General features: G+C 63.5%; 114 protein-coding genes (2 of these 114 only partly in view). 43 read left to right on the top strand and 71 right to left on the bottom strand.

All coding sequences use genetic code 11. The features are described from left to right. Positions 1–404: the 3' end of an AarF/ABC1/UbiB kinase family protein gene (locus ASU23_RS27405; protein ID WP_030534995.1), read on the top strand. Its footprint begins 937 nt before the window's first position; the window shows 404 of its 1,341 coding nt (coding positions 938–1,341); its start codon lies off the left edge, out of view; its stop codon occupies positions 402–404. A gap of 26 nt (positions 405–430) precedes the next feature. On the opposite strand, the gene ASU23_RS27400 is transcribed toward ASU23_RS27405, so the two are convergent. Both ASU23_RS27400 and ASU23_RS27395 read right to left on the bottom strand, forming a co-directional pair. After that, entirely contained in the window at positions 431–754 is a 324-nt protein-coding gene (locus ASU23_RS27400) for a WhiB family transcriptional regulator (protein ID WP_003942321.1), read from the bottom strand. A gap of 513 nt (positions 755–1,267) precedes the next feature. Then, a complete protein-coding gene (locus tag ASU23_RS27395; RefSeq protein ID WP_003942300.1) occupies positions 1,268–3,406 on the bottom strand; it encodes an ATP-dependent DNA helicase UvrD2 in 2,139 nt (712 codons plus the stop codon). Positions 3,407–3,509: 103 nt separating this feature from the next. Between ASU23_RS27395 and ASU23_RS27390 the strand changes: the two genes are divergently transcribed. Further along, complete coding sequence (locus ASU23_RS27390; RefSeq protein ID WP_003942350.1) at positions 3,510–3,767, top strand: mycoredoxin; 258 nt, start codon at positions 3,510–3,512, stop codon at positions 3,765–3,767. A gap of 14 nt (positions 3,768–3,781) precedes the next feature. On the opposite strand, the gene nudC is transcribed toward ASU23_RS27390, so the two are convergent. Continuing rightward, on the bottom strand, positions 3,782–4,681 hold the full coding sequence (gene nudC, locus ASU23_RS27385) for an NAD(+) diphosphatase (RefSeq protein WP_007731249.1): 900 nt from the start codon (positions 4,679–4,681) through the stop codon (positions 3,782–3,784). Positions 4,682–4,719: 38 nt separating this feature from the next. Further along, positions 4,720–5,787: a TrkA family potassium uptake protein gene (locus tag ASU23_RS27380; RefSeq protein WP_003942296.1), complete on the bottom strand. Its 1,068-nt coding sequence runs from the start codon at positions 5,785–5,787 to the stop codon at positions 4,720–4,722. 156 nt (positions 5,788–5,943) lie between these two features. Here ASU23_RS27380 and ASU23_RS27375 point away from each other — a divergent pair, with 156 nt between their 5' ends. Beyond that, on the top strand, positions 5,944–6,345 hold the full coding sequence (locus ASU23_RS27375) for a hypothetical protein (protein ID WP_003942341.1): 402 nt from the start codon (positions 5,944–5,946) through the stop codon (positions 6,343–6,345). Here ASU23_RS27375 and ASU23_RS27370 read toward each other — a convergent pair. Beyond that, positions 6,342–9,734, bottom strand: a complete 3,393-nt coding sequence (locus tag ASU23_RS27370; protein WP_047271670.1) for an ATP-dependent DNA helicase — start codon at positions 9,732–9,734, stop codon at positions 6,342–6,344. The two genes, ASU23_RS27375 and ASU23_RS27370, sit on opposite strands and share 4 nt — an antisense overlap. Next, the gene (locus tag ASU23_RS27365) at positions 9,735–13,097 is read right to left on the bottom strand and encodes an ATP-dependent DNA helicase (RefSeq protein ID WP_058039102.1); all 3,363 of its coding nucleotides are present in this window, start codon (positions 13,095–13,097) and stop codon (positions 9,735–9,737) included. 55 nt (positions 13,098–13,152) lie between these two features. On the opposite strand from ASU23_RS27365, the gene ASU23_RS27360 reads away from it, so the two are divergent. The 3 genes from ASU23_RS27360 to ASU23_RS27350 are packed head-to-tail and all read left to right on the top strand — an operon-like array spanning position 13,153 to position 16,041. Further along, the gene (locus ASU23_RS27360; protein ID WP_085989948.1) at positions 13,153–13,938 is read left to right on the top strand and encodes an alpha/beta hydrolase; all 786 of its coding nucleotides are present in this window, start codon (positions 13,153–13,155) and stop codon (positions 13,936–13,938) included. 10 nt (positions 13,939–13,948) lie between these two features. Then, positions 13,949–14,245 carry an MGMT family protein gene (locus ASU23_RS27355; RefSeq protein ID WP_003942322.1) on the top strand — a complete coding sequence of 99 codons (297 nt, stop codon included), beginning with the start codon at positions 13,949–13,951 and terminating at the stop codon, positions 14,243–14,245. A gap of 50 nt (positions 14,246–14,295) precedes the next feature. Beyond that, a complete protein-coding gene (locus ASU23_RS27350) occupies positions 14,296–16,041 on the top strand; it encodes an NTP transferase domain-containing protein (RefSeq protein WP_058039128.1) in 1,746 nt (581 codons plus the stop codon). Positions 16,042–16,046: 5 nt separating this feature from the next. Here ASU23_RS27350 and ASU23_RS27345 read toward each other — a convergent pair whose 3' ends face one another. Next, positions 16,047–16,391: a hypothetical protein gene (locus ASU23_RS27345; protein ID WP_003942308.1), complete on the bottom strand. Its 345-nt coding sequence runs from the start codon at positions 16,389–16,391 to the stop codon at positions 16,047–16,049. Continuing rightward, positions 16,388–16,966, bottom strand: coding sequence for a hypothetical protein (locus ASU23_RS27340; protein ID WP_042922177.1), 579 nt, complete (start codon positions 16,964–16,966; stop codon positions 16,388–16,390). Before ASU23_RS27340 ends, ASU23_RS27345 begins: the two co-directional genes overlap by 4 nt. An 89-nt stretch (positions 16,967–17,055) precedes the next feature. Between ASU23_RS27340 and ASU23_RS27335 the strand changes: the two genes are divergently transcribed. Further along, the gene (locus tag ASU23_RS27335; RefSeq protein WP_003942311.1) at positions 17,056–17,823 is read left to right on the top strand and encodes a hypothetical protein; all 768 of its coding nucleotides are present in this window, start codon (positions 17,056–17,058) and stop codon (positions 17,821–17,823) included. Between the two features lie 19 nt (positions 17,824–17,842). Here ASU23_RS27335 and ASU23_RS27330 read toward each other — a convergent pair whose 3' ends face one another. The 7 genes from ASU23_RS27330 to ASU23_RS27300 all read right to left on the bottom strand — a co-directional run bounded on the left by ASU23_RS27330 (position 17,843) and on the right by ASU23_RS27300 (position 26,159). Next, positions 17,843–18,490, bottom strand: coding sequence for a maleylpyruvate isomerase family mycothiol-dependent enzyme (locus ASU23_RS27330; protein ID WP_058039101.1), 648 nt, complete (start codon positions 18,488–18,490; stop codon positions 17,843–17,845). Further along, positions 18,435–19,184 (bottom strand): sirohydrochlorin chelatase, encoded by a 750-nt coding sequence (locus ASU23_RS27325; RefSeq protein ID WP_058039100.1) that lies wholly within the window; start codon positions 19,182–19,184, stop codon positions 18,435–18,437. Before ASU23_RS27325 ends, ASU23_RS27330 begins: the two co-directional genes overlap by 56 nt. Beyond that, the gene (locus ASU23_RS27320; protein ID WP_058039099.1) at positions 19,171–20,331 is read right to left on the bottom strand and encodes a uroporphyrinogen-III synthase; all 1,161 of its coding nucleotides are present in this window, start codon (positions 20,329–20,331) and stop codon (positions 19,171–19,173) included. Before ASU23_RS27320 ends, ASU23_RS27325 begins: the two co-directional genes overlap by 14 nt. Next, positions 20,328–20,741 carry a nitrite reductase small subunit NirD gene (gene nirD / locus ASU23_RS27315; RefSeq protein ID WP_058039098.1) on the bottom strand — a complete coding sequence of 138 codons (414 nt, stop codon included), beginning with the start codon at positions 20,739–20,741 and terminating at the stop codon, positions 20,328–20,330. Before nirD ends, ASU23_RS27320 begins: the two co-directional genes overlap by 4 nt. A gap of 90 nt (positions 20,742–20,831) precedes the next feature. After that, positions 20,832–23,333 carry a nitrite reductase large subunit NirB gene (gene nirB, locus ASU23_RS27310; protein WP_058039097.1) on the bottom strand — a complete coding sequence of 834 codons (2,502 nt, stop codon included), beginning with the start codon at positions 23,331–23,333 and terminating at the stop codon, positions 20,832–20,834. Positions 23,334–23,382: 49 nt separating this feature from the next. Continuing rightward, a complete protein-coding gene (locus tag ASU23_RS27305) occupies positions 23,383–24,783 on the bottom strand; it encodes a nitrate/nitrite transporter (RefSeq protein WP_085998905.1) in 1,401 nt (466 codons plus the stop codon). A 113-nt stretch (positions 24,784–24,896) separates the two neighbouring features. Further along, the gene (locus ASU23_RS27300) at positions 24,897–26,159 is read right to left on the bottom strand and encodes an MFS transporter (protein ID WP_058039096.1); all 1,263 of its coding nucleotides are present in this window, start codon (positions 26,157–26,159) and stop codon (positions 24,897–24,899) included. A gap of 93 nt (positions 26,160–26,252) precedes the next feature. Between ASU23_RS27300 and ASU23_RS27295 the strand changes: the two genes are divergently transcribed. Then, complete coding sequence (locus tag ASU23_RS27295; protein WP_003942319.1) at positions 26,253–26,933, top strand: FadR/GntR family transcriptional regulator; 681 nt, start codon at positions 26,253–26,255, stop codon at positions 26,931–26,933. Here ASU23_RS27295 and ASU23_RS27290 read toward each other — a convergent pair. Genes ASU23_RS27290 through ASU23_RS27280 form a run of 3 tightly spaced genes read right to left on the bottom strand, consistent with a single transcriptional unit; the run spans position 26,930 to position 30,069 of the window. Beyond that, positions 26,930–27,784: a TIGR02569 family protein gene (locus ASU23_RS27290; protein ID WP_007731227.1), complete on the bottom strand. Its 855-nt coding sequence runs from the start codon at positions 27,782–27,784 to the stop codon at positions 26,930–26,932. The genes ASU23_RS27295 and ASU23_RS27290 overlap by 4 nt on opposite strands. Positions 27,785–27,829: 45 nt before the next feature. Continuing rightward, on the bottom strand, positions 27,830–29,020 hold the full coding sequence (gene moeZ / locus ASU23_RS27285) for an adenylyltransferase/sulfurtransferase MoeZ (RefSeq protein WP_058039095.1): 1,191 nt from the start codon (positions 29,018–29,020) through the stop codon (positions 27,830–27,832). Between the two features lie 47 nt (positions 29,021–29,067). After that, positions 29,068–30,069 carry a DUF3152 domain-containing protein gene (locus ASU23_RS27280; protein WP_003942287.1) on the bottom strand — a complete coding sequence of 334 codons (1,002 nt, stop codon included), beginning with the start codon at positions 30,067–30,069 and terminating at the stop codon, positions 29,068–29,070. Between the two features lie 373 nt (positions 30,070–30,442). Between ASU23_RS27280 and ASU23_RS27275 the strand changes: the two genes are divergently transcribed. Further along, on the top strand, positions 30,443–31,114 hold the full coding sequence (locus ASU23_RS27275) for a TetR/AcrR family transcriptional regulator (protein WP_003942309.1): 672 nt from the start codon (positions 30,443–30,445) through the stop codon (positions 31,112–31,114). A gap of 69 nt (positions 31,115–31,183) precedes the next feature. Here ASU23_RS27275 and ASU23_RS27270 read toward each other — a convergent pair whose 3' ends face one another. Both ASU23_RS27270 and ASU23_RS27265 read right to left on the bottom strand, forming a co-directional pair. Continuing rightward, positions 31,184–31,414 (bottom strand): DUF3107 domain-containing protein, encoded by a 231-nt coding sequence (locus ASU23_RS27270; RefSeq protein WP_058039094.1) that lies wholly within the window; start codon positions 31,412–31,414, stop codon positions 31,184–31,186. 107 nt (positions 31,415–31,521) lie between these two features. Next, on the bottom strand, positions 31,522–32,217 hold the full coding sequence (locus tag ASU23_RS27265; RefSeq protein WP_029255047.1) for a ferritin-like fold-containing protein: 696 nt from the start codon (positions 32,215–32,217) through the stop codon (positions 31,522–31,524). 377 nt (positions 32,218–32,594) lie between these two features. Here ASU23_RS27265 and ASU23_RS27260 point away from each other — a divergent pair, with 377 nt between their 5' ends. Beyond that, positions 32,595–34,199 (top strand): DEAD/DEAH box helicase, encoded by a 1,605-nt coding sequence (locus tag ASU23_RS27260; protein ID WP_030534998.1) that lies wholly within the window; start codon positions 32,595–32,597, stop codon positions 34,197–34,199. A 9-nt stretch (positions 34,200–34,208) separates the two neighbouring features. Continuing rightward, positions 34,209–35,411: a PQQ-binding-like beta-propeller repeat protein gene (locus ASU23_RS27255; protein ID WP_058039093.1), complete on the top strand. Its 1,203-nt coding sequence runs from the start codon at positions 34,209–34,211 to the stop codon at positions 35,409–35,411. Positions 35,412–35,424: 13 nt separating this feature from the next. Here ASU23_RS27255 and ASU23_RS27250 read toward each other — a convergent pair whose 3' ends face one another. Then, positions 35,425–36,222 (bottom strand): ParA family protein, encoded by a 798-nt coding sequence (locus ASU23_RS27250; RefSeq protein ID WP_030535000.1) that lies wholly within the window; start codon positions 36,220–36,222, stop codon positions 35,425–35,427. Positions 36,223–36,293: 71 nt separating this feature from the next. Between ASU23_RS27250 and ASU23_RS27245 the strand changes: the two genes are divergently transcribed. Beyond that, positions 36,294–36,917: an acid phosphatase gene (locus ASU23_RS27245; RefSeq protein ID WP_080552758.1), complete on the top strand. Its 624-nt coding sequence runs from the start codon at positions 36,294–36,296 to the stop codon at positions 36,915–36,917. A gap of 17 nt (positions 36,918–36,934) precedes the next feature. Continuing rightward, positions 36,935–37,414, top strand: a complete 480-nt coding sequence (locus ASU23_RS27240) for a GNAT family N-acetyltransferase (protein ID WP_003940724.1) — start codon at positions 36,935–36,937, stop codon at positions 37,412–37,414. Positions 37,415–37,456: 42 nt separating this feature from the next. Here the strand turns inward: ASU23_RS27240 and ASU23_RS27235 are convergent, their stop codons facing one another. Next, positions 37,457–37,927, bottom strand: coding sequence for a hypothetical protein (locus ASU23_RS27235; protein WP_007731217.1), 471 nt, complete (start codon positions 37,925–37,927; stop codon positions 37,457–37,459). 41 nt (positions 37,928–37,968) lie between these two features. Here ASU23_RS27235 and ASU23_RS27230 point away from each other — a divergent pair, with 41 nt between their 5' ends. Both ASU23_RS27230 and ASU23_RS27225 read left to right on the top strand, forming a co-directional pair. Continuing rightward, positions 37,969–38,925, top strand: a complete 957-nt coding sequence (locus ASU23_RS27230) for a diacylglycerol kinase family protein (protein WP_007731209.1) — start codon at positions 37,969–37,971, stop codon at positions 38,923–38,925. Between the two features lie 255 nt (positions 38,926–39,180). Further along, positions 39,181–39,435 carry a WhiB family transcriptional regulator gene (locus tag ASU23_RS27225; RefSeq protein WP_003940950.1) on the top strand — a complete coding sequence of 85 codons (255 nt, stop codon included), beginning with the start codon at positions 39,181–39,183 and terminating at the stop codon, positions 39,433–39,435. Positions 39,436–39,554: 119 nt separating this feature from the next. Here ASU23_RS27225 and ASU23_RS27220 read toward each other — a convergent pair whose 3' ends face one another. The 4 genes from ASU23_RS27220 to ASU23_RS27205 form a co-directional block, all read right to left on the bottom strand. Beyond that, positions 39,555–41,057 carry a sensor histidine kinase gene (locus tag ASU23_RS27220; RefSeq protein WP_003940890.1) on the bottom strand — a complete coding sequence of 501 codons (1,503 nt, stop codon included), beginning with the start codon at positions 41,055–41,057 and terminating at the stop codon, positions 39,555–39,557. Positions 41,058–41,065: 8 nt separating this feature from the next. Beyond that, positions 41,066–41,281, bottom strand: a complete 216-nt coding sequence (locus tag ASU23_RS27215) for a biotin/lipoyl-binding carrier protein (RefSeq protein WP_007731208.1) — start codon at positions 41,279–41,281, stop codon at positions 41,066–41,068. 313 nt (positions 41,282–41,594) lie between these two features. Next, entirely contained in the window at positions 41,595–41,876 is a 282-nt protein-coding gene (rsrA, locus tag ASU23_RS27210; protein WP_003940722.1) for a mycothiol system anti-sigma-R factor, read from the bottom strand. Beyond that, complete coding sequence (locus tag ASU23_RS27205) at positions 41,873–42,520, bottom strand: sigma-70 family RNA polymerase sigma factor (protein ID WP_085989606.1); 648 nt, start codon at positions 42,518–42,520, stop codon at positions 41,873–41,875. Before ASU23_RS27205 ends, rsrA begins: the two co-directional genes overlap by 4 nt. Positions 42,521–42,778: 258 nt before the next feature. On the opposite strand from ASU23_RS27205, the gene ybaK reads away from it, so the two are divergent. Both ybaK and ASU23_RS27195 read left to right on the top strand, forming a co-directional pair. Next, positions 42,779–43,273 carry a Cys-tRNA(Pro) deacylase gene (gene ybaK, locus ASU23_RS27200; RefSeq protein WP_058039127.1) on the top strand — a complete coding sequence of 165 codons (495 nt, stop codon included), beginning with the start codon at positions 42,779–42,781 and terminating at the stop codon, positions 43,271–43,273. Between the two features lie 24 nt (positions 43,274–43,297). Continuing rightward, entirely contained in the window at positions 43,298–44,011 is a 714-nt protein-coding gene (locus ASU23_RS27195) for an SIMPL domain-containing protein (RefSeq protein WP_058039092.1), read from the top strand. A gap of 3 nt (positions 44,012–44,014) precedes the next feature. Here the strand turns inward: ASU23_RS27195 and ASU23_RS27190 are convergent, their stop codons facing one another. Further along, on the bottom strand, positions 44,015–44,767 hold the full coding sequence (locus ASU23_RS27190; protein WP_030535007.1) for an SOS response-associated peptidase: 753 nt from the start codon (positions 44,765–44,767) through the stop codon (positions 44,015–44,017). Positions 44,768–44,816: 49 nt separating this feature from the next. On the opposite strand from ASU23_RS27190, the gene aroA reads away from it, so the two are divergent. Both aroA and rsgA read left to right on the top strand, forming a co-directional pair. Continuing rightward, positions 44,817–46,130 (top strand): 3-phosphoshikimate 1-carboxyvinyltransferase, encoded by a 1,314-nt coding sequence (gene aroA, locus ASU23_RS27185; protein WP_058039091.1) that lies wholly within the window; start codon positions 44,817–44,819, stop codon positions 46,128–46,130. Next, complete coding sequence (gene rsgA / locus ASU23_RS27180) at positions 46,079–47,116, top strand: ribosome small subunit-dependent GTPase A (protein WP_007731200.1); 1,038 nt, start codon at positions 46,079–46,081, stop codon at positions 47,114–47,116. The genes aroA and rsgA overlap by 52 nt, the downstream gene beginning before the upstream one ends. A gap of 98 nt (positions 47,117–47,214) precedes the next feature. Here the strand turns inward: rsgA and ASU23_RS27175 are convergent, their stop codons facing one another. From ASU23_RS27175 to ASU23_RS27150, 6 genes are all read right to left on the bottom strand, one after another. Further along, on the bottom strand, positions 47,215–48,456 hold the full coding sequence (locus ASU23_RS27175; protein WP_058039090.1) for a fatty acid desaturase: 1,242 nt from the start codon (positions 48,454–48,456) through the stop codon (positions 47,215–47,217). A gap of 138 nt (positions 48,457–48,594) precedes the next feature. Continuing rightward, positions 48,595–49,857 carry an acyl-CoA desaturase gene (locus ASU23_RS27170; protein ID WP_003940901.1) on the bottom strand — a complete coding sequence of 421 codons (1,263 nt, stop codon included), beginning with the start codon at positions 49,855–49,857 and terminating at the stop codon, positions 48,595–48,597. 24 nt (positions 49,858–49,881) lie between these two features. Further along, positions 49,882–51,000, bottom strand: a complete 1,119-nt coding sequence (locus ASU23_RS27165) for a ferredoxin reductase (RefSeq protein WP_003940928.1) — start codon at positions 50,998–51,000, stop codon at positions 49,882–49,884. Positions 51,001–51,092: 92 nt separating this feature from the next. Then, positions 51,093–51,593 carry a hypothetical protein gene (locus ASU23_RS27160; RefSeq protein ID WP_030535010.1) on the bottom strand — a complete coding sequence of 167 codons (501 nt, stop codon included), beginning with the start codon at positions 51,591–51,593 and terminating at the stop codon, positions 51,093–51,095. 23 nt (positions 51,594–51,616) lie between these two features. Continuing rightward, a complete protein-coding gene (locus tag ASU23_RS27155) occupies positions 51,617–53,026 on the bottom strand; it encodes a wax ester/triacylglycerol synthase family O-acyltransferase (RefSeq protein ID WP_007731194.1) in 1,410 nt (469 codons plus the stop codon). Further along, positions 53,020–53,445 carry an HAD-IA family hydrolase gene (locus ASU23_RS27150; RefSeq protein WP_003940859.1) on the bottom strand — a complete coding sequence of 142 codons (426 nt, stop codon included), beginning with the start codon at positions 53,443–53,445 and terminating at the stop codon, positions 53,020–53,022. The genes ASU23_RS27155 and ASU23_RS27150 overlap by 7 nt, the downstream gene beginning before the upstream one ends. Before the next feature lie 130 nt (positions 53,446–53,575). On the opposite strand from ASU23_RS27150, the gene ASU23_RS27145 reads away from it, so the two are divergent. After that, a complete protein-coding gene (locus ASU23_RS27145; protein WP_225320335.1) occupies positions 53,576–54,094 on the top strand; it encodes an Rv3235 family protein in 519 nt (172 codons plus the stop codon). A gap of 36 nt (positions 54,095–54,130) precedes the next feature. On the opposite strand, the gene secA is transcribed toward ASU23_RS27145, so the two are convergent. From secA to ASU23_RS27060, 18 genes are all read right to left on the bottom strand, one after another. Beyond that, a complete protein-coding gene (gene secA, locus ASU23_RS27140) occupies positions 54,131–56,974 on the bottom strand; it encodes a preprotein translocase subunit SecA (protein WP_007731191.1) in 2,844 nt (947 codons plus the stop codon). A gap of 131 nt (positions 56,975–57,105) precedes the next feature. Next, positions 57,106–57,786 (bottom strand): ribosome-associated translation inhibitor RaiA, encoded by a 681-nt coding sequence (gene raiA, locus ASU23_RS27135; protein WP_003940893.1) that lies wholly within the window; start codon positions 57,784–57,786, stop codon positions 57,106–57,108. Between the two features lie 175 nt (positions 57,787–57,961). Next, the gene (locus tag ASU23_RS27130) at positions 57,962–58,693 is read right to left on the bottom strand and encodes a ComF family protein (protein WP_003940811.1); all 732 of its coding nucleotides are present in this window, start codon (positions 58,691–58,693) and stop codon (positions 57,962–57,964) included. A 33-nt stretch (positions 58,694–58,726) separates the two neighbouring features. Next, a complete protein-coding gene (gene lpqB / locus ASU23_RS27125) occupies positions 58,727–60,505 on the bottom strand; it encodes an MtrAB system accessory lipoprotein LpqB (protein ID WP_003940768.1) in 1,779 nt (592 codons plus the stop codon). Beyond that, entirely contained in the window at positions 60,502–62,241 is a 1,740-nt protein-coding gene (mtrB, locus tag ASU23_RS27120) for an MtrAB system histidine kinase MtrB (RefSeq protein ID WP_019747781.1), read from the bottom strand. The genes lpqB and mtrB overlap by 4 nt, the downstream gene beginning before the upstream one ends. Next, entirely contained in the window at positions 62,238–62,915 is a 678-nt protein-coding gene (mtrA, locus tag ASU23_RS27115) for an MtrAB system response regulator MtrA (RefSeq protein ID WP_003941013.1), read from the bottom strand. The genes mtrB and mtrA overlap by 4 nt, the downstream gene beginning before the upstream one ends. Before the next feature lie 116 nt (positions 62,916–63,031). Next, entirely contained in the window at positions 63,032–63,673 is a 642-nt protein-coding gene (locus ASU23_RS27110) for a dTMP kinase (RefSeq protein ID WP_007731190.1), read from the bottom strand. An 80-nt stretch (positions 63,674–63,753) separates the two neighbouring features. Next, positions 63,754–65,232, bottom strand: a complete 1,479-nt coding sequence (ahcY, locus tag ASU23_RS27105; RefSeq protein ID WP_003940766.1) for an adenosylhomocysteinase — start codon at positions 65,230–65,232, stop codon at positions 63,754–63,756. A 60-nt stretch (positions 65,233–65,292) separates the two neighbouring features. After that, complete coding sequence (locus ASU23_RS27100) at positions 65,293–65,934, bottom strand: TetR family transcriptional regulator (protein WP_003941024.1); 642 nt, start codon at positions 65,932–65,934, stop codon at positions 65,293–65,295. A gap of 48 nt (positions 65,935–65,982) precedes the next feature. After that, the gene (locus ASU23_RS27095) at positions 65,983–66,165 is read right to left on the bottom strand and encodes a rubredoxin (RefSeq protein ID WP_003940894.1); all 183 of its coding nucleotides are present in this window, start codon (positions 66,163–66,165) and stop codon (positions 65,983–65,985) included. Continuing rightward, complete coding sequence (locus tag ASU23_RS33615; RefSeq protein ID WP_003940827.1) at positions 66,162–66,347, bottom strand: rubredoxin; 186 nt, start codon at positions 66,345–66,347, stop codon at positions 66,162–66,164. Before ASU23_RS33615 ends, ASU23_RS27095 begins: the two co-directional genes overlap by 4 nt. Continuing rightward, positions 66,347–67,573 carry an alkane 1-monooxygenase gene (locus tag ASU23_RS27090; protein WP_058039088.1) on the bottom strand — a complete coding sequence of 409 codons (1,227 nt, stop codon included), beginning with the start codon at positions 67,571–67,573 and terminating at the stop codon, positions 66,347–66,349. Before ASU23_RS27090 ends, ASU23_RS33615 begins: the two co-directional genes overlap by 1 nt. A 111-nt stretch (positions 67,574–67,684) precedes the next feature. Beyond that, complete coding sequence (locus tag ASU23_RS27085; protein ID WP_007731185.1) at positions 67,685–69,181, bottom strand: amino acid permease; 1,497 nt, start codon at positions 69,179–69,181, stop codon at positions 67,685–67,687. Positions 69,182–69,267: 86 nt separating this feature from the next. Beyond that, on the bottom strand, positions 69,268–70,227 hold the full coding sequence (locus ASU23_RS27080) for a cation diffusion facilitator family transporter (RefSeq protein ID WP_042450115.1): 960 nt from the start codon (positions 70,225–70,227) through the stop codon (positions 69,268–69,270). Positions 70,228–70,235: 8 nt separating this feature from the next. Then, a complete protein-coding gene (gene manA / locus ASU23_RS27075) occupies positions 70,236–71,468 on the bottom strand; it encodes a mannose-6-phosphate isomerase, class I (RefSeq protein WP_042922158.1) in 1,233 nt (410 codons plus the stop codon). Then, positions 71,469–72,563, bottom strand: coding sequence for a hypothetical protein (locus ASU23_RS27070; RefSeq protein ID WP_058039087.1), 1,095 nt, complete (start codon positions 72,561–72,563; stop codon positions 71,469–71,471). A 163-nt stretch (positions 72,564–72,726) separates the two neighbouring features. Next, a complete protein-coding gene (locus ASU23_RS27065; protein WP_058039086.1) occupies positions 72,727–74,100 on the bottom strand; it encodes a phosphomannomutase/phosphoglucomutase in 1,374 nt (457 codons plus the stop codon). A gap of 127 nt (positions 74,101–74,227) precedes the next feature. Further along, a complete protein-coding gene (locus ASU23_RS27060; RefSeq protein WP_007731177.1) occupies positions 74,228–74,614 on the bottom strand; it encodes a DUF3499 domain-containing protein in 387 nt (128 codons plus the stop codon). A gap of 79 nt (positions 74,615–74,693) precedes the next feature. Between ASU23_RS27060 and ASU23_RS27055 the strand changes: the two genes are divergently transcribed. After that, positions 74,694–75,182: a metallopeptidase family protein gene (locus ASU23_RS27055; protein WP_003940797.1), complete on the top strand. Its 489-nt coding sequence runs from the start codon at positions 74,694–74,696 to the stop codon at positions 75,180–75,182. A gap of 175 nt (positions 75,183–75,357) precedes the next feature. Here the strand turns inward: ASU23_RS27055 and ASU23_RS27050 are convergent, their stop codons facing one another. Continuing rightward, positions 75,358–75,636, bottom strand: coding sequence for a WhiB family transcriptional regulator (locus ASU23_RS27050; protein ID WP_020907098.1), 279 nt, complete (start codon positions 75,634–75,636; stop codon positions 75,358–75,360). A 380-nt stretch (positions 75,637–76,016) separates the two neighbouring features. Here ASU23_RS27050 and cofD point away from each other — a divergent pair, with 380 nt between their 5' ends. The 3 genes from cofD to ASU23_RS27035 are packed head-to-tail and all read left to right on the top strand — an operon-like array spanning position 76,017 to position 78,956. Beyond that, positions 76,017–77,009 carry a 2-phospho-L-lactate transferase gene (cofD, locus tag ASU23_RS27045; RefSeq protein ID WP_003940958.1) on the top strand — a complete coding sequence of 331 codons (993 nt, stop codon included), beginning with the start codon at positions 76,017–76,019 and terminating at the stop codon, positions 77,007–77,009. After that, complete coding sequence (locus ASU23_RS27040; protein ID WP_054187629.1) at positions 77,006–78,391, top strand: coenzyme F420-0:L-glutamate ligase; 1,386 nt, start codon at positions 77,006–77,008, stop codon at positions 78,389–78,391. Before cofD ends, ASU23_RS27040 begins: the two co-directional genes overlap by 4 nt. Positions 78,392–78,395: 4 nt before the next feature. Then, a complete protein-coding gene (locus tag ASU23_RS27035) occupies positions 78,396–78,956 on the top strand; it encodes an NUDIX hydrolase (protein WP_003940680.1) in 561 nt (186 codons plus the stop codon). Here ASU23_RS27035 and ASU23_RS27030 read toward each other — a convergent pair. From ASU23_RS27030 to rfbD, 4 genes are read right to left on the bottom strand one after another with little or no spacing between them, the layout of a single operon-like run. Then, positions 78,947–79,717, bottom strand: a complete 771-nt coding sequence (locus ASU23_RS27030) for an SGNH/GDSL hydrolase family protein (protein ID WP_003940765.1) — start codon at positions 79,715–79,717, stop codon at positions 78,947–78,949. The genes ASU23_RS27035 and ASU23_RS27030 overlap by 10 nt on opposite strands. A 32-nt stretch (positions 79,718–79,749) precedes the next feature. Then, the gene (locus ASU23_RS27025) at positions 79,750–80,832 is read right to left on the bottom strand and encodes a sugar phosphate nucleotidyltransferase (protein ID WP_037125580.1); all 1,083 of its coding nucleotides are present in this window, start codon (positions 80,830–80,832) and stop codon (positions 79,750–79,752) included. Beyond that, positions 80,829–81,743: a glycosyltransferase family 2 protein gene (locus ASU23_RS27020; RefSeq protein ID WP_058039085.1), complete on the bottom strand. Its 915-nt coding sequence runs from the start codon at positions 81,741–81,743 to the stop codon at positions 80,829–80,831. Before ASU23_RS27020 ends, ASU23_RS27025 begins: the two co-directional genes overlap by 4 nt. A gap of 43 nt (positions 81,744–81,786) precedes the next feature. Further along, entirely contained in the window at positions 81,787–82,626 is an 840-nt protein-coding gene (gene rfbD / locus ASU23_RS27015) for a dTDP-4-dehydrorhamnose reductase (protein WP_054802243.1), read from the bottom strand. A gap of 114 nt (positions 82,627–82,740) precedes the next feature. Between rfbD and ASU23_RS27010 the strand changes: the two genes are divergently transcribed. Both ASU23_RS27010 and ASU23_RS27005 read left to right on the top strand, forming a co-directional pair. Next, positions 82,741–84,225 (top strand): LCP family protein, encoded by a 1,485-nt coding sequence (locus tag ASU23_RS27010; protein WP_042922195.1) that lies wholly within the window; start codon positions 82,741–82,743, stop codon positions 84,223–84,225. Positions 84,226–84,246: 21 nt separating this feature from the next. Further along, positions 84,247–84,960: a TIGR03089 family protein gene (locus ASU23_RS27005; protein ID WP_058039084.1), complete on the top strand. Its 714-nt coding sequence runs from the start codon at positions 84,247–84,249 to the stop codon at positions 84,958–84,960. Positions 84,961–84,963: 3 nt separating this feature from the next. On the opposite strand, the gene ASU23_RS27000 is transcribed toward ASU23_RS27005, so the two are convergent. From ASU23_RS27000 to ASU23_RS26970, 7 genes are all read right to left on the bottom strand, one after another. Beyond that, positions 84,964–87,414, bottom strand: coding sequence for an ABC transporter permease (locus tag ASU23_RS27000; protein ID WP_058039083.1), 2,451 nt, complete (start codon positions 87,412–87,414; stop codon positions 84,964–84,966). Then, positions 87,411–88,208 carry an ABC transporter ATP-binding protein gene (locus ASU23_RS26995; RefSeq protein ID WP_042450120.1) on the bottom strand — a complete coding sequence of 266 codons (798 nt, stop codon included), beginning with the start codon at positions 88,206–88,208 and terminating at the stop codon, positions 87,411–87,413. The genes ASU23_RS27000 and ASU23_RS26995 overlap by 4 nt, the downstream gene beginning before the upstream one ends. 134 nt (positions 88,209–88,342) lie before the next feature. Beyond that, positions 88,343–89,035 carry a response regulator transcription factor gene (locus ASU23_RS26990; protein WP_003940960.1) on the bottom strand — a complete coding sequence of 231 codons (693 nt, stop codon included), beginning with the start codon at positions 89,033–89,035 and terminating at the stop codon, positions 88,343–88,345. A 35-nt stretch (positions 89,036–89,070) separates the two neighbouring features. Further along, a complete protein-coding gene (locus ASU23_RS26985; RefSeq protein WP_030535022.1) occupies positions 89,071–90,258 on the bottom strand; it encodes a sensor histidine kinase in 1,188 nt (395 codons plus the stop codon). 35 nt (positions 90,259–90,293) lie between these two features. Then, on the bottom strand, positions 90,294–90,671 hold the full coding sequence (locus tag ASU23_RS26980) for a hypothetical protein (protein WP_058039082.1): 378 nt from the start codon (positions 90,669–90,671) through the stop codon (positions 90,294–90,296). 7 nt (positions 90,672–90,678) lie between these two features. Continuing rightward, on the bottom strand, positions 90,679–91,191 hold the full coding sequence (gene purE, locus ASU23_RS26975; protein ID WP_039973205.1) for a 5-(carboxyamino)imidazole ribonucleotide mutase: 513 nt from the start codon (positions 91,189–91,191) through the stop codon (positions 90,679–90,681). Next, complete coding sequence (locus ASU23_RS26970) at positions 91,175–92,443, bottom strand: 5-(carboxyamino)imidazole ribonucleotide synthase (RefSeq protein ID WP_058039081.1); 1,269 nt, start codon at positions 92,441–92,443, stop codon at positions 91,175–91,177. Before ASU23_RS26970 ends, purE begins: the two co-directional genes overlap by 17 nt. A 122-nt stretch (positions 92,444–92,565) precedes the next feature. On the opposite strand from ASU23_RS26970, the gene ASU23_RS26965 reads away from it, so the two are divergent. Next, positions 92,566–93,165, top strand: coding sequence for a GtrA family protein (locus ASU23_RS26965; RefSeq protein WP_058039080.1), 600 nt, complete (start codon positions 92,566–92,568; stop codon positions 93,163–93,165). A gap of 25 nt (positions 93,166–93,190) precedes the next feature. Here the strand turns inward: ASU23_RS26965 and ASU23_RS26960 are convergent, their stop codons facing one another. From ASU23_RS26960 to ASU23_RS26940, 5 genes are all read right to left on the bottom strand, one after another. Continuing rightward, positions 93,191–94,513 carry a HAMP domain-containing sensor histidine kinase gene (locus tag ASU23_RS26960; RefSeq protein ID WP_007731154.1) on the bottom strand — a complete coding sequence of 441 codons (1,323 nt, stop codon included), beginning with the start codon at positions 94,511–94,513 and terminating at the stop codon, positions 93,191–93,193. Between the two features lie 26 nt (positions 94,514–94,539). Further along, entirely contained in the window at positions 94,540–95,220 is a 681-nt protein-coding gene (locus tag ASU23_RS26955; protein ID WP_003940916.1) for a response regulator transcription factor, read from the bottom strand. A gap of 37 nt (positions 95,221–95,257) precedes the next feature. Next, entirely contained in the window at positions 95,258–95,824 is a 567-nt protein-coding gene (locus ASU23_RS26950; protein WP_003941034.1) for a PH domain-containing protein, read from the bottom strand. Positions 95,825–95,930: 106 nt separating this feature from the next. Continuing rightward, positions 95,931–96,506, bottom strand: coding sequence for an HdeD family acid-resistance protein (locus tag ASU23_RS26945; RefSeq protein ID WP_003941007.1), 576 nt, complete (start codon positions 96,504–96,506; stop codon positions 95,931–95,933). Between the two features lie 118 nt (positions 96,507–96,624). After that, positions 96,625–97,479, bottom strand: a complete 855-nt coding sequence (locus ASU23_RS26940) for a biotin--[acetyl-CoA-carboxylase] ligase (RefSeq protein WP_058039079.1) — start codon at positions 97,477–97,479, stop codon at positions 96,625–96,627. A 115-nt stretch (positions 97,480–97,594) separates the two neighbouring features. Between ASU23_RS26940 and ASU23_RS26935 the strand changes: the two genes are divergently transcribed. From ASU23_RS26935 to ASU23_RS26925, 3 genes are read left to right on the top strand one after another with little or no spacing between them, the layout of a single operon-like run. Continuing rightward, complete coding sequence (locus tag ASU23_RS26935) at positions 97,595–99,235, top strand: acyl-CoA carboxylase subunit beta (RefSeq protein WP_003940853.1); 1,641 nt, start codon at positions 97,595–97,597, stop codon at positions 99,233–99,235. Next, positions 99,232–99,573: an acyl-CoA carboxylase subunit epsilon gene (locus ASU23_RS26930; protein ID WP_007731147.1), complete on the top strand. Its 342-nt coding sequence runs from the start codon at positions 99,232–99,234 to the stop codon at positions 99,571–99,573. Before ASU23_RS26935 ends, ASU23_RS26930 begins: the two co-directional genes overlap by 4 nt. Positions 99,574–99,589: 16 nt before the next feature. After that, on the top strand, positions 99,590–100,231 hold the full coding sequence (locus tag ASU23_RS26925; RefSeq protein ID WP_007731146.1) for a nucleoside triphosphate pyrophosphatase: 642 nt from the start codon (positions 99,590–99,592) through the stop codon (positions 100,229–100,231). Positions 100,232–100,339: 108 nt separating this feature from the next. On the opposite strand, the gene ASU23_RS26920 is transcribed toward ASU23_RS26925, so the two are convergent. Both ASU23_RS26920 and ASU23_RS26915 read right to left on the bottom strand, forming a co-directional pair. Continuing rightward, positions 100,340–101,644 carry an HNH endonuclease signature motif containing protein gene (locus ASU23_RS26920; RefSeq protein WP_058039078.1) on the bottom strand — a complete coding sequence of 435 codons (1,305 nt, stop codon included), beginning with the start codon at positions 101,642–101,644 and terminating at the stop codon, positions 100,340–100,342. Positions 101,645–101,705: 61 nt separating this feature from the next. Continuing rightward, complete coding sequence (locus ASU23_RS26915) at positions 101,706–103,403, bottom strand: MFS transporter (RefSeq protein ID WP_042922151.1); 1,698 nt, start codon at positions 103,401–103,403, stop codon at positions 101,706–101,708. 150 nt (positions 103,404–103,553) lie between these two features. Between ASU23_RS26915 and ASU23_RS26910 the strand changes: the two genes are divergently transcribed. From ASU23_RS26910 to ASU23_RS26870, 9 genes are all read left to right on the top strand, one after another. Continuing rightward, the gene (locus ASU23_RS26910) at positions 103,554–105,047 is read left to right on the top strand and encodes a condensation domain-containing protein (protein WP_042449584.1); all 1,494 of its coding nucleotides are present in this window, start codon (positions 103,554–103,556) and stop codon (positions 105,045–105,047) included. After that, positions 105,047–106,510 carry a condensation domain-containing protein gene (locus tag ASU23_RS26905; RefSeq protein ID WP_042449587.1) on the top strand — a complete coding sequence of 488 codons (1,464 nt, stop codon included), beginning with the start codon at positions 105,047–105,049 and terminating at the stop codon, positions 106,508–106,510. Before ASU23_RS26910 ends, ASU23_RS26905 begins: the two co-directional genes overlap by 1 nt. A 118-nt stretch (positions 106,511–106,628) precedes the next feature. Next, positions 106,629–107,534, top strand: coding sequence for a sulfurtransferase (locus ASU23_RS26900; RefSeq protein ID WP_003940962.1), 906 nt, complete (start codon positions 106,629–106,631; stop codon positions 107,532–107,534). Beyond that, positions 107,531–107,947, top strand: a complete 417-nt coding sequence (locus ASU23_RS26895) for a SufE family protein (protein WP_003940804.1) — start codon at positions 107,531–107,533, stop codon at positions 107,945–107,947. The genes ASU23_RS26900 and ASU23_RS26895 overlap by 4 nt, the downstream gene beginning before the upstream one ends. Before the next feature lie 4 nt (positions 107,948–107,951). Beyond that, on the top strand, positions 107,952–109,352 hold the full coding sequence (locus tag ASU23_RS26890) for a condensation domain-containing protein (protein ID WP_003940858.1): 1,401 nt from the start codon (positions 107,952–107,954) through the stop codon (positions 109,350–109,352). A gap of 138 nt (positions 109,353–109,490) precedes the next feature. After that, the gene (locus tag ASU23_RS26885; protein ID WP_030535031.1) at positions 109,491–111,287 is read left to right on the top strand and encodes an acetyl/propionyl/methylcrotonyl-CoA carboxylase subunit alpha; all 1,797 of its coding nucleotides are present in this window, start codon (positions 109,491–109,493) and stop codon (positions 111,285–111,287) included. Positions 111,288–111,363: 76 nt separating this feature from the next. Then, positions 111,364–111,789, top strand: a complete 426-nt coding sequence (locus ASU23_RS26880; RefSeq protein ID WP_003940708.1) for a DUF1707 domain-containing protein — start codon at positions 111,364–111,366, stop codon at positions 111,787–111,789. Next, positions 111,789–112,139 (top strand): hypothetical protein, encoded by a 351-nt coding sequence (locus ASU23_RS26875; protein ID WP_003940792.1) that lies wholly within the window; start codon positions 111,789–111,791, stop codon positions 112,137–112,139. The genes ASU23_RS26880 and ASU23_RS26875 overlap by 1 nt, the downstream gene beginning before the upstream one ends. Beyond that, positions 112,136–112,498 carry a VanZ family protein gene (locus ASU23_RS26870; protein ID WP_030535032.1) on the top strand — a complete coding sequence of 121 codons (363 nt, stop codon included), beginning with the start codon at positions 112,136–112,138 and terminating at the stop codon, positions 112,496–112,498. Before ASU23_RS26875 ends, ASU23_RS26870 begins: the two co-directional genes overlap by 4 nt. On the opposite strand, the gene ASU23_RS26865 is transcribed toward ASU23_RS26870, so the two are convergent. Then, positions 112,499–113,299, bottom strand: coding sequence for a tyrosine-protein phosphatase (locus ASU23_RS26865; RefSeq protein WP_058039077.1), 801 nt, complete (start codon positions 113,297–113,299; stop codon positions 112,499–112,501). Positions 113,300–113,429: 130 nt separating this feature from the next. Between ASU23_RS26865 and uraD the strand changes: the two genes are divergently transcribed. The 4 genes from uraD to ASU23_RS26845 all read left to right on the top strand — a co-directional run. Then, positions 113,430–113,948, top strand: a complete 519-nt coding sequence (gene uraD, locus ASU23_RS26860) for a 2-oxo-4-hydroxy-4-carboxy-5-ureidoimidazoline decarboxylase (RefSeq protein WP_058039126.1) — start codon at positions 113,430–113,432, stop codon at positions 113,946–113,948. Beyond that, positions 113,945–114,274 (top strand): hydroxyisourate hydrolase, encoded by a 330-nt coding sequence (gene uraH, locus ASU23_RS26855; RefSeq protein WP_007727227.1) that lies wholly within the window; start codon positions 113,945–113,947, stop codon positions 114,272–114,274. The genes uraD and uraH overlap by 4 nt, the downstream gene beginning before the upstream one ends. A gap of 64 nt (positions 114,275–114,338) precedes the next feature. Then, positions 114,339–115,241, top strand: a complete 903-nt coding sequence (pucL, locus tag ASU23_RS26850; protein ID WP_030535035.1) for a factor-independent urate hydroxylase — start codon at positions 114,339–114,341, stop codon at positions 115,239–115,241. A 53-nt stretch (positions 115,242–115,294) separates the two neighbouring features. After that, on the top strand, positions 115,295–115,343 hold the start of the coding sequence (locus ASU23_RS26845) for an 8-oxoguanine deaminase (protein WP_253741506.1). The gene runs 1,265 nt beyond the window's last position; the window shows 49 of its 1,314 coding nt (coding positions 1–49); its start codon is at positions 115,295–115,297; its stop codon lies beyond the right edge, outside the window.

Genomic DNA, 115,343 nt, shown 5'->3' with positions numbered 1-115,343 from the left:
TTCTCGGCACGATGGTGCGCTTGGCTGTCGAGGAACAATTCGACGAGTTGACGGAGTTGTTGCGCGCCAACGGTTTCGTGATCCCCGGACGCACGGTGACCGACAAGGAGATCGCGGATTACCTGCGACCCTTCACCGACCCGATCCAGACCGAGTCATTTCACTTCACTCGAGCATGGCTGCAAAAGGCCGCCGGAACCGCCACTGACTTCAACAGTGCGCAGTTCCGAACGGCCCGTGCACTCAACCTTCCGGCCGAGTATTTGATGATCTTCCGTGTTCTTCTCGGTTCGGTCGGCATATGCGCCCAGTTGGACGCATATGCCCCGTACATGGAAATCCTGACTCGTTGGTTGCCAGGGTTCGCGGAGCCGGTTCTGGATGACACCGGCTCCGCCGAATAAGACACCGGCTCCGCCGAATAGGGCTCTCACGCGCACACAAGTTGCTTGCGTGGGCGCCCTCTCGGTCTCTTGCGCGCTATGACGGCCCCCTGATCGAGGATCTCGCCGCCCCACACCCCCCACGGCTCGGCGCGGTCGAGAGCCGCACTGAGACAACGGGAACGGATGGGGCACTGCGCGCACAGTGCCTTCGCCTGCTCGAGTTCGGCCGGAGCTTCGGCGAACCAGAGATCGGGGTTGGATGCCCGGCACGGCAGGTCGCGGCGGGTGGACGCGACCTCGATGAACGTGACTGCAGCCGAAGTGACGTCGGTGGAAGTTACTGCAGTGGTGGAGTTTTCGGATTCCACGCGGATTGTCTGGGCAGACAACTCGGTCTCCTAGTGCTCGGATGCGAAACTGTGTCGCACGATATGGGTTCGATGGGTGCGAACCTGAGCCGAGTCGGAAACCAGATGAAGAGGGCTATCCAACACAAAGGCCACGGTCCGCAGGGGCTGCGGGTCCGTGGCCGTAAGTGAACGGATGTGTCCTACCGAGAAATACCTCGATGGCTTAAGAACACGGACTCGACAGCTGCTTTCTTTGCTGCTGCTTGAGGGCGCAGGCGGAGCGCATGCTGCGCCCATCCCGCTGCACGCGGCAGCATGGGGGCGGCAACAGCGAACTTTGCGCTTGCGCACGCTTCGTAAGAGATCAAGTTCGTCATTTTTTTGCCACCTCCATTTCGTGTCGGTCCGGATAGTTTCTGCGCACAGGTTGCCCCGTAACACTGAAAACCAGAGTAGAGAATCTGCCGAATCTGCACAACCTATTTTTGACCTGCGGTTATGTAACTCACCGTTGTCGATTCGGATGTGTTGTCAGATATCGAGTGTTGCCGCTCGCAGTTCACCGCGAATGACAGCTAGTACGTCTTCCCCGAAGTTGTCGAGTTTCTTCGGCCCGATTCCAGGGATCGAAACCAGTCCACGATTATCTTGTGGTCGTTGTTCGGCAATAGCCATCAGTGTGTTGTCACTGAAGACGACATAGGCCGGAACTTTGAGTTCTCTGGACTTGTCCAGACGCCAGGCCTTGAGGTGCTCGAGCAATTCCAGGTCGACATTGGACGGGCATTTTTCGCAGCGCCCGAGCATGGTCGCCGACGTCCCGATCAACGGTTTCCCGCAGACGCGGCAGCGCGGACGCTTCTTGTTCCCCGACGACGGCGCGGCGACGCGCGAAGCCGGCGAGTCCTCGGGGATGAGCCCGTTGAGGAACCTCGACCGGCGACGGGACTTGCGTCCACCCTCATTGCGGGCCAATGCCCACGACAGCTGCAGATGCTCGCGAGCACGAGTAACCCCCACGTACAGAAGCCGACGCTCCTCCTCCACCGCGACGTCGTCGGCGCCCGAATTGGCGTCGCCGAGAACGTGTTGGATAGGCAGGGTGCCGTCGTTGAGGCCGACCAGGAACACCGCATCCCATTCGAGTCCCTTGGCCGCGTGGAGCGAGGCCAGCGTCACACCTTGCACGGTCGGTGGGTGCCGCGCCTCGGCTCGGGCCGTGAGCTCCTGTAGAAGCCCGGTGAGCGTCAGTTCAGGTTCGTGGACAAGTTGTTCTTCGGTGAGCGCCACGAGAGCCGAGAGCGAAGCCCAGCGCTCGCGTGCCTGAGTACCCGAAGGCTCTTCGTTGGTCAGGCCGAGCGGCGCGAGCACAGCGCGGACGAGTGAGACCAGTGCTTCGCCGTTGTCTGCACCTTCGGGGAGGTCGTCGCGTCCAGCAGCCTGACGCAGCGCTGCCACCGCCTGACGTACCTCGGTGCGAGTGAAGAAGCCCTCTCCACCGCGCACCTGGAACGGAATGCCCAGCTTCGTCAGGGCCTGCTCGTGCGCCTCCGACTGAGCATTGATCCGGTACAGAACAGCGATCTCGGCCGCAGGGGTGCCTGCCGCGATCAGCCGTTTGATCGCCCGCGCAACGCCGAGTGCTTCGGCCGGCTCGTCGTCGAACTCCATGAACTCCGGCTCAGGCCCCGGCGCGCGCTGCCCGATCAGCTGCAGACGCGTCCCGGCGATCCGCCCGCGCGCGGCACCGATCACGCGGTTCGCCAACGACACGACCTCAGGGGTGGAGCGGTAATCCCGTTCGAGCCGAACGACGGTCGCTTCGGGGAATTTCCGGGAGAAGTCCAACAGATAGTTGGGGGTGGCTCCGGTGAAGGAGTAGATGGTCTGATTCGCATCGCCCACCACGGTCAGATCGTCTCGGTCGCCCAGCCAGGCGTCGAGCACACGCTGCTGCAGTGGGGTGACGTCCTGATACTCGTCCACGACGAAGCAGCGATACCGCTCGCGGAACTCGTCGGCGACTGTCGAATGCTCTTCGAGAGCTGCCGCCGTGTGCAGTAGGAGATCGTCGAAATCAAGCAGCATGCCGTCCTGGCCGCGTGCTTTCAGCTCTTCGTATGCGGCATACACCTGGGCCACCTTGGTGGCATCGACCGGTGCCTCACGGCGAATCTTGGCGATCGCGCGTGGGTAATCCTCCGGCGCGATCAGCGACGCCTTCGACCACTCGATTTCACTGGCGAGGTCGCGGACGCTTTCCGTGCTGGTGGACAATCCCACCCGGGCTGCGGCACTGCTGACAACGGCGAACTTTCGGTCCAGCAGACGCCACGGCGTGTCGCCGACAACCTGCGGCCAGAAGTACTTCAGTTGACGGAGAGCAGCAGCGTGAAAAGTTCGAGCCTGCACCTGCGGCCCACTCCCGCCGACGCCCAGCTCACGGAGACGTCCACGCATTTCCCCGGCCGCACGAGCGGTGAACGTCACGGCAAGCACCTGACCGGCCGACACGTGACCGTCGGCAACCAGATGAGCGATCCGGCGCGTGATGGTGCGGGTTTTGCCTGTTCCAGCGCCCGCGAGGACACATACCGGGCCGCGTGGCGCGAGCACGGCGGCCGATTGTTCTGGATCCAGTCCGGTGTCCGCAGGCATGGGGACCATCATGGCAGGACGTTCCGACACTCCATTCGCCGCGCCCGACGGTATGTGGGCAAGAGAACACGGGCCGATACGGAACAACGCTCTCGGTCGTGGTGTTATATCGGCCGTGACTTCTACCGAAAATGCGCCTGCCCTGACCATCTACTCGACCACGTGGTGCGGCTACTGCCGTCGCCTCAAGACGCAGCTCAACGCGTCGGGGATCGAGTACACCGAGATCGACATCGAGAACGATCCGGCAGCAGCCGATTTCGTCGGCAGCGTCAACGGTGGCAATCACGTCGTTCCGACCGTGAAGTACGGCGACGGCAGCGTTGCGACCAACCCGTCGCTCAACCAGGTCAAGCAGGCTCTGGGTCTGTAGACCTTCTCCGGCTGCTACTTGACCCAGCTCTCGAGCATTCCGCGAGCGATGGAGATCGACCCGGGCAGCAGCAGTGGCGCGTCCGCTTCCGAACCCCAGTCGCCGAGTTCGAGAGCGGCGCGCACCTCGTCCTTCGTGAACCAGGTGCCCTCGGCGATCTCGCCGTCCGCGAACAGCAGCGGAGCGGCGGGGTCGCCGATTGCGGCGAAGCCCAACATCACCGAGCGAGGGAACGGCCAAGGCTGGCTCCCGAGGTATCGAACGCTGTGCACGTCGATACCGACTTCTTCCTTGATCTCGCGGACAACACACGTTTCGAGTGACTCCCCGGCCTCGACGAATCCCGCGAGAATCGAGAAACGGCGCTGCGGCCAGGTCGGCTGACGCGCGAGTAGAACTCGATCGCCGCCGTCGTGCACCAGGCAGATGACCGCCGGATCCGTTCGGGGAAACTCCTCGTGGCCGGTGGACGTGGAAATGCGTGACCAGCCGGACATCGTGGGTTCACTCGGTGCGCCGTCGATAGCGCTGAATCCGGCACTGTCGTGCCAGTTGAGAATCGCGACGGCACCGGTCAACAAACCGGCGTCCGCGTCGTCGAGTGTTCCGCCGAGCATCCGCAATTCAGACAAAGTGCCCGCCAGCAGCGACACCCGCACCGCCCAGACGTGGCGATTCTCCCGAATTCCCAGGAAGACCGCGCCGCGCACCGGTTCGGGCCCCAACTCGGTTGCCTCGGCGAAGACCAATTGACCTTCCGGCGACACCTTGACCTGACCCCGTGAATTCACACGGAGGAGCAGTGCGTCCGCCCAACCCGTCGTCAGTGCAGCGGCGTCCGACCGCAATTCCTCGGCGCGGCCGACGCTCGAGCGTGAGAGCAGAGGTGTTTCGGTCAGCTGGAAGTCGTTCACGCTCACGACATTACTGCGCGCACGAAGCTCGGTAACACTCAGTTCGTGACGCGGCGAATGTAGAGCAGTCGATCGTTCTCTTCGACGGCGTCCACCTCGGGTGAACCGACGCGAACCAGACGGCCGTCACGAACGACCCCGAGCACGATGTCGGAGAGATGACGCGGAGAGCCGCCGACCTCGTCGCGCTCGACGGCACGCTCGGCAATCGCGAATCCGGCCTCCGGAGTCAGCAGGTCTTCGATCATCTCCACGACGGTCGGCGTCGTGGTCGCGATGCCGAGGAGTCGACCCGCCGTCTCCGAGGACACGACGACGGAGTCTGCGCCGGACTGACGCAGAAGATGCGCGTTGTCGGCTTCACGGATGGCTGCGGCGATCTTGGCTTTCGGCGCGATTTCGCGGGCTGTCAGCGTCACGAGCACTGCGGTGTCGTCACGGTTGGTTGCCACGATGATCGACGACGCATTCTGCGCACCTGCCAACCGAAGTACGTCCGATTTCGTCGCCGAACCGAACACCGTCACCAGGCCCTTGCTCGCCGCCGAATCGAGGACGGTCTGATCGGTGTCCACGACCACGATCTCCGACGCCGGCACACCGTCACCGAGCATTGCTTCGATTGCCGTCCGCCCCTTGGTCCCGTATCCGACGACGACGGTGTGATTACGCACGTGCTGCCTCCAACGCTGAATTTTGAACGCCTGACGCGAACTCTCGGTCAGAGCTGAAAGTGTTGTTCCGACCAACACGATCAAGAAGAAGATCCGAAGTGGCGTGATCAACAGGACGTTGACCAGGCGCGCCGACGGCGTGAACGGAGTGATATCGCCGTAACCGGTGGTCGAGAGCGAAACCGTCGCATAGTAAATGCAGTCGAGCAGCGACAGCTCGTTGTCCTGTGCGTCCCGGTATCCCGCGCGATCGATGTACACGATCAACACGGCGGCGCCGAGAGCACCCAACGCGATGAGAACTCGCTTGTAGATGGCCCGCGCCGGACTTGTCTGTAGCTGGGGAATGCGCAGCACCCCGACAAGGGCGAAGTCAGGCTGATCGGTCAATGCTTCCGACCTGGTCAAACGCGCCCGGAGCTTACCGGCCATACATCGACTCTCTCACTCGAACTTACGAAATACCTACACGGACATCGGCAGGCAGCGTAACCCTCGAAGATCGACTTCGGAACTCGGGCGCCGAATAGCGCGCGGGTCGTGGCGCCGGTAGTGGCAAGAAGGTCCACCGTGAGGCAGGCTGGGCAAATGCCTTTCACCGGTTCGACGTCCACTCCCAGCCAAGCGGCCGCTCTTCGTTTGTCGGCCCTCCTTCTCGGCGCCGGCACCATGCATTTCGTGGCGCCTTCCTTCTTCGACAGCACCGTTCCCCGCCAGCTTCCCGGACAGGCCCGCACCTACACCCAGGTGTCCGGCGTCGCGGAACTGGCGATCGGCGCTGCCTTGGCCGTGCCGAAGACCCGCAAGCTCGGCGCGGGCCTTGCCGCCGCGCTCTTTGTCGCCGTGTTCCCCGCCAACATCCAGATGGCGATCGACTGGTGCCGAAGCCCGAAGACGTCCACACCGCAGAAGATCGGTTCGATCGCACGTCTTCCCCTGCAGGTTCCGCTGGTGACCGAAGCACTCAAGGCTCGTCGAAACGCAAGCTAATCTTGCGCGCCTGCCGTTCGGATGAGGCGAGCGAGAGCCTCACCGTCCGGCAGGTTCTCGGGTGCGATGGTGCGACCCGATCGAACGTAGTGAAACGCCGCCCGCACCTTGTCGGCCGGAAACTGTTCGTTGCGCCCCGCCGAACGGGCTCTGGCCGACATCAATTCGGCCCAGGCCACCCGATACGCGGCCAACTGCATCACAACAGCGTCCTCGTTGGCGGCCGACGGTTCGGCACCGGTCTTCCAGTCGATCACCGTCCATCCGCCGTCGGGATCGGCGAACACAGCGTCGATCCGACCGCGTAAAACCGTTCCGGCAATGGATGTTTCGAAAGGAACTTCCACTTCGATCGGGCTGCGATTGGCCCACGGGGACCGCAGGAACGCATCCTGAAGTTTCACCAGATCGGTCTCGGGACCCGCGCCGGTATCCGCGGCGCCGGGTAGTTCGTCGAGATCCAACAGTCGGGTCGCACCGAACCTTCGCTCGATCCAGGCGTGAAAAGCCGTGCCGCGCCGCGCGAGCGGGTTAGGTGGGTACGGCAGTGGTCTACGCAGCCGTGCCGCGAGTTCATCCGGATCTGCCTTGAGGTCGACGAGCTGAGTCACCGAAAGCTGCGCCGGGAGAATCACTTCGGCACGCGCGTTTGCCCGGGCTTCGCGCTCGGCCAGTAGAACGTCGACGTCCGAGGCCCAGTTCTCCGGATCGTCCTCCGGTTCTTCCGTCTCTTCGCTGTCTTGCGGCAGCGATGCAAGTGCGGACAGGACGCTCGCGGCTCCGGCCTCGACCGCGCCGCGACGCGCACCCAGCGGGTCGGGCGGCCACTGCGCAGTACGGGGTGTGGAGGCCAACGGGTTCTCGGTGTCGGGTTCCGGTGCAGGCGCCCATTCCTCCACGACGCCGATCGCACCGCGTGAGTCTTCTTCACCGGCATCGTTTTCGGCCGTGACCATCTGATGCAGCTCGTCCAGGAACTCCGAAGGCCCCTTCGGTTCCGAACCGGATTCCGCCCAGTGATGCGCCGAGATGAACAGCGCCCGTTCGGTTCTGGTCAGCGCGACGTAGAACAGTCGCCGGTCCTCGTCCAGTCGACGGTTGGACAAGGCCTTCTTGTGCGCCGTGATCGCGTTCTCGAGGTCCTTGCGGTTGTACAGCTCCTCGAGGTCGAGCACCGGAACTCCGTCGGCCGAATCCGCGTCGACCGCCCGGTCACCACGCAACGACGGTGGCAGTTCGGCGAGCGCCCCGAGCCACGATCCGGACGCGGTGGACGAGGGGAACACCCCGTCGCTGACATGCGGGATCGCCACTACTTCCCATTCGAGCCCCTTCGCCGAGTGCACGGTCAAGATCTGCACGCGATCCGGCGCCACCTCCACTTCGCCCGGAGTGAGGCCCTTTTCGATCTGTTCGGCGGCCGCGAAGAATGCGAGCATCCCGGGCAGATTGGCTGTTGGACGCGTCGCGTAATTGGCGACGACGTCGGCAAATGCGTCGAGATGCTCGCGGCCCGCGGTCCCGACGACACCGACTCGGGTTCGCGCGCCTGCCTCGATTCCGATACCGAGCACCCGCTCGACCTCCGCCACCAGTTCGGTGAGCGGCTGGCCGATACGTTCGCGCAACGACGCCAACTCTGCCGCTATCGCGTTGATGCGTGTGTACCCGAGAGCTGAATAGCGTTCTGCCGGGCCTGGATCGGAGATCGAATCGACCAATCCTGCCTGCTCGGCGTTCTCTCCCGGCAGCGCGTCCTGAACTGCCGAGGTGAGCGCCTCGGCGTCGGTGACCGCACCCGCTGTTCCGTATCCGGCGGAGATGGCAAGTTCGCGGGAGCGTTGCGAGAGTGCGGCGAGGTCCTTCGCGCCGATCTGCCATCTCGCTCCGGTGAGCAGCCGAACGGCGGCGCTGCCCGCCAGCGGATCGGCGACCACTCGGAGCATGGCGATCACGTCCGCCACCTCGGGTGTGTGCAGGAGCCCACCGAGTCCGACCACTTCGACTGGCAGACCCTTGGACCGCAAAGCCTCGGCCAGCGGGGCAGCATCGGCGTTGCGGCGGATCAACACCGCTGCCGTGGGCGTCGGGCGGTCTTCGGCACGTGCCGCCTCGTACTCTTCGGCGATCTTCTCCGCAACCCACTGACGTTCCTGTTCGACGTCTCCCAGCAGCGCCAGTCGAACGTCTCCGGCGACGGCTCCCGGCCGCGCACGAAGTGTGCTGACGGCCACACCGCGTCGGCGCAACGGTGCGGACGACAGGTTTGCCAATTCGAGAGCCTCCGGCGGGTTACGCCAACTGGTGAGCAGTTCGAGTGTCGGAGCCGGCTTTCCGTTGGCAAGCGGGAAGTCGGTTGCAAACCGTGGCAGGTTGGCCGCCGACGCGCCTCGCCAACCGTAGATCGACTGCATCGGATCGCCGACGGCTGTCAGCGCCAACCGGCCGTCGGCTCCCCCACCGAACAACGAGGACAACAACACTCGCTGAGCGTGACCGGTGTCCTGGTACTCGTCGAGAAGAACTACCCGAAAGCGCTCACGCTCGGTTTGCCCGACCTCGGGATGTTCGGAGGCGACACGGGCCGACAGCGACATCTGGCTGCCGAAATCCAATGCGCCTTCACGCCGCAGCGTCTCACCCAGCCGGGCAACGAGGGGCAGTAGCTCGATGCGTTTGTGTTGCACATCAAGGTAATTCAACAGCTCTTTGCTCGGCCCACCCCGCTGTTTCGGACCGGCGGGCAGAGTATGAATCAGCTTGTCCAACTCGGTGTGAGCCTCGAGCAACTGCTCGGGGTCGACCAGGTGCTCCGCCAACTGACCGGCAAGGGCCAGAACGGTTTCGGTGATGGACCCCGGATTCTTGTCGGTGTCCAGATCACTGTCCCAGCCGCTCACGACGCGGTGCGCAACCTGCCACAGTTCGGTCTCGGACAACAGCGTCGCCGAGGGTTCGATCGGCAACAGCAGTCCGTGCTCGGACAGCAACCGTCCCGCGTAAGCATGGTAGGTACTGACTTCGGGTTCCCCGGCCAGAATCCGGGAACGCACTCCGCCGGTCGGGTCGAGTGCCCGCAGAACGTCCGAACCCGCCAGTCGCGCCAAGCGCTTGCGGATTCGCGACGTGAGCTGTTGTGCCGCTTTGCGCGTGAAGGTCAATCCGAGAACGGCCTCGGGATCGACGAAGCCGTTGGCCACCAGCCACACGACGCGAGCAGCCATCGTCTCGGTCTTACCGGCACCGGCACCGGCGACGACCAATGTCGGACCGAGCGGTGCGGCGATGACTGCCGCCTGTTCCGGCGTCGGCGGGTGTTGACCGAGCGCGACCGCCAGGTCGACAGGATCGATCTTCGGTCGGCGTGCCTTCTGCGTCGCGGCAGCCACTTAGTTACTCACCTGTCGTCCCTCGTCGTGTGCCGGGCAACTCGAGCGCACCGGGCAATGTCTACATCCGTCGTTGACCCTGGCCAGATACTGCGGCCCTTGGGTCGCTGCCGCTGCGTTGTGGATGACGTCTCGCCACATCTCGACGGCTTCGGCCGTCAGCGGCGGCTGAACTCGCTGCGCCGCACCGTCTTTCTTGTTGGACTTGGCCACGAATACCAGGCGTGCACCGCCGGGTTGTGTGGCCGGTTCGCCGGCAATCGCACCTTCGGCCGCTGCGACCTGGTACGCCGCCAACTGCGCGTGAGATTGCGCGGCCTCGTTGCTGACAGGGTTTCGCGCAGTCTTGACGTCGACAACCACCGGACGGCCTTCGGTGTCGCGCTCGAGCCGGTCGATCCGGCCACGAAGCTTGACCGCAGGCGCTCCCTCCTCACGTGGTTCGAGGACCCCCTCGACCGCGACCTCGACGCCGACTTCGGTCAGTTCGCCGCGAGTTGCGTTCATCCAGGCGGTGAACGTCGCCAACATCTCCCGAGTTCGATTGAGTTCGCGGCGCGAGTACCACTGCGATCCCAGATCGATGGATTCCCAGGCATTTTCGAGTGCCTTCTCGACCTGATCCGGTGGAATCCGGCCGGCCAATGCCTGCACCAAGGTATGGACCAGCGTACCGGCGATCGCATGAGTGTTGTCTCCGTCGCTGCCGCCATGACGCTCGAACACCCATCGGAGAGGGCATGTTTCGAGAAGCTCGATGGTGGACGGCGATAGTGAAACCGGTCCGTCCTCGGGCTGCCACATGGGAGCAGCGGTACTCGGCTCGGCTGTGCCGTACCACTGATCCGGGTGCGCGCCCCGTACCCCGGCAGCAGCCAGACGTGCCAACTGGCGAGCGGCCCGGGAATGCTTCTCGGGGTCGAAATGCGCGATGTCGGGATCACACACGACGCTGCGAAGCTGTGCGACCAGTGCAGGCAGCGACAAAACCCGGGTATCCCCGGTCTCGGGTGCAACGACGTCGAGATCGGAGGACGGATCGTCCGAGTACGCGTCACCACGGATCAATTCGTCCACGAACCGCGAAGGCACCAAGTCGGTGTCCCCCGAAGCCGATTCGACTGCGGTGATCAGCAGACGGCGACGAGCACGGCTACAGGCAACCAGGAACAACCTGCGTTCTTCGGCCAGAAGCGGTGCGGTTCGCGAGAGTCGTTCGGCAGCCGAGTCACTGCCGTCGGAGACTCCGTTGACCAGGTCGATCAGCGCTTCGGTACGCAGTAGCGATCCGCGTGCCCGCAAACTCGGCCAGAGTCCCTCCTGCACACCCGCCACCGCCACGACCGCCCATTCGCGACCCGCCGCGGCGTGAGCGCTGACCACGGTGACGGCGTCGGGAGTGATGACCGATCGGCTCCGCGAGTCGGTCGGTATCTCCTGGCTGGTCAAGTAGTCGACGAAACCGGCGAGTTGCGAACGCGGCAACCGGTCGACGTAGTTGGCGGCCGCGTCGAAAAGTGCGACGACTGCGTCGAGGTCTCGATCGGCCTGTGAGCCGATAGGTCCGCCGCGCGCCGACGCAGCCGCCCAGCGTCGTTCCAGCCCCGTCGCCTGCCATGCCGCCCACAGAACTTCTTCGACCCCGAGACCTCGCTCGAGAGGCACTCGGGCCTTGCGAAGGACCGACAGCACGCGATTGAGTGCCGCAGCTTCGACGTCTGTCAACTTGCCCATGAGGCGCTTGGACTGCGCACGATCCTCGTCGATCAGAATGAGCCGCAACAACTCCGAGGAGTCCCGATCACTTCCCGATGCCAACTCGACCCGGCGCAGGCCACGACGCAACCGGCGCAGGGTGACCGGCTCGGCGCCGCCGATGGGACCGGCCATCAGGGCAAGCGCGTCGTCGCCGGTGAACTGATCGCCGCCGAGCGCCCGAAGGACCAGCAGCAGGCCGGACACTCCGTGTTGCCTGGCCAGCGGCAATTCGGTGGCAGCGGTCGTGACGGGTACCCCGGCCGCGAGCAGGGCTCGCCGGAGAGGGGCGAGAGTACGCGGCACCGACCGCACGATGACGGCCATCTCGGACCAAGCAATCCCGTCCAGCAGATGCGCCCGGCGCAAGGTATCTGCGACGACTGCCGCTTCTTTGGCCGTCGTACCGAGAACCCGCACCGACGCCCGCCCCGGGTCCTCATCTGTGAGATCGGATGGAACCGCGATGCGATGAGCAAGGTTGCCGGGCAGCCGCGCAGCGATCTTGGCCGCGATCGACGCGACGTCGGCGTTGTTGCGAAACGTGGTGGGCAGGACGATCTGGCGCTCGTCTCCGCGCTCGGCGAGTCCGAGTAGGAACGCCGAATCCGCACCGCGGAACCCGAAGACCGACTGATCGGGATCACCGGCGATGACCGTGCCCGCAGTTGCGGTTCCGATCAGCCGAACCAGCTGCGCCGCCTGCGGATCCAGATGTTGTGCGTCGTCGACGAGTAGGTGCCGGATCCGAGCGCGCTCGGAGCGAAGCAATTCGGGATCGGTGGCGAACGCGGTCAATGCCGCACCGATCAACTCGGCCGCGTCGAGTGCCGGCGCCGTCGCCTCCGGAGCCTCGACACCGACACTGCCGCGTAGCAGCACGCCTTGCTCGTAGGCCTCGGCGAACCGCCCGGCCGCCACCCACTCCGGACGGCCACGCTTCTTGCCGAGCTTGACCAGATCTTCGGGACCGAGTCCGCGCTCGTTCGCTCGCAGCATCAGATCTCGAAGTTCGACGGCAAAGCCGTTCAAACCCAATGCGGGTCGCAGGCGCTCCGGCCACCGAAGCGCACCGTCTTCTATGTCGCCGCGCAACATCTCTCGGAGCACCGAGTCCTGCTCGGCGCCGGTGATCAGGCGTGGCGGCGCGTTGCCGTGCGCTGCGGCTTGAAGCCGGAGTACGGCAAAGGCGTACGAGTGAACGGTGCGGACCAACGGCTCACGAGTTGCCTGCGGTCCGCGTTCTTGTTCGTACCCGAGCAACCCGGCCGTGATCTGCTCGCGGACCTGCGTCGCTGCCCGGCGCGACTGGGTGAGCACCAGGACCGATTCAGGATCTTCGCCACCGGAGATCTTCTGCACTGCCAGATCCACCAGAAGGGACGTCTTGCCGGTTCCGGGGCTGCCGAGTACCTGCCAGGGACTCCAGGCGGCCCCCGAGCCGAATGAAACAGGGCCGAACGCGAGTTGGAACGGATCCTCGGACGGCGGCGCGAACAGCCGGGCCGTCCCTTCGTCCCACGTTCGGGGTATCGGAGACGGCGCAGTTCGGTGCACCAACCGCGCCCGCGGGATGGTGACCTTGCTGCGTGTTGCCGTCTCACTCACCCAGGCATTCCACCAGAGCGCACCGACAACTCACACATCGCCTGCATCCGGCATGATTGACCTCGTGTCTGCACTCCATACGTATCTCTACGGACCCGTCGGGGCACCGGAGATCCTTTCGCTGCACGGTCTGACCGGTCACGGCCGACGTTGGCAGTCGATGGCCGAGAACCAACTGCCCGAAGCGCGCTGGATCTCGCCGGATCTACGTGGTCACGGGCGTTCCACCTGGGCTCCTCCGTGGAACATCGAATCCCACGTGGCGAGCCTGCTGGAGACGCTCGACGAACATGCCACCGGACCGGTGGTGATCGTCGCGCATTCTTTCGGCGGAATGCTGGCGCTGCACCTCGCGGCCACCGCACCGGAACGCATTCGTGGGCTCGTCCTGCTCGACCCGGCGATCGGGTTGGATCCGACTTTCATGCAGGAAGTGGCCGAACTCACAATCGGCTCACCGGATTACACCGATGCGGCAGAGGCCTACTCCGAGAAGATTCACGGCTCGTGGGGTGAGGTTCCCACCCAGGACCTCGACGTCGAGATGGCTGAACACCTGATCGAACTGGGCAACGGACGCGTCAACTGGCGCCTGTCCACGCCCGCGATCGTGACCGGGTGGGGCGAACTCGCTCGCCCGATCGTGCTGCCCCCGTCGTCGATGCCAACCGTGCTGGTTCAGGCGATGAAGGTCCAACCGCCGTACGTCACCGACGAGTTCCGGGCAGCGCTCACCGAGCACCTCGGTGAAAATCTGACCGGTGTCGAATTCGACTGTGACCACATGGTCCCGCACGTGCGGGCCGACGAAGTCGCCGCCCTCGTTCGCAGCATGCTCTGAAGGAACCGACATGGCAGCCACCACCGAAGAGCAGATCGAAGAGGTACGGCGCCTCATCGCGTCGATTCCGGCCGGTTTCGTGGCGACGTACGGCGATATCGCTGATGCTGCAGGACTTTCCAGTGCTCGCACGGTCGGTTGGATCATGCGAACGGACTCTGCCGACCTGCCGTGGCATCGGGTTCTCGGCGCCTCCGGCAAACCGTCGGCGCACCTGGCTCATCGTCAGATCGCCAAGCTCGAACTCGAAGGCGTGCCGATCAAGGACGGTCGGATCGACCTGAAGAAAGCTCGGTATCACTTCTGATTCACGTGTCACCGGTCGTCGTGACGCGGGCGATGGGGCAGCATGGAGGTATGACCGTCACGCCGCCGACCGCCGCCCTCATTCTGGCGGGTGGTCGCGGGACCCGAATGGGTGGTGTCGACAAACCCGGCCTGCTCGTTCACGGCCGCAGGCTCCTCGACATCGCGCTTTCAGCGACGGCGCATCTGGACGCCGTCGTCGTGGTCGGTCCACATCGCCCTGAACTTGATCCTGGCATCACTCAAACTCAGGAAACTCCGGCCGGAGCCGGCCCTGTCGAGGCGATCTGGGCCGGATTGTCTGCGACCCGGTTACCCGACGACGCCGTGGTGGTGGTCCTGGCGTCCGATCTGCCGCACATCGAGGCCGTATCAGTCGACGCTTTGATAGCTGCCACGTCGACGGACAGTCCGGTGACGTGTGCCGTGGACGAGAACAACCGAACCCAATTCCTGCTCTCCGCGTGGACATTTCGCGAGCTCCGGCAACGCCTGTCCACATTGCGGGAGAGTTCGGGGTTGGAGAATCAACCTATGAAAGCGATTGTCACCGAACCGTTCTCGACGCTGCGTGTCACTGGCACCACTGACTGCGACACACCGGCGGACATCGACCGCGCGCGAAACCATCCGCGCCTGACGATCGAGCAAGCCCGCGCCGCCGTCAGGAACTCACTGACAGCATTGTCACCACACCGGGCCGCCCTCGCCGACAGTCTCGGAGCAACGCTCGCGCAGCCTCTCGTCGCCCTGGGTGATCTTCCTCGATCCGATGTCTCGGCGATGGACGGGTACGCCGTCTCCGGCGAGGGTCCCTGGCGAATCCGCACCGAGATCCGTATCGCGGGCGCCGACGGGCAACTCGAACTCGGTGAAGGCGAAGCGATTCGCATTGCCACGGGAGCACACCTGCCCCTCGGCGCCACCTCGGTGATTCGTGACGAGTATCTGTCCGTCGACGAGCCATCTCGGATGGTACGGAGACTGCCGGATGCGCCGCACCGCAACGACGCTCGACCACGAGGGGAAGATTGGACCACCGGATTCACGATCGCCCCGACTGGTACCGCGGTGACTCCGGCGGTGGTCTCCGCAGCTGCCAGCGGTGAAGTGTTCGACGCCCTCGTCCGTGGTCCGGTACGGGCACGCGTGATAGTCACCGGCGACGAGATCCGGCGGACCGGTCCACTGCGTGAAGGTCAGACCCGCGACTCCGTCGGTGGGATTCTCCCCTACCTACTGGAAAGCAACGGCGTACGGTGCGTGGCGGATTCGCACCTGAGGGACACGGCCGACAGTTTCGAGCGTGTACTGGCGGATGCGACTGAACAGGACCTGCTTGTTGTCATTGGTGCCACGGGCGGCGGCGCTGCCGACGAAATGCGCAGTGCGCTCGATCGACTCGGCGCTCGCACGATTGTCGGGCGAGTCGCCTCGCGCCCGGGCGGATCTCAGATAACGGCTGTCCTGCCCAGTGGTCGGGTGGTTCTCGGCCTCCCCGGCAACCCGTACGCCGCAGTGACCACCCTGTTGACGATGCTGCCCACCGTCGTGGCCGCCTTGACGGGAAGCGACACACCACCGCGACTGCTCGGCATCATCGAGAACGCCGCTGCGGTGACTTCCGATGCGGTACGCCTACTGCCGGTCACACAATCCGCCGACGGTCGCTGGCGCGCCGAACCGTCTGTACGTACCGCACACCTGGCGGGGTTGATCGGGCGCTCCGCGTTTGCACTCGTTCCGCCACACGCGGAAGACGATGCCGTCGCCGAAGTGGTTGTCCTCCCACGCTGATCGGGTCAGTCGTTTGGGCGCCTACGCCGGTTGACCCCGACCACGCCGACCACTGTCGCAAGCACCAGCGAATACACGCCCCACAGCACCAAGAACGGCAGCAGCCACCCGGCATCAACGGTCTGACCGCGCGGTCCGACGCAGTACAGCGTGAAATTGGTGGACGTACCGTCGCCGTCGGAAAAGGTATCCGAGACGACCATCGCGCTCGATGTGGGAGCTTCACAGAAAATCGGCGCCAAATGAGCGACCTGTCCTGGCCAGATCACCGAAGACAGTAGTGCAGCAAAGATTCCCACGACCACGATCACCACTACGGAGATCAGCAACGGAGCGATACGGCGGCTCACAGCGGGTGCACCAGGAAGGGAGTTCCGTCAGGCTCGAAGACCACCAGCGCCCGCGAGCGTGGAGATTCCACCATCACGGATGCGCGAATCGCCTCGGTGCGACTGACCGAGATCCCGGTGACTTCGCCGTCGTCGACACCGCTGTTCTCCAGCGCGTCGTCGACCAACTTCTCGAGGTTCGTCAATGCCGGCACTTGATCCAGCGTGAACGATCGTGCATCGAGATCGTCGGTGACACTGACTTGCACGGGGCTCGGCTCGCCGAGAATGACTCCGTCGAAAGAGAATCTGTCGAGCTGGGTCGGCTTCCCGGGGTCTCGAACGGTGACTCCGAGCGTCTCGATCGGGCTGATGTCGATGCTGGTCACCGATACCGCGTCGACGCCGTATCTATGTGCGAGGCTGTCGAACCCGCCTCGCACCAACTCCGACGTCATCCCACCGCCACGTTCGCGCATCTGATTGTCGAAATCCATCCGATCGACGGCACCGATACATCCGCTCAGACTCGTGGCCGCCAAAGCGATGGCTACCGTCCACAGCGCCGACCGCACCTGCGAGGACGCGAATTTCATGAGCGGAGCGTACCGCGAGTGTCCGGTTCCATCCCGGTGGACTGCGCGTCGCACGAATTACTGTCGGCGACTCGTGGGATCATCGCGCCATGAATCGTGTCGACGAAGGATTCGAACCGCCGGACGCATTGGTCGAGTGGTGCCGCTCCCGCACCTTTCCACTGCACGTCCTCGACGACGAAGCCACCGTCGACCTGGATTGGTGGAACGCCCACCTGAAGGACGCCGGCCACACCATCAGCCTGCGCGGGCGTGATCTCGACGGCAAAGTGATCACCGAAGGCCGAGCCATCGTTCAACGCAACGACCTTCGCCCGTCGAGCGATCTCGTTGTCGCCCAGCACGACGGCCTCGGACTACTGTTTCTCTGCGCGGCCTGGCAGGGCTCGCACGAGAGCCGACGGTTCACACGGCGGTTCCCCAACGTCTTCAATCCCCATCACCGCGAGGACGAGGATCCGCTGACCCAGATCACAGCCATTCTCGATCACTGCTCGAAAAACAAGTCGATGCCCGTCGTCCGGCGCGACACCTGGTCCGGGTGGCCACTCACCCCCGGTGTCGGGGTATCGCTGATGGCCGCTTTCATGTGGGCAGTGGGCGTACAGGACGAAGGCCGACGCGCTCAGATGATCGACCAGTACGGAGTCTCGACGCTCATCCACGAGGGCTGGCTCGAGGATCCTTCCGTCACCGGCTTCACGACGCGTCGCTACCGCCGGTACTGCGAACTTCTCGACAGCTGGGCCTATGCCGCCGGCACCCAACCCGAGATCGTCGAGATGTGGTTGGTGAAAAGGTGGAGTGCGCGGTTGGCCCAAGCACGCAACGACGTGAGCGCCCCCACCCTGTTCTAACTCTCAGAACGGCTGCATCTCAGAACGGCCAGGCAGGGAGAGTCGGCAGCCCCACCCTCGTCGGCCTCCCGACCAACCAGGCCAAGGTCTCCGCGTCGGACAGTGACGGCACTCGTACACCCGGGACCGCCGTCTCGAGTGCGCCCAACTGACTGGCGAGAGTGAATTCCACGAACTCGGCAGGCCAGTCGTGGCAGGTGTAACCGATGTCGAGGTCCATCAGGTGAATCTCGATCTCGTTCCAGCGCAGGATCGGTAGATCGAATGCCGTCACAGGTTTGCGCCACGGCACCGGTGTGTCCAGTCGATCTGTCGGGATCTCGCACAACGCGTCGACCAGCCTCGTTCCCGAGAAGCGGTAGTCGAGGGCCAACAATTCAGCCGGGCGATCTGCGCCCTCTTCGATTGCAGCATTGCGCGCATCCGGCCCCCCTGGATACATCTCCCCCGATTCGCCGCCCTGCACGCCGGCAACAAATCTGCCCAGCGCGTCGGCGTTGCGCGACATGTGCGTCACGACGTGTCCCCGACTCCACCCGGGGAGCCCGGAGGGCTCCCGCGCCTGCTCTTCGGTCAGACCGCCGATGAGAGCCTGTGCCTTGACGTCGGATTCACGAACTGCTGCGACCAGGTCGGCATACGTCGGCGTTACGGAGTGAGACGTCATGCAGCGATACTAGTTCCCTTCGCGCACTCTCATACCGATTCACGACAAGGTCCACCACTCCCGGATCGACGCCGAGCGGTTCGGTCACACCATCGGCTCCTGCAGCGTGCAACCTTTCGTGGAACAGCCCGTGCGCGAGGAGGTACGAGGCGACAAAAACTCGCTTCGCGCCGCGAACGCGTGCTGCTGCAACAACATCGGCTACCTTCGGCTCCCCGGTCGCGATGTACCCGATGTCGACACGAGTCCCCGCCGCTTCGGCAAGCATCAGCGCAGCACGCTCGACGTCTCGCAGCGCCCGCGCATCGGACGACCCGGCGGCAGCAAGCACTGTCGCGTCACCCGGATTCCACCCCGCTTCGGTCAAGCGCCGAAGCAGCACGCGTGCAAGCGCCGGATCGGGTCCGAGTGCGGGCGTCACACTCACAGCCGAGTGCTCACTGAGCGTCACTTCGCGTCGAACATCGGTGTGAACGTGGTAGCCGGACGCCAGGAACGCCGGTACGAGAATCGCTCGCCCCGGAGTGTCCCGGAGGACTTCCGAAGGTGACGGACCGAGCACATCGACAAAGGCAACGCGCGTGCGTCCGACGCGCGTGCCGACGGCGTCGGCCAGTGCGGCAACCATTTCCACGCCAGGTGCACTACGCGTGCCATGAGCTACCAGGACGAGGACATCGTCATCGCGTTGCATAGTCACCTGGATTCTGTACGTAGTCGCCGGGGTCGAGGGCAAGTCGATAGCCCCGCTTGACCACCGTCTGAACGGCTTTGGGCGCGCCGAGGCACGCGCGCAATCGGGCGACGGCGGTCTCGACGGCGTGGGTGTCGCCGCCGCCGCCGGGAAGAGAAGCCAGCAGTTCGTCGCGGGAGACGACTCGACCGGGACTCGCACCGAGAGTGCGGATCAACGACATCGCAGCCGGCGGCAATTGCTTCACTTCACCGTCCACGACTACGCAACCGCCGCGAATGCTGATTTCGTGTTCGCCGGCTTGAATCTTGTTGGCTCGCTGCGGGAGTTCGTCGACGATGTGTCTCGCGAGCGCGCCCAGACGTGCCCGCGCCGGGGCTGTGGTCGGTACATTCAAGGCTTCGAGCGGCGCCGAGGTGACCGGGCCGACGCACATGGCCGCCACCGGACCCCGCATCGCGTCGAGAATGTCGGCGAGATCCCCGGTCTTGTCGGCGCGCATCAACATCGAGGCTACGGCCGGTGCACTGGTGAAGCTGACGGCGTCGATTCCGGTTGACGCTATGGCGTCGATCATCCGGTCGAGCAGCGTCGGATCCTCCGGCGGTTCCCATCGATAGACGGGCACCGCGATGACCTCGGCGCCGGCCTCGCGCAACACCTGACAGAAGTCGGGCATCGGCTCCCACTCGGTGGTCGCACCATGCAGTTGTACAGCGATCCGCTTTCCCGAGACACCTTCTGCCAGAAGATGTTCGAGCACCTCGGCGGAAGACTCGGATGCCGGTGACCATTCCTCACGAAGGTCGGCCGCGCGGATTGCTCCCTTGGCCTTCGGTCCTCGCGCGAGTAGACGAGCCGAACCGAGCGCAGAACCGAGACTTTCGGCTTCGCCCCACCCGTCGGCTGCTTCCAGCCAACCCCGGAATCCGATCCCGGTGGTGGCGACAACCACCTCGGGAGGATCCGAGATGATCTGCTGTGTCACCCTTTCGAGCTCACGGTCGTCGGCCAACGGAATGATTCGAATCGCCGGAGCGTGAACGACATCCGCTCCCCGACGAGTCAGCAAGGTCGCGAACTCCTCGGCGCGGCGCGAAGCAGTGATACCTACCGTGAATCCAGCCAACGGCATGTCGTCACTCACGAGACTGCATCGGCGACAGTCGAGCGAACACCCTGCATCTGCAAGCTGTGTACCTGAACGACTCCAGCCCACACGCGAACGCCGTACACCGGCAGCGCAACCGACGAGTCGTCCAGCGCCCGGCCGTCGACCAGCGAGAACGCCTGCTTGAGCAGTGGCGAGACCACGATTGGTTCACTGTCCCGGTCGCCGACGAGTCCGCGAGACATCACCGCGGCGCGGCCGTACGGATCGAAGTTGCTGACAGCCCGGAGTGTGCCGTCCTCGAGTAGGAACAGTGCCACCTGCTCGCCGCCGCGAAGAAGCACGGCAACTCCGCGTCCAGGGATCAGATGGCTCAGCGGGCAGGCCGACGTCCATTCGAGTCGATCCGAATCCAGCTTGGCGATCTGCGCATCGATGACACTCATCGAAGTCCTCCTGTCGATCCGGCGACAACGTCGCGCGGGTTCTTGTCTACGTTTCTACGGATCCCGTGTTTCCCACGGGTTACGCGACTATTACCGGCGCGTGGGGATGCTCGGCATGCCCATCAGGACCGGAACCTTGCGCACTCCGGTCTCGTCGAACACAACCGTCGGGTCGGCTTCTTCCGGTGCGTTGACGAACGAGACGAACCTCGACAATTTCTCCGGATCACCCAGCACACCGGCCCATTCGTCCTGGTAACCCTCGACGTGCTTGGCCATCAGTGCCTCGAGTTCCTCGCCGATACCCAGGCTGTCTTCACAAATCACGGCCTTGAGGTGATCGAGTCCGCCTTCGAGTGATTCGACCCACGGCGCCGTGCGCTGGAGGCGATCGGCAGTACGGATGTAGAACATGAGGTAGCGGTCGATGTACTTGACCAAGGTCGCGTCGTCGAGGCCTCCGGCAAGCAACTGAGCGTGTTTGGGCGACTGTCCGCCGTTACCGCCCACATACAGATTCCAACCGTTCTCCGTCGCGATGACGCCGACGTCCTTGCCTCGCGCTTCGGCACATTCACGGGCGCAACCCGAGACGCCGAACTTGATCTTGTGCGGCGAACGCAGACCGCGGTAGCGATTCTCGAGGTCGACGGCCATACCCACCGAATCCTGGACACCGTAGCGGCACCAACTCGAACCGACGCAACTCTTGACCGTCCGGAGGGACTTGCCGTACGCCTGACCCGATTCCATCCCGGCGTCGACGAGGCGCTTCCAGATCGCGGGCAACTGTTCGACGCGGGCACCGAACAAGTCGATGCGCTGACCGCCGGTCACCTTCGTGTACAAGCCGAAGTCTCGCGCCACTTCTCCGATGACGATGAGTTGCTCACCCGTGACCTCGCCGCCCGGCATCCGAGGTACCACGGAGTACGTACCGTTCTTCTGGATGTTCGCGAGGAAGTGATCGTTGGTGTCCTGCAACGACGCCTGCTGGCGGTGCAGGATGTGATCGGAGTCCGTCGAGGCCAGAATCGAAGCGACTACGGGCTTGCAGATGTCGCAACCGGCGCCCTTGCCGTACTTGGCGATCAGCGCCGAGAAGGTTCTGGTCTGCGTCGACTGGACGATCTGGAACAACTCGGCCCGCGACTGCGCGAAATGTTCGCACAGTGCCTTCGACATCACGACGCCGGAATCGGCCAGCAGCTGCTTCACGGTGGGAAGGCAACCGCCACAAGTGGTTCCGGCGCTGGTGCACGCCTTCACCGAAGCGATGTCGCATGCGCCGGCTGCGATTGCACCGCAGATGGCTCCCTTCGTCACGGCGTTGCACGAGCACACCTCGGCGTCGTCGGGCAGCGAGCCTGCACCCGGCTTCTCCCCCGCAGGCGAGATCAATGTCGCCGGGTCACCGGGTAGTTCGCGACCGACCAGCGGGCGCAGCGACGCGTAGGCCGATGCGTCACCGACAAGAATGCCGCCGAGCAGGGTCTTCGCGTCGTCGGAGACCACGAGCTTTGCGTACGTCCCCTTGGACGCGTCGCTGAGGACGACTTCGAGGGCGCCCGGTGAGGTCGCCATCGCGTCACCGAAACTGGCGACGTCGACGCCCATGAGCTTGAGCTTGGTGGACATGTCCGCGCCCGGGAAATCCGCGGCGCCGCCGAGCAGACGATCGGCCACGATCTCGGCCGTCGTGTAACCGGGAGCGACCAGACCGTAGCAACGGCCTTCCACCGCAGCACATTCGCCGACTGCGTAGACGTTCTCGTCCGAAGTCACGCAGCCGAGGTCGGTCAGGATGCCACCGCGCTCCCCCACTGCGATCCCGGCGTCGCGGGCCAGCTGATCACGCGGACGTACTCCGGCGGAGAAGACGAGCAGCGCGGCGTCGATGGTGGAGCCGTCGGAGAGTTCGACCACGATTCCGTTGTCGGCCTGCGAAATTCCCGCCGTCCCGACACCGGTGTGGACAGTGAGCCCGAGTTCGGTGACGAGGCGAGCGAGCAGTGCGCCGCCACCCTCGTCGACCTGCATCGGCATCAATCGCGCATTGTGCTCGACGACGTGTGCCGTCATCCCCATGAGCGAGAGAGCATTTGCGGCCTCGAGTCCGAGAAGACCGCCGCCCACCACGACGCCGACAGCGCCAGGACCAGCCTTCTCGGCGGCGGCCCGGATACCGTCGAGGTCGTCGAGGGTGCGGTAGACAAAACATCCGTCGCCGTCGTGCCCCGGCACGGGAGGCACGAACGGATACGAACCGGTCGCCATCACCAGAGCGTCGTAGGAGATCGTCTCGCCGGTTGTCGTCGTGACCGTGCGTGCATCTTTGTCGATCGAGAGCGCGCCTTCCCCCACTCGGAGATCGACCAGGCCGTCACCGACGTAATCGTTGCCGGCCAGTGCCAATTCCTTGGGGTCCCACGCTCCGACGTACGAGGACAGCCCGACTCGGTCGTACGCTGCGTACTGCTCGTCGCAGAGTACGGTCACCGACCAGTTGTTCGCTTCGTCGCGCGAACGCAGTGCCTCGACGAATCGGTGTCCGACCATTCCGTGTCCGATGACAACAACCGACTTGCTCATGACGCCTACTTCCTGAGGTACGAGATAGTTCTGAGATTCTGCGGACCGCTCACGCCGTGACTGCGACCTTCGCCTCGTCGACGTCTGTGGTCAGCGTCGACGGCTTGCGCAGGAAGACGAACCAGGTGACTGCGATGCAGGCGATGTAGAAGGCCAGGAACACCCAGAAGGCCATGGTCGCCGACTTCGCGGGGCTGCTGTACGACGCGCGCAGCACCAGGTTGATGCCGACGCCGCCCAAACCGCCTACCGCACCGGCAAATCCGATGAGAGCGCCGGAGATACTGCGCGACCACGTCGCCTTCTCGCTTCGATCCATGTGGTCGAAGCTCTGAGCCTTCGCCTCGAAGATCGCCGGGATCATCTTGTAAACGGATCCGTTTCCGATGCCGGAGAGCAGGAACAGAGCGATGAATCCGAGAACGAATGTCACCATGATTCCGGCGCTGGCGACGCCGGCGGTGTTGTCGTCCATCGTTCCGGCCGTCACGAGTATCGATGCCGCGAATGCCATGGCGACAAACGTCCACATGGTGATCTTGCCGCCGCCGATCCGGTCGGCCAGTTTGCCGCCGAGGGGGCGAGCGATCGAACCGAGGAGAGGGCCGATGAAGGCGATCTGTGCTGCATGCAGCGCGGCCGCGGCCGGAGTGGCACCGCCGGCGAGGAAGTTGATCTGCAGAACCTGACCGAAGGCGAAGCTGAATCCGATGAAGGAACCGAACGTACCGATGTACAGGAAGCTGATCACCCACGACTCGGAGAACCTGAGTGCCTTGGCCATGGAGCGCAGGTCCGACTTCTGGTTGCCCAGGTTGTCCATGAACAGCGCGGCACCGACGGCGGCGGCCGCAATGAACACGAGATAGACGGCGCAGACGATCCACGGAGCGCGGTTACCGACGGTGGCGATCACCAGCAGACCGATCAGCTGAATCATCGGCACACCGATGTTGCCGCCGCCGGCATTGAGACCGAGCGCCCACCCCTTGAGGCGTTGCGGGTAGAAGGCATTGATGTTGGTCATCGACGACGCGAAGTTGCCGCCGCCGATACCTGCAGTGGCCGCTACCAACATGAACGTGGTGTACGACGCACCCGGGTTCATCATCAGGTAGAGCGTGAGAAGTGTTGGCACGAAGAGGAACAGCGCACTCATGACGGTCCAGTTACGACCGCCGAACCGTGCGGTGGCAACCGTGTAGGGAATACGGAGGACCGACCCGACAAGTGTGGGCACTGCGACGAGGAAGAACTTTCCGGCCGCGTCGATGCCGTAGATATCCGTCGGCATGAACAACACCATCACGGACCAGATCGACCAGATCGAGAAGCCGACGTGTTCGGCTACCACTGACCAGATCAGGTTCCGCTTCGCGATGTCCTTGCCGCCGGATTCCCAGGCGTCGACGTCCTCTGCATCCCAATGCTCGATGTAATGACTCACCAGGGCCTCCTGAATATGTTGGAGACCCAAAGGTAGAAAACGGTTATTGCGCCGGTGCTGCGTGCGATGACCGCGAAGTCAATTGATCCTCACCCGGTAACAAGACCGGGTGTGAGCTAGTTTTTCGCAGGTGCGTGCCAGGAATCCTCGAGCATCCGAGGCTTGCATGCCTGGTAGGCGCCCATGAGCACCACGATCACCGCGACGACGAGCAGGCCGAACGGCGCAGCGTATCCACCGGACACGTCGTGAAAAACGCCGAACAGGAGCGGACCGAGGCAGGCAACGGAGTAGCCGATCCCCTGGGTGAAGCCGGACAGTGCCGAGGAACCGATGTGCGAACGAGTACGCAGGTTGATCAGTGTGAGCGACATCGGGAACGTGCTCGGACCGAGGCCCAGGACGACAACCCACACGACCGGCGCCGCCATCGGGGCAAAGTACAGCCCGCCCATGCCGACCAGGTAGCAGACGGCACACGCGATCACGACAGGGAAGGGATTGGCCATGCGGGCGCACAGCGTCGGTGCACCGAACGCTGCGACGAGCCCGATCACCGAGAACATTCCGACCATCGTTCCGCCGAAGGCATCACTGGCTCCGGCGTCACGAAGGATCGACGGAATCCACGTGAACATCGAATACGTGATCAGTGAGGTCATGCCGAACATGCCGGCCATCCCCCAGGCCACGGGAGAACGCCAGACCTGACCGCGTGGCTGTTCTGCCACTGCCGCAACCGAATCCGATGCATTCTCGACGGACCTGGCTTCGTTCGCGCGAGCCTTGCGCGAGCGAGCGAGGGTGATCAACCACGGCACGGCTGCGGCGAAGCCGAAGGCGGACCACCAGCCGATCGAGAACCGCCACCCGAAGGCGTCGGCGACCGGGACTGCGACAAACGCCGGAACGATGGTGCCGATCTGCACGGCCACGATGTAGACCGAACTCATGGTGGCGAGGCGATCCGAGAAGTACCGCTTGACCAACGGCGGGATCACGACATTGCCGATTCCCATGCCTGCCAGTGCCAGAGCCGAGAGGGCCAGCAACGACCATGTCTGAGACATCATGGCGCGCAACAACATTCCGACGCCGGCCATGAGCATCGCAACGAGGGCCGTTCGCTCGAGCCCGATACGTTTCGCGATGGCGGGAGTGATGAGACCGAAGACGGCGAACATTGCGGTCGGAACCATGCCGAAGACACCGACGATCGAGGCGGAGAAGCCGATCTCGTCGCGAATCTCGGCCGCCAAGGGCGAGAACGAGGTCACCGCAAGTCGAAGTACTAGCGCAGACATCGCAATCGCAGCGAAGACGAGCACACGGCCTTGTACCAACGAGCGGGTTTCGGTTCTCTCCAGTTGAGCAGTCACCGGGAAATCATAGGATGACCGGACGAACTCGCACAAGCGCGGTAATCTAACGTCACATTCACACCACTTACCCGGACCCGAGGAAACAACCACGTGCAACCCGTTCGACGCGCAAGTCTCATCTCGCAGGTCACCGAACAACTCCGCAACGAGATCCGGAGCGGAACCTGGCCGATCGGTTCCAAAATCCCCACCGAACCGGAACTGTCGGAGCTGACCGGGACCGGTCGCAATACCGTGCGCGAGGCGGTCCAGGCGCTCGTACACGCCGGAATGCTGGAACGTCGTCAAGGATCTGGCACCTACGTCGTTGCCGTCTCCGACCTCGGTGGCACTCTCGGCAACTACTTTGCCGGTGCCCACCAGCGGGATGTACTCGAACTTCGGCGCGCACTCGACATCACTGCAGCCACCCTCGCCGCCGCACGGCGAACCGAAGACGACATCGCCGAACTGACGCGGCTACTCGAGCTTCGCACCGCGTCATGGGAGGGTCAGGACGTCGACGCTGCCACCACCGCCGACGTCGCCCTGCACCGAGCAATCGTCGCGGCCAGCCACAACGAGGTCTACCTGGAGTTCTACGACTCCCTGCTCCCGGTCATCGAGACCACGATCCAACAGCACATCGATGCAACCGGCGAAGGATTCCACTCGCAGCACGCGAACCTCGTCAACGCTGTCGTCGACGGGAACACCGTGGCCGCCTCGAACGCCGCACGCGAGCTGTTCGAGGGCCTGGTCTCGGACTTCGGTACCGGCGCCCCGATCTAGAGCAGCAAGCGCACGATGTCGGACGTACGGGCCAACCCCGGGAACGCGTCCGCCGTCGAGCGAGGATGCAGAACATGAACCGCCAAGCGGAACATCACCGCACGTAGAAGCATCTGCGGCCACTCGGGGAGATCTTCCCACCGGCCGACCAGTGCCTCGTCGGCACCGCCCCACGAGATCGCGTCGACCACAGCGACGGCGGCGGCCCACGCAGCCGGCCGCCAATACGGCGTGATGTCGGTGATTCCGGGCGCCATACTGCCCGAGAACAGCACTGTCCCGAACAGATCGCCGTGCACGAGCTGGTCCGGGCTCTGCACCGGCTTACGCAAAGTAGCGAGCCCGGCGATCAGTTCCAGACTCTTGCGACCGTCAGGAGTGGGCGTCTCGAGTTGCTCGACGCCCTTCGCGATCCTCAGCGGAACCGTTTCCCATGCCGCGCGATCAGCGGCGACGAATACGTCGACCTCGGCCCACGGCGGCACGGGCGGTTGCGCAAGGAAGCGCGGGCGCTCGAGCGAGGCCGTCGCCGCATGCAGTCGGCAGGACATCGAGACCACTTCGTCGTGACGTGGTTCCGGCGATCCGACGATGAAGGTGTCGGCACGCCAGCCCGAGACGACGTAACGACCGTCGGTCGAACGCACCGGTCGAGCCAGCCGAACGCCGTCGACTTCGAGGTTCTCTCGCACCTTCGCCGACCACGCTGCGCGGGCATGATCCGCGACTGCTGAAAGGACGACGTCTCCACACAGCCACCCGCCGTCCCAATCCGCACCGAGTGGGATGGGATCGACTTCACGGAGGCCGAAGGTGGAGCACACGTGCTGGGGAGGTTGGCCTGTGCTCACACCCCAACGCTACCGGTGCGCGGCGCCGCCTCCCGCGAGGCGCGCCTAGTAGACCGGCAGACTCGCATCCACCTGGTTCGCCCAGGCGATCGCGCCGCCTTGAACGTGGACCGCGTCGGAGAAACCGGCGTTCTTGAGAAATGCCAATGCCTCGGCGGAACGAATGCCGGTTTTGCAGTACAGCACTATCTGCTTGTTCTGCGGCAACGTCGCCAGAGCTTCACCGGACAGGATGCGGTCCTTCGGGATCAGCACGGCCCCCGGCAGATGCATGATGTCCCATTCAACCGGTTCTCGTACGTCGACCAGCTCGATCGACCGTCCCTCACCGATCATGGCCTCCAGTTCGGGCGCCGTGATCGTCGAACCGACAGCAGCGGCACTCGCCTCTTCGGACACGACACCGCAGAACGCGTCGTAGTCGTCGATCAAGGCGGTGACCGGCACGCGGGTCGGATCACGCTGAAGGCGGATCGTCCGGAACGTCATCGCAAGTGCGTCGTAGATCATCAGGCGTCCGAGAAGCGGTTCGCCGATCCCCGTGATGAGCTTGACCGCCTCGGTCGCCATGATCGAACCGACGGTCGCGGGCAGGACTCCGAGCACACCACCCTCGGCGCACGAGGGGACCATGCCTGGCGGCGGCGCCTCCGGGTAAAGATCGCGATAGTTCAGTCCCGCGCCGTCCGGGGCGTCTTCCCAGAAGACCGAGACCTGCCCTTCGAAGCGGTAGATCGAGCCCCACACGTACGGCTTTCCCGCGATGACGGCAGCATCGTTGACGAGGTACCGCGTCGCGAAGTTGTCCGTACCGTCCAGGATCAGGTCGTACTCGGAGAACAGTTCGACCGCGTTGGAGTTGTCCAGGCGGAACTCGTGCAACCGGACGTCGACGTGATCGTTGATTTCGAGAATCGACTCCTTCGCGCTGAGCGCCTTCGGGCGTCCGACGTCGGAGCGTCCGTGAATCACCTGACGCTGCAGGTTCGACATGTCGACCTCGTCGAACTCGACGATCCCGATGGTGCCCACTCCTGCGGCCGCGAGGTAGAGCAGTGCCGGTGAACCCAATCCACCGGCGCCGATGAACAGGACTCGTGCATTCTTGAGCCGCTTCTGACCGGTCATGCCTATGTTCGGGATGATCAGGTGCCGGCTGTATCGGGCAACTTCCTCCCGGCTCAACTCGGCTGCCGGCTCCACCAGTGGTGGCAATACGACGGGTGTTGCAGACACCGCGAAACACTCCTAGTTCAAGACGAGATCAGGGATTCTCGATCCGGTCACGCTCGGGGGTACGGCCACGGATTGAAGCGGCACGTGAGTCCGTTCATCGGAACGACGCCCTCGGGATCAAGCCTAGCGATGTCGTTGTTCGCGGTTCCGAAGGTCTGCTGCATCATGATCGGTGCGAGTCCGCCTTCGGTCTCGCACGGCTGATGAGCGGCGTATCCGATGGCATGGCCGACCTCGTGATTGATCTGATACTGCCGATACGAGCCGATGTCGCCCTGGAACGAAATGGCGCCTCGCACCCATCGCGGTTCGTTGAGCAGGACTCGGTCCATGCTCGGGTTGTAGCAGGATCCTTCGAGTTCGATTTCGTATCCACAGCCTTCGCGGATCGTCATCTGTGAGGTCAAGGAGATCCGGAAGTCCGGCTCGCCGGCGTCGACGCGCCGGAACGCGACCTTGGGATCGTTGGTCCAACTCTTCGGATTGGCCAGTGTCTGGTCGACCATGCGTCCGTACGATTCGTCTCCGCCGAAGCCGGTCGTGTCGACGCCGTCCTCGATCTCGACCGTGTACGTGAACTCGCGTTCGGTTCCCTGTCCGACCTTGCCCGTCGTACCTGGTACGACGTGCCACGTTCCACCCCCCGCGACGGTGAACGGACCACCGTCGGGAAGGGCACCGGACGGTATCGACGAGGCAAAAGTTCCGTCTCCGGCCGGTGGGGCACCGATGACATCGGTTCCGTCGGTGCTGTGCGCGAGGTCGGCGGTGGCCGACGTCTTGCTCGCGGAGTCTGTGGCGTCCGGCCGCACCGCATCGACGATCACAAGAATGGTGAGCACCACGAGAACCGGAATCGCGTAGGCCCGCCAACCGTAGGTCGAGACGAAGCGCCCGAGCTTGCTCTGCTTTCGCGCTGCCCGGTCCGGTCGCGGATTACGCGGGGTTCGGCCCACTTCTCGTTTGGTCGGATCCCATTGGGCGCGCAAAGGCTGATGGGAGGAAATGCCGCGATAGTCGCGTTCGCCGTAGGCACGATCATCCGGCACCTCCGGCCGACGTTCGTCGCGAGGCGCTCCAGTTCCGCTACGCATTCGACGTTCCTCACGTTCAGGGTTCTGCGTAGTTCGTCCACGCATGCGCGGTCCCCCTGGGTCAGTCACGTCGTCCAGAATCTCACACACGACAAGTCGCTCGCCCGGGCTGACCGAAACTTGCTGGTCCTGGCGTGTCATGGCAGCCCGTCCTGTAACGAGAAAGACCGCTGGTCTCGCTCACCGAGGCACGCGCGACTCGCCCGGGCGACACACGGTATCGTTCATTCGGCTACGACCGGTGTGACGGAGGATACTGGCGGGTACGCACACGCGACTCGCGGATCCGCGCGCCGACCGAATTACTTTTGCTCAGATTGGAAGCGACATGACAGAACTCGCGGATCGGACTGACTCCGATCGCGGTACAACGGCTGGCAAGCCTGCCGGAACACGTCGCAGCACCCGCCTCCCGCGCGATGCGCGCCGCCTCCAGCTCCTCGCAGCTGCAAGTGAGGTATTCGTTGCGAACGGGTACCACTCGGCCGGCATGGACGAGATCGCCGAATGTGCCGGTGTCAGCAAGCCAGTTCTGTACCAACATTTCCCAGGCAAACTCGAACTGTACGTCGCAGTCCTGCAGAGTTACGTCGACAGCCTCATCTCGGGTGTACGCCAGGCCCTGCGATCGACGACGGACAACAAACAGCGTGTCCGCGCCGCGGTCCAGGCGTTCTTCGACTTCGTCGACAACGACTCCCAGGGCTTCCGCCTGGTGTTCGAGTCCGACATCATGGGCGAACCACAGGTCCAGACACGCGTCGAACAAGCCACCGAAGCCTGCGTCGACGCCGTGTTCGACCTGGTGAGTCAGGATTCCGGACTCGATCCGTACCGCGCGCGCATCCTTGCGGTCGGTCTTGTCGGTGCCAGCCAGTTCACTGCGCGGTACTGGCTCGAAGCCGCGCGGCCGATCCCGAAGGAAGAAGCCGTGGAAATCACCGTGACCCTCGCGTGGGGCGGTCTCTCACACGTGCCGCTGCAAGCCGAAACGAAGTAACCGGAACCCGAACGAGAATGGGCGGGCAGTCTCACGACTGCCCGCCCATTCTGCTGTTACAGCTACGCGTCAGACGGTAGGCGCGAATCCGACCTTGCGGATATCGGACGGACCGATCTCCACGTACGCCACACGAGCGGCCTGCACCAGGAACTTGCGGCCCTTGTCGTCGACGAGAGCCAGAACCGGCTCGCGGCCACCGAGGACAGCCGCGACCAGTGTCTCGACCTCGTCAGGGGTCTGTTCGCTGTTGACGATGAGCTCACGCGGGCTGTCGATTACACCGATCTTGACCTCCACGGTCAACCTCCGAACTGTTCGTGAATTACATCCGTTGTCGACGCAAGGCTAATGCAGCAACGACCGCCCACGCTCCTCTGCACGCTGTGCCCAGAGCGAACAGGCACCTAGACGAGTCCGAGAATCGCCATCCGCTCGGCATGCTTCGCCTGCATGCCGTCGAACAACGCGACAACTCCGTTGAGGTCGCCGGAGGCGGAGATCACCAGATCGGTGAGATCTTCACGCTGCGCCAGCACGAACTGTGCCTGCGTGATTGCTTCGCCCAGAAGACGGCGTCCCCACAGCATCAACCGGTCCTTTGCGCGAGTACTGGCCTCCACTGCTGCCTTCACCTCGAGCACCACGAACTCCGAGTGGCCCGTCTGGGACAGCACGTCCTCGACGATTTCCGCGACATCCGCCGGGAGGGAGTGCCCGATCTCGCGATAGAAGTCGGCAGCGATTCCGTCGCCGACGTACGCCTTCACGAGCGATTCCAGCCACGTCGACGGTGTCGTCGACGCGTGGTAGTTGTCGAGAGCTCGAACAAACGGGTCCATGACGGCGAAGATCTCGTGGCCACGTTCCGTCAACGCCGTTTCCAGAGTCTCGAAGTGGTCCATCTCGGCGGCGGCCATGCTGGCGAACGCCACCTTGCCTCGCAGGTCCGGTGCCATTTGTGCGTCCTCCGCCAAGCGGTAGAACGCCGAAATCTCGCCATACGCGAGAACGGCAAACAAATCGATCACGCCAGGGTGATCGGAAGCGACTCGGCCTCCGGTTCCAGCGTCCGTCGAAGCATCAAGATCGTGTGCGCCCATGACTACGAACTGTAGTGCTTCGACGGCCGACGCGACCGGCAAGGACCGCATGTCCGATTCGGTGATCTTCGACATGTCATCGCGAGGGACGGACAACGTGCAGCTACAATGGTCTTGGGAGTTCGCCAGTTCCCCCGGGCCATTTGGTTAGCCGGGACGGCTGTATTCACACGAACCCCACCGATAATGTGCGCGCACCTGCATCGACGGTTGTCGCCCGCTTCGCCGAGATCTCCGGACGGTTCGAATTCGTCCGAGCGGAATTCAGTGCTGAGGCGTAGGCATGACCGAAGAAAAAGAGGGCATCGACATCGGCCGACTTACGGCCTGGCCCCTTACCTTGTGCGTGCGTACCGCCACGAGGAAAGGCTAGTCCCCTGAGCAAGATCACTGTCGACCACGAAGACGAAGCAACCGAGAACACCGTTTCCGTCCAGCTCGACGACACCCATGTACCCCCGAGCTTCGCCGAACTCGGTGTCCGCGACGAAATCGTCCGCGCACTGAACGAGATCGGTATCGAGCGCACCTTCGCCATCCAGGAACTCACCCTTCCGTTGGCTCTCGCCGGTGACGACCTCATCGGTCAGGCCCGCACCGGAATGGGCAAGACCTTCGGTTTCGGCGTCCCGCTCCTGCATCGCATCGTCACCGCCGAGAACGGCACAGCTGTTCTCGACGGCACGCCCCGCGCTCTGATCATCGTTCCCACCCGCGAGCTGTGCATCCAGGTTGCCCGCGACCTCGAGAACGCCAGCAAGTACCTCCGGGTCGGCGACCGCGGTCTCCAGGTTCTGCCCATCTACGGCGGCCGTCCGTACGAGGCGCAGATCTCGGCACTCCAGAAGGGCGTCGACGTTGTCGTCGGCACCCCGGGTCGCCTGCTCGACCTCGCCAACCAGTCGCACCTGATCCTGGGCAAGGTGGGCGTTCTCGTCCTCGACGAGGCCGACGAAATGCTCGACCTGGGATTCCTCCCCGACATCGAACGCCTCATGGGCATGGTCCCCGACAAGCGTCAGACGATGCTCTTCTCCGCGACGATGCCCGGCCCGATCATCACCCTGGCTCGCACCTTCCTGACGCAGCCGACGCACATCCGCGCCGAAGAGGCCGAATCCTCCGCGGTGCACGATCGCACCAGCCAGCACATCTACCGTGCACACGCGCTCGACAAGGCCGAGATGGTCGCCCGTGTTCTGCAGGCCGAAGGCCGCGGCGCGACGATGATCTTCACCCGCACCAAGCGCACAGCCCAGAAAGTCGCCGACGATCTCGCCGAGCGCGGCTTCTCCGTCGGTGCCGTCCACGGTGACCTCGGCCAGATCGCCCGTGAAAAGGCGCTGAAGGGCTTCCGTAACGGCAAGGTCGACGTTCTGGTCGCCACCGACGTCGCTGCCCGCGGTATCGACATCGACGATGTCACCCACGTCATCAACTACCAGTGCCCCGAGGACGAGAAGACCTACGTCCACCGCATCGGTCGTACCGGCCGCGCCGGACGCACCGGCATCGCCGTCACGCTGGTCGACTGGGACGACATCCCTCGCTGGCAGCTCATCGACAAGGCACTGAGCCTCGGAATCCCCGACCCGGTCGAGACCTACTCCAGCTCGCCGCACCTCTACGAAGAGTTGTCCATTCCGGCCGATGCCAAGGGCACTGTTCGCAAGGCCAAGGCCGCCCCTGAGAAGGCAGCAACGGACAAAGCAGCAACGGACAAAGCGGACGCGCCGAAGTCGACCGACTCGGACGGCAACGAAGAGAAGGCCGCTCCCCGCCGCAACCGGACCCGTCGCCGCACCCGCGCCGGCGCTTCGACCGACGCCGCGACGTCCACCACCGCCGGCGCCACCACAGCTCCCCCTTCGGCACCCGCGGCAACCGCTGCCGAGAACTCGGACGAAGACGGAGCGGCCAAGCCGCGTCGCCGTCGGCGTCGTCGCCCCGCGGCTTCCGCGACGGCAGGCGCCGCAGAGTAAGCTGCCGATGTGCTGGCTCCCGAAAGGCGTACTCGCTCAGATGTGATCGGTGCGCTGGCAATCGCGCTGGCCGTAATCGTGGCGGTGACCGTTGTGTGGTTGCGCAGTGATGCGCGCGGAACCACCTCGGTCACCGCTGAATCTCCACTCCCACCTCTGTCGACGTCGGTGTTGTTACCCGACATCCTGAAACAGACGTGGGAATCTCCCAGTGCCGACTCGACGGCACCGATCACCGTCGGAAATGCCGTCGTCACCGCCGACGGCACCGAGGTGATCGGCCGCGATCCGGCAACGGGCGAAGAAGTGTGGCGATACGCGCGCAACATTCCGCTGTGCGGCGCGATCGGTTCGTGGGATCGCGTCGTCAGCGTCTATCAGGATGATCGCGGTTGCTCTCAGGTCACGTCACTGGTCGCCGACACCGGCGCCCGAAAGGACCAGCGCAACAGCGACGCCGATTCCGCGGTCAGCCTTTCAGCGGACGGCACCTACCTGATTTCGCGCGGCAGTGAGCGAATGGAGCTGTGGCGCTCGGACCTCGTCCGAACCCTCGAGTACGGCCGGGTCGACGCGAAGGTCAACCCCAACAAGCAACCCCGCACCGGATGCACGCTGCTCGACGCTGCGTCGAGCGCCAACCGAGTCTCGGTACTCGAACGCTGCCCCGGTGAAGCCTCCAACAGGTTGACGGTGATGAATCCCGCACCCAAGGACGCCCAGGAACCCGAAGAGTACGGATCCGCGATTCTCCTCGACTCCGAGGGCGCCCGCCTGCTTGCCGTGGCCGGCGAAAAGACGGCCGTCTACCTCCCTGCCGCCAACGGAACCGTTTCTCGCATCACTATTTTCGACGGATCCGGCAATCCGATCGTCGACTATCCGATCGAGGGAACGGTGACCGAAGGCGCCCGCACCCACGCCGACAAGGCTTCGATCACGTGGTGGACAGGCTCGCAGACCGTCAACCTGCGCCTGAGCGATCTGGCTCCGACGTGGATCGTCAACGGAACGTCAGGACCCGGAAGCATGGTTGCCGGTCAGATGCTCATCCCGGTTCCGGGCGGCATTGCAGCCGTCAGTCCGTCGGACGGAGCGGTGCAGCGCATGATCGCAGTCGACCGCGGTGAGACGGCGACGCCGATCGTGCTCGCCAGTGCGGGCGAGACGATTCTGGAACAGCGCGGCGATACCTTGTTCGCGCTGCGCTAGAAGCTCACCTTCCTCAGATCGCCAGTTCCGGCGCGAAAGTCACGACTTCGTTTCCAGCCCAATGCTTTACGAGATTGTCGGCGAGTTCTCGATAGGCATCCGCGCCCTTGTTCTTTCGTCCGGCGAGGACCGTCGCACCCGACGCGGACGCCTCGGCGAACTTGACGGTGCGTGGGATCGGAGGCGCCAGAACGGCCAGGGAGTAGCGGTCGCTGACGTCGGCGAGCACGTCGCGACTGTGCGTGGTTCGAGCGTCGTACAGAGTCGGAAGTGCGCCGAGCAGAACAAGATCCGGGTTGGTGATGGCTTGGACTTCACGAACCGTACGCAGCAGCTGTCCGACGCCGCGGTGTGCGAGGGTTTCGCATTGTAGTGGAACCAGAACCGACTGCGCCGCAGTCAATCCGTTGAGTGTGAGCACACCCAACGACGGTGGGCAGTCGATGATGATGACGTCGTAAGAGCCCAGGAGCGGAGACAGCGCCCGCTTGAGCGCGAACTCTCGACCGGGTCGCATCAGGAGCAGCGCTTCGGCGCCCGCGAGATCGATCGTGGCCGGCAGGAGATCCATACCGTCGTCCGTCTTCAGCACGGCGTCGACCGCGTCGAGATCACCTGCCAGGACCTCGTTGACCGAACGCTCGAGGCGATCCGGGTTGTGTCCGAGCGAGAACGTCAGGCAGCCCTGCGGGTCGAGATCCACCACCAGAACTCGTTGTCCGAGCGCGGACAAAGCCGCACCGAGAGAAGCGACGGTGGTGGTTTTAGCCACGCCGCCCTTTTGATTCGCCACTGCGAGAACCGTCGTCACACGTAGATCCTTGCGCACTTCGCGCCAGGAGGCGAGCTACACACGCGAGGCAGCCTGCAATGATGGTCGACATGACGTCCCAGTCCGCCCCCTCGTCGATCCCCCTCGGTGCTCGCGTCGTACTCATGCGACACGGTGAAACCGAGTGGGCACGCACCGGGAAACACACGGGCCGGACCGAGGTTCCGCTGACTCCGCTCGGCGAGATGCAGGCAACCGCGACCGGAAATCGCTTGCGAACCCTCGACCTCCGGAACCCCATGATTCTGACGAGTCCGCGGCTGCGCGCACAGTTGACGGGCGATCTCGCCGGCCTGCCGGAAGAGCGAACCTGGGATGCACTGTCCGAATGGGACTACGGCGATTACGAAGGCCTCACGACGCCCGAGATCCGCGCAACGGTGCCCGATTGGACCGTCTGGACGCACCCGTGCCCCGGCGGCGAGCAGGCCGATCAGATCCACGCCCGCACCGACATGGTGCTGTCGATGGTGCGTTCGCAACTACCCGAACGCGACGTGATCCTGATCGGGCACGGCCACTTCTCACGCGCACTCATCGCCCGCTGGCTCGAGCTCCCGGTGACGGAAGGAAAGCGTTTCGCCTTGTCCCCCGGCGCATACTCGGTTCTCGGTTACGAGCACGGCGCCACCCACCTCGTCCATCACAACGTGCCGCCGCTCGTCGAGGCTTGAGGCCTAAGATTCTCCTTATGATCCGACGCGCCACGCCCGCAGACGTCCAGCCGATCACCGACATGATCTACGAGTTGGCCGACTACCAGAAGGCACTCGACGAGTGCACCGTGAAGGCGGAACAGATCGGCGAGGCGTTGTTCGGGCCGGCCGCGACGGCCTTCGCGCACGTCGCTGTGAATTCGGCCGACGACGTCGTCGGCATGGCATTGTGGTTTCGCAATTTCTCGACGTGGGACGGCGCTCACGGCATCTACCTCGAAGACCTGTACGTCAAGCCCAGTCAGCGCGGATCAGGCCACGGGAAGGCTCTTCTGGCCGCACTCGCCAAGGAGTGCACCGACAACGACTACACCCGGCTGTCCTGGTCGGTGCTCAACTGGAACACCCCCTCGATCAAGTTCTACGAGTCACTCGGCGCCGACGCGAAGACGGAGTGGACCACGTATCGCCTGACCGGTACTCACCTCGGAGCTCTCGCCGCCGAAGCTGAGTAGAGCGGAAGCTGAGTAGGTCTGAAGCAGCGTAGGCGTTCCGTCCTACTTGTCCCGCGGCTCGTCGGTCTCGTCCGGGCGTCCCTCTTCCGGCGACACCTCGTCTGCGTACGCTCCGTACTCCGCTGCCATCCATCGAGACGTCGGAGCCGAGAACAGGCAGCCCAGAGCGCCGAGAACGACGACACCCAGAACGATGCCGAGCGGCACCTGATGCGAATCGGTCAGGAGCGACCAGGCGACCGGCAGGAGCAGCAACTGCGCGACGACGGCGATTGCCCGGCCCCACCGGCGGCCCGTCAGCAAAGCGATACCGGCAGCCAACACCGCGCCGCCGAGGATCGCGACCCAGGCGGCAAATCCGTATCCGTTGGTGACGCTCTGATCGTGGCCGGTTGCACCGCGAATCACTGCGACGATCGCGAACCCGGCGGCAACCAGCCCTTGAAGCGTCACGAGGGCACCCGCCCATGTGACTGTCTTGGGCAGGGCGTTCGGACTGGCGGTATTCGGCACGAGGCCAGCCTAGAACACGACACCGGATAGGCTCATGCCCCGTGCGCGCACTGCTGATCGTCAACCCCAATGCCACCTCCACCACCGCTGCCGGTCGTGACCTGTTGGCACACGCCCTCGAGAGTCGGGTGCGACTTACTGTGGCGCACACCACACATCGGGGTCATGCTGCCGAACTGGCGCGCGAAGCCCACGAAGACGGCTTCGGCTCGGTGATCGTCCACGGTGGCGACGGAACGGTCAACGAAGTGGTCAACGGACTGCTCGGGTCACCGCATCCCGCGTCGATGAAATCGGTTCCGGTCGGTCCGATCCCGACGATCGCTGTCGTCCCAGGCGGCTCGGCAAACGTTTTCGCGCGCTCACTCGGTATTGCCGCCGACCCGATCGACGCCACGAACCAACTCGTCGACCTCCTCTCCGAACGCACCAGGCGCCGAATCGGGCTCGCACACTGCGACAACCGTTGGTTCACGTTCAACGCCGGAATGGGCCTCGACGCCGATGTGTGCGAGGCCGTCGACGCCAGCCGTAAGAACGGTGACGCCGCCACACCCGCCCGGTATGTCCGAACCGCGATCGCGGCGTTCTTCCGTGCCAAGCGAGCCGAACCAGCGCTGACCGTCCACCTTCCCGATCAGGATCCCGTCTCCGGAGTCCACTACGCATTCGTCTCGAACTCGAGCCCGTGGACATATCTGGAAGAGCGTCCCGTCCACACCAATCCGGGAACGACCTTCGACAGTGGACTCGGCATCTTCGCCATGACGAGCACCAAAGTTCTGCCGTCCCTGCGGGTTGTGCGGCAACTACTCGCACGCGGCGCGGAGCCGAAATCGAAGGTCCTCTTACGCACCGACGACGTCCCGACAATCACCATCGAATCGTCGCGACCGATCGGACTGCAGATGGACGGCGACTACATCGGACTTCGTGAAAAGGTCGAATTCACCTCGGTCCCGGATGCGCTGGAAGTGTTCGCACCGATTACGACGTGAGTCAGGCAACACGTTTGACCTGCAAAAACTCTGGTGCCAAAAGGTCGAAATCGGGTAAAATGCCGGTGACGCCCAGGTGGCCGTCAGGTGTGTCACAAATTAGTGAGTTGGCCCACGAACCCGTTCAAACCTATTGACATACCGCGAGTTCGTGAAAGCATTCACAAGTAACAGTGCGGAAACATTGATGACGCACACACAAACTCATTGGTACCAAATGGTGTGAATACACACCCAATTAAGGAGCGAAAAAAGATGGACTGGCGCCACAACGCAATCTGTCGCGACGAGGATCCCGAACTGTTCTTCCCTGTGGGAAACAGTGGACCGGCCCTCGCTCAGATCGCTGATGCCAAGGTTGTCTGCAACCGCTGCCCCGTCACCGCCGAGTGCCTGTCGTGGGCTCTCGAGTCCGGCCAGGATGCAGGCGTCTGGGGCGGAATGAGCGAAGACGAGCGTCGCGCACTCAAGCGTCGTAACGCACGTACCCGTGCACGCACTTCCGTCTAGGTAGAACCGAGACGTTCGACTCGCGGCGGAGAACAGCCCCTCTGCACAGTCGAAGACGACAGCCCGGCACCACATGGTGCCGGGCTTTTTGTCTGCTCGAATCGCTAACGCGGCTCGAATCAGTAACGCGCAGAACGTCTACCGAGCGGCACACGCAGAACCGCGTCGGTACCGCCTCCGCTTCCCGGGTGCAGTCCGAGCGAGCCACCGAGTTCGGCGCCCAGCAGAGTCCGCACGATCTGGAGTCCGAGGCGATCGGATTTCTCGAGGTCGAAGTTCTCCGGCAGGCCGCGCCCGTTGTCGTGGATGATCACGTCCAACCAGCGTGCAGAACGCTCGGCACTGAGTGTGACCGTGCCGGTCACACCCGGATCGAAAGCGTGCTCGATCGCGTTCTGCACCAACTCCGTCAGCACCATGACCAGCGGGGTGGCGCGCTCGGCGGAGAACACTCCGAAACTGCCCTCACGCCGAATCGTCACCGGCACACCTACTCCCGCGACATCGGAGAGCATGGGAACCAACCGGTCGATCACCTCGTCGAGATCCACCTCTTCGTCCACCGACATCGACAAGGTGTCGTGAACGAGGGCGATGGACGTCACGCGTCTCACCGACTCTGTCAACGCTTGTCGCGCTTCGTCGTTGCCGGTTCGCCTGGCCTGTAGACGCAGAAGCGCCGCGACGGTTTGCAGATTGTTCTTCACTCGATGGTGAATCTCGCGGATGGTTGCGTCCTTGCTCAGCAGAGCGCGATCACGACGCTTGACCTCGGTGACGTCGCGGACGACGACCGCAGCACCGACATGCCGGCCGCCAGGCTTGAGAACCAGGGCCCGCAGCAGAACGGTTGCCCCGCGCGCCTCGATCTCCATACGGCGACCGGGCTTGTCCGCCAACGTATCTCGGATGTATCCCGCAGCTTCCTGAGACTCGAACGGGTCGGTGACCAACGAACGGGTCAGTGCCGCGAGGTCTTGGCCCACCAGATCCGAGCTCAGACCCATCCGGTGATAGGCCGAGAGGGCGTTCGGGCTGGCATAGACGACTGTGCCTTCGGTGTCGAGGCGGATGAAACCGTCGCCCGCACGTGGGCTCGAGTTCGTGTCGGAGCGCGATTCTCGGATCGGGAAGGTTCCGTCGCTGATCATCTGACACAGGTCTTCGGCGCAATCGAGATACGCGAGCTCGAGTGGACTCTGCGCTCGCTGGTGCGACAAGTTGGTGTCGCGGCTCAGAACCGCGATGACTCGCCCGTCCAGACGCACCGGAACGGCTTCCCGACGCGGCGGCATTCCTTCACGCCACGTCTCGTCTTCCCCGCGCACGACGCGGCCCTCCACGAGAGCGCGAAGAACCTGCGGGTGCTCGGACTCGGAAACGACCGTTCCGACCGCGTCCTCCGGAAAAGCCGTCGATGCCGTTGTCGGCCGGCAATGCGCTACGCAGATGACCGTCCCCTCGGATCGGTTCTTCTCCGATTCGGTGCCCACCCACAAGAGAACGTCGGCAAAGGAGAGGTCGGCGAGCAGTTGCCACTCCCCCACGACGCGCTGGAGATGGTCGACCGCCGCACCGGGAAGGTCGGTGTGTTCGGCGAGGAGGTCGCTGAGAGTGGACATCGTCCGGCTTAGGAGATCACGGCGATCAGATCGCCTTGCTGAATCACGTCGCCGACCTTGACGCCCACCGTCGTCACCGTTCCCGGAACCTCGGCCAGGACGGGAATCTCCATCTTCATGGATTCGAGGATGACCAGGGTGTCGCCGTCCGCAACGACGTCTCCCTCGCTCACGACGACCTGGTAGACCGTCGAAACCATCTCGGCGCGCACGTCTTCTGCCATCGTGAACCTCACTTCTGTCGGAACTGCACTCTGACCACGAAAATACGTCGACGGATCACTCGATCGACCTGCCAATGGAACCACACCGGCATCGGCGTGAAACAATGACGCGAAAGAAACAGAAGGGAGACCAATCATGGGTAAGCGTGGTCGTAAGAAGCGCAGCCGTAAGGGCAACGCCGCTAACCATGGCAAGCGTCCAAACGCCTGACATGTAGCGCAACAAAACGTCCGAGGGGCGGGGAAGCATTGCTTCCCCGCCCCTCGGCGTTACTGCCTTCCGACTGCTGCCGCTCAGATCTTCGCTGACGGGCTAGCTGTCGGTTTCGGTAGTCGTTATGACGATGGTCCGACGCAACTCGACGGTGAGCCTCTGACGCAGGCTTTCCGGCGCGTGGTCTCCACCGCACTTACGGTTGATCAGGCTCTTGACCTTCTCTTCGATCCCGTAGGCCTCGAGGCACGATCCACAATCGTCGATATGACGCTGCAGGCGAGCACGACTTGAATCGTCGCATTCACCGTCGAGCATCAACCAGACGTCGGCGATGACTGCCGAGCAGTCGAGCCTTTCGAATTCGTCCTGCTCACTCATCGTGTGACACCTTCCGTCTCGGTGGCTGCGACTGTGGCTGTGTCGACCGCGCCGTCCCGATTGAATCCCCGGTCTTTTGCGACATCGGCCAAAAGACCACGCAATTGCTTGCGACCACGGTGCAGTCGCGACATCACCGTTCCGATGGGTGTGCCCATGATCTCCGCGATCTCCTTGTACGGGAATCCTTCGACATCGGCGTAGTACACGGCCATACGGAATTCCTCGGGAAGCGACTGCAGCGCCGCCTTGATGTCGTCGTCAGGCAACGCGTCGAGCGCCTCCACCTCGGCCGATCGCAGCCCCGTCGAAGTGTGCTCGGCGGTGGCGGCCAACTGCCAGTCGGTGATCTCGTCCGTCGGATACTGCGCGGGTTGGCGCTGCTTCTTGCGGTACGAGTTGATGTAGGTGTTCGTGAGAATCCGGTACAGCCAGGCTTTCAGGTTGGTACCGGCACGGAACGAACGGAAAGCGGTGTACGCCTTGACGTACGTCTCCTGCACGAGATCCTCGGCATCAGCCGGATTCCGCGTCATGCGCAGGGCAGCGCCGTACAACTGGTCGAGCAGCGGGAGCGCGTCGCGCTCGAACCGGGCAATCAACTCATCCGCAGTTTCGGGCGTTTCGGACACTGCGCCGTCGATAGGTTCAGCTACCCCTGACGGTTCGTCCTTGGGCCGGTCGTGTTCCAGCACTCTGATCCCTTCACTAGCCGTAGGGATCAAGGTTACCGCCAACTGAAGATCCGACCCACGGGCCGGTGGTGGCTCACACACAGCCAGCACGGTCGCTCCTTCGCTTCTCGGGACAAGTTTCATCAACTGGTACCAACACGGGAGTCAGCGACTCTGTTCCCGGCCTGGTCGGATGCACCTGTCGGCGATCCACATAGGGTGTTCCTCATGGCCGGAACAGCGACCCCTGCGACCGTACTTCTCGACAAGTCGAAGACACCGCACCGCGTCCACAGCTACGACCACGATCCTCGCGCCGAATCTTTCGGCGACGAGGCGGTCACTGCACTGGCAGAGTCGACAGGTGTCGTGGCTGCCCAGATCTTCAAGACCTTGGTCGTCAAACTCGACACCGGCAAGCTCGCCGTCGCGGTTCTGCCGGTCCCGGACAAGCTCTCCCTCAAGGCTGCAGCCGCTGCCCTCGGTGCGAGCAAAGCCGTCATGGCCGATCGCGCCGAAGCCGAGCGCTCGAGCGGCTACGTCTTCGGCGGTATCTCACCGCTCGGCCAGCGCAAGAAACTGCCGACCGTGATCGATGCGTCGGCGCTCGACTGGGACCGCGTTCTCTGCAGCGCCGGCCGACGCGGCCTCGAAATCGAGCTGGCTCCGACGGACCTCGCGCAGCTCAGTGGCGCGGTCACGGCGCAAATCACGGCGGGCTGAGTATCCGGTCGCTACGGTCTCACCATGCGACCACACCTGAAAACTCTTGCACTGACCGCTGCGACGGCAGCTCTCACCGTCTCGCTGACGGCCTGCGGGAGTTCGGACAATGCCGCCAAGGAAGTCACGGTAGTCGGATCAGGGCAGGTCCGCGGGGCGCCGGACATCCTCAATGCCGACATCGGCATCGAGGTGGTTGCCCCGGATGTATCGGGAGCGGTCTCGGAGGCGAATGACAAGGCCCGTCAGATGATCGACGCGATAGTCGCCGCCGGGGTTGCCCCCGAGGACGTGCAGACAAGCGATCTGTCCGTCCAGCCGCAGTACGACGCCAGCGGCGGACCGTTCGTCGGCGGCAACGTGACCGGCTACCGGGCGACCAACTCGGTACGAATCGTCGTCCGCGATCTCGACAAGGCCTCTTCTGTCCTGGACGCCGGCATCGCGGCGGGCGGAAACGCGGCACGGCTCGGTAACGTCGCCTTCGCCATCGACGACGACTCTCAGCTTCTGACCGACGCTCGCACCCGTGCCTTCGAGGACGCGAAGAACCGTGCCGAGCAGTACGCGGATCTGTCCGGGACGTCGCTCGAAAACGTCGTGACCATCACCGAGGCACACGACACGAGTGGCGGTCAGACCATGCGCGCTCCCGACGCCTCGATGTCCGACATGGTTCTCGCCCCGGGAACCCAGCAGGTCTCGTTCGAAGTGACCGTCACCTGGGCTCTCGGCTGACTGCTAGAGCAGGCTGATCTGCTCGCCGGCACGGTCGACGTCCGGCTCGATCAACTCGTGCCCGTTGTTCTTGACACTGTTGACCAGCGGCCGGACTCGATCGACGTCGATCCGCTCGAAGAGGTCCGGTACCGGTTCGAGCAGAGCCGAATCGACGGTGTTGTCGGGATCGAGCCACGCCTCCCAGCGGTCACGAGGCAGGGCGAGGGGCATGCGGTCGTGAACCTGCTCGAGGTGACCGAGAGAGTCGACCGTGACGATCGAGCAGCTCAGAACGGGGCTCGCGTTCTCGACACTCGGGTCCCGCCAGGCAGACCACACGCCCGCCATGAACAGCCGTGATCCGTCGTCGGGGTGCATGTAGTAAGGAATCTTCGCTGCCTTCTTCCCGCCGGTGGCCTCGGTCTGCCACTCGTACCACCCGTCCATGGGGACCAGGCAACGCTTGAACTTGAAGGCGGTCCGAAACGCCGGCTTCTCCGCCAGCGAGTCGGCGCGGGCGTTGAACAGGACCGGGCCTTTGCCCAGTTCCTTGGTCCACGACGGCACCAATCCCCACCGCATCCGCCGAATCCTCTTGGTCGGATCGCTGTCGGGGTTCTCCCGATCGTGGCGTTCGACGACGGTCAACACCTCGGTCGTGGGGGCCACGTTGTAATCGGCTTCGACGGGCGCCGAGTGGTCGGTCTCGTCGAGCGCGTCGAGTTCCACCGCCAGGGTGGCCGGGTCCGCTGTGGTCGCATACCTTCCGCACATGACACCCAGGGTGGCACGGTTTCGACCATTCCCCCACCGATGAGAGAAGATGGACCATGTGAGTCTGAGTCTGTGGAGCGCCCCGAGGGCCCAAGCACCCGTCGATGCAGTGGTGACGCTGCCCGGATCCAAGTCCATCACCAATCGAGCTCTGATTCTGGCCGCACTTGCGGATGGCCCGTCCACGATCACCGGTGCACTCCGCAGCCGTGACGCCGACCTGATGATCGCAGCTCTGCGTGACCTCGGCATCGGCGTCGAGGAAGCCGGTGATGCGACCACGCTTCGCATCACCCCTGGACCCCTGCGCGGCGGCGAGGTCGACTGCGGCCTGGCCGGCACCGTGATGCGCTTCCTGCCGCCACTCGCCGCGATGGCCGACGGCATCGTCCACTTCGACGGCGACGAGCAAGCACGCACACGACCGCTCGGCACCATCTTGGAAGCACTGCGCGGTCTCGGCGCTCGGATCGAGGGTGACGCACTCCCGTTCACCGTCACCGGAACCGGATCCCTACGCGGCGGGACGGTCACCATCGACGCATCCGGTTCGTCGCAGTTCGTCTCCGGTCTCCTGCTCTCGGCTGCTGCGTTCGAAGAGGGTGTCACCGTTCACCACGACGGCAAGCCCGTCCCGTCCATGCCACACATCGACATGACCGTCGAGATGCTCCGCGAGGCCGGAGTTTCCGTGACGACGCCAGCCACGGGCGGTGACGCGGACACCTGGCGTGTGGCACCGGGGCCGGTGCGCGCCGTGGACTGGGCGATCGAACCCGATCTCTCCAACGCCACACCGTTCCTGGCCGCTGCCGCAGTGACCGGCGGAACCGTCAGCGTCCCGATGTGGCCGTCGTCGACGACGCAACCCGGCGACGCGATCCGCGGGATCCTCGCCTCGATGGGGGCCGACGTCACTCTCGCCGATGGTGTCCTGACTGTCCGCGGCCCGGAGAAACTGCGCGGCATCGACATCGACCTCCACGACGTGGGAGAGCTGACCCCCACCGTGGCGGCCCTGGCCGCTCTCGCCGAGGGCACCTCGCATCTACGAGGAATCGCGCACCTGCGCGGGCACGAGACAGACCGTCTCACCGCCCTCGCCGACGAGCTCAACAAACTCGGCGGCTCCGTCACCGAAACCGATGACGGCCTGACGATCGTTCCCGCGGAACTCCATGGCGGACAATGGCTCTCGTATGCCGACCACCGCATGGCAACAGCCGGCGCCATCATCGGCCTGGTCGTCGACGGCGTCGACGTCGACGATGTCGGAACCACCGCCAAGACACTGCCCGGCTTCGAGAACATGTGGATCGACATGCTCGAGAGTTCGCCGGCGACACCGAAGGCAAGCTTCTGAGTCCGCGGCAGTACGACGAGTCCGACGTCCGGGTACGCCCCGGGCGCGGATCCCGCCCCCGTACGAAGACTCGGCCCGAACATCTCTCGGCCGAATCGGGGATGGTGGTGTCGAAGGATCGTGGCCGTTGGGGTTGCGTCCTCGGCGGCGATCCCGACCGGCTGATCGTCACGATGCGCGCCCGCGAACTTGGCCGAACCCCCATCGTCGTCGGCGATCAGGTGGACATAGTCGGCGATCTGTCGGGCAAAACCGACACCCTGGCGCGCATCGTCCGGGTCTCCGAGCGTTCGACGGTTCTGCGACGGACCGCCGACGACACCGATCCCTTCGAACGTATCGTCGTCGCGAACGCGGAGCAGCTTCTCATCGTCGTGGCACTCGCCGATCCCCCACCGCGCACCGGCTTCGTCGAGCGCGCACTGGTCGCCGCCTACGTGGGTGGCCTGACGCCGATCGTCTGCCTGACCAAGAGCGACCTCGAACCGCCGGAGGAATTCGCGAGCACGTTCGCCGACCTCGACATCCAAGTGGTCGTCGCCGGTCGCGACGATCCCCTGGACGAACTGACGCAGATCCTCGAGCACAAGTTGACCGCCCTGATCGGACATTCCGGCGTCGGAAAGTCGACACTGGTCAATCGCCTTGTCCCCGATGCCAATCGAGCGGTCGGCATCGTATCCGGCGTCGGCAAGGGCCGGCACACGTCGACGCAATCGGTGGCACTCCCGCTCGCCGGTGGCGGCTGGGTGATCGACACCCCGGGCATCCGTTCGTTCGGTCTGGCGCACATCTCGCCCGAGAACGTGGTGGCGGCGTTCTCGGATCTCGCTGCGGCGATCGAGGATTGCCCGCGCGGATGCACGCACCTCGGACCGCCGGCAGATCCCGAATGCAAGCTCGACCTGCTGGAGGGCAAATCAGCTCGACGCGTCGTCGCTGTGCGACAACTGCTGGAAGCGATCAAGTCCAACGATCAGTACTGAGCGCCCCCGAGCGACGTTCCGGGCGAGAACAGCAAAGCGGCCCGACACCATCGAATGGTGTCGGGCCGCTTGCTGTCTACGGTCAGCGCAGTCGACGATCAGCGCAGGCCGAGGAGGCTGCGCAGCTTTCCGCTCTTGCGCTTACGTGCGATGGCGCTCTTGAGGCCACTGCGACGCCCGGTCACGGGATCGACAGTCGAGGTAAGTTCGCCGTCGAACATCCGCTCCGACGCCGTCTCGGGCGCATTGTCGACGGTGTCCTTGAGGTACTTGTTGGGCAGCGACAGCTTGGCGATGGTGCGCCAGGACTTGGCGTACTGCACGGCAAGCGGGCCCGTCGTGTACGGCAAGTCGTACTTGTCCGCGAGCTGACGCACCGTGACCGCGATGTCCTTGTAGCGGTTGCTGGGCAGATCGGGGAACAGGTGGTGCTCGATCTGGTAGCTCAGGTTGCCCGTCATGAAGTCCATGAGCGCGCTGCCCTCGATGTTGGCGCTGCCGAGCATCTGACGCAGGTACCACTGAGCCTGCGTTTCCTTGTCGATGTCTTCCTTGGTGAACTTCTCGGCACCGTCCGGGAAGTGGCCGCAGAAGATGACCGCGTTGGTCCACACGTTCCGCAGAGTGTTGGCGGTGAAGTTGGCCGACAACGTGCTCTTCCACGCCGGGCCGGTGATGGCCGGGTAGATGACGTAGTCGCGCAGGACCTGCTTGCCGATCTTCTCGCCGACCTCACGGAGCTTGCGCTGCGTCTCTTCCTTGTCGGCGCGGCCCTTGGCCACCTTGCCGAGCTCGAGGTGCTGTGCGGCGATGCCGTACTCGAAGAACAGCGCGAGCAGCGTGTTGTAGACCAGGTTGCCGGCGTTGAAGGGCTTCCAGCGCTGATCGCGGGTGACGCGGAGGAGTCCGTATCCGACGTCGTCGTCCATTCCGAGGACGTTGGTGTACTTGTGATGCAGGTAGTTGTGGGTCTGCTTCCAGTGCGCAGACGGGCCGGTGACGTCCCACTCCCACGAGGTGGAGTGGATCTCCGGGTCGTTCATCCAGTCCCACTGCCCGTGCATCACGTTGTGCCCGAGTTCCATGTTCTCGATGATCTTCGAGAGCGTCAGCAGGCCAACTCCGGCGAGCCACGCCGGACGACGACGGCTGGCGAAAAGCGCTGCGCGGCCGCCGATTTCGAGCGAACGCTGCAGACGAATGACGTTGCGCACGTATCGCGCATCCTTCTCGCCGCGCGACTCCTCGATGTCGCGACGAATCGCGTCGAGTTCGCGGCCGAGCGCTTCGATGTCGGCGTCCGTGAGATGTGCGTATTCCTTGACATCTGCAATCGCCATGGAAAGCCTCCTAGCAGTGAGTTAGGCGCAAAGTAGTAAGTGCAGAACGATCATCGATTCGAATCGTTCAGATCAACTGCACCTACTGTAGCGTAACTTACGGCACCGTAGGTTAGGTTTTTCCCGATGTAACCTATATCACTTCCGGCGCTTCGGCATGCGGGAACGGGCCTGCGACTTGAGTGCGGTCAGCAAACCGAGACGCTTACCGGTGATCGGATCGGTACGAAGGTCCTCGACCATCGCCATGGCTGCGTCCCGGAATCCCGAGTCGCGGAACCGCAGTTCCGAAGACGTTTCCGGAGCATTGTCCGAGGTTGCGGTCAGCCACTTGTCCGGCAAAGCCAACTTGTGGATGGTGCGCAGAGCCAGAAGATACTGCTTGAAGAGCGAGCCGGTGGTGTACGGGAGATCGAACTTCTCGCACAATGCACGCATCTTCACAGCGATTTCGGGATAGCGGTTACTCGGCAGATCAGGAAACACGTGGTGCTCGATCTGGTAGCTCAGATTGCCGCTCATGAGTCCCATGAGCTTGCCGGAATTGAAGTTCGCACTACCGAGCATCTGGCGCAGGTACCACTCGTGACGAGTCTCCTGCTCGAATTCGGCAACAGTGAACTTCTCGGCACCGTCCGGGAAGTGGCCACAGAAGATGACGACGTACGCCCACAGGTTGCGCACGAGGTTCGCGGTCGCATTGGCCGACATGGTCGACTTCCACGCCGGCCCCGTCAGCGCCGGGAACAAGATGAAGTCCTTGCCCACCTGACGAAAGATCTTGCGCGCGAAGTCTTTGTTCGCCTGCGAGTTCAGCTGCCCCTTTTCCGCGCCCTCCAACTCGGCTGCCGCCGTGAGGTCGTGCAGCGCGATGCCCCACTCGAACGTGGCCGCCAAGATCACGTTGGCGATCGGCTGGAAGAGGTTGATCGGCTTCCACGGCTCGTCACGAGTCATACGCAGAATCCCGAAACCGAGATCCTCGTCCATGCCGACGACGTTGGTGTACGTGTGGTGCTGGTAGTTGTGGGCGCGCTTCCAATGCTCGGAAGGACCGGTCTGATCCCACTCCCACGAGACGGAGTGAATCTCGGGATCGTTCATCCAGTCCCATTGCCCGTGCATGACGTTATGCCCGAGCTCCATGTTCTCGATGATCTTCGACAGGCTCAGCAGGGTCGTGCCGACCAACCATGCCGGTCGGTACCGACTGCCGAACAATGCGATACGCCCGCCGAGCTCCAACGCCCGCTGGACGCGAATGACGCGACGAATGTAGCGGGCGTCCCGGATCCCACGAGAGTCTTCGATGTCGAGTCGAATCTGATCGAGTTCACGTCCGAGAGCTTCGACATCGGCCTCGGTGAGGTGCGAAAACTCTTTGATATCGGTGATGGCCACCGTGGTCCTCCGTGTGCCTAGAAGCTATGCGTCCAGCGTACAGTCGCCGGCGGCGGCGGAGATGCACGTCTGGATGCGCTCGCCCTCCGCGTGCTGTTTCCCCGAGCGTAGATCGATCGCGTGGCCGGCAACGAGAGGTACGACACACGTCTGGCAGATGCCCATGCGGCAACCGAACGGCATCAAGGCACCGGACTGCTCGCCCGCCTCCAGAAGCGTCGTCGCACCGTCGACGGTGATCGTCTTACCCGACTTCTCGAACGTGACCGTGCCACCGTCGGCCGAAGCATCGATGCGCGATACGGCGAACCGCTCCATGTGGAGTCGATCCTCGATGCCTTCCGCCTTCCAGACGTCTTCGAGCTCGTCGAGCAACGGGAGGGGTCCGCACGCCCAGGTGTGGCGCTCGCGCCAGTCGGGGCAGACCGTGTCGAGAGAACTGAGTTTGAACTTTCCGTCACGTCGCGTGAGTTGCACGTGGCTCACGAAGTCCTCGTGCTCGGCGTGCAGTGCTGTGAGTTCGTCGGCGAACATCACGTCGGATTCCGTCGGAGCCGAGTGGATGTGCATGACGTCGGGCAATTGACCGCGCCGGTTCATCGTCCGCAACATGCCCATGACCGGAGTGATGCCACTGCCGGCGGTGATGAACAGAATCTTCTCCGGCGGCGGATCCGGCAACGCGAAGTTGCCCGAAGGCGTGGCCAGTCGAACGATGGTTCCCGACGGCACGGCCCCGCTGACGAGGTGGCTCGAGAGAAAGCCCTCGGGCATGGCCTTGACCGCGATGGAAATGCGCTTGTTCTCCCAGTTGGGAGGCGAGGTAAGTGAGTACGACCGCCAATGCCAACGGCCGTCGATATGCAGACCGATGCCGATGTACTGCCCCGGCTGGTAGTTGAAGTCGAATCCCCAACCCGGCTTGATGACGATGGTCGCCGAGTCCGTGGTCTCGGGCCGGACTTCGACGATCTGGCCGCGCAGCTCGCGCGCGGACCACAACGGATTCGCGAGGTGCAGATAGTCGTCGGGAAGCAATGGTGTGGTCAGCCGAGCCGCCGCACCGCGAAGCAGATTGAGCTTCGACCGCGCTGCCGGAACTACCGACGCTGCCGGTGCCTCGATCCAGTCCTTCAGACCCATCAGACCTCCACCTCTCACCTTCCGAACCCACTGCCTACGGTACCGTAGGTTATCAGGTTACGGTACCGTAGGTTACTTCACGGTAAGCACATTCACAGCAGGTCGAGCAAGAACGGCAACTCCTGCGCGGCGTACCACGCCAACTCGTGGTCCTCCGCGTCACCGAGCGTGAACTCGGCATCGGCGTCACCGAGATCCGCCGCGTCGACTATGCCAGCAGCGCGCTCGATGTCCGATTCTGCCTGTTCGAGGTCGACATGCACAGATGCAACCTGAGCCATCGTGACAGGACCCGCCAATCGGACTACCGAATCGTCGAGATCGGGCCGTAACTTCACATCGGCATCGTCGACGTCGGCGGCAACGACAGCACGCCGGAAGGTGACGTCACCCTCGGTTCCGGCGATCAGCCGCAGCGACGCACGCGCAGCCTCACCCATTGCGACCTCGGCCAACTCGTCGTCGTCCCCCGCCGCGTACGACTCACGCAGAGTCGGGGTGACCGCAAAAGCCGTCCGGCTCATAGGGTCGAACTCCTGATCTGCGACCAACTGCTGCAAAATCTCGACCGTCGCCGGTACGTACACCCTCATGAGACCACCTTCATGCTCGTTCGTCACCGACTCGCATCCGTCAATTCCTCGAGTGACTCGAAGATCAGCGAACGAACGACGTCGACGTCCGACATCGCGTCACGGTCGGCATTCAAACCGTAGTAGACATTTCCGTCGTACGACGTCAGGGCGATGCTGAGTGTCTGATTCTTGAGCAGTGGCGACACGGGATACATCTCGAGCATCCGAGCACCACCGAGGTAAAGCGGAAATTGCGGCCCTGGCGCATTGGTGATCATCAAGTTGAACATTCGCTGCGACAGACTACTGGCCGCGCGGGAGCTCATCGCATGCAGCGTCGCCGGCGCAAACCCGGACATTCGCACCATCGTCTGCGCGGTGACCCGCCGACCCTGACGCGCGAATGCCTCCGTCGCATGGGCCACGTGCGAGAGCCGAACCACCGCGTTGGGTTCACCGACAGGCAGGTCGATGAGGAACGAGGAAACATGTCCGGGCGCTTGCGGATCGTCGACGTCAGGACTCTCCGGGCCGTCGGTGTAGACCGACATGGGCACCATCGCTCGCACGATGGTCGCCTCGGTCACCGGTTCACCGCGCGAGAGCAACCAGTTCCGCATCGCACCTGCGATGACGGTCAGAATCACGTCGTTGATCTCGCACCCGTACCGCGCACGAATGCGTCGATAGTCCTCCAGAGACGTCTTGGCCACCGCAAGGCGTCGATTGCGCGAAATGGTGGCGTTGAGCGGGCTCGACGGGGCTACCTGCGTCGCCGTTCGAACCACTTCCGCGAGTTTCCCGAGTGCACTCACAGCCTCGGTGACGGACGTGGTCACGTCGTTGAACGCTGCACGCGCCCGTGCGATCCCCTCCCCCGGGCTCGTCACGAGATCCGCCAGTGCACTGACCAACAAGCTGGTATCGCTCGGCGGCCTGGCGGGCATCCACAATTCTTCGGGGCCTGGCGCTCGATTCTTCTCCGGATCGAAGATCACCTGACTGATCTCTGGAGCCGCCTCGCCGTCCACCAACGACGAATGAGACTTCGTGAAGATGGCAAATCTGTTTCTGGTCAGCCCCTCGACCAGGTACATCTCCCACAACGGCCTCGTGCTGTCGAGTGGTCTCGACGTCAGCCGCGCGATCAGATCCATCAGCTGTTCGTCGGAACCCGGTTTGGGCAGAGCAGATCGGCGAACGTGATAAGTGATGTCGAAATCCGAGTCGTCCACCCATACCGGGCGGGCCAGACCGAACGCCACCTCGCGAACTCTCTGTCGGTATCGCGGAACCGATCCGAGCCGCTCTTCGACAAGTCGAAGCAACTCCTCGTGATCGATCCCGTTTCGCAGTTGCCTGAAGATCCCCAACGAGCCGACATGCATCGGCGTCGTCCCGGCTTCGAGGAAGTAGAAAGCGGCATCCTGAGTCGTCAGTCTGTTCACCATGGCTTCGTGTCCCCTCCTTCGCCGAGATCGAACAGAATCGACAACTCCTCGATGGTCGATTCCGAGCCGACGTGATGGACCCCGACCATCCCGACGGCCACAGCCGCCCGGACGTTGATTTCGAGATCATCCACGAAAACGAAATCCTCCGGCTCGACGCCCAAACGACTCGCTGCCAACAGATAGATCTCGGCGTCGGGCTTTGCCATCTCGACATCACCGGACAAGATCACGTCGTCGACCAAGACCCCGTCGCCGAGATCCCGCAACCACTGAGCACTGGCGCCGCCGGGATCGTTGCTGACGATTCCCGTCACGATTCCGCGGGCCTTCACCGCGCGCACGACCGCGCTCAAGCCGTCGAGATCCGATCCCGGACCGAACAGCACGCCACCGACATCCAACAGAAGTCCCCGCACGCCATCACCCTAAGTCGCGATGGTGATCACGGCGACATCTCGAGCGATTCGTGTCATGCTTCTCACCATCGCTCGGGGGAGCGAAGTCCGAGACAGCTGTCTCGGACGCAGGATCATCCGGGGGGATGTCATGGAGCAGGACTGCAAGATCGTTCTCGAGCCGGCGCCGCAATTCGAGCCTCACCCGCATACCGTCGTGCTGTCGCGGCCCCAGTGCCGGCCAGACCGAACGCAGTGCCGAACAGACCGGATGCTGCGTCGCCCGCGAAAGACGCCACACAACGGAACGTCGCCCAGTACCGGGTTCACTCACGCTCCGGAACCGCGGCTGGTAGGTGCCGACATCTTCTGGAACCGATCACTACGTCTGGTTCTCGAAACCGTCGACCGACGACGAAATCCACGGCAGCTCAAAGGTGTGTTGACGCCGTCCGCCCTGGAAGTTGTTGCGAGACTTTACACTTCGGATTTCTCGGCCCGGAAGCTGGGCGGCGCGGCCGTTCACCGCACCCACGTTCAAGCAGTGTCGGAGAGTACCGCCGAAGTCTGTGCGACGTACACACGAGGCACGCAGACTTTTGCCGTCGCAGGCCGGATCGACCACACAGACGAAACAGGCTGGACGGTCACCGCACTACACGTGGTGTGACCGTCCAGCCTGCCGAGTACTGACTGCGCTAATACCTCAGCGCTTGCGCTTGGACTTCGGAGCTCGATTGCTCTTCGACTGCGTCCGTGCGGCTTCACGACGTTCGCGACGAGAGGCGGCACCGTCGCCGGTGTCGGCAGCCGAGTCACGTGTTGCCTTTGCCTTGCCGTCCTCGTCCGGGCCGGTGTACGTCAGACGCGACGGACCTTCGTCGTCAAGTCCCTTGGCGCGCAACGCCGTCGGGGCGGCAGTTCCGGCTGTCCTGGCCGCAGCCTCCTGCGTGGGGAGCGGCTTGGGCGCCGTGGCGGACGCCGCGGCGGCAGAGCCCGCGGTGACGGAAATTCCACTTGCGGGCTGCGCCGGAGCTGCCTCGACCTGCAGGTTGAAGAGGAATCCGACGGACTCTTCCTTCAATCCGTCGAGCATGCCGATGAACATGTCGTAACCCTCGCGCTGGTACTCGACCAGCGGATCGCGCTGGGCCATCGCACGCAGACCGATTCCCTCCTTGAGGTAATCCATCTCGTAGAGATGCTCACGCCACTTACGGTCCAGGACCGAGAGGAAGACACGACGCTCGAGTTCACGCATACCGTTTTCGCCGGCGATCGCATCGATCTCGGCTTCGCGCTTCTTGTACGCCGCGTGGGCGTCTTCGAGCAAAGCGGTTCGCAGGTCGTCACGGCTCAGGTCACTGTTGATGCCTGCGCCGTCCTCCCCTGCCAACGTCTTGTGATCGATGCCGACCGGGTACAGCGTCTTCAGCGCAGTCCACAGCTGCTCGAGATCCCAGTCCTCGACGTATCCCTCGGCGGTGGCACCGTCGACGTAGGCGGTGACCACGTCAGTGATCATCTGCTCGACCTGGCCTTCCATGTCCTCACCCTCGAGGATCTGGCGGCGCTCCTTGTAGATGACCGTTCGCTGCTGGTTCATGACCTCGTCGTACTTGAGGACATTCTTGCGAATTTCGAAGTTCTGCTGCTCCACCTGGGTCTGAGCGCTCTTGATGGCCTTCGAGACCATTTTGGCTTCGATCGGGACGTCGTCGGGCAGGTTCAGGCGCGTCATGATCGACTCGAGTGCCGAACCGTTGAAACGGCGCATGAGCTCGTCACCGAGCGAGAGGTAGAACCGCGATTCGCCGGGATCACCCTGACGTCCGGAACGACCACGCAACTGGTTGTCGATTCGGCGCGATTCGTGACGCTCGGTGCCCAGGACGTACAGGCCGCCGGCATCGCGGACCTTCTCGGCGTCTGCCTTGACCTCAGCCTTGACCTCGTCCAGGACTGCGTCCCAAGCTGCCTCGTACTCGTCCGGCGTCGTGACCGGGTCGAGGCCCTTCTTGCGCAGCGCGATGTCCGCGATGATGTCCGGGTTACCACCGAGCACGACGTCGGTACCGCGGCCGGCCATGTTGGTCGCGACGGTGACCGCGCCGGAGCGACCGGCCTCGGCGATGATGGTCGCTTCCTTCTCGTGGAACTTGGCGTTGAGGACGTTGTGGGCAACGCCGCGCTTGGTGAACTGCTTGGACAGGTACTCCGAGCGCTCGACGCTGGTGGTACCGATCAGGACGGGCTGGCCGTTCTCGTGGCGCTCGACGACGTCGTCGACCACCGCGTCGAACTTGGCTTCCTCGGTCTTGTAGATGAGGTCGCCGTTGTCGACTCGGACCATCGGACGGTTGGTCGGGATCGGGATCACACCGAGCGTGTAAGTCTGGTGAAGCTCGGCAGCTTCCGTCTCGGCGGTACCCGTCATGCCCGACAACTTGTCGTACAGACGGAAGTAGTTCTGCAGGGTGATGGTGGCAAGGGTCTGGTTCTCCGCCTTGATCTCCACCTTCTCCTTGGCCTCGATCGCCTGGTGCATGCCCTCGTTGTAGCGGCGGCCGACCAGCACGCGGCCGGTGAACTCGTCGACGATGATGACCTCACCGTCGCGGACGATGTAGTCCTTGTCCTTGGTGTAGAGCTCCTTGGCCTTGATCGCGTTGTTCAAGTAGCTCACCAGCGGCGAATTCGCGGCTTCGTACAGGTTGTCGATACCGAGCTGGTCCTCGACCAGTTCGACGCCCGCCTCGTGCACACCGATGGTGCGCTTGCGGATGTCGACCTCGTAGTGAACGTCCTTCTTCAGCAGCGGCGCGATGCGCGCGAACTCGCTGTACCACTTGCTGGAGCCGTCGGCCGGGCCCGAGATGATGAGGGGGGTTCGGGCTTCGTCGATGAGGATCGAGTCGACCTCGTCCACGATGGCAAACGCATGGCCACGCTGGACCAGGTCGTCCAACGAATGCGTCATGTTGTCGCGCAGGTAGTCGAAGCCGAACTCGTTGTTGGTGCCGTACGTGATGTCGGCTGCGTAGGCGACGCGGCGCTCGGCCGGCGTCATACCCGAGAGGATCACACTGGTCTCGAGGCCGAGGGCGCGGTGAACGCGGCCCATCCACTCGGAGTCACGCTTGGCGAGGTAGTCGTTGACCGTCACCACGTGGACGCCGTCACCCGCGATCGCGTTCAGGTATGCCGGAAGAACACAGGTCAGGGTCTTGCCCTCACCGGTCTTCATCTCGGCGACGTTGCCGAAGTGCAGGGCCGCGCCGCCCATGATCTGCACGTGGAAGTGCTTCTGGTCGATCACGCGCCACGACGCCTCGCGGGCAACCGAGAATGCCTCGGGCAGCAACTCGTCGAGAGTTTCCCCGGCGGCATAGCGCTCACGGAACTCGGTGGTCTTGGCTTTGAGTTGCTCGTCTGTCAGGCCTTCGACATCGGGCGACAGAGATTCCACATGCTCGGCGATGTGCTTGAGCCGCTTGACCATGCGACCTTCACCAACACGGAGCAGCTTCGATAGCGACAGCGACGGCACAGTCTTCTTCGTCCTCAATCTTCGGCGACAGGGGGTCACACACTGAAAATCCGGCCGGGGTCCGAAAACTCCGGCCGGATTCCATGGTAGGCGCTACCGGCGGCGAGCGAGCAAACCCACCACCGATTGGGTCATGTCAGGCGGATCAATCCGTAGTCGAAAGCGTGACGACGGTAGACGACGGACGGCTTGTCCGACTCCTTGTCATGGAAGAGAAAGAAGTCGTGTCCGACCAGTTCCATCTCGTAGAGAGCGTCGTCGATGGTCATCGGCTCGGCCGGGTGATCCTTCGTGCGGACCACGCGTCCCGGGCCGTCGTACTCGTCCGGCTCTTGACCGTTCAGCGAAATGTCCGGTGTGACTCCGAGTGAGTCTGCGTCGACGAGGGAGGCGGTTGCCTCCGCGACGGACACCGGTCGCTTGTCGCCGTAATGGACCTTCTTGCGGTCCTTGGTTCGACGGAGGCGACTCTCGAGCTTGTCGATCACCGATTCGAAGGCGGCGTAGAAGCTGTCTGCGGACGCTTCGGCTCGGGCCACCGGGCCTTTACCTCGAGCGGTGATCTCGACGCGCTGGCAACTCTTGGCCTGTCGTCGGTTGCGTTCATGTTGGAGTTCCACGTCGAAGTGGAATATGGAGGGGTCGAAGTGTTCGAGTCGCGCCAGCTTTTCCGAAACGTAGATTCGGAAGTGATCGGGGATCTCGACATTTCGTCCCTTGACTACGACGTCGGATCTCGGAGCTGCGGCATTCTCGGAACGCTCGATGGTGGCGTCCTCGATGAAAAACGAGGCTTGCGAAGGGGTCGTCACTCGTACCTCCCAATTACGGCCCCGCCCCACGGTGGGCGGCGGCAAATTCTGCAAGTACCGAGAGGGGATCCGCCCGGCACCAGTATCGAAGTACCACCTCCTACCAGTATTTTCGGGTGTGCCGCCGACGCTAGTACGTAACGCGCGCGAGTGCCACTGTTCCAACGAAATTCATCTAAGCCCCTGCAAGGACAAGCACGAGAGTTGTCCGAATCCCACTGAGCGAGAGGGCCCGAACCGACTCTGCCGCAGTCGCTCCCGTGGTGAGGACGTCGTCGAGCAGGACGATGTCACTGTCCCCGGCAATCGAAGAGATCGCAGTGGTGTCGAGAGACACATGACCGTTCACGTTGGTCACCCGGTCGGCCGCGGACAGTCCCACCGAGTCACGTACACCTCGCGTCATCCGGAGAATCGGACAGACACGTACCGGACGACCCGCGACAGAACCAATTTCCCGCTTTCCGCGCATACTTTCGGCTATCCGGCGAACCGGATCACCCCCGCGAGATCGCGCCGCTCGGGCGCGCGTGGGAGCCGGCACCAGCACGATCGGCGGACGACCCCCGCTGCCGAGCTCGCCCCACCGTTCCAGAGTGGCCAACGCGTCGGCCACAGCGATCCCCAGAGGCATCGCGAGGTCCCGACGACCCCGTTCCTTCATCTCGATCACACTGCGCCGCCTGGGGCCGTCGTAGCGGCCGAGTGCCCAGACGGGCACGCCCGGATCCACGCGCGGACTCAGTTGAAGCGGATGATCGCGCAGCAGTTCCGCGCACTCACCGCACCACAGAGTCCCCGAGCGGCCACACCCACCACACTCGCGTGGCAACAGCAGGTCGAGCAGACCGGCACCGAATTTCTTGTCCCCCATGGCCGAATCATGAACCTGAGCACCGACATGCATCAGAGCGCAGACATTCACCAGAGCGCAGAGGCGTCAGCCAGGCAGAACCGGAATCGCCTTCTGTCCGGTCAGCACGGTCACCTCACGCCAGCGGCGATCCCCGGCGGGGTCGTTGTTGTTCAGTTGGAACACCGCACGCGCGTCGGCGACGTACTCGGTGGTCGGCGATGCATCCACGGAGGTGACGGGAGCGGTCAGGTTTCCACTCGGCAGCGCGTCCATTCGTGAGCCGTCGATCGCGACCTGGACGACCGGTATGTCGGCTCCACTGCGCGCGATCACGATGGTGTCGCTGTTGCTCCAGTCGAGTGAGAGCGCGGTACTGCCCAAGCCGGACGCCACTGCGCGTGGACTCGTCAGGGCGTAGACCCCGCTGGCGGTGCGCACGACCACAGCCAGGTAGACCTTGCCGTCGATGATCATCGCCGCTCGCACGCCGTCCCGCGACAGACGCAGTTCCGAGATCGTGGAACCGACCGACGTCAGGGCCCCGACGTCGACGTTGGTGACCGACACCCGGCCGGTGCCTGGTTCACGGACGACCCGAACGACGGTATTGCCGTTCACAGCCGTCCAGACCGCGTTGTTGTCCAGCTCCCACGAGGGTCTGGTGATGGCGCTGCCTTCGAGTACCGGAACGGACCCTTCGCCGTATGTCCCGAGCGACAAGTCGAATCTTGTGCCGGGATCCGGCCGAGCGGTGTCCGCGACGGCTGCCACCAACTTGCCGTCCCGTGAGAGAGCAGCCGCCGTGAGGTTGCCCGCATTGCCTGCGAAACCGGGCACCGGAGTCGCCTCTTGCTCGGTGACACTCACCAGTGAACCGTTGCGCAGTGCATGCAGTCCGACGGTTGCACTCGTGGTGGCCAGTGGGTTGGTGGATGCGACGTCGGCGGTGGTCCAGCCGTCGGCATGAGCCGCGTCCAGCGGTTCGCCGTCGATCTCCAGAACGTACGGCCCTGCCACATCGGCGTTGGCGAGCGTCCAAATGACCTGTGCTGCAAACAAACCGCGAGTAGCAGCATCCATCGGGTTGTCAAGGCGGAAGTTGATGCGCACACCACCGAGACCGACTCCGACCTGTCCCGGCTTACCGTCGGCCTTGGTGATCGGACCGATCACCGACACGCCATTGCCCAGTTCGTTTCGCACAGCCGGCGCCAGCGCTGCCTTCGGTCCGTCGATCATCAGACCGATCAGCTGAGCCGCCACCTGGTCCTGCCCGCCGGAGATCCAGCGAAGATCGGGGACGACCGTCTGGCTGGTGGGGTCGAGGAAGAACAACGACTTCCGCTGGTAAGCGCCGAGGAACTGCGGACGCTCCATGATCACGCCGGGAGGCAGATCACTGATCCGCCATTCGCCATCGGTCAACGCCAGGGTCATCCTCGCTTCGAAGCTGCCCTCTTCGGGAACGTACAGTCCTCCCGGGTCGAGGCGACCGACCTTGTTCACACGAATCGTGTAGACGGCTTCGGTGCTGGTTCGAGAAACCGAGAGCACATCGACCTTGTCGACGATGACAGCACTTGCCGCGTCGTCCCAACGCGCCGAAGCGTCCTTGGTGAGGTACTGACGGGCTGCGGCGTGCCGGTTGGACGGATCGGTACTCGCCTTGACGAAGTCACGTACCAGCAGGTCCGGCTCTCGCCCCGAGGCCGGTGATTCGACGGAGGTTCCGGGCACAGCGGTTGCCAGAGTTCCGATTGCCTGCGGCGAGGAGGATTCCGGCAAACTCGCGCACGCGCCGGTCAGCAACAGCACGCTGAGCGTTGTTGCGAGAAGTGCCAGACGGCGGCGGGTTCCGATCATGATCGATCCCCACCGTTGGACTCGTTCCGCGAGTCCGATTCGCGCGGAGTCGGCAGGGACGACGTGACCTCGCCGACGGTATCGGCGACGATGTCGGCTTCGCTCGGCGTGCGGACGAACTTTGTGGTCGTCGGCTTGAGAGGCAGTGGGCTCGACACGACTTTCTTGCCACGGGTGCGCGAGAGCGTCAGCCGGAAGCAGGCTCCGACTCCCGGTTCGCCCCAGGCCTCGAGCTTGCCGTCGTGCAGATTCGCGTCCTCGACACTGATTGCGAGGCCGAGTCCGGTGCCACCACTGCGGCGCACACGGGACGGGTCCGATCGCCAGAACCGGTTGAAGACCAACTTCTCCTCGCCCGGACGCAACCCGACGCCACTGTCGCGGACGATGAAGGCGAGGGCATTGTCGTCGGCGCGAAGGCGAAGCAGAATCGGCTTCCCCTCACCGTGGTCGATGGCGTTGGCAAGGAGATTTCGCAGGATGCGTTCGACGCGGCGCGGATCGACATCTGCCATGACCGGCTCGTCGGGCATGTCCACGATCAGTTCGGTGCCGGATTCGCGGGCGAGATGGCGAACCGTGGAAACGGCCGCTCGCGCACACATACGGACGTCGAGTTGTTCGGACGCAAGTTCCGCGACACCGGCGTCGTGACGGGAGATCTCGAGGAGGTCCGCCAGAAGCCCCTCGAACCTGTCCAGTTCGGCGACAAGCAGTTCCGACGACCGACGCAGCATCGGGTCGAGGTTCTCGCTGCCGTCGTAGATCAGGTCGGCGGCCATCCGGACCGTGGTCAGAGGCGTGCGGAGTTCATGGCTGACATCGGAGGTGAAGCGTTTCTGGAGGCTGCCGAACTCCTCCAGCTGGGTGATCTGTTTGGACAGACTCTCGGCCATCTCGTTGAAGGACATGGCCAGGCGCGCCATGTCGTCCTCGCCGCGGACCGGCATTCGTTCCTTGAGTCGGCCGTCTGCGAAACGCACCGCGATTCGCGAGGCCGATCGGATGGGAAGCACGACCTGTCTGGCAACCAACAGCGAAATCGCCGCCAAGAGCACCAGCAACACGGCTCCACCGATCAGCAGGGTGCTTCGAACAAGCGACAGACTTCGGTCTTCGCTGGCGAGCGGGAAGATCAGATACAGCTCGAGTCCCGATATCGACGACGCGGTGGGGCTACCGATGATCAGCGCCGGTCCGGAGTAACCGTTCGGGTTGGACACCGTCGCGAATTGGTAACTGATCTGGCCGCGTTTGACGAACTCGCGAAGGTTGTCGGGGATCTGATCGACCGGTCCCGAACTCGTCGGCTGGCGCGGCCCGTCCCCTGGCACGATGAGCACCGGGTCGAAGGTGCCGGCCGACCCGGAGGCCTGGCCCGAGGTCTGGTTTCGACGGCTCGTCAGTCCGGATGCAGCGCTTTCCAATTGAACGTTGAGCGCCGTCGAATCGTCGACGCCCGCCAGTTGGTCTTCGACGATGCCGCGGGCTCGGTCCATTTCCTCGGTCGCCGCGGTGATCTTCGTTTCCAACAGCCGATCGGTGATCTGGCTGGTCAGCACGACACCGAGAATGACGATGACGATCAAGGACAACGTCAAAGTCGAGACGACCACTCGCAATTGGAGCGAGCGTCGCCACGTGTGCGCGAGGGTGTTGCTCATCGAGTGACACCACCGCAGAAATGGCGTCAGCCGTCGGTTGAGACGACGACGCCACCTGGAAACTCCGCTCACGGCGGTCCGGCCTTGTAGCCGACCCCCCTGACCGTCAGAACCACTTCGGGATTCTCGGGATCAGTTTCGACCTTGGCGCGCAAACGCTGAACGTGCACGTTCACCAGGCGGGTGTCGGCGGCGTGGCGGTATCCCCACACCTGCTCGAGGAGGACTTCACGGGTGAACACCTGGCGCGGCTTGCGCGCCAATGCGACCAGCAGGTCGAATTCGAGTGGTGTGAGCGAGATCTGCTCGCTGCCGCGGCTGACCTTGTGTGCCGGAACGTCGATCACGATGTCGGCGATGCTCAGCAGTTCGGCCGGCTCCTCTTCCGTACGGCGCAGGCGAGCACGCACCCGCGCCACCAGCTCCTTCGGCTTGAACGGCTTCATGATGTAGTCGTCCGCGCCGGATTCGAGGCCGAGTACGACGTCGACGGTGTCGGTCTTGGCCGTCAACATCACGATGGGCACGCCGGAATCCGCACGCAGAACTCGGCATACGTCGATCCCGTTCATTCCGGGAAGCATGAGATCGAGCAGGACGAGGTCGGGCCGGGTCTCACGCACTGCCGCGAGCGCCAGGGTTCCGTCGCCTACCACGTAGGGATCGAAACCCTCACCACGCAGCACGATCGTGAGCATCTCGGCGAGTGCCGTGTCGTCGTCGACAACCAGAATCCTTGGTTTCATATCCCTATCGTTGCATCTCGGAGCGATGAATCAGACCGTTACGAGGCCGTGCGGCGTGCCGCGTCTTTCCCTCTACTGTGCCGGAAAGTTCGAATCCCGGCCGCAAGGGTGACCGATCACGCGAAATCCGCGAGCCTGCGCGCCAGTTCGCCCGGGTCCGTCTCCGGCCCCACGATCCACCAGGGCGAGACCCAGTCCGTCGCTGCCAACTGCTTGTAAAGCTCACCGGTTCTGGCCTGCAGGCCGCCGTCGCGCTCGTAGGCGTCGAGCTGACGCGACGCGTCCTCGGCCTCACGCGAGCGGGCACGCTGCTCGGCCAGAGCTACCGGCACGTCGAGGTACAACTGCAGATCGGGAGCGGGAAGAGCGAGTCGACCCAACTCCAATTCACGGACCCAGGCGACCATCTCGCCGTCCACGCCCTGATGCGCGCGCGCCGCGTTGTAGGCGGCGTTGGACGCCACGTAGCGGTCGAGGAGAACAATGTCGTTGGCGGACAACAGGTCCGAGATCCGATCCGCCGCACCCGCGCGGTCCAGGGCGAACAGGACTGCCATCGCGTTCACGGATTCAGCCAGGTCTCCGTGCGATCCTTTGAGTGCCTCGGCAGCAAGATCTGCGTGGATCGACTTCCCGTACCGCGGAAAATCCAGAGTCGCGATCGACGTGCCGCCGCGGCGGAGTTCGCTCTCCACTTTGCCGATCAACGTTCGCTTTCCAGCGCCGTCGAGGCCTTCCAATGCCACCAGTGTTCCCACGGCGGACAAGCCTATCCCCCGGCCTGCTTGCGCAGACCGGGGGACGGCGGACGCTACATCCTCAGCGACGAATCACCGGGTCAGTAGCGGTAGTGCTCGGGCTTGTACGGGCCTTCGACGTCGACGCCGATGTACTCTGCCTGATCCTTCGTGAGCTTGGTCAGCGTGCCACCGAGTGCCTCGACGTGGATCTTGGCGACCTTCTCGTCGAGGTGCTTCGGGAGGCGGTAGACCTCGTTGTCGTACTCGTCCGGCTTCGTCCACAGTTCGATCTGCGCGATGACCTGGTTGGAGAAGCTGTTGCTCATCACGAACGACGGGTGGCCCGTCGCGTTGCCGAGGTTGAGCAGGCGGCCTTCGGACAGCACGATGATCGAGTGGCCGTCGGCGAACGTGAACTCGTCGACCTGCGGCTTGATGTTGATCCGCGTGACGTCGCCGGACTTCTCGAGGCCGGCCATGTCGATCTCGTTGTCGAAGTGACCGATGTTGCCCAGGATGGCCTGATGCTTCATGGCCTTCATGTGCTCGAACGTGATGATGTCCTTGTTACCGGTGGACGTGATCACGATGTCGGCCCAGCCGATGGCCTGCTCGACTGTCTTGACCTCGAAGCCGTCCATGAGCGCCTGCAGGGCGTTGATGGGGTCGACCTCGGTGACCGCGACGCGAGCGCCCTGGCCGCGAAGTGCCTCGGCACAACCCTTGCCGACGTCTCCGTAACCGCAGACCAGCGCAGCCTTGCCGCCGATCAGAACGTCGGTGCCGCGGTTGATGCCGTCGAGCAGCGAGTGGCGCGTGCCGTACTTGTTGTCGAACTTGCTCTTGGTGACCGAGTCGTTGACGTTGATAGCGGGGAACGTGAGTTCACCGGCAGCGGCAACCTGGTACAGGCGCAGAACGCCCGTGGTGGTCTCCTCGGTGACGCCCTGGACGGACTCGGCGATTGCCGTCCACTTGCCCTTGTCGGACTCGAGGGACTGACGCAGAAGTGCAAGGAAGACCTTGTACTCGTCGGAATCCTGGTCGTCGTCCGTCGGCGGGACGACGCCGGCCTTCTCGAACTGTGCGCCCTTGAGCACCAGCATGGTGGCGTCGCCGCCATCGTCGAGAATCATGTTGGCAGGCTCACCCGGCCAGGTCAGCATCTGCTCGGCTGCCCACCAGTACTCTTCGAGGGTTTCACCCTTCCAGGCGAAAACCGGAACGCCCTTGGGCTCTTCCGGGGTGCCGTGCGGACCGACGACGATGGCGGCGGCAGCGTGATCCTGCGTGGAGAAGATGTTGCATGAAGCCCAGCGGACCTCGGCGCCGAGCGCGGTCAGCGTCTCGATCAGCACCGCGGTCTGAATGGTCATGTGCAGCGAGCCGGAAACGCGAGCGCCCTTGAGCGGCAACACCTCTGCGTATTCGCGACGAAGCGCCATGAGGCCGGGCATCTCGTGCTCTGCCAGACGGATTTCCTTGCGACCGAACTCCGCGAGCGAAAGATCTGCAACTTTGAAGTCGATGCCGTTACGGCTCTCGGCCACGGGCGTTGTTGAAACTGAGGTCGTCATCTGCCTCTCCTGGTTGACGTGCATACTCTGCACAAGCCTATCGGTGTACCAGGCTATCGGTTAGACGCCCTCTCCCGCCCGCCCCTCTACTGCGCGGCCCTCGCGCGCCACGTCGATGAACGGCCCGAGCAGTATGCCCAGATCCTCCGCCACCGAAGCCTCGGACTCCGGCGGCATCGAAATGTAGCTCAGCCCGAGACGCGCAATCGCCCTGGCCAGAATTCCGGCGTCGGCGGGTGACGCCTGAATCCACCCTCGCTGGAAACTCTCCGCAAGCCGCGACGACGCGCGCTCGATGATGACCGCACTGTCGGTGGTGATCAGGCGAAGCAGGTCCGGCTTGGCCTCACCGGTGAGCAGAGAGATCACCAACGGGTCGGTTGCACTGGAGGCGAAAAACGATCCGAAACCCGCCGTCAACGCCTCGACTGCACGTCCGTCGTTCGCCACCATGGCCTCGTCCACCGCGTCGACGAAGCCGTCAGCAAGGCGAAGCGCGTACGCCTCGGCAAGCCCTTGCCTCGAGCCGAACTCGTTGTAGAGCGTCTGACGACTCACACCGGCATGCTTGGCCAGAACCGTCAGCGTCACCTCGGACCAGTCGCGCTCGGTCAACAACTCACGCATCGAATCGAGCACCGACGTACGCAGCAGCAGGCGCGACGCTTCTTTCTGCGGCAGACGAGTGGGCGTCGAAGTCATGGTGACGACACTACCGCCGCACCTAGGTCCGTTCGACGCCGACGCATCTCACCGTCGTTCGACCTCAACCATGAAGAAGTCGCTCTTCGCCGCCCCGCAGTCCGGGCAACTCCAGTCTTCGGGAATGTCGTCCCAGCGAGTGCCCGGTTCGATACCGTCCTCCGGCCAGCCGACTGCCTCGTCGTACTCGAAGCCGCATTGCGCGCACTGATACAGCTTGTAGTCGTTCATGATTCACTCCCCGCCGTTGCCGGCATCGGCTCGAAGTCCAGCTTTTCCCTCACGCCGCAGTCCGGACAGCACCAGTCGTCCGGCACGGCATCCCACGGCGTGCCCGCCGGAAACCCTTCTCGTGGTGCACCCTTCGATTCGTCGTAGACGTATTCACAGACCGGGCATCGATAGCTGCTCATCACGCTGCTCCGTACCGAGCAAGGATGCGATCACGCTTGGACGGCTGAACGTTGACGCGGGTGATGTCGCCGCCGTAGTGCGCAAGGACTTTGGGATCCATCACTTTTCGCCACAGCGGTGGAACGTAGGCGAGGATGATCATGCTCGCGTACCCACTGGGCAGGTTGGGCGCACCGTCCATGCTTCGAAGCGTCTGATAACGACGCGTCGGGTTCGCGTGATGATCGCTGTGACGCTGGAGGTGATACAGGAAGATGTTGGTGCAGATGTGATCGCTGTTCCAACTGTGCTCCGGTGCTGCACGCTCGTACCGCCCGCTGTCCAGACGACGACGCTTCAGTCCGTAATGTTCGAGGTAGTTGACGGTTTCGAGTAGGCAGAATCCGAACACGGCCTGCAGCATCAGGAACGGCAGTACCGAAAGGCCGAAGACGGCGACGAGGACACCGAACAGTACGACGGACATCAACCACGAATGCAGGACGTCGTTGCGAATTGTCCACGGCTTCTTACCCAGTCGATCGAGTCTGGCCTTTTCCAGGGACCACGACGAGCGCAGAGATCCCCACACACTGCGCGGCAGGAAGGTCCAGAAGCTCTCACCGAAGCGAGACGACGCCGGATCCTCGGGCGTGGCGACGCGCACGTGGTGTCCACGATTGTGCTCGATGTAGAAGTGGCCGTAAAACGACTGCGCCAGAGTGATCTTCGACAACCAGCGTTCGAGATCGTCCTTCTTGTGACCGAGCTCGTGTGCGGTGTTGATCCCGATTCCTGCGACACAACCGATACTGATCGCCAGACCGATCTTGGAGATCAGCCCAAGTCCCCCGTCGATTCCGAGCCAGGACAGATCGGTCGCCGACCAGAGGTAGCAGGCCAGGACCAGGCTGACCAACTGGAACGGTATGTAGATGTAGGTGCAATACCGGTAGTACTTGTCGTTCTCGAGGCGCTCCATCACTTCGTCCGGCGGATTCTCGCCGTCCGGGCCGAAGAAGATGTCGAGGATCGGGAGCAGGATGTAGACGAGCAGCGGCCCGATCCACCACCACACCGGCGAGACCGCGTTCCATCCGAGACTGTTGAACAACGCGACCAATCCGACGGCGATGAAGACCGCCGTCGGCGGCACGAGGCCGAGCAGCCAGAGGTATCTCTTCTTGTCACGCCACTGCTCGGGCGGGAGCGTCTGGCCGGATTGCGAGTCCACGTGCGTCGACACGGTCTACCTCCTCGATTCGGACCGACCCGAAAACTGTGAGTCAGCTCACTATAGGGTAGACAGTACTACTGATTTTGTACAAGTGATAGACAAATCATAAACTTTGTACATTTACTCGATTTCGCCGCGTTCACGCTTCCCGATCATCGAATGCTGCCTGCTGTAGGCAAAATAGATGACAACGCCGAGGGCCATCCAGACCACGAACCTCATCCAGGTCTCCACCGACAGGTTGAACATCAGCCACAGACACGCGAGGACGGCCAGAATCGGGACCAGCGGGACCAGCGGCACCCTGAATCCGCGAGGTAGGTCGGGACGCGTCCGACGGAGCACGAGAACCCCGATCGAGACGAGAACAAAAGCGAACAGTGTGCCGATGTTGACCATTTCCTCGAGGGTGCCGATCGGAAAAACGCCGGCGAGCACCGCGACCACGACGCCGACCAAGATCGTGATCCGCACAGGGGTTCCGTGCTTGCCGGTCGGCGCCAGGCGTCGTGGCATCAGACCGTCGCGTGCCATCGCGAAGAGCACCCTGGTCTGCCCGAGCATCAGCACCATCACCACTGTCGTGAGACCGGCCAACGCACCGAACGAGATGACGTTTTTCGCCCACGTGATGTCGTGGAAGGCGAATGCCGTTGCCAGGTTGGAGGTATCGCCCTCGAGTTCGGTGTATTTCACCATCCCCGTCAGCACCAGTGTCACCGCCACGTACAGAACGGTGACGATCAGGAGAGAACCCAGGATGCCGCGTGGCAGCGCCTTCTGCGGCTCCTTCGCCTCCTCCGCCGTCGTGGCGACGACGTCGAAGCCGATGAACGCGAAGAACACCAGACTGGCTGCCGCGAGCAATCCGTACCACCCGAACGTGCTGCCACCGGCCCCGGTCACGTACGAGAACAACGACTGGTGGATGCCCTCTCCCGTCGAGCCCGGCTCCGACGGCGGAATGTACGGCGAGTAGTTGTCGGTGTCGATGTAGAAGAGGCCGACGACGATCACCAGCAACACCACCGCGACCTTGATCGCCGTGATCACCAGCGACACCCTCGACGAGAGTTTTGTGCCGGTCGCGAGCAGGATCGTGATGACAGCGATCACCAGCACCGCACCCCAGTCGAACGAGATCGGCCCCAATTCGACGATCGGGCTGCGTGAGCCCATCACTTCGCCGAGGTACAGCGACCAGCCCTTGGCGACCACCGAAGACGCCAAGGCGAATTCGAGGATGAGATCCCAGCCGATGATCCAGGCGACGAATTCGCCGAATGTCGCGTACGAGAACGTGTACGCGCTACCGGCAACCGGGACCGTCGACGCGAATTCGGCGTAACACAGCGCTGCCAGTCCGCAGGCGATGGCGGCAATGACGAACGCGAGCGAGACCGACGGCCCAGCGACATTTCCCGCCGTCCGAGCCGTGAGTGTGAAGATGCCCGCACCGATGACGACTGCGACACCGAACACCGTGAGATCCCACGAGTTCAGTTCTTTCCGGAGTTTGGTTTCCGGCTCGTCGGTGTCCTTGATGGACTGCTCGATCGATTTGGTTCGAAACAGCTTCGACCGTCCAGATCCGGCCTGCTCGTCCTTGACAGCCATTGCCGCCTCCTTGCTGGGGACCAACAGGTCCCACCATGGGCAAGTAGAGAGATGGCATCAGCCTAAGCCCGCAGGCGCAGCTTTGTTCAGGGTTTGTCGGGGGCCTGTAGATCTGTTTCAGGGCGATCTCCTGCGCTGAGACGATCCAGGTCCGGCTCGAGGTAGATCACCCGCGCCGCAGGCACTGCAGCGCGCACGCGAGACTCGGCCTCGTCGATCGCCGTCGCCACGTCCGAGATCGTCGATCCGATCGGCACCGCAACCTTGGCAGCAACAAGGATCTCCTCGGGACCGAGGTACTGCGTCTTGCAATGAATCACGCGTTCGATACGAGTTCCGTCGACCAGGGCGTTGAGGATCAGTTCGGTCTCCACCGCCGTTGCGCCCTCACCGATCAGCAGCGACTGCATTTCGATGATCAGAATGATCGCGATGATGCCGAGCAGGACACCGATGCACAGAGTTCCGATGCCGTCGAAGACCGGATTTCCGGTCACCATCGTGAGGCCGACGCCGCCGAGTGCAAGGACGAGACCGATCAATGCGCCGGTGTCCTCGAGCAGCACAACCGGGAGTTCTGGGCTACGAGAGGTTCGGATGAAGTTCCACCACGACGCATTTCCCTTGAGCGGTCGTGATTCCTTCGCTGCGGTCCGGAAGCTGTAGCCCTCCAGACAAATCGCTATGACAAGAATCGCGATTGCCACGAAAGCCGAATTGAGTTCTTCCGGATGCTGAATCTTGTGAATGCCTTCGTAGATCGCGAACAGCGAACCGAGGGTGAAGAGCACCAGTGCAACGACGAACGAATAGAAGTATCGGTTGCGCCCGTAGCCGAACGGGTGCAGTTGATCCGCGTCACGTTCTGCCTTCTTCTGCCCCAGGAGCAGCAAACCCTGATTGGACGTGTCGGCCACCGAGTGCACCGATTCGGCGAGCATCGACGACGATCCGGTGATCAAGAATCCGGCGAACTTGGCTACGGCAATTCCGGCATTGGCTCCGAGGGCCGCCAGAATTGCCTTCTTGCCACCATGAGCCGACACAATGTCTCCTAGTTTCCGACTACGGCACTGAAAACCTGCGCAGTCGGGGTCCGTGTGCTCAGGTGTATCGCGGGCTCGTCGGCAGCGATCCACGCCGCTCGGCCTCGATCGAGGTCGAGAGTGTCAGTGCCGCACGTCGCAGTGACCGCGCCGTCGGTGCAGATCAGAATCCGCGGGCCTGAAGCGTCGACGACGATGTCCGTGGAATTCGCGTCGAACTCCAGACGCGTCAAACGAAATTCGGGCGCCGGCGTGACGTACTCGTATCTACCTGATCCTGACTGACCTGATCCAGATGACGGGGCCGGATCGAGCACTTCGATATCGGCCCCGACGAAGTCCAGAACCCTCAGCAATTCGGGCACGTCGACGTGCTTCGGTGTCAGCCCACCACGCAGAACGTTGTCGGAGTTGGCCATGATCTCGACCGCGAGTCCATGGAGATACGCGTGGAGATTGCCGGCAGCGAGAAACAGTCCTTGGCCGGGCTCGAGGGTGACGCGGTTGAGCAGCAGTGCCGCCAGAACACCGGCGTCGCCGGGGTACGCCTCGCTCAATTCCAGCGCGGTGCGGATCTCGGTCACGAATTCGGCGTCGTGGTGCGCGACGTAGGTGATGCACCCGGCAAGTACGGCAGGGAGCAAGGTCCCGAGCACCGTGGACGGCAGCGTGATCCATGTCGTGAACAACGCCCGCAGTCCGTCGGAATCGGGTTGGCCTTCGAGCAGACCGATGTACGGCTCCAACTCGTCGACGGCCAGAGCGCGCAGCAGTTTGACAGTCCGCGTCGGCTCGCGGAATCCGGCAAGCGCTTCGAATCTGCTGAGCGCGACAACGAGTTCGGGCTTGTGGCTGCCGTCCTTGTAGTTGCGAATCGGCGATTCCATGGGAACGCCGAGTGCGTTCTCACGACGAAAACCCTCGTCGGCTTGAACGGCGCTGGGGTGCGCTTGAAGCGACAGCGGTTCTTCCGCCGCAAGCAGCTTGAGCAGGAATGGGAGTCGCTCACCGAATGCCTCGAGGTTCTCACGGCCGAGTTCGCGTTCGGGTTCGCGGTGCAGGACCTCGAGCAACGACTCGCTTCCGGATTCGGTGATCACGCGCGCCGGGTCACCCGGGTGCGCGCCCAACCACAATTCCGCTTCGGGATGATTCGACGGAGTCGAAAGACCGCGTAGTTCGGCAATTGCCGTTCGCGAGCCCCACGCGTAAGAACGAAGTGCACCTTCGAGTTCACGCACTTACTTCGCACCGCCCGTCAACTGCACGTACGCCGCGGCCATGTCTATTCGAGACGCCAACACGAATACCTGCTCCATCTCCGATATGACCACGTTGGTCTGGTCTTCGTCTGCCGCAACCACCAGGTCGGCGTCAGCCAGTGCGTCCATCCGGCGCCTCGCCTCCCCGCGCGTGGATTCGGTCGCGAAGACGAACGCCCGCGCCGGCGGGGTCGGCAGCGCGCCGTCGAGTTGCGGATCGTGAAAGAAGGGGTCGTGGAACACCGAATCACGTGAAGCTGCGTCCGGCGCGAACAGTGCCCGCGCCGAACGAATCACCTCGGAGATCTCGGCGGCAGCGGCGTTCAGGCCGGAGCTCATCAACGCAACGCTCGAGAACTCTGCGAGTGCTGTTGTCACGGAACCACTTCCACACAGAACGACTCGCCGGCCGCTCATCCTGGTGGCCAACGACTTGGCCGGGTTGTGGAATACCTCGTTGGCAGGTCCGTCCCGCAGCGCCTCCGCATCAACTGCGTCGGCGATTCGACCGAGCACCGCCGAACGGTCCTCGATCGATCCCTTGCCCTCGATTTCGGCGGCAACCGCGAGGAAGACGGCGAGGAACCGCGTCATAGTGTGCCGGGGCGAGGCGTAGAGCCGCGGTGGCAAGGGCATGGTGCGCCCGGCCGCCACGGCTCGCATGGGCCCCTCGTCGGGAACGGCGACAACAACCTCGGCGCCGCGGCGTACGGCACTGTCAACGGATTCGACGAGGCGTGGATCACCGGCATCGTCACCGGCGACGACGATCACGTCCAATGGCCCGGCCCACGACGGCGTCCGGTCGAGAACGAGGAGCGGGCAACCGACCGAATCTCCGACGAGAGCAAGCGCGATCCTGGCTCCGTGCCGGGCGCCACCCGCGCCGGCGATGAGTACGACGCTGCGCGGACGCAGACCGGCCAATCGGGAGATCACACCCTCACCGACGGCCGACGCGGTGGCCCGAATCTGTGCGCCGCCCATGGCTACAGACCGCAGTAGCCCTTCCGAATCGGCAGCTGACAAACCCTCGCTGTCGTCGAGGTCGAGAAGCGGCATCGGCGCTGTCATCTCACCGCACCCCCTTCTCCGTTAGCAGTTCCCGCACCATCCAGCATTCCAGCTCCACGCGGTCCGTGGTGGCAAAGCCCTCGTTCCCGAGGCCGTCGTTCCTGAGATAGTCCCCCAACTATCCCAGGGCTTCGGCTCACCGACAAACCGATCAGACTCGGATTCAAGCCCGGACGATCGCCAGAATTTCGTTCACCAATGCGTCGACATCGGCGGACGTGGGTGCTTCGACGTTGAGTCGCAGCAGTGGTTCGGTGTTGGACGCGCGCAAGTTGAACCAGGCATTTCCCTCGAGGCTGACCGTGACACCGTCGAGGCGATCCACCGACTCGGTGCGGTCGGCAAATGCCGCCAGTACAGCGGCCGTACGATCTGCCGCGTCAGCCACGGTGGAGTTGATCTCGCCCGAGGCCGCGTAGCGGGTGTACTCCGCCATCAACTCGGAGAGCGGACGATCCTGCTCGCCCAGTGCGGCGAGTACGTGCAGCGCCGCGAGCATGCCGGAGTCGGCGCCCCAGAAGTCGCGGAAGTAGTAGTGAGCGGAGTGCTCGCCGCCGAACACCGCACCGGTCTCGGCCATCTCCTGCTTGATGAACGAGTGGCCGACTCGGGTACGAATAGCGACGCCGCCGAGTTCTTCGACCAGTTCGGGCACTGCCCGTGACGTGATCAGGTTGTGGATGATCGACGCGCCCGGTTCCTTCGCGAGTTCGCGCTTGGCGACAAGTGCCGTCACCGCGGACGGCGAGACCGGGTCGCCCTTCTCGTCTACGACGAAGCAACGGTCCGCGTCACCGTCGAACGCCAAGCCGATGTCCGCTCCGGTTTCGCGCACGTAGGCCTGCAGGTCGACGAGGTTGGCCGGATCGAGCGGATTGGCTTCGTGGTTGGGGAACGTGCCGTCGAGCTCGAAGTAGAGCGGCAGGACGTCGAGGGGCATCGGCCCGAATACGGCCGGCGCGGTATGGCCGCCCATACCGTTGCCTGCATCGACTGCGACCTTCAGCGGGCGCAACGCAGCCAGGTCGACCAATCCGCGGAGGTAGCTCGCGTATTCCTCGAGGACGTCCTTGGTGCTGGCGGTGCCTGCCGATCCGTCGTACGCGGGAACACCCGAGACGACCTCGGCAGAGATGACTGCGAGGCCGGTGTCCTGACCGACCGGCTTGGCGCCGGCCCGACACATCTTGATGCCGTTGTACTTGGCGGGATTGTGGCTCGCCGTGAACATCGCGCCCGGGCAGTTCAGCAAACCGGATGCAAAGTAGAGCTCGTCGGTCGACGCCAATCCGATGTAAACGACGTCGAGCCCTTGAGCAAGCACGCCGTCACCGAAAGCCGAAGACAGTGTGGGCGACGATGCGCGCATGTCGTAGCCGATCACAACCGTCGTGGCGGCGCCGGCCTCGTCGCGGACCAGGCGGGCGAACGACGCACCGACGTCGCGGACAAAATCTTCGTCGATCTGCTCACCGACCACACCGCGTACGTCGTACGCCTTGATGATTGCAGCAACCGACTCGGCTGTTCGCCCCACTGAAAACTCTCCTTGTGCATGCACCCTCACAGACGGGAACGTCCGGGCGCATGGCGTCCGGAGATTCGCAGTACTCGGGTGTGGAAGTACTCGGTCGAGCCTAGCGTCTACGGCGACGAATCTCGCGTCAGTTGGACGGGTCGGGCAGAACGCGTAGGTGTCCACGACGCCCTGTACGGGCAGTACTCGGAGCTGCGGGACGTATGTCCTCATCTGCATCGACGTTGGACTTGCTGCGATCTCCGAGACCGGCCTCACGTACAGCTTCGGCCAAAGCGGTCAGATCGTCTTCGTCGGGAGTACTCGACGCGAATCCGCCTTCGTGGCGGACGAGTTCCCACCCCTTGGGGGCGGTGATTCGAGAGCCGTGAGTGTCACACAAATCCCATGAATGGGGCTCGGCGACGGTTGCCAGCGGCCCGACAACCGCAGTGGAGTCCGAGTAGACATACGTAAGCGTCGCGACGGCGGGGTTCTTGCACCCGGGGCGGCAGCAGCGACGCAGAGATCTCACAGGTACGGAGCCTAGCCCTCCCCACGTCCGGAACCTACTCGGACACACCGAGCAGTTTCTCCTGTCGTAATCTGGCGCCATGCCACAAGCCCGCCGCCGACGCTCGGTCACTACTCGTTCCATCGAGCGACACGGCCGTGGCCTGCGCGGACCGCTACTTCCCCCGGAGGTGCCCGCCAGGCGTACCCGCGCGGAGAAGTTCGATCTCCTGGTGCTCGACGCCTTCTCTCCCGTCGACCTCGCATGGCACGACCGGCTGACGAAACTCGACATCGCAGTGGACGAAGTTCCGAAGATTCACGCGCACGATCCGGAGTCCGTCACATGGCCGCCGGAGGTCATCGCAGACGGCCCGGTTCCACTGTCACGACTGATTCCGGCCGGAATCGACCGTCACGGAAATACGACTCGCGCAAGAATTGTGCTGTTTCGCCGCCCATTGGAGCAGCGAGCGAAGGATCCGGAAGAACTCACGGATCTGGTGCACGACGTGTTGGTCCATCAAGTCGGCACGTATCTGGGCGTCGACCCACAGGTCATCGACCCCACGCTGCCCGACGAGGACTGATACTGCCCGACGAGGACTGACGCACTGTCAGACGAAAAAACTGATGTCACACGAAGAAGTAAATCCACACGAAGAACAAAACAGTCGTTGCTTGACCTGCAATTCCCCGTTGCAGGTCAGACTTTCGAAGACCGCCCGTCAGCCCCGACGCTGACAGAACCGATTCAGCAGCAGATCAGATGATCCCCCGCTTGAGTCGCCGACGCTCGCGCTCGGACAACCCTCCCCAGATTCCGAACCGTTCGTCGTTCGCGAGCGCGTACTCGAGGCACTCGTCACGAACTTCACAACCGAGGCAGATCCGTTTTGCTTCCCTCGTCGATCCTCCCTTTTCAGGAAAGAACGCTTCGGGATCGGTCTGCGCGCAGAGAGCACGCTCCTGCCACTGATCCTCGATGGTGTCGAACAATTCTTCGAAGCCGGTGACGAGACTCAGCACTGGCCGAGTACTCATACCGTCGAACTCACTGCTGCAGGCACCTTCTGCTGCGCCTGCTCGGGAATCGGTCTGCGGTTCGTCGCTTACTGTCATTGCGAGAGAACTGATCTCGACATTTTCATTGGGCATCGTTCCGCCTCCTCACCTGTAATAGCGCAGAATTTTCACTCCATCTTCAACCCCACCCCGTCGACCGTTCGAAACTGTGTTCGAAACCGGCCCCGCTGCAAGTGAACTCACAAGTAGCGGTTGGAATGACACATTTGAGATTACACACGTCCAGCGTGTCGCGGTCAAGCTAAACGAGATGAATCCATTAGTATTCCGGCCCTCAATTGACGGGACCTTCTGCCCGCCAGACACGACGACGCGCCGACCGCCTAGGCTCTGTTGTCGTGAACGTGACTGTATTGGTTGGCGGCGTCGGCGGGGCCCGTTTCCTTCAAGGTGTTCAAAACGCGCTCGGAATCGCCGGTGGTGAATCCCTCGAGAAATACGAAGGCCCACATCGCATCACGGCCGTCGTCAACGTCGGGGACGACGTGTGGATGCACGGTCTGCGCATCTGCCCCGATCTGGACACTTGTATGTACACACTCGGCGGCGGCATCGACACCGAACGCGGGTGGGGGCACGCCGGCGAAACCTGGAATGCGAAAGAAGAACTCGCCGCGTACGGCGCGAAGCCGGACTGGTTCGGCCTCGGAGATCGCGATATCGCAACGCATTTGATTCGCAGCCAGATGCTCCGCACGGGATATCCGTTGTCCGCGATCACCGAAGCGTTGTGCAATCGCTGGAACCCCGGTGTCGCACTGCTTCCCGTGAGCGACGACCGCAGCGAAACACACGTCGTGATCACCGATCCGGAAGACGGTGAGCAGAAGGCGATTCATTTCCAGGAGTGGTGGGTACGCCATCGGGCACAGGTGGAAACGCACAGCTTCGCTCACGTCGGCGCCGAGCAGGCCAAGCCCGCGCCAGGGGTGGTCGAGGCGATCGACGGTGCCGACATCGTGCTGATCGCACCGTCCAATCCCGTCGTGAGCGTCGGCGCAATCCTCGCGGTGCCCGGCATTCGCGGTGCCCTGCGAACAACCGCGGCCAAGGTTGTCGGCCTCTCCCCCGTCATCGGCGGAAAACCGTTGCGCGGCATGGCTGACGAGTGCCTCGAGGTGATCGGGGTCGAGACGACTTCGGAGGCGATCGGTCGCCACTACGGAGCTCGTTCGATCAACGGCATTCTCGACGGCTGGCTCGTCGACGAAGGTGACACGGCCGACATCGACGGGGTGGACGTGCGAAGCATCCCACTTTTGATGACGTCCCCCGAAGAGACCGCGAAAATGGTTCGCACGGCTTTCGAGATCGCCGGAGTCGAACTGTGACCGAGCCCGGAACCGAAGCAAGCCGCGACAGAAATCACTCTCCCGGTGATCACTCCCCCGGCGCCGCAATCGAAGTCATTCCCGTGCTCGGGCTTCCCGAGTTCCGGCCCGGAGACGACTTGGCCACCGCTGTCGTCGACGCGACGCCGTGGCTCGAGAGCGGCGACGTGGTTGTCGTCACGAGCAAGGTGTTCTCCAAAGTCGAGGGTCGCATCGTTTCCTCACCGACCGATCCGGAAGAGCGCGACGCGGCACGACGCCTCCTGGTGGATCAGGAAGCCGTCCGCGTCGTGGCACGCAAGGGCCGCACTCTGATCACCGAGAACAAACTCGGAATCGTGCAGGCCGCATCGGGCATCGACGGCTCCAACGTCGACGGTGCCGAATTGGCGCTGCTCCCCGTGGATCCGGATGCGAGCGCTGCGGGTCTGCGCGCCCGAATTCTCGAGAGCACGGGCAAGTCCGTCGCCGTCGTCGTCACCGACACGATGGGTCGTGCGTGGCGCAACGGGCAGACCGACGCCGCAATCGGTTCCTCCGGCATTCCGGTCCTGCACGGCTACCTCGGAGCACAGGACAGTCAGGGCAACGATCTGATCGTCACCGAGATCGCGATCGCGGACGAAATCGCCGCTGCGGGCGACTTGGTCAAGGGAAAGCTGGGCGGCGTTCCCGTCGCCGTCGTTCGTGGGCTTCGGTTCGAGGACGACGGTTCGAGTGGCCAGGATCTGATTCGCCGCGGCCCGGACGATCTGTTCTGGCTGGGCACCGAGGAAGCTACGGCGATGGGCCGTGGCCAGGCGCTGCTGTTGCGTCGATCGGTCCGACAGTTCGCAAGTGATCCCGTCGACGCGGAGATCATTCGCAGCTCGATCGCCGAGGCACTCACCGCTCCCGCACCGCACCACACGAGACCGGTTCGATTCGTGTGGCTACGCACGGAGTCGGTCCGCACGGCTCTTCTCGAGCAGATGCGCGAGAAGTGGGCCGCCGATCTTCGCGCCGACGGTCGCAGTGACGAATCCGTCGAGGCCCGGGTTGCCCGCGGAAACATCCTGTTCGACGCCCCCGAGGTCGTCATTCCCTTCTGCGTGCCCGATGGCGCACACAGTTATCCGGATGCCAGACGAACCGCGGCGGAGTCGACGATGTTCACGGTCGCCGCCGGCGCGGCAGTGCAGGGACTGCTGGTCTCGTTGGCCACCCGCGGCGTGGGAAGCTGCTGGATCGGATCGACGATCTTCGCCGCTGATCTCGTACGCGAACAACTCGATCTCCCGGCGGATTGGCAGCCACTCGGTGCCATCGCAATCGGGCACCCCCTCGAACCACTGACTCCTCGCTCTGTCTCCGCCCCCGGGGACGCGTTGGTGGAGCTGTAGGTCCATGTCAGCCGAATCGCTGCACGCCTCCGCCAAGGGCGTCCTGGAGGGCTGGGAGACGTCCTCCGAAGCGGACGAATCGTTGCGGCACACGATGCTCGCGTTCCTCGATTCGGCTCCGGACGGCTGCCTTCGTCGCCACGCACCGGGACACATCACCGCGTCGTCTCTCGTTCTCGACGAGAGTGGCTGCCACGTCTTGCTGACCCTGCATCCCAAGGTGGGCAGGTGGATTCAGCTCGGCGGCCACTGCGAGCCCGACGACGAGACGGTGGTAGATGCGGCATTGCGGGAAGCTCGCGAGGAGTCCGGAATTCACGACGTTCGGATAGACGCGGACCTACTCTCGGCCCACACGCATCCGATCACGTGCTCACTCGGAGTACCGACTCGCCATCTCGATCTACGGTTTCTTGTTGTGGCGCCGGACAATTCACATATCGTCCGCAGCGCAGAGTCCACCGACCTCAGATGGTGGCCGGTGGACGCGCTCCCACCTACAGCGGAACGCGAGACCATCGACCACCTGGTCGCGCTCGCCCGTCAGCGCAAGAATCAGGACTGAATCGGAGAAAGCTGGGGCTGTTTGGCGCTCACGCCGTCGCCCGAAGATGTTCCCTTCACGCGCCGAGCTACCCACGGCACCAAGAACTCTCGCGCCCATTGACGATCCTCGCGACGAGTTTCGGCTTTCGTGAGAACCGGCGCAGGCCCGAGATCGGGCGGGGTCAATCCGTGTTCGACACCAAGCACGTCGAGCACACGCGTCGCCATGTTCTCGTGCCCGGAGGGCGACATGTGGAGGCGATCCCAGTCCCACATCCGAAGGTCCTGATATTCGGAGAATCGCCAGAAGTCGACGAGGGTCGCGTCGTGGCGGTCGGCCACCTCGCGAACAAGCTCGTTGTAGATCGCCAGACGTCCGCGGAGCTTGCCGAAGAAGGCGGACCATCCGGTGTCGTACGCGGTGAACATCAGAACCCGAGCGCCGGATGCAGTGAGCTGACCGATTGCCGAATCGTAGCGGGCGACCATCGCATCGATGTCGAGCTTCGGACGCATCATGTCGTTTCCGCCGGCGTAGATGGTCACCAGATCGGGCTTCAACGCCAGAGCGGGTTCCAACTGCTCGTCGATGATCGGTCCGAGTAGGCGACCACGAATCGCCAGGTTGGCGTAGCGGAAGTCGGGATTGTTCACCGCCAGCTGCTCGGCCACTCGGTCTGCCCACCCGCGCAGACCATTGGGGAATCGTTCGTCGGCGTCGCCGACGCCCTCGGTGAACGAGTCACCGAGGGCAACGTAACGGCTCGGAAGAGAAGTCATACCCGCCAGTATTCCAGTAGGTCAGCTAACGATCACACATCTGTGCTGAAGCGCACGCCACCGTCCGGCAGCGTCACCCCCGGCCACACGCGTGCGCCGCGCAACAATTCACACCGCGCACCGATGTCCGCGCCGTCTCCGATGACAGCGTCGCGGACCAGCGCTCGGGGTCCGATACGGACGCCGAATCCGAGGATCGATCGTTCGACCACCGCCCCGGCTTCCACAACGGCGCCGTCGAAGAGAATTGCACCGTCGAGGCGAGCGCCTGCACCAACTTCTGCGCCTCGACCGACAACCGTGCCGCCGATCAGAACAGCGCCCGGCGCGATTCCGGCTCCGGGGTGAACCAGCGACTCGCCGCGCGGACCTTCGAGAGCCGGCGAAGGTGCGATACCTCGCACCAGGTCGGCGGAACCGCGAACGAAGTCCTCGGGGGTTCCCATGTCACGCCAGTACGACGAGTCGACGTGGCCGAACACCCGCTTGCCCTCGGCCAGGAGATTCGGGAACACCTCGCGCTCGACCGATACCGGTCGTCCTTCGGGGATCTGTTCGATGATCTCGCGCTTGAAGACGTAGCAACCGGCGTTGATCTGATCCGTCGGCGGATCCTGAGTCTTCTCCAGGAATGCCGAGACTCGTCCGTCCTCGTCGGTCGGAACGCAACCGAATGCTCGCGGGTCTCCCACACGAACCAGATGCAGGGTCACGTCGGCGTCCGTCTTCTCGTGGGTCTCGAGAATGCCGTTCAGATCGGTGCCACCGAGCACGTCGCCGTTGAACACCATGACGTTGTCACCGCGCAACTTCGGCAGCACGTTGCGGATTCCGCCACCGGTGCCCAGCGGTTCGGTCTCGAAGACGTAGTCGATCTCGAGGCCCATCTTGGAGCCGTCGCCGAAGTAGTCCTCGAATACCTCTGCCTTGAAGGACGTTCCGAGCACGACGTGCTTGATTCCGGCTGCCTCGATGCGGGCGAGCAGGTGCGTCAGGAACGGAAGGCCGGCTGTCGGAAGCATCGGCTTGGGCGCCGACAGCGTCAACGGACGCAGCCGAGTGCCCTTGCCGCCTACCAGGATTACGGCGTCGGTCGGATTCGGATCGGACATCATTTTCCCCCGTGGTTCGAAACTGATGGGTTGTCGGTCGAGTTGTCGGTGCGAGCGCGCTCGCGAACTGCAGAAGCTACGGCGATCTTGGATCGCACCGCGAGGCCACCGCGCAAGGCAAGTCGTAGCGGAGCCTGCCACCAGTGCGGATGGCGATCAGCCTGGAACTGGTACGCACTGCGATGATGGGCAGGCAACATCAGTTCCGGATGACGTCCTGCCGCATGGCCTTTGGCATGGGTGACGACGGCCGAGGGGACGAATACGTTGAGCCACCCGGCGTTTCCGAGGCGGTCACCGAAGTCCACGTCCTCCATGTACATGAAGTAACGAGAGTCGAAACCGGAGATGGTGTCGAAGGCGTCGCGTCGCACCAGCAGGCACGACCCGGAAAGCCACCCCACTGCACGCTCGGTGACGGCCTCGTTCTCCTGACGGTAACGAGCAGTCCACGGGTTCTTCGGCCATACGGTACCGAGCAACGCGTGCCCGACGCCCGAGGTGATGTCGGGCACCGTTCGCGCCGACGGATAGACACTGCCGTCCGGTTCGAGGACCTTCGGCCCCAGTGCACCGGCCCTTGGCCACCGATTTGCCGCAGCCACCAATTCGTCGAGTGAACCGGGTGCCCATTGGACGTCCGGGTTGGAAATCACGACGAATTCGATCGACGAATCGATCTCCGCTACAGCCCGATTTATCGCTCCCCCGTACCCGATGTTTCCGCCGGTTCGAAGCAGACGGACATGCTCGTACTTGGCATCGGCGGCCTCGGGGGCACCATCGGTCGACCCATTGTCGGCCATGATGACCTGGGGTTTTTCTGTCGTCGCCACAGCGAGCGTGCTCAAGAAATTCTCGAGATGCTCGCCTGGCGAGTAGGTCACCGTTACCACGGCCAGCTTGGGACTCACGCCGGTCAGCCTAGCCGTCCGCGGCCACTGTCCCGAACAATGCTCACGCCAGAGCGGCGTGCAGAGCCTCTCGCCACGGACGCAGCGGCGTCATTCCCGCGGTAACCCACGCGCGCTCGGACAAGACCGAATATGCCGGGCGCGGGGCAGGGCGTACGAACTCCGCACTACTGCACGGGCGCACCCGAGCAGGGTCTGCTCCGATCTCCTCGAAAACAGCTCGCGCCAACTCGTACCAACTTGCTTGCCCGCCGTTCGTCACGTGGAATGTCGACGCACCCGTGAAGTCCAGCAGCGCGAGTTCGACGATGCCGCCGGCCAGATCGACGCTGTACGTGGGTGACCCGATCTGGTCGTCCACGACGTTCACGAATTCGCGTTCGGCTTCGAGCCTTCTCATCGTGGCGACAAAATCCGTGCCGACACCGGAATACACCCACGCGGTGCGGACAACGGCCGCGTCAGCCCCCGACTCTCGAACAGCGATCTCGCCGTCCAGTTTGGTTCGGCCGTAGACCGTCGCGGGACCGGTCGGTGCATCGACGTCGTATGGCGAGCTTGCATCGCCCGGAAAGACGTAGTCCGTCGAAACGTGGATCAACCGCGAACCCGCCCGCGCACAGGCTTGCGCGAGATTCCGCGGTCCGATCTCGTTGACCGCCCTCGCCGCCTCCTGGTCGGTCTCGGCAGCATCGACGGCCGTGTACGCAGCGCAGTTGATCAGCACCGAATCAGGCGAGACGAAGTCGTCGACCGCGCGGCTGTCGGTGATGTCGAGCTCGCGGGAACCGACGGCCGTCACAGTGTGACCCGCCGACGTTGCGAGAGCATCGATACGTGTTCCGAGCTGCCCTCGGGCGCCGGTGAGCAGGATATTCGTCACACGGTTGAGTCTGGCACGCCGCGTCGAGGTACCCGCGGCCGAGCATCGGACCAGTAACCTGAAGGGGTGTCCCACCAGCAACCGCAGCGCCGCGCGCGTCCACGACCTGCGCCGATTCGGACCAAGACGAGCCCGGCTCGCATAGCGGTCGCGGTGCTGTCCGTGCTCGTACTGCTGGTCACCGGGTTCGCGTGGCGGGGTGTGGACTCGTTGAGAAACAGCCTTGCCACTGCCAGCGGACTCGGCCTCGGTGGCGGCAAGGACGGCGCCATCGACATTCTGATGGTGGGAACGGACAGTCGAACGGACGCGCACGGCAACCCGCTCTCACAAAGCGAGCTCGACTCGTTGCGCGCAGGTGAGGAAGTTGCGTCCAATACCGACACCATCATCTTGATCCGCGTCCCCAACGACGGGAGTTCCGCGACCGCGATCTCGATTCCCCGCGACGCGTACGTCAACGTCCCGGGTATCGGTATGTCGAAGATCAACGCCGCGTTCGGTGCCACCAAGGAAACCGAACGGCTGAAGTTGGTCAACAACGGGTCGTCCGACAGCGACGCAGACAAGAAGTCGACGGAAGCCGGCCGGACCGCGCTCATCGGAGCGGTGGCGAATCTGACCGGCATCACCGTCGATCACTACGCCGAAGTCGGACTACTCGGATTCGTCCTGCTGACCAACGCAGTGGGCGGAGTCGACGTGTGCCTCAACGCGCCGGTAGACGAACCGATGTCCGGAGCCAATTTCGCGGCCGGGAAACAGACACTCGACGGTGCCGACGCGCTGAGCTTCGTGCGACAACGACACGATCTTCCTCGCGGCGACCTGGACCGGATCGTTCGCCAGCAGGTGTTCATGGCTTCTCTCGTCAGCAAGGTACTCAGCGCAAAAACCCTCAGTGACCCCGGCAAGCTCAGCCAGCTGACCTCGGCTGTCCAGCGTTCCGTCGTGATCGACGACGACTGGGACATCATCGAATTCGCCAAGCAGTTGCAGAATCTGGCCGGCGGCAAGGTGCAATTCGAGACCATTCCCGTTCTCGACATCAACGGCATGACCGATTACGGCGAGTCCATCGTCAAGGTCGATCCCAAGGCCGTCAAGAAGTACATCGCCGGATTGGTCGGCGCCGACAGCGAGGACTCGGAGGAGACCTCCGAAGCACCGACCACGGTGAATGCGTCCTCGATCACGGTCGACGTCGCAAACGCCAGTGACGTCGCAGGGTTGGCCAGCGGTGTTTCCGAAGCGTTGAGTGCCCTCGGGTACAAGCAGGGTCAGGTCGGCAACAACACCGGCTCCGACGTCACCGAATCGACGGTGTTCGCAAAGTCCGCGGACGACGACGCAGCACTCGCGGTGGCCGAGGCACTCGGCGGTCTGACGGTCAAGGAGGATTCGTCATTGTCCTCGGGCAAGGTTCGGGTTGTCATTGCCGAGGACTACAGCGGCCCGCAGTCCGCGGACGCGGTATCCCCGTCCGAAGGAGCGACAAGCACGACTGAATCGTCGAGCACCACCGAGACCAGCCCCACTCCCGCCCCTCCCGGTCCGCCGATCGACGCGGCCTCCAACGGCCCGCGCTGTGTCAACTGAACCGCTGCGTAAGCTGATTAGGTGCCTTCGCCTGTAGACAACCTGACCGACGCCCTCCTCGGACCGATCCTGGCTGCCGACCCGGCCGGCCCTCGCGTGACCTACTACGACGACGCCACCGGCGAGCGCATCGAATTGTCTGCGAGCACTCTGGCCAACTGGGCGGCAAAGACAGCGAATATGGTCCGCGACGAGTTCGCTCTCGAGCCCGGCGGCAAAGTTGCCGTGCTGCTTCCCGCGCACTGGCAGAGCGTCGCCGTCTTGCTGGGTGTGTGGTGGGCAGGCGGTGAGGTGGTCCTCTCCCCCGACGCCGACGCCGAACTGGCTTTTGTCACTGCCGACCGACTGGACGATGTTGCGGACGTACCGGAGGTATCCGCACTCTCACTCGACGCGTTCGGCAAAGGTTTGAGCGATCTTCCGCTCGGCGTCGCCGACTACGCAACCTCCATCCGTGTGCACGGCGACCAGTTCCGTAGCGCCGGAGCCGGTTCGGCGCTCGAAGGCCGGTCCGTAGCGGACACGATCGACGCGGCACGGGCATCGGCGAAGAACGTCGAATTGGTGTCGACGGATCGTGTCCTCTCCAGTCGCACGTGGGACACGGCAGACGAATTGATCGACGGGCTTCTGGCAGTTCTCGCCGCGGGCGCCTCACTCGTGCAGGTGGCCCACCCGGACGCGGAAGCTACCGCGCGCCGAGTGGGCACCGAGAAGGTCACGAAACAGTTCTGAACGCTAGCTCGCGAGAGCTGTCACCGGTGACACCAGCCCCGCCCGCCTAGCGGGAAGCAGTGACGCGATCACACCGCAGATTCCGCCGATCAACACGATGGCTACCAACTGCACCCACGGCACTGCGCTGAGGGCGACGTCCTCGATCCCGAATACCGATGCGGTACCGGCTACACCGAACACCATCCCGAACAGCACTCCGATCACCGATGCGACTCCTGCCACGAGCAGCGCTTCCCAGATCAACATGGCTCGAATTCCCTTCTTGGTCAGTCCGAGTGCGCGAAGCAGTCCGGATTCGCGGCGCCGTTCGAGAACGGACAGTGCCATGGTGTTTCCGACGCCGATCAAAGCAATCAACACCGCTACCGACAGCAATCCGGCAACCACCATGAGCATGGTGTCGAGGATCGAATCGAGAGCTGAACGCATCTCGGTCATGCCCTGAACATCGCTGCCCGGCGCTTCCTGGCGTGCCAGTTCCGTGATGCGGTCGGTGGCGGCCAAAGCCTGTTCGTCAGTATCCGTCCCCAGCCTTACCCAGTACGAATCGGTGGTCGGCGCGGTGGCCGCTGCACCGAGATCGCCTCGATCCAGTAGTGCTGGTTGACCTTTCACGCCCTCGACCACGCTGACGTTCACGACGCCGCGATCCCCACGCACCGTCGCCGTATCGCCCGCCGAAAGCTTGTATTCGGTCAGGTCAGCGGGCGAGAGCACCAACTGACCGGCCGCGGGTACCGAGATCTCGGTACGCAGAACATCTTTCACCCGCGCAGCGTCGACGCCGAATCCGGCCAACGAACCGCGCCCGTCGATCGTCAGTTCGGCCTTGTCCAGACCGCTCACCGCGCCGACACCGTTGACCGCGGCGATGTCTGTGCCCAACCCTGCGGGAAGCGGTGCCGAACCTGAACTGCTCACCATGACGTCGACGGGGAATTGACTGTCCATCGCCGCGGGTGCGGCTTCCTTGACCGTCGCGATTCCCACGACGAGCGTGCTCGTCAAGGCAACACCGATCAACAATGCGGTGGCCGTCGCCGAGGTGCGGCGTGGGTTCCGACCGGCGTTGCCTGCTGCCAGGCTTCCCACCGGACCGATCAGTCTCGCCAACACTCCGCCGGCCGCATTGATCAGTGCAGGCACGATTCGACCGGACAGTGCCGCGATCCCCAGGAACGAGAACAGTCCACCGGCGGTTGCCGCCGGCACCTGCTGATTCGTCACTCCCAGGACGGTCATCGCGATGCCCGCGAGCAGGATCACGACGCCGAGAACCCGGCGCACCACCGATACCTGAACGCTCTCGGGCTTGGACTCCATCGGCTGCAGTGCTGCCAGCGGGGAGAGCCTCGTTGCCGCCCTCCCGGGCGCAGATGCAGCGAGCATCGTCATCACGATGCCGACGGCAAGACCGACGAGCACGGTCACCGGGGTGACGCTCAGTGACGAAAGAGGAACCGGCACATCTGCGGCCGTTGCTACGCGACCGATTGCCCAGGCAAGTCCGACACCGAGTCCGACGCCGATCACCGAGGCGATCACGCCGACCGCCGCGGCTTCACTGCGAATGCTCCGGCGAACCTGTTTGGCCGTGGCGCCGACGCATCGCAGCAACGCAAGTTCCTGAGTGCGCGCCGCGAGCAGCACGGCAAATGTATTGGCGATCACCAGCGCGGCAACAACAATGGCGATGGCGCCGAAGGCGAGCAACACCGTGCTGAGGATCTTGGTGCCGCCCATGTATTCGGCTGCGGCGTTGTCTGTGGCTTCTTCGCCGGTCAGCACGGTGGAGTCCGCGGGCAACGCGCTCGAGATCGAATCCACGAGTTCTTGCTGAGAGCGTGAACCGTCACCGGCGACACGGAACTCACGTTCGGCACTGTCACCGGCCCACGCGCTCACCTGCTCGGCGGTGGTGAATATCTTGATCCCGCCCAGTCGTTGCGCCGAACCGGAGAGGTCGACCAGTCCGACTACCTCCGCGGTGGGTGCGGCGGCACCGACCGTCGAATCCCGTGCCGTGACTGTGATTCGGGCACCGATCGGTATCCCGGAGTCCGCGCTCACCAACACCTGCCCCAGACCAGCCGGAATCGATCCCTCCGACACCTTCTCCCAACGCAATTCGGGATTGTCGGCAATCGAGAGCGCATCCCCGTAGGACGCGCCCTTTGCCTCGGAGTCGACACGAACATAGGTCGACACGTCGTCGGCCACCGCCGAGACGCCCGGCACCGCGCTCAGCAGTGCTTCTGTCACGCCTGGACCGGACGCGACGACATCTGTGGTTTCGTATTGCGTCGCAAGTGATTTGCTCACACTCGCGTCGACCGTCGAGCTCAAGGTCAAAGTCGCGACGATGTATCCGACGGCGATCACCACCGCGAGTATCGACGCCACATAGCGCCCAGCATGTGCCCGCGCCTGCGCAAAAGCCAGACCTCTCATCGCAGTGCACCCGAAACTGCAGGAACATCGGCCAGGTCGTCGGCACCGAGAGCTCGCATGGCACCGATCACCGAGTCGACGGTGGGATGGTCGATCTCTCCGGCTATACGCCCGTCCGCGATCAACACGACTCGATCCGCGTACGACGCCGCCACCGGATCGTGTGTCACCATCACGACCGTCTGACCGGTCTCCCGGACACTGGTGCGCAAGAGTCCCAGAACCTCTGTCCCGGAACGGGAATCCAGGTTGCCGGTAGGCTCGTCGGCAAAGATCACGTCGGGCTGCGGCAGTAGTGCGCGGGCGACGGCTACGCGTTGCTGCTGACCGCCGGACAATTCGTGCGGCAGGTGGTCGAGGCGCTGCGACAGGCCCAGCTTGCCGATCACCTCGTCCATCCACTCGGGCGAGGGTTCACTACCTGCCAGCTTCATCGGCAGCAGCATGTTCTCCCGAGCAGTGAGCACCGGTAGCAGGTTGAACGCTTGGAAGACGAATCCGATCCGCTCGCGTCGCAGTTCGGTGAGCTCCGTGTCGCCGAGTTTCGTGACTTCGGTGTCGCCCAGGAAAACCTGCCCACCCGAGACCGTGTCGAGTCCGGCCAGGCAGTGCATGAGCGTCGACTTTCCGGAGCCGGACGGGCCCATGATCGCGGTGAACCGCTCGCGACCGAAGTCCACGTCGACTCCGCCGAGCGCGTGAACCGTGGTCTCACCGGTGCCGTACACCTTGGTGACACCGCGGGCAGTGATCGCCGGCACTGCGGCTGGTTCCGTCGTGGTGTGCGCATGCATTTTTTGCCCTCCGTAAAGCTTCTCGCTATGACGGAATCGACGTTATTGCAGCGCAAGTGGTCTCCGCGTCGGAGTGCGGGGCGATCTTGGACAGCCCGGTGTCATCCCGGGGTAGGACTGGACAGGGCGGCGTGTCAGCCCTCGGTGCCGAGGAGATCTGCGCGCCGGACAAGTCCGATCTGGAAGGCGAAGACGACTGCCTGTACACGATCACGAGAATGAGTCTTTGAAAGAACCCGTCCGACATGGGTTTTCACTGTCGTCTCGGAGACGTGGAATTTCGCAGCGATCTCCGAATTCGACAGCCCGTACGCCATGGCTTCGAGCACCTCGACCTCGCGCGGCGTCAACTCTTCGGGCAACTGCGCTTCGGGCGCCGAGCCTTCCAGGAGTGGCCCGACGTGCTGAAGCAGTCGCCGAGTGGCCCGGGCTTCGATCACCGCGTCCCCGCGGTGCACGGTGCGGATGGCGTCGAGCAACTGCTCCGGTGGCACGTCCTTGAGCAGGAAACCACTGGCGCCCGCCCGGATAGCCGACATCACGTACTCGTCGTTGTCGAAGGTGGTGAGCACCACGACCTTCGGCGCATCGGGGTCGGCCAGGAGCCGACGAGTCGCCTCGATGCCGTCCATCTTCGGCATCTGGACATCCATCAGAACGACGTCGACATGACGGGCGGCCAACTCGGTCAACGCCTGCTGACCGTCCGAAGCCTCGACAACCACCGACAGATCCGGCTGTGAGTCGATGACCATTCGAAAACCTGCGCGGACCAGCTGCTGATCGTCGATCAGTGCCACTGCGATCGGAGCCACGTGTTCGTCCATGCCACTCACCTTAAGACCTTCGGACGTTTCAAGACCTACCCAGACGTTCGTTCGTACGGCAAGACGGCCCGGACGCTGTATCCGCCGCCTGATTTCGGTCCGGCGGTCACTTTGCCTCCGTGCAGCTTGGCTCGCTCGGCCATTCCGATCAGTCCCTGTCCGCCTGGTGACGATTCGACCAGCGCGGCGCTGCCGCCTCGTCCGTCGTCGGTGATACCGAGAACGAGTTCGGTTTCAGCCCAAGTCATCTCGACGCTCGCCTGTGCTCCAGGCCCCGCATGTTTGAGAACGTTCGTCAGCGATTCCTGCACGATGCGATACGCCGTCAACCCCGCACCCGCAGAGAGTTCGCGTGGTTCCCCGGTCACGCTGACGGCGATGTCGAGTCCGCTGCTGCGTAACTCGTGGAAGAGACTGTCGATGTCGCCGGCGCCCGGGATCACCGAGAAATCACGGGGCGTGTCCTCACGCAGGACGGACAGCAGCGATCGCATGTCGGTCAACGCTTGGCGGCCGGTGGAGGCAATTGTTTCGAGTGCCTGAATTGCAGCCTGAGGATCCTTGGCCGCGCTGTAGCGTCCACCGTCGGCCTGAGCGATGACAACGGTCAACGAATGCGCGACGATGTCGTGCATCTCGCGCGCAATCCTCGAGCGTTCGCTGATCGTCGCGATTTCCGCTTCCTGCGCACGCTCGAGTTCGAGCAACCGTGCGCGCTCGGTCAGACCTTCCAATTGTTTGGTACGAACTCGACGCAAATCACCGAACGCCCAGACCGCGAGCATGAAGATCATGACGGCCACGGACTGCATGACCTGCGAGGACACCGGGATTCCGTCGTAGCCGAAGTATCGAACAGTCCCGGCAATCGAGCCGAGCAACGCGAGCACCAGCCCGGTGAGTGAACTCCACCGAGCACCATAGGCGGCCAGCGCGTACAGGGAGATGGGGACGACAACGGCCGATGCGAGCAGTGTGTTGCCGATGAAGATCACGTGTAGAACTGCGAACCCTGCGATCACCATGCCGGAGAGTTCGGGGCGCGAGCGTCGCCACGCCAACGGAACGGTCATACCCAGCGAGATGAACACCGCCAGCGGACTCGCCTCGACCGCAACGACAACGCTGAACAGTGCGGCAACCGTCGCAATGCAGATGTCCACACCGCGAGCATGTTCCGCGCTCCAGCGGACGAAGCGTTCACTAGTCGGAAAACGAGCCATGCCGCCAAGAGTAGCTTTTACTGACGAGCTTTCACTCAGGTGCGGTAACCGCCGTCTTCGAGACCGGCCTCGATTTCGAAGCGGTTGCGCGGCCCGCGATGACGCAGTTCCTCACGCAGGTACAACAACCCGAATATGATTCCGTACCTGGCCCATTGGTCTGCATGAACGGCCTCGTGACGAAGGACGGATCGAGTCGTGTTCCGCCGCGTGAGATATACACCACCGAGAGTTGTTCCGCCTCTGGCGAACCCGCAGCGCAGTCCGGAGGCGACAAAGATTCCGAACTCGTCGTCGAAGCGGATGTCCGCGCCGAGAATCCTGGCGTACAGCAGGGCGACGCGGGTGACGAACGCGGACTGCGCGCTGCCCCGACTCGCTCGGATCAGCGGCAGCCCGCGTCGTGCACACACGAGAAGATCAGCCCAGCAGTTTTTCGCGGAGCGCCTTGTCCTTGTCGAGCACCATCGACTCGAGGCTCTCCTGGAACGCCACCATCCGCTGCTGCAGTGCGGGATCCGAAGCACCGAGAATCCGAGCAGCCAGCAGACCGGCGTTGCGAGCGCCGCCGATCGACACTGTCGCCACCGGGACGCCGGCCGGCATCTGGACGATCGAAAGCAGCGAATCCATACCGTCGAGGTACTTGAGCGGCACCGGAACACCGATGACGGGCAACGGCGTGGCCGAGGCAACCATGCCCGGAAGATGCGCGGCGCCACCGGCACCGGCGATGATGACCTTGATTCCGCGGCCGGAAGCTTCCTTGGCGTAGTCGAGCATCCGCTGAGGCGTGCGGTGCGCCGAGACGACACCGACCTCGAAGCGGATACCGAACTCGGCCAAAGCTTCGGCTGCAGCTTCCATGGTCGGCCAATCCGAATCGCTGCCCATGATCAGGCCGACCTGCGCGCTCTCACTCACCGTGTACATCCCATCCGTCGGTCCAAACTGCGTACGAAAGCCAATGTGCTGCGCGCTCGGCGCGTTCCCGAACTGCGGCAACGTAATTCGGATCGTCGATGGATCCGGCGACGCCCACGATGTTGACGTGTCCGATCTTGCGATCCTTGCGCTCACCCTTGCCGTACAGGTGGATCTTCGCGTCAGGCATCCGCGCGAACAGGTGATGGACGCGCTCGTCCATCGTCATCTCGGGAGCTTCCGGCGCACCGAGAACGTTGGCCATCACGGTGACCGGCGCGATCGGCGACGTATCTCCGAGCGGGTAGTCGAGAACCGCGCGCAGGTGCTGCTCGAACTGAGAGGTGCGGGCGCCGTCCATCGTCCAGTGACCGGAGTTGTGCGGGCGCATCGCCAACTCGTTGACCACGAGAGTGCCGTCGGTCGTCTCGAACAGTTCGACGGCCATGGAGCCGACCACACCGAGCTCCGACGCGATGCGCAGCGCCAACTGTTCAGCTTCCTCGGCAACGGCACTCGAAAGCTCGGGGGCAGGTGCGATCACGACGGCACACTGGCCGTTGCGCTGAACCGTTTCCACGACCGGCCAAGTAGCGCCCTGTCCGAACGGCGACCGCGCCACCATGGCGGACAGCTCCCGACGCATCGAGACCATTTCCTCGACGATCAGCGGAACACCCTTGTTCAGCTGCTCGGTGACGATGGCTTCTGCTTCGTCCTGATCGTCGGTGATCCAGACGCCGCGGCCGTCGTAGCCTCCGCGTGTTGCCTTGATGACGAGCGGCCAACCGTGTTCGGAGCCGAAACGCACGACGTCTTCCGCCCACGTCACTTCTGCGTACGCGGGTACGGGTGCGCCCAGTTCGGCAAGTTTGCGACGCATGAGCAGTTTGTCCTGAGCGAAGATCAGAGCCTGCGGCGGCGGCTGAACGTTCACGCCTTCGGCAACAAGAACCTCGAGGTGCTCGGTCGGCACGTGCTCGTGGTCGAAGGTCAGTGCATTGGAACCGACCGCTGCACGGCGGAGAGCATCGAGGTCGGTGTGGCTGCCGAGCACGACGTCGGGGCTGACCTGAGCTGCCGGCTCGTCCGAAGTCCCGGAGAGCACTCGGAGCGTCTGGCCCAGGGCCACCGCCGCCTGGTGAGTCATCCTGGCCAACTGTCCGCCACCGATCATGGTGACGACGGGCATGGATGCTTTTGCCGGTCGAGGGGTGGTCGGGCGGGCGGGGATCTGCGCGGGATCGTTGTTGCCGGTCACGGCTCTCTATGTTGTCATGTGCCGCGTTCGCCCGTTCATTCAGCGTTCCCAATCTGTGATTCTGCTGATGAATCCGCGGCAAATTGGTGGTAACGCGGTTTCGTTTCGTAAACTCATCTGTTGTGCCATTTGTCGACGGGGTCATTGCCCGCATACCCCAACCGTTTCGTGACATCGCTCTGCGTCACAGCGAGCTGATCAAATTCGCGATCGTCGGCGGAACGACCTTCCTCATCGACTCGGGCATCTTCTACACACTCAAGCTGTCGATCCTCGAATCCAAGCCGATCACGGCCAAGATCATCGCCGGCGTCGTCGCGGTGATCGCGTCGTACATTCTCAACCGCGAGTGGTCGTTCAAGAACCGTGGTGGCCGTGAACCAGCGCACGAAGCTGCGCTGTTCTTCATCATCAGCGCCATCGGTGTCGTCATCAGCTTCATCCCGCTGTACATCTCCAGTTACGTCTTCAACCTGCGCGTACCCGAAGTCGGCCTGGCGACGGAGAACATCGCCGACTTCATCAGTGCATATGTCATCGGCAACCTGCTGCAGATGGCGTTCCGATTCTGGGCCTTCCGCAAGTTCGTCTTTCCCGACGAGAATCCGGAACCGCTCGAACTGTCCGACACCACAGGGTTGCCCGAAACCACGGCGTTATCCGGAACCACAGCGCCTGAGCCGGTAATTCCTGACGCCGAAGAGGAGCTCGGGCACTCCTGAGTTTTCCGTCTGCGCGGCCTTTCGGTCAGCGCGGTTCGCGGTGCGGAACGACGTCCGCGGTCGGCGCCGTGTTGGCCACCGGCAGGAAGACGGCGAACAAGGCAGGCTTACGCCTCTGCAGTTCCAGGCGGCCCCCGTCGGCTTCGATCAGTGCACGTGCGAGCGCCAACCCGACGCCGGTGGACCCCGCCCCCGAAAATCCTCTGTCGAAGATGTGCGGCGCCAGATCGTTCTCCACACCGGAGCCTTCGTCGGTGACCTCGACGCACACCATCGAGTCACGGCGAGACGAACTGCGACCCGTACCGTCGATCAATCGCACCGACACCGTGCACGTGCCTTCACCGTGTTCGAACGAATTGTCGACCAGAACGGAAACAGCTTCACGCAGACGCGAACCTGTGGTCGCAGCCATCACCGTGCGATCGCCGCGTAGGCGCAGCCTGCGTCCCTCTCCGTCGAACTGAGCCTGCCAGTCGCGAGTCACCTGTTCCAGCTCGCCGACTACCGACACCAGACTCGCCGATGACCCACTGGTGCGCGACGAGCGAATCAGGTCGTCGATTCCGTCGGTGAGCCTGTCCACTTGCGCCATGGCTTCCTCGGCCTCGTTCACGACGTCAGGATCTTCGTGAACGGACAACTCGTCCAGGCGCAGCCGCACTGCAGTCAGTCGACTGCGCAGTTGATGCGAGACGTCCGCAACCAGCGCGCGCTCTCGTTGCAGCCGCACCGAAATCTCCACGGTTGCCGCATCGAGGACGTCGGACACGCGGTCGAGTTCGGGGATGTCGTGCCGACGAGGATCCGGCCGGAAGTCGCCTTCGGCGAGGCGCGCCGCCCGGTCGGCCACATCCTGCAGCGGATCGGCAAGCCGACGCGCAGTGACCACAGCAACCACGGTGCCTGCCGTGATGGACAGAAGCACGAGCACGCCGACAGCCATCACCGCCTGTTTCTGCTGGGTGCGCAGGTTCTCCGACGGCACCTCGAGGCGCAACGAGCCGGACGTTCCCATCGCGAGCGATTCGACGAGTGCGTTCTTGACCGTCGCCTCACCGACGTCGACGCGTGCGGCGCCGTCGACGACGGTCGGATACACGACGACGAGGCGCCCGTCGTTCGGGGTGAGAACCTTGAGCGAATCTGTGTTCAACGCACCTTCGACGAGTCCGTTCGTCCCCTCTTGCGCGATGACCTCAGCGGCCATCCGGTCGAGGCGCACCCGGAGATCACTTCGCGTCACGTCCTCCACCCAGAGCCACGCCGTGTAGATCAGCGGAACCCCCAGCAGCAACGCCGTCATGATCACGACAGCGAGAATCGACTGCAATATGCGACGCCGCATGCCGGCAGTTCCTGATTCTCGAGAAGTTAGTCGGTGTTGATTCGGAAACCGACACCGCGGACGGTGGCAATCCTGCGTTCCACGGCGGGGCCCTCGTCGCCGATCTTGCGGCGCAGCCACGACATGTGCATGTCGAGCGTCTTCGATCCACGAAGCTCGACGTCGCCCCACACCTCACGAAGGATCGTATCGCGCGAGACCACTTCCCCGGCGTGCTCGAGGAGGACCCGCAGAAGCTCGTATTCCTTGTTGGCCAAGGCGATTTCGGAGCCGTTGACGAGTACGCGTCGTGCCGCGGGCTCGAGCCTGATGCCACCGACCTCGACGATCGTGTCCTCGCGGCCACCGTGGCGACGCAGGAGTGCTCGCACACGTGCCATCAACTCGGCGAGACGAAACGGCTTGCTGACGTAGTCGTCGGCGCCCGCGTCCAACCCGACCACGAAGTCGACTTCGTCGGTCCTGGCGGTCAACATCAGCACGGCGAGCGAGGTGCGATGCGCACGAATCTGTCGGCAGACCTCGAGGCCGTCCATGCCCGGAAGGCCGAGATCGAGAATCAACAGGTCGAAATCACCTTCGAGCGCCTGCTGCAACGCAGCGGGTCCGGTCGGTTCGACCGTCACCGAATACCCTTCACGCCCCAAGGCGCGGGAAAGGGGTGCAGCAATGGCCTCGTCGTCTTCGGCTAGCAATACGGCAGTCACACGAACAGACTACGGACAACACGCCTTTGCACGTTGATTACCAGCCATTTCGATCATTCGGGTCGTCGTTTTCACCTGACGGCCACTGCGGTGCCTGCGATGGTGGCTGCTGCATGGAATCGAAAACCTGGTGATACAGCAGGGCGTGAACGTGCTCGACGTCAGGAATGTCGTCGAACTCGAGCGGATCGTCACTGGCAGATGCGATGACCAGAGTTCCGGTCTTGAGCATTCGATCGATCAGGCCGTGACGGAACTGAACATTGCTGATCCGTCCCATGGGAATGTCGATACCCGTGTGCGTGAGCACTCCGTGGCGGATGAGCACTCGCCGATCGGTGACGATGAAATGCGTGAACTTCCAAACCGTGAAGGGCGCAACCGACCGCCAGGCCACGACACCGAGCCAGATGATTCCGACGGCAATGGACGACACGGTGCGAGCCGTGCCGTCCAATCTCGTCTGTGCGAGGCCCAACAAGAAACCGGCGACGGCCGTCGCAAGTACGAACGTCAGCGCCGGAAGCACCAACATCTTCCAATGAGGATGGCGATGCAGTATCAGTTCCTCGTCCTGAGCGAGGGCGTCTTCGGGATATCCCATGACGGGAAGTCTGCCACCCCGCACCGACTTTCAGGCATACCGACTTTCAGGCATACCGACTTTCAGGCACACCGACTTTCAGGCACACCCGCCTTCAGGGCAACGCTCAGGGCTGCGCGATCTTTCGCAGCACCAACGGGGTCACGACGATGATGATGCCGTACAGCACCATCCACACGCCGACCACGATGCGGAAGACGTCGAGCGAGAGTTCGGGCTGCAGAAGGACGATTGCACCCGCGACGATGCTGATGACTCCGAGCACGATCGACAGACCGCGATCGACGGTGTGCCCGGACGCCGCGTCGACCAGATCGAGAACGCCACGGAATACCCACCAGGCACCGATCACCAACGCGATCAGAACCACCGTCTGCAAAGGGCTACGGAGAACCAGGAATCCGAGGAGCACTGCCAACGCGCCGGAGATCGCGACGAGCGTGCGAGTTCCACCCGAAGCCGTCACGTCCGCGAACGAACGGATGATCTGAACGATTCCGAATCCGAACAGCTGGATCGCAATGACAACCGCGACCACGAACAGGGTGGCATCCGGCCACGCGAGTACCGCGATACCCAGGCCCAATGTGAGGACACCGAGCAGCACCGTCACGCCGGTGAGTACGCGGCGAGCGCTCTCGGCCGTCTCGGCTTCGGTCGGAACAACGATCGGTGTGGTCATGACGCCCCTAGGCAGCTCGGTAAATCCCGCAGTTGAGTGAAATGAAGGACGGACGGTTGGTTCGAAAACCGGTCCGGGCCAAAAATTAGCACTTTGGTGCCAGAAAATCCGGCAACGTTCACGATTCGGTGACCGGGGCGGCGCGAAGGTGCGTGATATCACCTGCTGCGACCGCAAAGGTCTCCCCATCTGTTCCCTCGATTTCGATGACGACGCGTCCGGAAGTGTCGACGTCGGTCGCGATACCGAACACCTCCTTGTCGCCCGGCAAGACCGCGCGGACTCGTTTGCCCAGCGTCCCGCAGCGCTGCCGGTATTCGGCAGCCAACACAGATGTATCCCATTTCGACGATTCCCAAGCACGGAATTGCGTCGCCAATTCACGGGCGATTGCGCGAACGAGAGTGTCGCGGTCGACAGTCGATGCTTCTTCGATCAGCAGTGACGTAGCGGTCGGGACGGGCAGCTCCTCGACGCCGAGGCTCACGTTCAGCCCGATCCCCACCACCACCGCGGGATCGGGCGCCGTCCTCGCCACCTCGGCCAGAATGCCGGCGACCTTCTTGTCACCGATGAGAACGTCGTTCGGCCACTTGAGTTCTGCGGGCACTTCGGCCACGTTGCGCAGCGCGTCGACGACCGCAATTCCCGACAGTAGCGGGAGCCAACCCATGTCCGCGAGATTCATTCCGGGCATCGACAGCAGAACCGACATCGAGATCTGCGCTTGCGGCGGACTCACCCACGTGCGCGAATGACGGCCACGGGCACTCGCCTGATATTCGGCGATCAGAACGTGACGGTCGGCATCCGGATCTGCCGCTCGCGCAAGGAGATCCGCGTTCGTCGAACCGGTCTCCTCGACAACGTCGAGGCAGTTCCAGAAAACGCGCGCGTCGTCGTTGTCACTGCGCACGAGTGCGCGTCGTAGGGCATTGCCGTCGAGGGGCGGTCGGTTCAAGTCGGTCCACATAGCCCCAGCCTATGACGACGGCGAGAATGTACTGGTCAGTAGCTTGAGCCTGCAAGACAGCGACAATCGGACCTGCCTTCGAAGCCCCCCACGCACTCTCGTTAAGCTCACGTCCATGACCACTGTCCAAGAGCCGAACGCGCCGGAGGCGGCGGCCGCACCCGATATCCACACGACCGCGGGAAAGCTCGCGGACCTGCGGAATCGCCAAGCCCAGGCGCAGGCACCGAGCGGCGAAGCCGCCATCGACAAGGTGCACGCCAAAGGCAAGCTGACCGCCCGCGAGCGCATCACCGCCCTCCTCGACGAGGGCTCCTTCGTCGAACTCGACGCACTGGCACGGCACCGAAGTGTGAACTTCGGTCTCGCTGACAACCGCCCGGTCGGCGACGGCGTCGTCACCGGTTACGGCACCATCGACGGCCGCGACGTCTGTGTCTTCTCACAGGACGCCACCGTTTTCGGCGGATCGCTCGGCGAAATCTACGGTGAGAAGATCGTCAAGGTCATGGACCTCGCGATCCGCACCGGACGGCCCCTCGTCGGCATCAACGAAGGTGCAGGCGCGCGCATTCAGGAAGGCGTCGTCTCGCTCGGCCTCTACGGCGAGATCTTCCACCGCAACGTCCAGGCCTCGGGTGTCATCCCCCAGATCTCACTGATCATGGGACCCGCCGCCGGCGGCCACGTCTACTCCCCCGCACTGACCGACTTCGTCGTGATGGTCGACGAGACTTCCCAGATGTTCGTCACCGGCCCCGACGTCATCAAGACGGTCACGGGTGAAGACGTCACGATGGAAGACCTCGGCGGTGCTCGCACCCACATGGTCAAGTCCGGCGTCGCCCACTACGTCGCTTCCGGCGAGCAGGACGCACTCGACTACGTCAAGGACCTGCTCAGCTACCTGCCGTCCAACAACCAGGCAGCAGCTCCCCGCGGCGAGATCACCGACCCGATCGTCGGTTCGATCGAAGACAGCCTGACCGCTGAGGACATCGAACTCGACACCCTCATCCCGGACTCGGCCAACCAGCCGTACGACATGCACGAGGTCATTCGTCGCATCCTCGACGACGACGAGTTCCTCGAGGTCCAGGCCGAGCGCGCGATGAACATCATCGTCGGTTTCGGTCGCGTCGACGGACGCTCGGTCGGCATCGTCGCCAACCAGCCCACCCAGTTCGCGGGCTGCCTCGACATCGACGCCTCGGAGAAGGCCGCACGCTTCGTGCGCACCTGCGACGCGTTCAACGTCCCGATCATCACGCTCGTCGACGTTCCCGGCTTCCTCCCCGGAACCGAGCAGGAATACAACGGCATCATCCGCCGCGGCGCGAAGCTCCTCTACGCATACGGAGAAGCAACGGTCGGCAAAATCACGGTCATCACCCGCAAGGCGTACGGCGGAGCGTACGACGTCATGGGCTCCAAGCACATGGGCGCCGATGTGAACCTGGCATGGCCGACCGCTCAGATCGCCGTCATGGGTGCATCCGGAGCTGTCGGGTTCGTCTACCGCAAGCAGCTTCTCGAAGCCGCGAAGAACGGCGAAGACGTCGATGCACTGCGCCTCAAGCTGCAGAACGAGTACGAGGACACACTCGTCAACCCGTACGTCGCCGCTGAGCGCGGATACGTCGACGCTGTCATTCCTCCGTCGCACACCCGCGGACAAATCGTTTCCGCATTGCGACTGCTAGAGCGCAAGGCCGTTTCCCTTCCGCCCAAGAAGCATGGGAACATTCCCCTATGACCGCAACCACCGAGGACATTCTCAGCGAAGATGTCGCACTGGCGGAGACTGCACCGACCAACGGTGCGGTCGTCGAGGGAACCGCGACGGATGCTTCGCTCACGGAGCTGACCGAGACGTCGACCTCCGACGCGTCGGTCATCAAGATCGTCAAGGGTTCGCCCACGGACGTCGAGATCGCGGCACTGGTCAGCGTGCTTGCTGCGGCTGCCGGCAGCGGTCAAGCTCCCGAGTCGAACGTTCCCGCGGAGACCTGGGGCGATCCGACTCAGTTCCACCGCACGCGTGCGCCGTTCTCGCCGTACGCGTACCTGAACCCCGCGATCCGTCGCAGCTGACGATCACTCTGCTGACGTGACTCAACTGGTTCTAGCTTCAGCGTCCCCGGCTCGCCTCGCAGTTCTGCGGGCGGCCGGGGTTTCGCCGCTTGTGCGTGTCTCCGGCGTCGACGAGGACAAGATCGCCGACAACCTCGGACCCGACGCCGCCCCCGAAAAAGTCGTGACGGTGCTGGCGGAGGCCAAGGCCGCCGAGATCGTTCCCGGTCTTGCCGCCGACAATCTCACCGACGTAGTCGTTGTCGGGTGCGATTCGATGCTCCTGATCGACGGGCAACTTCAAGGCAAGCCGGGCAGTGTCGATATCGCCCGAAAGCGATGGGCCGCAATGGCCGGACGCAGCGCCACTCTCTTGACCGGGCACTGTGTCCTGCGCGTCGCCGACGGCCGCATCGTTCGCATGGCCTCGGATCACAGCGCAACAGTGGTTCATTTCGCGCAACCGTCCACCGAAGATCTCGAGGCATACCTGGCAACGGGCGAGCCGCTCCAAGTTGCCGGAGCATTCACGCTCGACAGTCTCGGCGGCTGGTTCGTGGAGAGAATCGAGGGTGATCCCTCGAGTGTCATCGGTATCGGATTACCTTTGGTACGAACACTTCTCGAGCGTGTCGGGGTTTCCGTCTCGGATCTCTGGCGCACGCAGAGCATCTTCTGACGCGTTTTCTCCAAGCACGTTTTCCCAAGCACCACTGACCAGCCCCGCATCGGGTCCATGCCGATGCGAAGCTGGTCGTTTTTGTTGTCACCGAAAAGGTTTGACCCCTCAGGTTTTGAAGGTGGTGTTCGCCGGCCTGGGTTGCTGTCCGGGGTCGATCGAGGGTGGTGGGATGAACCACGGCTTGTTGTCGACTCCTATTCGGATTTCCCATTTCCCGACGAACCCTGATTTTCGGTGCATCAGCCGGTGATGTGAACGGCACAGCAGGACCAGGTTGTTCATCACCGTCGGGCCACCGTTGGCCCAGTGCCGGATATGGTGCGCATCAGTCCACGGCGGTACACACGTGCAGCCGGGGAACGCGCAGCCTCTGTCTCGGGCGATCAACGCCACTCGCTGCTCCGCGGTCACCAAACGTTTCCCGGGTTGCGCATCCAAGGGCGCGCCGTGATCGTCGAGCAGGACGGTGGAGAGGAAACAATCACATCCGAGAAGTCGGGTCTGCGACACCGAGAGTGGCCCGAGCCAGGGCATGTGCCCGACATCGAGATCCGACAGAGACTCTTCACCATCAGCAGTGGAGGGTGTTGCGGCGCAGTCTCGATGCTCAGCGAGATCATGGGCGTTGATGTGCACGTTCACGTGTGGACGCTGACCACCATCGGTACCGGTCTTGGCGCAGTCCAGATAACGCCGGATCAGTTCGGTGAACCCGTCCGCCGTGCGCTTCGCCGCCGACCGAGCATCCGGGGTTCCATCGGGTGCCGGGGTGGGCATCGTCAGATTCGACAACGCCGACAACAACATTTCCCCGGTCAGGGCATCGAAATCCCCACGCACCACCACCCGACCGTTCAATGTCGACGCGATCCGCAACTCATTGAGATCGACATCCTCGGCGGGCGGAATCTCATCCGATTCGAACAACCTCTCCAACGTCGCGATCACGTTCCGCACCTTCGTCGTCGTCGCCTCCACACCCGACGCAGCCGCAAGCAGTAGGTCGATACAACGAGGGAGCGCTTCGTCCGGCATGCCCTTCGGTGGTGATTCACAGAACGCCACGATCAACACGGCATGCTCGAACGAGCAATCCCCGCCATCGAACCGAGCCGCCACCGCCGGAAACGGCCGCAAAGCCGCACCCAACGCGGCGATCTTCTTCCCGTCCCGAACCTGCAACATCGTGTTAGCCGCCAACCACGCACCCACCCCGCGGCTGGCAATCACCTGATCATCCGGGCGCAACGACAACTCGTCCACCACCGCCACCCGCACAGCTTCCAGGCGCAGAATCTCCGCACTCGCCTCGACAGCAGCAGCACGCAACTCCGCAGCAGACAACTGCCACAACCGTCCGCGTAACCCCACCGCAGGACCAGACACCACGTCCGACAACAAGACACTCATTGAATCCCCCGATCCCCTGCACACAGGGTACTCGAACACCTGTTCGAGTCAAGGGCAATTTTCAGACCGGCGAATTGACCCGCGGCAGAGCAGTCGACGCCAATCCGATACCGAGCGCAATTGCTGCGATGATCGCGAGCACACGGCGCTGTGCTTCGAGAAACGCTTCGCCGGCCGCCGCGCGAGTCGATGCGTACGCGGCATCAACTGCCACCTGAACGGATTGACCCCCGGCACCGGCGGAGCCGTCCCGGCGACATTCCGGCGCCACCTCCATCGGTGTTCCGGATGCCAATTGGCTTGTCGCGCAATCGACAAAGGCCTTTTCGGCGATGTCGATCAGACCGGGACCAACGCCGGCAGCTTCAAGGTTCGCAACGTACTCGGGCCGCTCCCCCTGCACTGCTTGCGGAGCTTGCCCCGCGACGAGCGAGAAGAACACCACTCCGATCAAGGCCAGTCCGATGGAGCTGCCAACCTGCTGAACGGTAGGAAGCAGTCCCGACACCGAACCCGCGTGCGCGGGTTCGACCGTCGCAAGGATCGCGGTTTGCAGTGGTGCCACGAACAGTCCGAGACCTGCGCCCCCGAGAAGCAGCGGACCGGCGAGCGCGAGCCAGCGTGGATCGGTTCCTTCGCGTTCGAGGATGATCGACAGCGCGATCAGCGAGCCGGCAAAGACGACCATCCCCAGGATCAGAACACGGTTTCCGAGCATCCGGTACACCGCCGATGAGAGAACCGCCGCCACGCCCATTCCGACGGCCCACGGCAGCGTCATGACGCCCGCTCGCAATGCGGAGAACCCGAAGCCGAACTGAAGGGTGAGACTGATGGTGAAGATCAAGGAAGTCAGGGTTCCGAAGAAAACGAACGCAAGAACCGCGCCGATTGTGAAGGCTCGGTCGCGGAAAAGCTCGAGACGAAGGACCGGATCGCCGCCTCGTTTCGCCAAACGCGATTCGTAGAGCACAAACGCCACTGCCACCGGCGCCGACATCGCGAGCATTACGACAAGACCTGTGGGCCATCCGCGCGCCCTTCCCTCGGCCAGGGGAAGGATCAGCAGGAACAGCGCCAGTGATGACAGTGCGGCGCCGATGAGGTCCAGTGAGCGCACATGCTCAGCGCGAGCATCGACGAGATGGAAATATCCGAGAATCAAGGCGGCGATGCCGATCGGGATGTTGACGAAGAAGATCAGGCGCCAGCCCCAGTCGAACAGATTCCACTCGATCAGCAGCCCGCCGATCAGAGGCCCGCTGACCGTTGCGAGCCCGATGGTCGCACCGTAGATCCCGAAGACTCGCGGATGCCTGGCCTTCGGAAACAGACCCGAGATGATGGCGAACGTCTGGGCGGACATCGAACCGGCCGCCAATCCTTGCAGACCCCGGAAGACGATCAACATCGTCGCGCTCTGCGCGAGCCCGCACAGCAACGAGGCAACCACGAATACGGACAAGGCGGTCAGAAAAACAACTCTACGGCCGAACAGGTCCCCCAGCCGCGCTGCAGTGATCAACGAACACGCGAAAGCCAGGATGTACACGCTGACCATGAGCAACTGCGCCGATACGCCTGCTTGAAGATCGACGGCGATACTCGGAAGCGCGACGTTGACGATGGTCGCGTCGAGCAATTGCATGAATGCCGCCGCCAGACTCGTCGCCAACCCGAGCCAGGGCGTCAGAGAACCAGCTCGCCGCCCGCCCTTGTGGTCGGCGCCGACAGCGTCACCTAAAGGGTCCGGAAGCACCGAATGATCCTAATCGAACACAACGCTTCTAGAACCTGTTCTTGTTTAGATTGTAGTATTTCGGACAATTCAGTCCCCCAGATGGGATAGTTCGTCGTCTGCCCATTTTCAGAGCAGGCTTCTCGACGACACACGCAGGAGTTCTACTCGATGGATCTGAACTTGATCACCCATTGGCACCCGCTTCCTGGGCGGGTAATCGAATGGGGCGTCACGCATGCTTCCGCTCAACGAGCCGCCGAAGCCGAGATCGACCGAGAACTACCCCCGACCACGATGCAGGATCGCCACCTGCGACGCGCCCGCGTCACCGCAGAGAAGGGCGATCCGCAGTCTCCGTGGATCGGTATCGCCTTCGATTTCGCAGGAACACTGGACCGCGACGCCATGACGCGAGCCCTTCAGCGCTACATCCGTCGCCACGACACGCTGCACAGCTGGTTCTCGTTCGACGAAGCAACCACCGACGCTGCGGACACCTCGTTCGAGGTCCGTCGACACGTGGTGCCGGTCGAAAGCATCGAACTCGAGTACCGCGTCGGCGACGACGTCTCCGAATCCGAGGCGATCCGCGCGCTCGTCGCGACCAAGTTCGCCACCGAAACCAGCGCGCTGCAGTGGCCGGCCTTCGTGTTCGGTGCCGTCGAGCACCACCATGCCGACCTCGAAGCCGATCCGAGCTTCACCCTGTTCCATGCAGTCGACCACGCCCATTCGGACATGAACTCGATGGTGCTGATGTACGCAGAATTGCGTCAGCTCTACGCCGCGGAAACGACCGGATCGCATCCCGAGCTCGGGCCGGCCGGAAGTTACGCACAGTTCGGTCGCGTCGAACGCGAGCGAACAACCGAACTGACGATGCAGTCACCCGAAGTGCACCAGTGGCTCGGTTACCTCATGCGCAGCGGCGGCTCGTTCCCCGGATTTCCGCTCCCGCTCGGGGCCGAAGACGCGCCCAAACCGGCTATCGGTTCACGCTTCGACCTGGCCGACGACATCGAGTGCGAGAAGTTCGGTGCGGTTTGTAAAGCCAACGGCGCCAACTTCATCGGCGGAATGTTCACCGCGCTCGCGATTGCGGAATTCGAACTCGCCGGACGCGACAAGTACATCGCCCTCTCGCCGGTCAGCACACGAACCGAGGCCGACTCGTTTGCGCAGGGCTGGTACATCAACCTGATCCCGGTCGGCATCGACGTCGACGACAAGCGACGCTTCACCGAGTTGGCAAAGCTCGGGCAGCAGGGGTACCACGACGGCAAGGCACTCCTCGATGTCTCTGTGCAGCAGGTCATCGATCTGGTTCTGTCGAGCTTGGCCGAGTCGGATTCCGCACCCGGCGGACTGTCGAAGACGCTCACCCCGCCGCCGATCGTCTCGTACATCGACGGCCGACGCATGCCGGATCCATACAGTTACGCCGAGACGAAGGCAACGGGAATCGTCGGCGGCAAAGAGACTCAGATCGCGTCGATGTGGATCAACCGGATGCACACCGGAACCTGGATCGCCGTGTCTCACCCCGACACCCCCATTGCCCACGAATCGGCCACCCGCTTCGCCGAGCATGTCTCGAAGATCATCAAAACTGTTGCAGCTCAAGGCGACTACTCGTTCGTGGCACCAGAGGGAGTGGCCTGATGCATGTCACCTCGATCGATCGATACGGACTCGACCCCGGAATCGTCACCGAATGGTCGCTTCAGCCCGCGGACGGCGCCGTCACCGAGTCGGAAGTACCACCGTCGTACAACCAGCATTTTCACCTCGAGACTGCGCGAACACACGGCATGGGCCGGAGTGTGTGGATGGCAGCCGCATTCGACCTTCCCGGAGAACTGAATCGGCCTGCACTCGATCTCGCGCTGCGCCTGTTCATCAGTCGCCATGACACTCTGCACACAGGATTCGAGGTGGGCGAGTTCACCACCACCCGAATGGGACTCGATCCAGACGGCACACACATCGAGACTTCGGAACCTCTGAAATTCGATTCGACCGAAGACCTCCGAGCGCATCTCAAGAAGCGATTCACGACGGTATGCGATCCACTGACCTTCCCTGCATACACGTTTGCCACGGTCGAACGCGAAGAGCATTACACGGTCCTGAGCGCGTTCGATCACACACTCGTCGACGGCTACTCGTTGGTCATTGCTCTCGGGGAACTGCGACAGATCTACGAGGGACTGATCGCCCTACCCGATCTGACCGACCACGAGGCCGTCGACGCAGTGATGAGCCGACTGGGTGACCCGGGAAGTTTCGTGCGGTACTGCGAACTGGAGGCAGACGCTCTGCTTCCCGTCGACAACGACCCTCGAATCCGAGAGTGGGCAAGGTTCTACGAGATCTGCGGTGGCACATCACCGAGTTTCCCCTTGGATCTCGGCGTCGAGGGCGGAAAGCCCGCGCCGCAGGGCGCCGATGTGCGCGTGCTGCTCGACGAGGAGTTGACGGCGACGTTCGACGAGATCTGCCTATCCGCCGGCGGTAGCGTGTTCACCGGAATCCTCACTGCGATGGGACTTTCCGTCCACTCGTACACCGGGCAGTCGACGCTTCCGCTGCAATTTCCGCTTCACATTCGCAAAGATCCGCGGTGGGCCGACGCGATCGGCTGGCTCACCACCAGCGCGCCGATCACGGTCCAGATCACTCCCGACGCGGATTTCGGTGCATCCCTTGCACATACGCACGCGTCGTTCCGAGTTGCGTTGACGCTCGAGGGCGTCACCATGGCCCAGGTTCGAGATGCTTTGGGCGACAAGATTCGACGCACACGCACCGACGTCTTCATGGTGTCGTACATCGATTACCGCAAACTACCCGGCACAGACGATCATGATCTCCTCAACGCCCATCACATCAGCAATGTGACGGTCGCCGACGATGCCCAGTTCTGGATTTCGCGAACGAACCGTGGTCTCTCGCTGCGTTCACGCTTTCCCGATACCGAGACGGCAAACGAAACCATGGTGAATTTCCTCACCGAACTCGACCGGATTCTGAGAGAAGTCTGCGCCCGGGGCGTGACGCCGATCGGAAGTGTCACCGAACAATTGAGAGATTCGAGCGTCGGAGCAGGAACACCGAGGATTTAGGGTCGGCAACGGGCACGAGCAGGCAGAACCTGCTTCCGGGCGTCTCACCTTGCGCACAGCGCATAGAATCGATCAAGTCCGTGTTCGAACCGAACGATTCGTCTTCAGGAGTACGCCCGTGCCCGTTGCCCCCGATCCCTCAACCGCGTTTGCCGAGTTCGCGCATCCCGACCGGTTGGTCTCGACGGAATGGCTCTCGGCGAATCTCGGTGCGCCGGGCCTCAAGGTTGTCGAATCCGACGAAGACGTGTTGTTGTACGACGTCGGCCACATCCCCGGAGCCGTGAAGATCGACTGGCATCTCGACCTCAACGATCCGGTCACCCGCGACTACATCGACGGTGCGAAGTTCGCAGAGTTGATGAACCGCAAGGGCATCGGCCGCGACGACACCGTGGTCATCTACGGCGACAAGAGCAACTGGTGGGCGGCCTACGCACTGTGGGTCTTCACTCTTTTCGGCCACGAGGACGTCCGTCTTCTCGACGGTGGCCGCGATGCGTGGATCGCCGAGAACCGCGACACCGCTTTCGACGTTCCCGACATCACGTCGACCGATTACCCGGTCGTCGAGCGCAACGACGCTCCCATCCGCGCATTCAAGGACGACGTTCTCGCGCACTTGGGCGACGGGCCGCTCATCGACGTGCGATCTCCGCAGGAGTACACAGGCGAGCGCACCCACATGCCCGACTACCCCGAAGAGGGTGCGTTGCGTGGTGGACACATTCCCAGCGCGCTCAGCATCCCGTGGGCGAAGGCAGCGGCACCGGACAGCCGCTTCCGCACCCGTACCGAACTCGGCGAGATCTACGGCGACCTGTCGGCCGACGACAACATCGTCGCGTACTGCCGCATCGGTGAGCGTTCCAGTCACACCTGGTTCGTGTTGACTCATCTTCTCGGCTACCCGAACGTTCGTAACTACGACGGTTCGTGGACCGAGTGGGGCAATGCCGTGCGCGTCCCGATCGTCCAGGGCGAAGAGCCCGGCGCCGTTCCGTCCTCTGTATCGGCGTCATGAGCGCTCTTCCTTCGGCTCTGGCCGAGATCGTCGACGACTTCGCGGCCGTCGGCGCCTCGGACAAGCTCACCCTTCTTCTCGAGTTCAGCCGAGAGCTGCCGCCGTTGCCGGCGGAGCTCGAGCAGAGCGCGATGGAGCCGGTCCCCGAATGTCAGTCGCCGCTCTTCCTCTCGGTCGACGATTCGGATCGCGACAACGTCCGTCTGTACTTCAGCGCTCCCCCCGAGGCTCCCACGACGCGTGGTTTCGCATCGATCCTCGCGCAGGGGCTCGACGGCCACAGCGCCGACGAGATCCTCGGTGTACCCGACGACTTCTATTCGGCGCTCGGTCTCGCAGAAGCCGTGAGCCCGCTCCGTCTGCGCGGAATGTCGGCCATGCTCGCGCGCATCAAGCGGCACTTGCGGGGCTGAAAACATGGAGTTCACCGAACTGGCCGACTATGCGATTCCGGCCGGCGCACTCGTCGAATGGTTGCCGTGCGCAACCGGGCCCTGGGTTCCGGATCCGCGGCCCGTCTCCTACATTCACGAGGCACATCTCAACCGTTCCGCTGCAGGCGCAGGCGACAAGTCTTGGCTGGGAACAGCTTTCGAGATTTCCGGCCCGCTCGACGTCGATGCGTTCCGAGTCGCTCTCGGCCGGTGGATCGACCGTCACGAAGTTCTGCGCTCGCATACCGTCCTCGAACCCTCGAGCGGCGAGATCACCCGGCACACGGTCCCGCTCGGCGGAATCGACATCGGGGTCGTCAGCCACGGCTACGACGCGTCCAGCCAGGACAACTTCGACCACCTTCACCGCCTGTTCGACGATTACGCGTCCCCGCACAGTTGGCCGTCGTACGTCTTCGCGACGTTGACGCCCCGCGGTGGCGACGGTCCGTTCACCGTGTTCTTCGCGGCGGACCACTCGATCATCGACGGGTTCTCGATCGTGCTGGTCGCTCACGAGATCGCAGCTCTGTACCGCGAGGCCTCGACCGGTAGTGCTGCAAATCTGTTTCCGGTGGGCAGCTACGTCGATTTCGGTGCCGTCGAACGCGAGCAGATGGCCGACATGGAAGCCGAGAAGGCTGCGGTCGAGATCTGGCGAAAGGCTCTCGGCACGGACGGTCTACCCCAGTTCCCGCTACCGATCGGTGACCGTGGAACCGATTCTCAGAACGGCCTGTCGACCTGGCTGCTCGACGCCGACCAGTCCAAGGCCTTCAGTTCGACGTGTGCAGCCACCGGCGTGGGGTACTTCGCCGGACTTCTCGGCGGACTTGCCGCTGTAGGTCGCGAAGTCGCGGGATCCGATCGATTCGAGGTCGTGACGCCGGTTCACACCCGCAGCGCTCAGGAGTGGGCGGGTGCGCTCGGCTGGTTCGTCGGACTGTGCCCGGTCGAGTTCGCCGTTGGATCGGACTGTTCGTTCGGCGACCTCGCGACACGCGCCGCCGAATCCATCGCTTCGGTCAAGCCTGCCGCAGCTGTCCCGTTCGATCGGATCGGTGAGCACCTCGAAACCCCGATCCGACCGCGATTCGTCGTGTCCTACATGGACGTTCGCTTCGTGCCCGAAGCCGCACAGTGGCCCGAATGGAACGCCAGAGCACTTCGAAGCAAGGCATATACGCACGACGTCTACATCTGGATCAACCGCACACCCCAGGGACTCAACCTCGCGGTCAGGTACCCAGGCAACGAGACGGCGAACGCCGCGGTTCACGCCTACGTGGCCGCACTGCGCCGGACCATCGAAGAAATCGTCACCGAACCGGACGCCGCCACCTCCGACAGCTACTCATCGGTAGTTTTCGAAACCGTTTCCTAAGCCGGAGTGGGCTTTAGCGATCCGGTTACAACCAGCGCCGAAGCGATGCATACACTCCGAAGTGATGCCAATCCCCCGATGGTGAAATCCCAGAGGAATACACCGCGGAGACAGACTATGCGAACCACAGGAGGCTCAGTGCCCAGTCATGCCAGCGCGCACATTACGAAGGTGCTTGTCGCGAACCGCGGTGAAATCGCGGTACGGGTCATCCGGGCGGCCAAGGATGCCGGCTACGGCAGCGTTGCCGTTTACGCCGAGCCCGATGCAGACGCGCAGTTCGTGAAGCTCGCAGACGAGGCATTTGCCCTCGGTGGACAGACGTCCGCCGAGTCCTACCTCGTGTTCGACAAGATCCTCGACGCAGCCAAGAAGTCCGGCGCCGACGCCATCCACCCCGGCTACGGTTTCCTCTCCGAGAACGCCGACTTCGCCCAGGCCGTCATCGACGCGAACCTCATCTGGATCGGTCCGTCACCGCAGTCCATCCGCGACCTCGGCGACAAGGTCACGGCACGCCATATCGCAGAACGCGCGAAGGCGCCGATGGCAGCAGGCACCAAGGATCCCGTCAAGGGCGCCGACGAGGTCGTCGCATTCGCCAAGGAATACGGCGTCCCGGTTGCGATCAAGGCTGCCTTCGGTGGCGGTGGACGCGGCATGAAGGTCGCCCAGACCATCGAGGAAATCCCCGAGCTGTTCGAGTCGGCCACCCGTGAGGCCATCGCAGCCTTCGGTCGCGGCGAGTGCTTCGTCGAGCAGTACCTGGACAAGGCCCGCCACGTCGAGGCTCAGGTCATCGCCGACCAGCACGGCAACGTCGTCGTCGCCGGTACCCGCGACTGCTCGCTGCAGCGTCGCTTCCAGAAGCTCGTCGAAGAGGCTCCCGCTCCCTTCCTGACGGACGACCAGCGCGCACGCATCCACGCATCCGCCAAGGCCATCTGCAAGGAAGCCGGCTACTACGGCGCCGGAACGGTCGAGTACCTGGTTCAGGGCGACACCATCTCCTTCCTCGAGGTCAACACCCGCCTGCAGGTCGAGCACCCCGTCACGGAAGAGACCGCGGGCATCGACCTCGTGCGTCAGCAGTTCCTCATCGCCAACGGCGAAGAACTCTCCATCAAGGAAGATCCCACCCCGCGTGGACACTCCTTCGAGTTCCGCATCAACGGCGAAGACGCCGGCCGCGGCTTCATGCCTGCCCCCGGCCCGGTCTCCGTCTACCGTGAGCCCACGGGCCCCGGCGTTCGCGTCGATTCCGGTGTCGTTGCCGGCGACGTCATCGGCGGACAGTTCGACTCCATGCTCGCCAAGCTCATCGTCACCGGCGCCACCCGCGAAGAAGCCCTCCAGCGGGCATCGCGCGCTCTGGCCGAGTTCGAGATCGACGGCCTCGCGACCGTTCTCCCGTTCCACCGCCACATCGTCGAGAACCCGGCGTTCATCGGTGACGGCGAGAAGTTCGACATCTACACCAAGTGGATCGAAACCGACTGGGTCAACCCCATCGAGCCGTACGCAGGCGCCGGTGCTCCCGTAGACGACGAGGACGAGGCTCTGCCGCGTCAGAACGTCGTCGTCGAGGTCGGTGGACGTCGCGTCGAGGTTTCCCTCCCGGGCCAGTTCTCGCTCGGCAACGGCGGCGGCGCTGCCTCCGGTGCGATCCGCAAGAAGCCGAAGGCGCGCAAGCGCGGCGGCGCCGGCGGAGGTGCAGCATCGGGTGACGCTGTCACGGCTCCGATGCAGGGCACCGTCGTCAAGGTTGCAGTGACCGAAGGCCAGGAAGTCGCAGAAGGCGATCTGATCGCCGTTCTCGAAGCCATGAAGATGGAAAACCCCGTCAACGCGCACAAGGCCGGTGTCGTCACCGGACTGTCCGTCGAGCCGGGTGCAGCAATCACGCAGGGAACGGTTCTCGCAGAACTGAAGTAGGGCCTCCGGCCCCGTGCGCCTTTCCGGTAGTCCCCACTACCGGAAAGGCGCACAGTCGTTTGAGTAGGCTGTAACGATGGCTGACGTCCCCGACATTCGCATCGGCACTGCAGAACGCGAGCAGGCACTCGATCTCCTGAGCGAGCACTTCGCCGCAGGCCGCCTCACCGTCACCGAGTTCGACGAGAGAAGCGGAATCGTCAGTGCCGCAACAACTCGCAGTGAACTCGTTCCGGTGTTCGCCGATCTTCCGGGCAACTACCAAGCCCCCGGCACCGCTCCCCTGTCGATGGTGACGCCTCCCGACGCACCGGCGGAGCGAGGCTTCAACCCCGACTGGTCCGGTCGCGTCATGGCCGTCGTCCCGATTCTCGCGGTGATCCTGTTCTTCGTCACCGGTACCTGGTTGTGGTTCCTCGCGATTCCCCTGGCCGGTGCACTGCTGTTCGGTACCGACCGGGAACGCAAAGCCAAGCGCCGCCGCGAGCGGGACTCCGACTGATGGAGCCGATCGAGATCAACGCAGGCGGCTGGTATCTACGCGCACTGCGCGCAGACGAGCGTGTGGACGACCGCCCCGCCCTTGCCGATGGTGGTATCACCGACCCCGATTACGTGAGTCAGCGAAGCGCTCAGTGGCACGAAAACAGCGTCTACTCCTGGGCAGTGTGCCAACCCAACACCGGTGAGCTTCTCGCCGAGGTCGTTCTGACGCCTCTCGACTCCACCGCCCTGCTCACCGGCTGGGCCCGCGACGGGCACACCGAGGCGCTCACGACGGCCGCCGACGCCGTCACCAGGTTCGCCGAAGGTGCACTCGGACTCGTCGTCGTCGAGGGGCAGACGAATTGAAGAACAACCGATACTGGCCGTTGGCGATCGCCGTGGTCATTGCCCTGATCATGCTCTTCTCCCCGGGTTCCACCGTCCCGTCGAGCCCGGAGAACACCGACAAGATCACTCACACATTGATGTTCGCGGTATTGGCGATCACCTCGTTGCACGCCCGGATCCCTGCGTGGCTCACCGCGGTGTGGCTCGTGATTTTTGCTGCGACGTCCGAGGTTCTTCAAGCAGCGCTGCCCATTTCGCGTTCCGGTTCGATCTGGGACGGCAGCGCCGACCTGCTCGGCATCGCCATCGGGATCGGTATCGTCAGCCTCGTGACGAGGCGACGAACTTCCCGCCGAGACGAGCCGAGCAGGTCCTGATCAGCTGAGCAGGTTGCTCCGCAATTGGTCCTGGGTCGACGCGTCGATCTTCAAGCCGTCGGTGAAGTAGGCCTCGATGGATCCGTGTACCTGCGCGAGCTCTGCCATCGACGCCTCCAGGTACTCGCGCCTGACACCGAGGACACCCTCGAGCAGGGTCGGGTCGATCCCCTTGGCCTCGAATCGCTCGAGGAGCGGCGCGAACATCGGCAACAAAATCTTGTTGGTTTCGAGGTAGTCCGCGAAGACCGCGTCCTCGGAGGCACCCAGGAACAGCAGTAACGCGGCCGCTGCCCAACCCGTGCGATCCTTGCCCGTGGTGCAGTGAATGAGTGCCGGCGAGCTGGGCGGCTGCGCCAAGTCGACGAACAGTTGCCGGTACGACGCGACCGCACTCGGCAAGGTCACGAAATCGCGGTAACTTCCCTGAAAGTACTCGAGCGCCTGGCCGCTGCCCAACGCTTCGGCAGCAAACGCCGGGTCGGCGATCATCTGCTGCATCTGAGACGGAATGGCGCGATACTGCTTGTCCGCCAATACGTCCAGGCCGATTTCTCGGATACCGTCCGGCGTCAGATCCGGTGCCGTCTCGCGTTCGGATTCGGTGCGCAGATCGTAGATCGTGACGATGCCCAGATCGGCGAGGGTCTGTGCGCCGTCCGCACTGAGCGATGCCAGATCGGTGGAACGAAACACGCTCCCGGTGCGGACGGTGCCACCGAAGCTCGATTCGGGGCCACCGATGTCTCGGAGGTTCGCCAGGGACGGTACGACGGAAGACAGCTTCGGAGTATCGGTCATACCTGAGAATGTATCGGTCGCCGAGAAACCGTGATCGGGGAAGAGCAGCCGGAGAAATAAGATCGAGACACATCATCTCCCGTAATTGCTGCGCTACAGATCCGTAACATGCTCAAGTAATCCTGTGGACATGCCTACAACGAATTCCAGTGGTCTCGGAGCCTTCGATGCGCTCGGTGACCACCAGGCAGTCGCGGCGCTGCTCGAGTGTTGCCATTCCGCCGTGTGGGCACAGGAAATCGCCTCGTCTCGCCCGTTCGCCGATCTGGAAGCTCTGTTCGACAAAGCAGATGCGGTGCTGGCCGAGCTTCCCGAGTCCGAGATCGACGACGCTCTCTCCGGCCACCCACGAATCGGTGAGCGAAGCGAGAGCGCGGCCTCTACCCGTGAACAGTCGGGAGTCTCGTCGGCGACAGAAGACGTACTCGCGGAACTTCGACGGAAGAACGCCGAGTACGAAGAGACATTCGGCCATGTTTACCTGGTCTGCGCGTCGGGGAAATCTGGAACGGAGCTCCTCGACATCCTTCGAGGTCGTCTCCGAAACGACCCGGCGACCGAGCGTTCCATGCTTCGAACCGAATTGGCCGCCATCAATCGGATCAGACTCGCCCGTCTGATCGATGCACTCGCCGGAGGCACAGCATGAGCAAGACCCTCAGCACGCACGTTCTCGACGCGACGACGGGCAACCCCGCGGCGGGGATTCGCGTCGAACTTCGTGATCGAGACGGCGCCTCCGTCACCACTGCGGAGACCGACTCCGACGGCCGCATCCCCGAACTTGCTCCCGGTGGCCTGACCGCCGGTCACTACACCCTGACTTTCGACACCGGAACGTATTTCGAGACCAACGGACAAGAAAACTTCTACCCGGAAGTGACAGTGACCTTCCGGGTGGACGACACGGCACGGGGCTATCACGTCCCACTGTTGCTGTCGCCCTTTGCTTATTCCACCTATCGCGGGAGCTGAACACGTGACTACCGAAAACATCACGACCGGCAACATCACAACCGGCAGTACGAACACCGAACGGTTGAGCGGATCGATCGAACTATCGGGTCACCAGTACGGCAAAGCGGAAAATCGAGTAGTCCGAATCTATCGAGACACCCCCCGTCACGAAATTCACGACATCAACGTCTCCACCTGCCTGCGTGGGGATTTCGCCGACGCATACCTCACCGGTGATCAATCAAAGGTTCTGCCGACCGACACGCAGAAACAAACGGCCTACTCCTACGCCAAGGAAAAGGGTCTGATCTCGATCGAGACGTACGGACTCGAACTCGCCCGTCATTTCGTCGACGACATCGAACCGGTCAGTGGCGCGCGGATCGAGATCGAGGAATACGCCTGGGAGCGTGCGATTGTCGACGGCAGCGAGCACGACTACACCTGGATTCGGAAGGGTCAGGAAGTTCGGACGGCGTCGATCACCATCGCCGATACCGGGACATGGGTGATCGGCGGCCTGAAGGACCTGGTGATCCTCAAATCGACCGGTAGTGAGTTCTCGGGTTTTCTCGAAGATCCGTACACCGTTCTCGAGCCGACCGACGACCGCGTCATGGCGACGACGTTGGTCGCCCAGTGGCGATTCGTCACCACCGACGTCGACTGGGAATCGGTCTACGCGGGCATCAAGGCACAGATCGTCAAGCAGTTCGCACAGGTACATTCACTTGCCCTGCAGCAGACGCTCTTCCACATCGGCAAGGCAATCCTCGAGGAATTCCCGATCATCGCGGAGGTTCGACTGTCCGCACCCAACAAGCATCATTTCGAATATGCACTCGGCCGCTTCGGAGTGGAGAACGACAACGAGGTGTTCCACGCTGCGGATCGTCCGTACGGCCTGATCCAAGCTGCGGTCAGCCGATCCGACGCACCAGACGCGGGACCGTCGTGGACCACCTACGCCGGTTGGTTGTCGTGACCGAATCAGCTCTCGGGGCAACACTCGTCGTGGCGGGCGCTCATGTGGTCACGATGGACGGCGACCGCTCCGAGTACTCCGACGGATATGTGGTGATCTCGG

Source organism: Rhodococcus sp. KB6 (assembly GCF_001445685.1).
In the GTDB taxonomy this organism is placed as follows: domain Bacteria; phylum Actinomycetota; class Actinomycetes; order Mycobacteriales; family Mycobacteriaceae; genus Rhodococcus_F; species Rhodococcus_F qingshengii.
The sequence above is the reverse complement of the archived record's forward strand: the minus strand, read 5'-3'. Positions and strand labels throughout refer to the sequence as shown.

Excerpts from the sequence above, each read along its gene's own strand:
- ASU23_RS27395 (WP_003942300.1), bottom strand. The coding sequence starts at position 3,406 with ATGATGGTCCCCATGCCTGCGGACACCGGACTGGATCCAGAACAATCG.
- ASU23_RS27380 (WP_003942296.1), bottom strand. The coding sequence starts at position 5,787 with ATGGCCGGTAAGCTCCGGGCGCGTTTGACCAGGTCGGAAGCATTGACC.
- ASU23_RS27375 (WP_003942341.1), top strand. The coding sequence starts at position 5,944 with ATGCCTTTCACCGGTTCGACGTCCACTCCCAGCCAAGCGGCCGCTCTT.
- ASU23_RS27355 (WP_003942322.1), top strand. The coding sequence starts at position 13,949 with ATGGCAGCCACCACCGAAGAGCAGATCGAAGAGGTACGGCGCCTCATC.
- ASU23_RS27350 (WP_058039128.1), top strand. The coding sequence starts at position 14,296 with ATGACCGTCACGCCGCCGACCGCCGCCCTCATTCTGGCGGGTGGTCGC.
- ASU23_RS27340 (WP_042922177.1), bottom strand. The coding sequence starts at position 16,966 with ATGAAATTCGCGTCCTCGCAGGTGCGGTCGGCGCTGTGGACGGTAGCC.
- ASU23_RS27335 (WP_003942311.1), top strand. The coding sequence starts at position 17,056 with ATGAATCGTGTCGACGAAGGATTCGAACCGCCGGACGCATTGGTCGAG.
- ASU23_RS27330 (WP_058039101.1), bottom strand. The coding sequence starts at position 18,490 with ATGACGTCTCACTCCGTAACGCCGACGTATGCCGACCTGGTCGCAGCA.
- ASU23_RS27325 (WP_058039100.1), bottom strand. The coding sequence starts at position 19,184 with ATGCAACGCGATGACGATGTCCTCGTCCTGGTAGCTCATGGCACGCGT.
- nirD (WP_058039098.1), bottom strand. The coding sequence starts at position 20,741 with ATGAGTGTCATCGATGCGCAGATCGCCAAGCTGGATTCGGATCGACTC.
- nirB (WP_058039097.1), bottom strand. The coding sequence starts at position 23,333 with ATGAGCAAGTCGGTTGTTGTCATCGGACACGGAATGGTCGGACACCGA.
- ASU23_RS27275 (WP_003942309.1), top strand. The coding sequence starts at position 30,443 with ATGACAGAACTCGCGGATCGGACTGACTCCGATCGCGGTACAACGGCT.
- ASU23_RS27265 (WP_029255047.1), bottom strand. The coding sequence starts at position 32,217 with ATGGGCGCACACGATCTTGATGCTTCGACGGACGCTGGAACCGGAGGC.
- ASU23_RS27245 (WP_080552758.1), top strand. The coding sequence starts at position 36,294 with ATGACGTCCCAGTCCGCCCCCTCGTCGATCCCCCTCGGTGCTCGCGTC.
- ASU23_RS27240 (WP_003940724.1), top strand. The coding sequence starts at position 36,935 with ATGATCCGACGCGCCACGCCCGCAGACGTCCAGCCGATCACCGACATG.
- ASU23_RS27225 (WP_003940950.1), top strand. The coding sequence starts at position 39,181 with ATGGACTGGCGCCACAACGCAATCTGTCGCGACGAGGATCCCGAACTG.
- ASU23_RS27220 (WP_003940890.1), bottom strand. The coding sequence starts at position 41,057 with ATGTCCACTCTCAGCGACCTCCTCGCCGAACACACCGACCTTCCCGGT.
- ASU23_RS27215 (WP_007731208.1), bottom strand. The coding sequence starts at position 41,281 with ATGGCAGAAGACGTGCGCGCCGAGATGGTTTCGACGGTCTACCAGGTC.
- rsrA (WP_003940722.1), bottom strand. The coding sequence starts at position 41,876 with ATGAGTGAGCAGGACGAATTCGAAAGGCTCGACTGCTCGGCAGTCATC.
- ybaK (WP_058039127.1), top strand. The coding sequence starts at position 42,779 with ATGGCCGGAACAGCGACCCCTGCGACCGTACTTCTCGACAAGTCGAAG.
- ASU23_RS27195 (WP_058039092.1), top strand. The coding sequence starts at position 43,298 with ATGCGACCACACCTGAAAACTCTTGCACTGACCGCTGCGACGGCAGCT.
- ASU23_RS27190 (WP_030535007.1), bottom strand. The coding sequence starts at position 44,767 with ATGTGCGGAAGGTATGCGACCACAGCGGACCCGGCCACCCTGGCGGTG.
- aroA (WP_058039091.1), top strand. The coding sequence starts at position 44,817 with ATGGACCATGTGAGTCTGAGTCTGTGGAGCGCCCCGAGGGCCCAAGCA.
- ASU23_RS27175 (WP_058039090.1), bottom strand. The coding sequence starts at position 48,456 with ATGGCGATTGCAGATGTCAAGGAATACGCACATCTCACGGACGCCGAC.
- ASU23_RS27165 (WP_003940928.1), bottom strand. The coding sequence starts at position 51,000 with ATGGGTCTGAAGGACTGGATCGAGGCACCGGCAGCGTCGGTAGTTCCG.
- ASU23_RS27160 (WP_030535010.1), bottom strand. The coding sequence starts at position 51,593 with ATGAGGGTGTACGTACCGGCGACGGTCGAGATTTTGCAGCAGTTGGTC.
- ASU23_RS27155 (WP_007731194.1), bottom strand. The coding sequence starts at position 53,026 with ATGGTGAACAGACTGACGACTCAGGATGCCGCTTTCTACTTCCTCGAA.
- ASU23_RS27145 (WP_225320335.1), top strand. The coding sequence starts at position 53,576 with ATGGAGCAGGACTGCAAGATCGTTCTCGAGCCGGCGCCGCAATTCGAG.
- ASU23_RS27130 (WP_003940811.1), bottom strand. The coding sequence starts at position 58,693 with ATGCATGTCGGTGCTCAGGTTCATGATTCGGCCATGGGGGACAAGAAA.
- lpqB (WP_003940768.1), bottom strand. The coding sequence starts at position 60,505 with ATGATCGGAACCCGCCGCCGTCTGGCACTTCTCGCAACAACGCTCAGC.
- mtrA (WP_003941013.1), bottom strand. The coding sequence starts at position 62,915 with ATGAAACCAAGGATTCTGGTTGTCGACGACGACACGGCACTCGCCGAG.
- ahcY (WP_003940766.1), bottom strand. The coding sequence starts at position 65,232 with ATGACGACCTCAGTTTCAACAACGCCCGTGGCCGAGAGCCGTAACGGC.
- ASU23_RS27100 (WP_003941024.1), bottom strand. The coding sequence starts at position 65,934 with ATGACTTCGACGCCCACTCGTCTGCCGCAGAAAGAAGCGTCGCGCCTG.
- ASU23_RS27095 (WP_003940894.1), bottom strand. The coding sequence starts at position 66,165 with ATGAACGACTACAAGCTGTATCAGTGCGCGCAATGCGGCTTCGAGTAC.
- ASU23_RS33615 (WP_003940827.1), bottom strand. The coding sequence starts at position 66,347 with ATGAGCAGCTATCGATGCCCGGTCTGTGAATACGTCTACGACGAATCG.
- ASU23_RS27085 (WP_007731185.1), bottom strand. The coding sequence starts at position 69,181 with ATGGCTGTCAAGGACGAGCAGGCCGGATCTGGACGGTCGAAGCTGTTT.
- ASU23_RS27070 (WP_058039087.1), bottom strand. The coding sequence starts at position 72,563 with ATGACAGCGCCGATGCCGCTTCTCGACCTCGACGACAGCGAGGGTTTG.
- ASU23_RS27055 (WP_003940797.1), top strand. The coding sequence starts at position 74,694 with ATGCCACAAGCCCGCCGCCGACGCTCGGTCACTACTCGTTCCATCGAG.
- ASU23_RS27050 (WP_020907098.1), bottom strand. The coding sequence starts at position 75,636 with ATGAGTACTCGGCCAGTGCTGAGTCTCGTCACCGGCTTCGAAGAATTG.
- ASU23_RS27035 (WP_003940680.1), top strand. The coding sequence starts at position 78,396 with ATGTCAGCCGAATCGCTGCACGCCTCCGCCAAGGGCGTCCTGGAGGGC.
- ASU23_RS27030 (WP_003940765.1), bottom strand. The coding sequence starts at position 79,717 with ATGACTTCTCTTCCGAGCCGTTACGTTGCCCTCGGTGACTCGTTCACC.
- ASU23_RS27025 (WP_037125580.1), bottom strand. The coding sequence starts at position 80,832 with ATGATGTCCGATCCGAATCCGACCGACGCCGTAATCCTGGTAGGCGGC.
- ASU23_RS27000 (WP_058039083.1), bottom strand. The coding sequence starts at position 87,414 with ATGAGAGGTCTGGCTTTTGCGCAGGCGCGGGCACATGCTGGGCGCTAT.
- ASU23_RS26995 (WP_042450120.1), bottom strand. The coding sequence starts at position 88,208 with ATGCATGCGCACACCACGACGGAACCAGCCGCAGTGCCGGCGATCACT.
- ASU23_RS26990 (WP_003940960.1), bottom strand. The coding sequence starts at position 89,035 with ATGGACGAACACGTGGCTCCGATCGCAGTGGCACTGATCGACGATCAG.
- ASU23_RS26985 (WP_030535022.1), bottom strand. The coding sequence starts at position 90,258 with ATGGCTCGTTTTCCGACTAGTGAACGCTTCGTCCGCTGGAGCGCGGAA.
- purE (WP_039973205.1), bottom strand. The coding sequence starts at position 91,191 with ATGTACACGGTGAGTGAGAGCGCGCAGGTCGGCCTGATCATGGGCAGC.
- ASU23_RS26960 (WP_007731154.1), bottom strand. The coding sequence starts at position 94,513 with ATGCGGCGTCGCATATTGCAGTCGATTCTCGCTGTCGTGATCATGACG.
- ASU23_RS26950 (WP_003941034.1), bottom strand. The coding sequence starts at position 95,824 with ATGGGATATCCCGAAGACGCCCTCGCTCAGGACGAGGAACTGATACTG.
- ASU23_RS26945 (WP_003941007.1), bottom strand. The coding sequence starts at position 96,506 with ATGACCACACCGATCGTTGTTCCGACCGAAGCCGAGACGGCCGAGAGC.
- ASU23_RS26940 (WP_058039079.1), bottom strand. The coding sequence starts at position 97,479 with ATGTGGACCGACTTGAACCGACCGCCCCTCGACGGCAATGCCCTACGA.
- ASU23_RS26935 (WP_003940853.1), top strand. The coding sequence starts at position 97,595 with ATGACCACTGTCCAAGAGCCGAACGCGCCGGAGGCGGCGGCCGCACCC.
- ASU23_RS26930 (WP_007731147.1), top strand. The coding sequence starts at position 99,232 with ATGACCGCAACCACCGAGGACATTCTCAGCGAAGATGTCGCACTGGCG.
- ASU23_RS26920 (WP_058039078.1), bottom strand. The coding sequence starts at position 101,644 with ATGAGTGTCTTGTTGTCGGACGTGGTGTCTGGTCCTGCGGTGGGGTTA.
- ASU23_RS26910 (WP_042449584.1), top strand. The coding sequence starts at position 103,554 with ATGGATCTGAACTTGATCACCCATTGGCACCCGCTTCCTGGGCGGGTA.
- ASU23_RS26905 (WP_042449587.1), top strand. The coding sequence starts at position 105,047 with ATGCATGTCACCTCGATCGATCGATACGGACTCGACCCCGGAATCGTC.
- ASU23_RS26895 (WP_003940804.1), top strand. The coding sequence starts at position 107,531 with ATGAGCGCTCTTCCTTCGGCTCTGGCCGAGATCGTCGACGACTTCGCG.
- ASU23_RS26890 (WP_003940858.1), top strand. The coding sequence starts at position 107,952 with ATGGAGTTCACCGAACTGGCCGACTATGCGATTCCGGCCGGCGCACTC.
- ASU23_RS26880 (WP_003940708.1), top strand. The coding sequence starts at position 111,364 with ATGGCTGACGTCCCCGACATTCGCATCGGCACTGCAGAACGCGAGCAG.
- ASU23_RS26875 (WP_003940792.1), top strand. The coding sequence starts at position 111,789 with ATGGAGCCGATCGAGATCAACGCAGGCGGCTGGTATCTACGCGCACTG.
- ASU23_RS26865 (WP_058039077.1), bottom strand. The coding sequence starts at position 113,299 with ATGACCGATACTCCGAAGCTGTCTTCCGTCGTACCGTCCCTGGCGAAC.
- uraD (WP_058039126.1), top strand. The coding sequence starts at position 113,430 with ATGCCTACAACGAATTCCAGTGGTCTCGGAGCCTTCGATGCGCTCGGT.
- uraH (WP_007727227.1), top strand. The coding sequence starts at position 113,945 with ATGAGCAAGACCCTCAGCACGCACGTTCTCGACGCGACGACGGGCAAC.